This is a genomic window from Streptomyces sp. NBC_01334, from assembly GCF_035983595.1.
Lineage (GTDB): Bacteria > Actinomycetota > Actinomycetes > Streptomycetales > Streptomycetaceae > Streptomyces > Streptomyces coriariae.
The window spans coordinates 8127446-8240261 of record NZ_CP130718.1; the positions used below are offsets into that span (position 1 = coordinate 8127446).

106 protein-coding genes, 3 tRNA genes and 1 riboswitch (2 of these 110 cut by a window edge) are annotated in these 112816 nt (G+C 72.1%); of the genes, 70 read left to right on the forward strand and 39 right to left on the reverse strand.

All coding sequences use genetic code 11. The features are described 5' to 3' along the window. Positions 1 to 1109 carry the 3' portion of a leucine-rich repeat domain-containing protein gene (locus OG736_RS36195; protein ID WP_327186164.1) on the forward strand. 145 nt of this gene lie to the left of the window's left edge, so the window shows 1109 of its 1254 coding nt (coding positions 146-1254); the start codon falls outside the window, past its left edge; the stop codon is at positions 1107 to 1109. Between the two features lie 32 nt (positions 1110 to 1141). Here the strand turns inward: OG736_RS36195 and OG736_RS36200 are convergent, their stop codons facing one another. Together OG736_RS36200 and OG736_RS36205 are read right to left on the reverse strand one after the other, a co-directional pair. Next, entirely contained in the window at positions 1142 to 2965 is a 1824-nt protein-coding gene (locus OG736_RS36200; protein ID WP_327186165.1) for an AAA family ATPase, read from the reverse strand. Positions 2966 to 2973: 8 nt separating this feature from the next. Continuing rightward, the gene (locus OG736_RS36205; RefSeq protein WP_327186166.1) at positions 2974 to 4380 is read right to left on the reverse strand and encodes a DUF2201 family putative metallopeptidase; all 1407 of its coding nucleotides are present in this window, start codon (positions 4378 to 4380) and stop codon (positions 2974 to 2976) included. 99 nt (positions 4381 to 4479) lie between these two features. Between OG736_RS36205 and OG736_RS36210 the strand changes: the two genes are divergently transcribed. Then, positions 4480 to 4555, forward strand: a tRNA-Trp gene (locus OG736_RS36210). A gap of 18 nt (positions 4556 to 4573) precedes the next feature. Here OG736_RS36210 and OG736_RS36215 read toward each other — a convergent pair. From OG736_RS36215 to OG736_RS36235, 5 genes are all read right to left on the reverse strand, one after another. Continuing rightward, entirely contained in the window at positions 4574 to 5416 is an 843-nt protein-coding gene (locus tag OG736_RS36215; RefSeq protein ID WP_327186167.1) for a hypothetical protein, read from the reverse strand. Between the two features lie 87 nt (positions 5417 to 5503). Continuing rightward, on the reverse strand, positions 5504 to 6478 hold the full coding sequence (locus OG736_RS36220) for an acyl-ACP desaturase (protein ID WP_327186168.1): 975 nt from the start codon (positions 6476 to 6478) through the stop codon (positions 5504 to 5506). 217 nt (positions 6479 to 6695) lie between these two features. Then, the gene (gene ddaH / locus OG736_RS36225) at positions 6696 to 7472 is read right to left on the reverse strand and encodes a dimethylargininase (protein ID WP_327186169.1); all 777 of its coding nucleotides are present in this window, start codon (positions 7470 to 7472) and stop codon (positions 6696 to 6698) included. 139 nt (positions 7473 to 7611) lie between these two features. Continuing rightward, positions 7612 to 9234: an ABC-F family ATP-binding cassette domain-containing protein gene (locus OG736_RS36230; RefSeq protein ID WP_327186170.1), complete on the reverse strand. Its 1623-nt coding sequence runs from the start codon at positions 9232 to 9234 to the stop codon at positions 7612 to 7614. Positions 9235 to 9502: 268 nt separating this feature from the next. Then, a complete protein-coding gene (locus OG736_RS36235) occupies positions 9503 to 9919 on the reverse strand; it encodes a spore wall synthesis regulator SsgD (protein ID WP_327186171.1) in 417 nt (138 codons plus the stop codon). A 224-nt stretch (positions 9920 to 10143) separates the two neighbouring features. On the opposite strand from OG736_RS36235, the gene OG736_RS36240 reads away from it, so the two are divergent. The 3 genes from OG736_RS36240 to OG736_RS36250 all read left to right on the forward strand — a co-directional run bounded on the left by OG736_RS36240 (position 10144) and on the right by OG736_RS36250 (position 12390). Further along, positions 10144 to 11253, forward strand: a complete 1110-nt coding sequence (locus tag OG736_RS36240; RefSeq protein ID WP_327186172.1) for a WD40/YVTN/BNR-like repeat-containing protein — start codon at positions 10144 to 10146, stop codon at positions 11251 to 11253. Between the two features lie 50 nt (positions 11254 to 11303). Continuing rightward, positions 11304 to 11633, forward strand: coding sequence for a plasmid stabilization protein (locus OG736_RS36245; RefSeq protein WP_327186173.1), 330 nt, complete (start codon positions 11304 to 11306; stop codon positions 11631 to 11633). Between the two features lie 61 nt (positions 11634 to 11694). Then, positions 11695 to 12390 (forward strand): endonuclease V, encoded by a 696-nt coding sequence (locus OG736_RS36250; RefSeq protein WP_327186174.1) that lies wholly within the window; start codon positions 11695 to 11697, stop codon positions 12388 to 12390. On the opposite strand, the gene OG736_RS36255 is transcribed toward OG736_RS36250, so the two are convergent. Continuing rightward, positions 12366 to 12554, reverse strand: coding sequence for a hypothetical protein (locus OG736_RS36255; RefSeq protein WP_327186175.1), 189 nt, complete (start codon positions 12552 to 12554; stop codon positions 12366 to 12368). The two genes, OG736_RS36250 and OG736_RS36255, sit on opposite strands and share 25 nt — an antisense overlap. A gap of 262 nt (positions 12555 to 12816) precedes the next feature. Here OG736_RS36255 and mmpA point away from each other — a divergent pair, with 262 nt between their 5' ends. Continuing rightward, positions 12817 to 12963: a morphogenic membrane protein MmpA gene (gene mmpA / locus OG736_RS36260; RefSeq protein ID WP_020129438.1), complete on the forward strand. Its 147-nt coding sequence runs from the start codon at positions 12817 to 12819 to the stop codon at positions 12961 to 12963. Positions 12964 to 12988: 25 nt separating this feature from the next. Here mmpA and OG736_RS36265 read toward each other — a convergent pair whose 3' ends face one another. Then, entirely contained in the window at positions 12989 to 14161 is a 1173-nt protein-coding gene (locus OG736_RS36265; protein WP_327186176.1) for a saccharopine dehydrogenase family protein, read from the reverse strand. A gap of 186 nt (positions 14162 to 14347) precedes the next feature. Between OG736_RS36265 and OG736_RS36270 the strand changes: the two genes are divergently transcribed. The 3 genes from OG736_RS36270 to OG736_RS36280 are packed head-to-tail and all read left to right on the forward strand — an operon-like array spanning position 14348 to position 19095. Next, on the forward strand, positions 14348 to 15604 hold the full coding sequence (locus OG736_RS36270) for a CaiB/BaiF CoA transferase family protein (RefSeq protein WP_327186177.1): 1257 nt from the start codon (positions 14348 to 14350) through the stop codon (positions 15602 to 15604). 39 nt (positions 15605 to 15643) lie between these two features. Continuing rightward, complete coding sequence (locus tag OG736_RS36275; protein WP_314219683.1) at positions 15644 to 16858, forward strand: acetyl-CoA C-acetyltransferase; 1215 nt, start codon at positions 15644 to 15646, stop codon at positions 16856 to 16858. A 41-nt stretch (positions 16859 to 16899) separates the two neighbouring features. Continuing rightward, positions 16900 to 19095, forward strand: a complete 2196-nt coding sequence (locus OG736_RS36280; protein ID WP_327186178.1) for a 3-hydroxyacyl-CoA dehydrogenase NAD-binding domain-containing protein — start codon at positions 16900 to 16902, stop codon at positions 19093 to 19095. A gap of 12 nt (positions 19096 to 19107) precedes the next feature. On the opposite strand, the gene OG736_RS36285 is transcribed toward OG736_RS36280, so the two are convergent. Next, positions 19108 to 19839 (reverse strand): MerR family transcriptional regulator, encoded by a 732-nt coding sequence (locus OG736_RS36285; protein ID WP_327186179.1) that lies wholly within the window; start codon positions 19837 to 19839, stop codon positions 19108 to 19110. Positions 19840 to 20058: 219 nt separating this feature from the next. Here OG736_RS36285 and OG736_RS36290 point away from each other — a divergent pair, with 219 nt between their 5' ends. The 3 genes from OG736_RS36290 (at position 20059) to OG736_RS36300 (ending at position 23060) form a co-directional block, all read left to right on the forward strand. Then, positions 20059 to 21534, forward strand: coding sequence for an amino acid permease (locus OG736_RS36290; RefSeq protein ID WP_327186180.1), 1476 nt, complete (start codon positions 20059 to 20061; stop codon positions 21532 to 21534). Between the two features lie 78 nt (positions 21535 to 21612). Then, a complete protein-coding gene (locus OG736_RS36295; protein WP_171400690.1) occupies positions 21613 to 22095 on the forward strand; it encodes a macro domain-containing protein in 483 nt (160 codons plus the stop codon). Between the two features lie 5 nt (positions 22096 to 22100). Then, positions 22101 to 23060, forward strand: coding sequence for an adenosine kinase (locus OG736_RS36300; RefSeq protein ID WP_327186181.1), 960 nt, complete (start codon positions 22101 to 22103; stop codon positions 23058 to 23060). Between the two features lie 74 nt (positions 23061 to 23134). Here the strand turns inward: OG736_RS36300 and OG736_RS36305 are convergent, their stop codons facing one another. After that, positions 23135 to 24628 (reverse strand): M1 family metallopeptidase, encoded by a 1494-nt coding sequence (locus OG736_RS36305; RefSeq protein ID WP_327186182.1) that lies wholly within the window; start codon positions 24626 to 24628, stop codon positions 23135 to 23137. 201 nt (positions 24629 to 24829) lie between these two features. Here OG736_RS36305 and OG736_RS36310 point away from each other — a divergent pair, with 201 nt between their 5' ends. After that, the gene (locus OG736_RS36310) at positions 24830 to 26773 is read left to right on the forward strand and encodes a Xaa-Pro dipeptidyl-peptidase (RefSeq protein ID WP_327186183.1); all 1944 of its coding nucleotides are present in this window, start codon (positions 24830 to 24832) and stop codon (positions 26771 to 26773) included. 13 nt (positions 26774 to 26786) lie between these two features. Here OG736_RS36310 and OG736_RS36315 read toward each other — a convergent pair whose 3' ends face one another. Further along, positions 26787 to 27749 (reverse strand): NAD(P)/FAD-dependent oxidoreductase, encoded by a 963-nt coding sequence (locus OG736_RS36315; protein ID WP_327186184.1) that lies wholly within the window; start codon positions 27747 to 27749, stop codon positions 26787 to 26789. Positions 27750 to 27843: 94 nt separating this feature from the next. On the opposite strand from OG736_RS36315, the gene OG736_RS36320 reads away from it, so the two are divergent. After that, positions 27844 to 29484 carry an ABC-F family ATP-binding cassette domain-containing protein gene (locus OG736_RS36320; RefSeq protein ID WP_327186185.1) on the forward strand — a complete coding sequence of 547 codons (1641 nt, stop codon included), beginning with the start codon at positions 27844 to 27846 and terminating at the stop codon, positions 29482 to 29484. 86 nt (positions 29485 to 29570) lie between these two features. On the opposite strand, the gene OG736_RS36325 is transcribed toward OG736_RS36320, so the two are convergent. Together OG736_RS36325 and OG736_RS36330 are read right to left on the reverse strand one after the other, a co-directional pair. Continuing rightward, positions 29571 to 31985: a Tex family protein gene (locus tag OG736_RS36325; RefSeq protein WP_327186186.1), complete on the reverse strand. Its 2415-nt coding sequence runs from the start codon at positions 31983 to 31985 to the stop codon at positions 29571 to 29573. An 81-nt stretch (positions 31986 to 32066) separates the two neighbouring features. Next, positions 32067 to 32198 carry an LPFR motif small protein gene (locus tag OG736_RS36330; protein WP_020129452.1) on the reverse strand — a complete coding sequence of 44 codons (132 nt, stop codon included), beginning with the start codon at positions 32196 to 32198 and terminating at the stop codon, positions 32067 to 32069. A gap of 166 nt (positions 32199 to 32364) precedes the next feature. Here OG736_RS36330 and OG736_RS36335 point away from each other — a divergent pair, with 166 nt between their 5' ends. Beyond that, positions 32365 to 33336 (forward strand): GlxA family transcriptional regulator, encoded by a 972-nt coding sequence (locus OG736_RS36335; protein ID WP_327186187.1) that lies wholly within the window; start codon positions 32365 to 32367, stop codon positions 33334 to 33336. 28 nt (positions 33337 to 33364) lie between these two features. Further along, positions 33365 to 34000, forward strand: a complete 636-nt coding sequence (locus tag OG736_RS36340; protein WP_327186188.1) for a DJ-1/PfpI family protein — start codon at positions 33365 to 33367, stop codon at positions 33998 to 34000. Here OG736_RS36340 and OG736_RS36345 read toward each other — a convergent pair. Beyond that, positions 33987 to 34736: an enoyl-CoA hydratase/isomerase family protein gene (locus tag OG736_RS36345; RefSeq protein ID WP_327186189.1), complete on the reverse strand. Its 750-nt coding sequence runs from the start codon at positions 34734 to 34736 to the stop codon at positions 33987 to 33989. The two genes, OG736_RS36340 and OG736_RS36345, sit on opposite strands and share 14 nt — an antisense overlap. Before the next feature lie 329 nt (positions 34737 to 35065). On the opposite strand from OG736_RS36345, the gene OG736_RS36350 reads away from it, so the two are divergent. Continuing rightward, positions 35066 to 35584 (forward strand): ATP-binding protein, encoded by a 519-nt coding sequence (locus OG736_RS36350; protein ID WP_327187809.1) that lies wholly within the window; start codon positions 35066 to 35068, stop codon positions 35582 to 35584. A gap of 3 nt (positions 35585 to 35587) precedes the next feature. Here the strand turns inward: OG736_RS36350 and idi are convergent, their stop codons facing one another. Beyond that, complete coding sequence (gene idi / locus OG736_RS36355) at positions 35588 to 36181, reverse strand: isopentenyl-diphosphate Delta-isomerase (protein ID WP_327186190.1); 594 nt, start codon at positions 36179 to 36181, stop codon at positions 35588 to 35590. 188 nt (positions 36182 to 36369) lie between these two features. Next, positions 36370 to 37311 carry a cation diffusion facilitator family transporter gene (locus OG736_RS36360; RefSeq protein WP_327186191.1) on the reverse strand — a complete coding sequence of 314 codons (942 nt, stop codon included), beginning with the start codon at positions 37309 to 37311 and terminating at the stop codon, positions 36370 to 36372. Positions 37312 to 37978: 667 nt separating this feature from the next. On the opposite strand from OG736_RS36360, the gene OG736_RS36365 reads away from it, so the two are divergent. From OG736_RS36365 to OG736_RS36455, 20 genes are all read left to right on the forward strand, one after another. Continuing rightward, complete coding sequence (locus tag OG736_RS36365) at positions 37979 to 39826, forward strand: DUF5941 domain-containing protein (protein ID WP_327186192.1); 1848 nt, start codon at positions 37979 to 37981, stop codon at positions 39824 to 39826. Next, positions 39823 to 40575 (forward strand): phosphocholine cytidylyltransferase family protein, encoded by a 753-nt coding sequence (locus tag OG736_RS36370; protein ID WP_020129460.1) that lies wholly within the window; start codon positions 39823 to 39825, stop codon positions 40573 to 40575. Before OG736_RS36365 ends, OG736_RS36370 begins: the two co-directional genes overlap by 4 nt. After that, entirely contained in the window at positions 40563 to 41624 is a 1062-nt protein-coding gene (locus tag OG736_RS36375) for an iron-containing alcohol dehydrogenase family protein (protein ID WP_171400705.1), read from the forward strand. The genes OG736_RS36370 and OG736_RS36375 overlap by 13 nt, the downstream gene beginning before the upstream one ends. Further along, positions 41602 to 42381, forward strand: a complete 780-nt coding sequence (locus OG736_RS36380; protein WP_078615685.1) for a CDP-alcohol phosphatidyltransferase family protein — start codon at positions 41602 to 41604, stop codon at positions 42379 to 42381. Before OG736_RS36375 ends, OG736_RS36380 begins: the two co-directional genes overlap by 23 nt. A 35-nt stretch (positions 42382 to 42416) precedes the next feature. Beyond that, complete coding sequence (locus OG736_RS36385) at positions 42417 to 43262, forward strand: glycosyltransferase family 2 protein (protein ID WP_199920311.1); 846 nt, start codon at positions 42417 to 42419, stop codon at positions 43260 to 43262. Positions 43263 to 43362: 100 nt separating this feature from the next. Beyond that, a complete protein-coding gene (locus OG736_RS36390; protein WP_327186194.1) occupies positions 43363 to 44292 on the forward strand; it encodes an ABC transporter permease in 930 nt (309 codons plus the stop codon). Further along, complete coding sequence (locus OG736_RS36395) at positions 44285 to 45073, forward strand: ABC transporter ATP-binding protein (protein WP_327186195.1); 789 nt, start codon at positions 44285 to 44287, stop codon at positions 45071 to 45073. The genes OG736_RS36390 and OG736_RS36395 overlap by 8 nt, the downstream gene beginning before the upstream one ends. Positions 45074 to 45433: 360 nt before the next feature. Then, a complete protein-coding gene (gene hpnC, locus OG736_RS36400; protein ID WP_327186196.1) occupies positions 45434 to 46345 on the forward strand; it encodes a squalene synthase HpnC in 912 nt (303 codons plus the stop codon). Further along, a complete protein-coding gene (gene hpnD / locus OG736_RS36405; protein ID WP_327186197.1) occupies positions 46342 to 47292 on the forward strand; it encodes a presqualene diphosphate synthase HpnD in 951 nt (316 codons plus the stop codon). The genes hpnC and hpnD overlap by 4 nt, the downstream gene beginning before the upstream one ends. Continuing rightward, on the forward strand, positions 47292 to 47444 hold the full coding sequence (locus OG736_RS47350) for a DUF6380 family protein (protein ID WP_353962401.1): 153 nt from the start codon (positions 47292 to 47294) through the stop codon (positions 47442 to 47444). Before hpnD ends, OG736_RS47350 begins: the two co-directional genes overlap by 1 nt. After that, positions 47441 to 48862, forward strand: a complete 1422-nt coding sequence (hpnE, locus tag OG736_RS36410) for a hydroxysqualene dehydroxylase HpnE (protein WP_327186198.1) — start codon at positions 47441 to 47443, stop codon at positions 48860 to 48862. Before OG736_RS47350 ends, hpnE begins: the two co-directional genes overlap by 4 nt. A 110-nt stretch (positions 48863 to 48972) precedes the next feature. Further along, positions 48973 to 50001, forward strand: coding sequence for a polyprenyl synthetase family protein (locus OG736_RS36415; protein ID WP_327187810.1), 1029 nt, complete (start codon positions 48973 to 48975; stop codon positions 49999 to 50001). Between the two features lie 117 nt (positions 50002 to 50118). After that, complete coding sequence (gene shc / locus OG736_RS36420; RefSeq protein WP_327186199.1) at positions 50119 to 52140, forward strand: squalene--hopene cyclase; 2022 nt, start codon at positions 50119 to 50121, stop codon at positions 52138 to 52140. Beyond that, positions 52140 to 52781 (forward strand): phosphorylase family protein, encoded by a 642-nt coding sequence (locus OG736_RS36425; RefSeq protein WP_327186200.1) that lies wholly within the window; start codon positions 52140 to 52142, stop codon positions 52779 to 52781. The genes shc and OG736_RS36425 overlap by 1 nt, the downstream gene beginning before the upstream one ends. A 5-nt stretch (positions 52782 to 52786) precedes the next feature. Next, positions 52787 to 53809, forward strand: a complete 1023-nt coding sequence (gene hpnH, locus OG736_RS36430; RefSeq protein ID WP_310432799.1) for an adenosyl-hopene transferase HpnH — start codon at positions 52787 to 52789, stop codon at positions 53807 to 53809. 4 nt (positions 53810 to 53813) lie between these two features. Next, the gene (ispG, locus tag OG736_RS36435) at positions 53814 to 54971 is read left to right on the forward strand and encodes a flavodoxin-dependent (E)-4-hydroxy-3-methylbut-2-enyl-diphosphate synthase (RefSeq protein ID WP_327186201.1); all 1158 of its coding nucleotides are present in this window, start codon (positions 53814 to 53816) and stop codon (positions 54969 to 54971) included. A 26-nt stretch (positions 54972 to 54997) separates the two neighbouring features. Then, the gene (gene dxs / locus OG736_RS36440) at positions 54998 to 56920 is read left to right on the forward strand and encodes a 1-deoxy-D-xylulose-5-phosphate synthase (RefSeq protein ID WP_327186202.1); all 1923 of its coding nucleotides are present in this window, start codon (positions 54998 to 55000) and stop codon (positions 56918 to 56920) included. Beyond that, entirely contained in the window at positions 56917 to 58302 is a 1386-nt protein-coding gene (locus tag OG736_RS36445; RefSeq protein ID WP_327186203.1) for an aspartate aminotransferase family protein, read from the forward strand. Before dxs ends, OG736_RS36445 begins: the two co-directional genes overlap by 4 nt. Positions 58303 to 58409: 107 nt before the next feature. After that, positions 58410 to 59042 (forward strand): helix-turn-helix domain-containing protein, encoded by a 633-nt coding sequence (locus tag OG736_RS36450; RefSeq protein WP_327186204.1) that lies wholly within the window; start codon positions 58410 to 58412, stop codon positions 59040 to 59042. Beyond that, the gene (locus OG736_RS36455; protein ID WP_020129477.1) at positions 59039 to 59161 is read left to right on the forward strand and encodes a DUF6126 family protein; all 123 of its coding nucleotides are present in this window, start codon (positions 59039 to 59041) and stop codon (positions 59159 to 59161) included. Before OG736_RS36450 ends, OG736_RS36455 begins: the two co-directional genes overlap by 4 nt. Positions 59162 to 59233: 72 nt before the next feature. On the opposite strand, the gene OG736_RS36460 is transcribed toward OG736_RS36455, so the two are convergent. Continuing rightward, positions 59234 to 60031 (reverse strand): tyrosine-protein phosphatase, encoded by a 798-nt coding sequence (locus OG736_RS36460; RefSeq protein ID WP_327186205.1) that lies wholly within the window; start codon positions 60029 to 60031, stop codon positions 59234 to 59236. Positions 60032 to 60254: 223 nt separating this feature from the next. Here OG736_RS36460 and OG736_RS36465 point away from each other — a divergent pair, with 223 nt between their 5' ends. From OG736_RS36465 to OG736_RS36490, 6 genes are all read left to right on the forward strand, one after another. Then, a complete protein-coding gene (locus tag OG736_RS36465; protein ID WP_327186206.1) occupies positions 60255 to 62330 on the forward strand; it encodes an alpha-galactosidase in 2076 nt (691 codons plus the stop codon). 307 nt (positions 62331 to 62637) lie between these two features. Then, positions 62638 to 62793, forward strand: a riboswitch (cyclic di-AMP (ydaO/yuaA leader). Positions 62794 to 62797: 4 nt separating this feature from the next. Then, complete coding sequence (locus OG736_RS36470) at positions 62798 to 63760, forward strand: M23 family metallopeptidase (protein ID WP_327186207.1); 963 nt, start codon at positions 62798 to 62800, stop codon at positions 63758 to 63760. 235 nt (positions 63761 to 63995) lie between these two features. Beyond that, a complete protein-coding gene (locus OG736_RS36475; RefSeq protein ID WP_327186208.1) occupies positions 63996 to 65891 on the forward strand; it encodes a rhamnogalacturonan lyase family protein in 1896 nt (631 codons plus the stop codon). A gap of 14 nt (positions 65892 to 65905) precedes the next feature. Beyond that, positions 65906 to 66622, forward strand: coding sequence for a DUF6250 domain-containing protein (locus tag OG736_RS36480; RefSeq protein WP_327186209.1), 717 nt, complete (start codon positions 65906 to 65908; stop codon positions 66620 to 66622). Positions 66623 to 66748: 126 nt separating this feature from the next. Then, positions 66749 to 67534 (forward strand): SGNH/GDSL hydrolase family protein, encoded by a 786-nt coding sequence (locus tag OG736_RS36485; RefSeq protein WP_171402348.1) that lies wholly within the window; start codon positions 66749 to 66751, stop codon positions 67532 to 67534. A gap of 164 nt (positions 67535 to 67698) precedes the next feature. Beyond that, positions 67699 to 68499, forward strand: coding sequence for an SIMPL domain-containing protein (locus OG736_RS36490; RefSeq protein ID WP_327186210.1), 801 nt, complete (start codon positions 67699 to 67701; stop codon positions 68497 to 68499). A gap of 280 nt (positions 68500 to 68779) precedes the next feature. Here the strand turns inward: OG736_RS36490 and OG736_RS36495 are convergent, their stop codons facing one another. Further along, positions 68780 to 69400, reverse strand: a complete 621-nt coding sequence (locus tag OG736_RS36495; protein ID WP_327186211.1) for a TetR/AcrR family transcriptional regulator — start codon at positions 69398 to 69400, stop codon at positions 68780 to 68782. 58 nt (positions 69401 to 69458) lie between these two features. Next, positions 69459 to 70646, reverse strand: a complete 1188-nt coding sequence (locus OG736_RS36500) for a glutamate dehydrogenase (RefSeq protein WP_327186212.1) — start codon at positions 70644 to 70646, stop codon at positions 69459 to 69461. Positions 70647 to 70830: 184 nt separating this feature from the next. Here OG736_RS36500 and OG736_RS36505 point away from each other — a divergent pair, with 184 nt between their 5' ends. The 6 genes from OG736_RS36505 to OG736_RS36530 all read left to right on the forward strand — a co-directional run bounded on the left by OG736_RS36505 (position 70831) and on the right by OG736_RS36530 (position 76952). Beyond that, positions 70831 to 72060, forward strand: coding sequence for an MBL fold metallo-hydrolase (locus tag OG736_RS36505; protein WP_327186213.1), 1230 nt, complete (start codon positions 70831 to 70833; stop codon positions 72058 to 72060). A gap of 311 nt (positions 72061 to 72371) precedes the next feature. After that, positions 72372 to 74810: an ATP-binding protein gene (locus OG736_RS36510; protein WP_327186214.1), complete on the forward strand. Its 2439-nt coding sequence runs from the start codon at positions 72372 to 72374 to the stop codon at positions 74808 to 74810. A 62-nt stretch (positions 74811 to 74872) separates the two neighbouring features. After that, positions 74873 to 75307 carry a roadblock/LC7 domain-containing protein gene (locus OG736_RS36515; protein ID WP_054241339.1) on the forward strand — a complete coding sequence of 145 codons (435 nt, stop codon included), beginning with the start codon at positions 74873 to 74875 and terminating at the stop codon, positions 75305 to 75307. Between the two features lie 2 nt (positions 75308 to 75309). Continuing rightward, positions 75310 to 75681: a DUF742 domain-containing protein gene (locus OG736_RS36520; protein ID WP_020129490.1), complete on the forward strand. Its 372-nt coding sequence runs from the start codon at positions 75310 to 75312 to the stop codon at positions 75679 to 75681. Continuing rightward, positions 75659 to 76318: a GTP-binding protein gene (locus OG736_RS36525; protein ID WP_327186215.1), complete on the forward strand. Its 660-nt coding sequence runs from the start codon at positions 75659 to 75661 to the stop codon at positions 76316 to 76318. Before OG736_RS36520 ends, OG736_RS36525 begins: the two co-directional genes overlap by 23 nt. A gap of 61 nt (positions 76319 to 76379) precedes the next feature. Further along, on the forward strand, positions 76380 to 76952 hold the full coding sequence (locus OG736_RS36530) for a GAF domain-containing protein (protein ID WP_327186216.1): 573 nt from the start codon (positions 76380 to 76382) through the stop codon (positions 76950 to 76952). 10 nt (positions 76953 to 76962) lie between these two features. Here the strand turns inward: OG736_RS36530 and OG736_RS36535 are convergent, their stop codons facing one another. Next, positions 76963 to 77568, reverse strand: a complete 606-nt coding sequence (locus tag OG736_RS36535) for a GOLPH3/VPS74 family protein (RefSeq protein ID WP_327186217.1) — start codon at positions 77566 to 77568, stop codon at positions 76963 to 76965. Between the two features lie 253 nt (positions 77569 to 77821). On the opposite strand from OG736_RS36535, the gene tdh reads away from it, so the two are divergent. The 8 genes from tdh (at position 77822) to OG736_RS36575 (ending at position 84016) form a co-directional block, all read left to right on the forward strand. After that, entirely contained in the window at positions 77822 to 78850 is a 1029-nt protein-coding gene (gene tdh, locus OG736_RS36540) for an L-threonine 3-dehydrogenase (protein WP_327186218.1), read from the forward strand. A gap of 63 nt (positions 78851 to 78913) precedes the next feature. Beyond that, positions 78914 to 80125, forward strand: coding sequence for a glycine C-acetyltransferase (locus OG736_RS36545; RefSeq protein WP_327186219.1), 1212 nt, complete (start codon positions 78914 to 78916; stop codon positions 80123 to 80125). Between the two features lie 297 nt (positions 80126 to 80422). After that, positions 80423 to 81325 carry a LysR family transcriptional regulator gene (locus OG736_RS36550; RefSeq protein ID WP_057604307.1) on the forward strand — a complete coding sequence of 301 codons (903 nt, stop codon included), beginning with the start codon at positions 80423 to 80425 and terminating at the stop codon, positions 81323 to 81325. Between the two features lie 55 nt (positions 81326 to 81380). Continuing rightward, complete coding sequence (locus tag OG736_RS36555; RefSeq protein ID WP_327186220.1) at positions 81381 to 81977, forward strand: helix-turn-helix domain-containing protein; 597 nt, start codon at positions 81381 to 81383, stop codon at positions 81975 to 81977. Continuing rightward, the gene (locus OG736_RS36560; RefSeq protein WP_327186221.1) at positions 81974 to 82495 is read left to right on the forward strand and encodes a GNAT family N-acetyltransferase; all 522 of its coding nucleotides are present in this window, start codon (positions 81974 to 81976) and stop codon (positions 82493 to 82495) included. Before OG736_RS36555 ends, OG736_RS36560 begins: the two co-directional genes overlap by 4 nt. A gap of 30 nt (positions 82496 to 82525) precedes the next feature. Then, a complete protein-coding gene (locus OG736_RS36565; protein ID WP_327186222.1) occupies positions 82526 to 82885 on the forward strand; it encodes an MmcQ/YjbR family DNA-binding protein in 360 nt (119 codons plus the stop codon). 108 nt (positions 82886 to 82993) lie between these two features. Then, positions 82994 to 83070: transfer RNA gene (locus OG736_RS36570), tRNA-Pro, on the forward strand. Between the two features lie 199 nt (positions 83071 to 83269). Further along, the gene (locus OG736_RS36575) at positions 83270 to 84016 is read left to right on the forward strand and encodes a sigma-70 family RNA polymerase sigma factor (protein ID WP_327186223.1); all 747 of its coding nucleotides are present in this window, start codon (positions 83270 to 83272) and stop codon (positions 84014 to 84016) included. On the opposite strand, the gene murJ is transcribed toward OG736_RS36575, so the two are convergent. The 6 genes from murJ to OG736_RS36605 all read right to left on the reverse strand — a co-directional run bounded on the left by murJ (position 83931) and on the right by OG736_RS36605 (position 90023). Then, positions 83931 to 85580, reverse strand: a complete 1650-nt coding sequence (gene murJ / locus OG736_RS36580; protein WP_442817116.1) for a murein biosynthesis integral membrane protein MurJ — start codon at positions 85578 to 85580, stop codon at positions 83931 to 83933. The genes OG736_RS36575 and murJ overlap by 86 nt on opposite strands. A gap of 74 nt (positions 85581 to 85654) precedes the next feature. Continuing rightward, positions 85655 to 86080, reverse strand: a complete 426-nt coding sequence (locus tag OG736_RS36585) for a (2Fe-2S) ferredoxin domain-containing protein (protein WP_327186224.1) — start codon at positions 86078 to 86080, stop codon at positions 85655 to 85657. Positions 86081 to 86082: 2 nt separating this feature from the next. Next, entirely contained in the window at positions 86083 to 86622 is a 540-nt protein-coding gene (locus OG736_RS36590; protein WP_107095599.1) for an NUDIX hydrolase family protein, read from the reverse strand. A 15-nt stretch (positions 86623 to 86637) separates the two neighbouring features. Then, on the reverse strand, positions 86638 to 87783 hold the full coding sequence (locus OG736_RS36595) for an amidohydrolase family protein (RefSeq protein ID WP_327186225.1): 1146 nt from the start codon (positions 87781 to 87783) through the stop codon (positions 86638 to 86640). Position 87784: 1 nt separating this feature from the next. Next, positions 87785 to 89188 (reverse strand): type I glutamate--ammonia ligase, encoded by a 1404-nt coding sequence (locus tag OG736_RS36600; protein ID WP_327186226.1) that lies wholly within the window; start codon positions 89186 to 89188, stop codon positions 87785 to 87787. A gap of 43 nt (positions 89189 to 89231) precedes the next feature. Continuing rightward, entirely contained in the window at positions 89232 to 90023 is a 792-nt protein-coding gene (locus OG736_RS36605; protein ID WP_327186227.1) for an SAM-dependent methyltransferase, read from the reverse strand. A gap of 121 nt (positions 90024 to 90144) precedes the next feature. Between OG736_RS36605 and OG736_RS36610 the strand changes: the two genes are divergently transcribed. Further along, complete coding sequence (locus tag OG736_RS36610; RefSeq protein ID WP_327186228.1) at positions 90145 to 90999, forward strand: Cof-type HAD-IIB family hydrolase; 855 nt, start codon at positions 90145 to 90147, stop codon at positions 90997 to 90999. A 19-nt stretch (positions 91000 to 91018) separates the two neighbouring features. Here OG736_RS36610 and OG736_RS36615 read toward each other — a convergent pair whose 3' ends face one another. The 4 genes from OG736_RS36615 to OG736_RS36630 are packed head-to-tail and all read right to left on the reverse strand — an operon-like array spanning position 91019 to position 94859. After that, positions 91019 to 91729 carry a response regulator gene (locus tag OG736_RS36615; RefSeq protein ID WP_327186229.1) on the reverse strand — a complete coding sequence of 237 codons (711 nt, stop codon included), beginning with the start codon at positions 91727 to 91729 and terminating at the stop codon, positions 91019 to 91021. A gap of 14 nt (positions 91730 to 91743) precedes the next feature. Continuing rightward, a complete protein-coding gene (locus OG736_RS36620) occupies positions 91744 to 93759 on the reverse strand; it encodes an FtsX-like permease family protein (RefSeq protein WP_327186230.1) in 2016 nt (671 codons plus the stop codon). A 28-nt stretch (positions 93760 to 93787) separates the two neighbouring features. Beyond that, positions 93788 to 94471 carry an ABC transporter ATP-binding protein gene (locus OG736_RS36625; protein ID WP_327186231.1) on the reverse strand — a complete coding sequence of 228 codons (684 nt, stop codon included), beginning with the start codon at positions 94469 to 94471 and terminating at the stop codon, positions 93788 to 93790. Positions 94472 to 94490: 19 nt separating this feature from the next. Then, entirely contained in the window at positions 94491 to 94859 is a 369-nt protein-coding gene (locus OG736_RS36630; protein WP_327186232.1) for a DUF4333 domain-containing protein, read from the reverse strand. Positions 94860 to 95033: 174 nt separating this feature from the next. Between OG736_RS36630 and OG736_RS36635 the strand changes: the two genes are divergently transcribed. Beyond that, positions 95034 to 96278 (forward strand): amidohydrolase, encoded by a 1245-nt coding sequence (locus OG736_RS36635; RefSeq protein ID WP_327186233.1) that lies wholly within the window; start codon positions 95034 to 95036, stop codon positions 96276 to 96278. 24 nt (positions 96279 to 96302) lie between these two features. On the opposite strand, the gene OG736_RS36640 is transcribed toward OG736_RS36635, so the two are convergent. From OG736_RS36640 to OG736_RS36655, 4 genes are read right to left on the reverse strand one after another with little or no spacing between them, the layout of a single operon-like run. Continuing rightward, entirely contained in the window at positions 96303 to 96635 is a 333-nt protein-coding gene (locus OG736_RS36640; RefSeq protein WP_171400748.1) for a DUF3140 domain-containing protein, read from the reverse strand. A 41-nt stretch (positions 96636 to 96676) separates the two neighbouring features. Beyond that, positions 96677 to 97159, reverse strand: a complete 483-nt coding sequence (locus OG736_RS36645; protein ID WP_327186234.1) for a Dps family protein — start codon at positions 97157 to 97159, stop codon at positions 96677 to 96679. After that, positions 97156 to 97413 (reverse strand): WhiB family transcriptional regulator, encoded by a 258-nt coding sequence (locus OG736_RS36650; RefSeq protein WP_327186235.1) that lies wholly within the window; start codon positions 97411 to 97413, stop codon positions 97156 to 97158. The genes OG736_RS36645 and OG736_RS36650 overlap by 4 nt, the downstream gene beginning before the upstream one ends. Positions 97414 to 97468: 55 nt before the next feature. Continuing rightward, positions 97469 to 98269, reverse strand: coding sequence for an alpha/beta hydrolase (locus OG736_RS36655; RefSeq protein ID WP_327186236.1), 801 nt, complete (start codon positions 98267 to 98269; stop codon positions 97469 to 97471). A 103-nt stretch (positions 98270 to 98372) separates the two neighbouring features. Here OG736_RS36655 and OG736_RS36660 point away from each other — a divergent pair, with 103 nt between their 5' ends. Further along, on the forward strand, positions 98373 to 99560 hold the full coding sequence (locus tag OG736_RS36660) for a thiolase family protein (protein WP_327186237.1): 1188 nt from the start codon (positions 98373 to 98375) through the stop codon (positions 99558 to 99560). Positions 99561 to 99704: 144 nt separating this feature from the next. After that, positions 99705 to 100478: a sulfite exporter TauE/SafE family protein gene (locus tag OG736_RS36665; RefSeq protein WP_327186238.1), complete on the forward strand. Its 774-nt coding sequence runs from the start codon at positions 99705 to 99707 to the stop codon at positions 100476 to 100478. A 23-nt stretch (positions 100479 to 100501) separates the two neighbouring features. On the opposite strand, the gene OG736_RS36670 is transcribed toward OG736_RS36665, so the two are convergent. Genes OG736_RS36670 through OG736_RS36680 form a run of 3 tightly spaced genes read right to left on the reverse strand, consistent with a single transcriptional unit; the run spans position 100502 to position 103996 of the window. Then, a complete protein-coding gene (locus OG736_RS36670; RefSeq protein ID WP_327186239.1) occupies positions 100502 to 102589 on the reverse strand; it encodes an MDR family MFS transporter in 2088 nt (695 codons plus the stop codon). A gap of 60 nt (positions 102590 to 102649) precedes the next feature. Next, entirely contained in the window at positions 102650 to 103423 is a 774-nt protein-coding gene (gene cobF, locus OG736_RS36675) for a precorrin-6A synthase (deacetylating) (protein WP_327186240.1), read from the reverse strand. Between the two features lie 42 nt (positions 103424 to 103465). After that, complete coding sequence (locus OG736_RS36680; protein ID WP_327186241.1) at positions 103466 to 103996, reverse strand: DUF309 domain-containing protein; 531 nt, start codon at positions 103994 to 103996, stop codon at positions 103466 to 103468. Positions 103997 to 104096: 100 nt separating this feature from the next. Here OG736_RS36680 and OG736_RS36685 point away from each other — a divergent pair. From OG736_RS36685 to OG736_RS36705, 5 genes are all read left to right on the forward strand, one after another. Then, positions 104097 to 104173, forward strand: a tRNA-Pro gene (locus OG736_RS36685). A gap of 182 nt (positions 104174 to 104355) precedes the next feature. Further along, the gene (locus tag OG736_RS36690) at positions 104356 to 105342 is read left to right on the forward strand and encodes an aldo/keto reductase (protein WP_327186242.1); all 987 of its coding nucleotides are present in this window, start codon (positions 104356 to 104358) and stop codon (positions 105340 to 105342) included. 72 nt (positions 105343 to 105414) lie between these two features. Next, positions 105415 to 105987 carry a TetR/AcrR family transcriptional regulator gene (locus tag OG736_RS36695; RefSeq protein WP_327186243.1) on the forward strand — a complete coding sequence of 191 codons (573 nt, stop codon included), beginning with the start codon at positions 105415 to 105417 and terminating at the stop codon, positions 105985 to 105987. Positions 105988 to 106142: 155 nt separating this feature from the next. Further along, the gene (locus OG736_RS36700) at positions 106143 to 107321 is read left to right on the forward strand and encodes an acyl-CoA dehydrogenase family protein (RefSeq protein ID WP_327186244.1); all 1179 of its coding nucleotides are present in this window, start codon (positions 106143 to 106145) and stop codon (positions 107319 to 107321) included. A 2-nt stretch (positions 107322 to 107323) separates the two neighbouring features. Next, complete coding sequence (locus OG736_RS36705) at positions 107324 to 108082, forward strand: SDR family NAD(P)-dependent oxidoreductase (protein WP_327186245.1); 759 nt, start codon at positions 107324 to 107326, stop codon at positions 108080 to 108082. Positions 108083 to 108107: 25 nt separating this feature from the next. Here the strand turns inward: OG736_RS36705 and OG736_RS36710 are convergent, their stop codons facing one another. Continuing rightward, positions 108108 to 108893: a GntR family transcriptional regulator gene (locus tag OG736_RS36710; RefSeq protein WP_327186246.1), complete on the reverse strand. Its 786-nt coding sequence runs from the start codon at positions 108891 to 108893 to the stop codon at positions 108108 to 108110. Positions 108894 to 109543: 650 nt separating this feature from the next. Between OG736_RS36710 and OG736_RS36720 the strand changes: the two genes are divergently transcribed. The 4 genes in view from OG736_RS36720 to OG736_RS36735 are tightly spaced (at most 5 nt apart) and all read left to right on the forward strand, a layout consistent with a single transcriptional unit that may run on beyond the window. After that, positions 109544 to 110563: a sugar ABC transporter substrate-binding protein gene (locus OG736_RS36720; protein ID WP_327186247.1), complete on the forward strand. Its 1020-nt coding sequence runs from the start codon at positions 109544 to 109546 to the stop codon at positions 110561 to 110563. After that, positions 110563 to 111639 (forward strand): ABC transporter permease, encoded by a 1077-nt coding sequence (locus OG736_RS36725; RefSeq protein WP_327186248.1) that lies wholly within the window; start codon positions 110563 to 110565, stop codon positions 111637 to 111639. The genes OG736_RS36720 and OG736_RS36725 overlap by 1 nt, the downstream gene beginning before the upstream one ends. A 5-nt stretch (positions 111640 to 111644) precedes the next feature. After that, positions 111645 to 112559 (forward strand): ATP-binding cassette domain-containing protein, encoded by a 915-nt coding sequence (locus tag OG736_RS36730; protein WP_327186249.1) that lies wholly within the window; start codon positions 111645 to 111647, stop codon positions 112557 to 112559. A 1-nt stretch (position 112560) separates the two neighbouring features. Next, positions 112561 to 112816, forward strand: partial view of a sugar phosphate isomerase/epimerase family protein gene (locus OG736_RS36735; RefSeq protein WP_327186250.1) — the 5' portion only. Its footprint extends 647 nt past the window's final position; the window shows 256 of its 903 coding nt (coding positions 1-256); the start codon lies at positions 112561 to 112563; its stop codon lies off the right edge, out of view.

The following is a 112816-nucleotide window of genomic DNA, read 5'->3' on the forward strand; positions in this document are numbered from 1 at the left end:
ACTGGCTGCGGGCCGGGCGTCCGGCGGGCGAGCGGCTGGACTTCGCCGCGGGCACCGCGCTGCCCGACGGGCGGCTCGACCTGTGCAAGCAGGGATTGGGGGCCGAGGGCGCGGCCCTGGTCGCCGAGGCCCTGGCCGACGGCCCCTCGCCCGTACGGCATCTGCTCCTCGGCACCGACGCCCTCGGGGACGAGGGCGCAGCCACCGTGGCCGCTGCGAGTGCGCCGGTCGAGACGCTCTACCTCGGATGCAACGGCATCACCGCGGGCGGGGCCTGCCGTATCGCCGACCAACTGCGCGCCTCGCCCCAGGTGGTCACGGGGGTGTGGCTCAAACGCAACCCGCTGGGCCGAGGCGGTGGCCGGGCGGCGGCCGAACTCGTCGAATCCGCCCGGACGTTGCGCACGCTCGACCTCGTGCAGACCGGACTCGACGCGGCGGGCGTCACCGTGCTCGCCGACGCGCTGCTGGCCGCCGCGGGCAACGGACGGCGTGTCGAGCGGCTGTTCGTCGGCGGCAACCCGCTGGGGGAGGCGGGCGCGGAGGCGCTCGCGGCGGTGGTCGCCGCCGGGGCGATCGACGAACTGTACGTGTCCGCCGCCCGGTTGGGCGACCCGGGCGCGCTCCGGCTCGCCGCCGCCCTCGAGCGGGCGCCGTACGGACGGCTCACCCGGCTCTCGGTGGCCAGCAACGGCATCGGACCCTCTGCCGCCGCCCGCCTGGTCGGCGCCGCCACCGTCGCCGGTGTCACCCTGCTGGACCTCGGCCGGGTCCGGGCGGCGGCCGTGCTCGGCGCGGCGGACAACCGGCTGGACCTGGCGGCCGCCGAGAGCGTCGGGCGGACGCTGGCGGCCGGCGAGCACCGCCTCGCCCACCTCGTCCTGCGCCACACGGGCCTGCGCAGCCGCGAGGCCCACCGCATCCTCGACCACGCTCCCCGCGCGGCCAGCGCCACCCGCTTCGTCCTGGGCCAGGGCGTCGCCGCCACCGTCAAACGCCGCCTGGCGGCCCTCAGCGCCCATGTCCCGCCCCCGGCCGTCCCGTCCGACGTGGCGGCCGTACGCAGCGTGCATCGTACGGCGGCGCCGGAGGCGCCCGCGGCGGACTGAGGCCCGTCCACCGGGCCCCGTCCGCCGCCCGTTCAGCGCCGCATCCCCGTGAACACCCCCACCCAGAACTTCTGTTGCTGCTCCGACGCGCCGACCAGGTACGTCGCCCGCAGCTTGGCAGGCAGATGCGTGACCAGACGGGCCACCACGGTGTGATGCCTGCGCAGTTGGGACAACTCCGCGTTGGCGAGGATCTGGTGGACGACGTCGCTGTCGTCGCCGCCCTCGTCGGAGCGGGCGGCGGCACGGCGCAGCCGGACCTCCCACGCGTCCGCGTCCCGGGCCAACTCGCGCAGGCCGGTCACGGGGCGGCCCTTCAGACGGTCGATCAGTGCGGTCAGCGGCACCGGAGCGTACTCGCCGTCGCCGAGGTAGACCGTGGCCATCTCCAGCGGCAGCCCGCGCCGGTGCAGCTTGATCAGCCGCTCCAGGGTGCGCTTGGTGATCCAGGCGCGGCCCTCCTCGTCGATGTCGTGCTTCCACCACTCCAGCACCGTCTCGGCGTCCGCCCCGTACCGTGCCAGCAGCCACTCGTTGGCCGGGATGTCCTCCGGCGCCACTTCCAGGGAAGCCGTGAACCGGGTCGCCTGCGCGATGTTGTTGCGGGACACCAGCAGCTTGCGGCCCAGGTGGTACGGCGGATTCTGTACGGCTATCTGGGCCCGCAGGTTCTCGATCCGCTTCCCCGCCAGCGACCACTCCTGGGTGATCTCCATCAGCTTGGCGAACGCTGCCTTGTCCTTGGGCCGGTTGTACTCGTCCCACACGATCGCCTTGGGCTCGGGGCCGGTGAACTTCGCCGCGAGCAGGTTGTCCAGCGTGCCGTCCGGCGACGGCACGGGCGCGCAGAGGTCCTCGACGTTGGTCACCGGCAGCGAGAAGTACAGGGCGTCCCGCCCCAGCCCCGCGCGGACCGTCTCCCGCACCAGTTCCGTCTTGCCGCACCCGGGCGGCCCCTGGAGCAGCACCGTCCAGCGGTTGCGCAGGGCCGCGCGCACCACCTGTCGTACGGGGTCGGGAACCGTGGCCGGGTTGGCCACGCCGAGCGCCTGCGCGAGCCGGTCGAGGATCTCGGCCGTGCGGTTCTGGCCGGGCCGGCCGTCCGGACCCGGCTCGGCCAGCCGGAGCCGCTCGCCGTCGATCAGCGGCAGGCCCCAGCGCAGCGGGAACCCCTCGCGGGCGTTGGCCAGGACATGGTCGAGCGTGCGCGGGGACAGCAGCTCGCGCAGGGCGGGGGAGAGCGAGGCCCACACGGCGAACACCGGACGCAGGTCCCACGGGCGGTACTTGACCGCGAGGTGCCGACGCCACGACGTGTCGTTCGCCGAGATCCGCATCGTGACCATCCGGTCCAGCAGCGCCAGGTCGCTGCGCCGGGCCGAGGTCTCCGCCTGCGACTCGTTGTCCGTGAGGAAGACGCCGACGCAGCCGAGGGCACGCAGGTCGTGCTCGCCGAGCGTCCAGTCGCAGGCGATCTGCATCAGCTGCGACTGGATGGTGTCGCCCGCCTGCAACGAGTCGTCGATGAGCAGCACGAACGGCCGGCCCGGCTTCAGCTGGCTCATCACCAGCTGGCGCAGCACCAGTTCACCGGAGCGCGGATCACGTACCGGCGCGTTGACGAGCAGGTCGTCCGGCGTGAGGTTCGCCGCCGGCACGTACACCAGCTCGGTGTCCGGGTGGGCGCGGGCGACGTGCGAGAAGAACGTCGCCGTCTTGCCGATGCCGTGCTCGCCGAAGACCTGGCCGGTCTGCCCGAGGTCGATCATCGCGTCGATGAAGCCTTCGAGGCGGGAGACCTCCGTGGGGGCCGGCCGGTCGCCGGCGTCGTGAGTGTGTTCCGTCCGCGTGCTCATCCGCTCATTCACCGCGATCCTGTGGTGACGCGATGGCAGTCCATCGCCGGTGTGTGCGTCTCGGGCCACTCGTGGCCCCCCTCGGTGATCAGCCAGATCCAGCGGTCCGGCTCGGCCGGCGTGATCGGCGGCGCGTAGCCGTCGGTGAGGACGACGACCGCGTCCGGCCGCTCGTCGAAACGGCGCCCGTTCACCTCCGTGCGTCCCTCCACGTAGTCGGCGACCGCCTGGAAGCTCGTGCCGCCGCCCCCGTACACGCGCTCGCCGGGCCGGAAGGGCATGACCACGGCGTCGAACGAGAGCCAGTGCGCCTCGACGCCGTCGATCCGCCCGACCAGCTCGGTGAGCCACTGGACGACGTGGTGCGGCATCGACCCGGAGGTGTCGTAGGCGATCACCAAAACCTTGTCGCGGACCGGGCCGCGCCGCGCCAGCACGGGGTCCTGGCCGAGGGCGGCGAGCAGGGCGCCCCGCTTCTTGGGGTAGACCAGCCGCTCGCCGTCACGCAGCTTCGAGCCGAGCACGTCGACCAGCCAGCGCTGCCACCAGTCGACCGTGCGCGTGCGCGTGGTCCCGCCGCGCAGCGTGCCGGCGCCCAGCCTGCCCCACAGCCGGGCGGCCCGCGCCGAGTCGCCCTCCGTGCGGCCCATGAGGTCGAGCAGCTCCCGCTCGGCGCCCGCGTGCCCGCGCCGGGCCGCCAGCAGCGAGTTGAGCAGGGCGGAGGACGTCACCGCGTCGACGGTCTCCTGGTCGGCGGGGACCGCGCCGGCCGCCAGGTGCACGCACAGCCGCTCCTCGGGCACGGGCGGGTGACGCATGCGCTTCAGCTCGCCGTACACGCGCGTGTCGGTCCGCGTGAACGTCTCGTACGACACAGGCTCCAGCCCGTGTGCCGTCAGGTCCTCGACGTACAGGTCGTGGACCCGGCGCGGGTCGACGCCGGTCGGGCGGCCGTTCAGCAGGGGCAGTTCCTCGCGGCCCAGCCGCACCAGTGCGACATGGTTGATGGACACCTCGGCGGCCAGCTCGAACACCGGATCCTCGCGCAGCTCCGGCTCGGCGAGCAGATGCCGGTGCACGAGGTGCCGGGCCTCGTGGAACAGGACGAACTTGACGCCGTCCAGGCCCAGTCCGACGAAGAAGTCCGGGTTGTACAGCAGCAGACAGGTGCCGTCGCCGGAGGCGACCACGGCCGCCGTGTCCACCGCCGTCGTCGGGATCTGGTGATGGCACTTGGTGTACAGCCAGGACGCCACCGCCGACTCGGTCAGCCCGAAGTCCAACAGCGCGGCCTCCTTGAGCCGCCGGGCCCGGGCGACCACCTCGGGGTCCGCCGGGCGGTACGCCTCCAGTGCCCTGCGGTCGGCCAGGTCGACCACGAGCGGACGCCGCCGCCCTCGCTCCCCGTACCCCATGTCGAGCCCCCCGTGCCCTTTTTGCCGTGCTTCCCCCAGTGCCTCATTGGTACCAGGCCCCACCGACAACGGGCGAAGGCATTACGCTCTGGGGCAAGGGCGGGGCCGTAGCGCAGAGGCAGCCGCACCGGTCTCCAAAACTGGATCACGCTGGTTCGAATCCAGCCGCCCCGCCCCCTCGACGTCCGGTGCCTCAGGCGATGGCGCCCGCCGTCACGACGAGCTCCGGCGCCGTCCCGTGGAACGTGTCGATGAGCTGCGCCAGCACCGCCCAGGCCTCCTCGCGCCCGCCCAGGTGGTCCCGCACGAGCGGGCGCAGGGCGTCCTCGGCGTCGCGGACCCGGGCCGGGAACATGACATGGCCCAGGGACAGCACCTCCAGGACCCGGGAGGCCGGACCGTGGGCGGTCGCGTACTGGGCCGGGCCGTCGAGTACGCCCGCCTGCCGCAGCCGGTGCGTGAACTTGGGGTGCGACCCGAACCGGGCGCGCAGCGCGGGCGGGCAGTCCGGGCGCACCGACAACGCCCAGCGCGGATACCCGGGCAGCGCCAGCTCGTCGTGGGCCGTGCCGACCGTCTCCCAGTCGTCGCGGGTCAGCACCATGGACGCGGCCGCGCGGGCGGAGGGCATCGAGTTCGCCCTGCGCAGGGCGCCGACGAGGCCGTGCCGGACGTAGCTCTCGGGGATGTCGGGTTCCTGCCGCTCGTGGATCGAGCGCACCGGCAGGGGCTTCGTGCGACCGGGGCCGAACGGCACCCCGCGGGCGAGGGCCCGGCGCAGACCGAGGTCGTTGCCGACGAAGCGCCACACGACGGCGTTCAGCGCGGGGTCGTCCTGCTCCAGGACCCAGAGCACCACCGAGGCGGGCGCGGTGGGCCAGGTCCAGGCGCGGTTCAGCCTGCGCTGGATCGTGGCCGCGTTCTCGGTGGTGGCCGGGGGCAGACCGATCCGCGCGCGGATCCGGTCGGCGGTGTCCTCGTCGGTCAGCCCGAGCAGGAAGCCGACCGCCTGCTGGACCGTGTCACTGTCACCCATGGCGGCATGATGCCGCAGGTCGCGAACGGCCCGCACCGGGAAATCGGTTCCCTGTGCGAGCCGTCGAAGCGATCGGTGGGGGGCGGGTCAGCCTGCCGCGCGCGCTGCCATCCGGGCCTTGCGCGCCGCCAGCTTCTCGTCGAACTTGGACGCCTCCGAGTCGAGGCCGCCCATGTACAGGCCGATCTCCTCCTGCGCCTTCTGGCCCTCGGGGCCGAGGCCGTCGACCTCCATGACCTTCAGGAAGCGCAGCACGGGCTGGATGACGTCGTCGTGGTGGATGCGCAGGTTGTACACCTCGCCGATCGCCATCTGCGCGGCGAACCGCTCGAAGCCGGGCATGCCGTGACCGGGCATGCGGAAGTTGACGAGGACGTCGCGCACGGCCTGCATGGTCAGGTCGGGGGCCAGCTCGAAGGCGGCCTTCAGCAGGTTGCGGTAGAAGACCATGTGCAGGTTCTCGTCGGTCGCGATGCGCGCCAGCATGCGGTCGCAGACCGGGTCCCCGGACTGGTGGCCGGTGTTGCGGTGGGAGACGCGGGTCGCCAGCTCCTGGAAGGCGACGTAGGCGACCGAGTGCAGCATCGAGTGCCGGTTGTCGGACTCGAAGCCCTCGCTCATGTGGGACATGCGGAACTGCTCCAGCTTGTCCGGGTCCACCGCGCGCGAGGCGAGCAGGTAGTCGCGCATCACGATGCCGTGCCGGCCCTCCTCGGCCGTCCAGCGGTGCACCCAGGTGCCCCAGGCGCCGTCGCGGCCGAAGAGCGAGGCGATCTCGTGGTGGTAGCTGGGCAGGTTGTCCTCGGTGAGCAGGTTCACGACCAGCGCGATCCGGCCGATCTCGGTGACCTTGGACTGCCCCTTCTCCCAGGCCTCGCCGTCCTCGAAGAGGCCGGGGAAGTTGCGGCCGTCGCTCCACGGCACGTACTCGTGGGGCATCCAGTCCTTGGTGACCTTCAGGTGCCGGTTGAGTTCCGTCTCGACCACTTCCTCCAGCGCGTGCAGCAGCTTGGCGTCGGTCCAGACGGCGGGGCTACCGAGGTGAGGGGAGGTGATCGTCACGAGAACTCCAGGGGGACGTGAAGCGGAGTGGAACACTCCGGCGAGCGAGGCCGGAACTTACGGAATCGTAGGCTACGTATCCGTAGGTTACGAAACCGTAGGTTAAGAACAGCGTAAACATCGCTGATCAGCCGTGTTGCGTCAAGTAATTCTGGGCATGTCAAAAAGCCCCGAGAACCGCAGGTCCCAGGGCTGTATGGGTGACGGGATCACCCGCTCAGGCGTACAACTCACGCAGCCGCACCGAGAGGCATGTGACACATCCCTCGAGTTTCTCGAACTCGCCGATGTCGACGACGACGGGTTCGTGACCGAGATCGGCGAGCAGGTCCGCCGTCTTCGGCGCGGCGGCCGAGATGAGCACGTGCGGGCCGCCGAGCAGCACCACGTGCGAACCGGCCTCCTCGGGCACCGACAGGAAGCGCGGGAACAGCGACGGCCGGTCCACCTTGGGGATGTGGCCGATCACCGTGCCGTCGGGCAGCGCCGTGACCGCCGACTTCAGGTGCAGCACCTTGCTCACCGGTACGGCCACGACCCGCGCGCCCAGCGGTTCGAAGGCGGCGCGCACCTGCTGGACGCCGGCCGCGTTGGTGCGCCCGCCCCGGCCGACGTAGATCGTGTCGCCGACCTTGAGCACGTCACCGCCGTCCAGCGTGCCCGGCTCCCAGATCCAGTTCACCGAACAGCCCAGGCGGGCCACGGCCTCCTCGACCCCGAGGGTCTCGTCGCGCCGGGACTCGGCGCCGGAGCGCGCGATCAGGGCGACGTTCTTGTACATCACCACCGTGTCCTCGACGAACACGGAGTCCGGGCAGTCGTCGGCCGGGTCGACCTCGACGGTCTCCCAGCTGTGCGCCCGCAGGGCCTCGGCGTACGCCTCCCACTGCTCCAGGGCGAGCTCCACGTCGACCTTCTCCCGCTCGACGTGCGTCACCAGGCCTTCGGCGAGGCGCGGGCTGGGGCGACGGATGAGGGCCTTCTTGCTGGGCACGTCCAGGTCTCCGAATCGGGTGGCGCAAACCGGCGCCTCGGACGCGGCGCCGGTCAGCCATCATGCAGGGCGGGGCCACCAGGACAAAACCCCGCAGTAACAATGTGCCCCTCCTGAGACCATGCGAGGACTCGGCGGCCTAGGCCGGATCCGCCACCTCCGCCGCCGTCGTCTCCCGCAGCTCCCCGTCCAGCAGCAGCCAGCGGGTGATGCCGACGGACTCCAGGAACGGCAGGTCGTGGCTGGCCACGATCAGCGCGCCCTCGTAGGACTCCAGGGCCGTGGTGAGCTGGCGCACGCTCGCCATGTCGAGGTTGTTCGTCGGCTCGTCCAGCATGAGCAGCTGGGGTGCCGGCTCGGCCAGCATCAGCGCCGCCAGGCTCGCCCGGAAGCGTTCCCCGCCGGACAGTGTGGCCGCCTTCTGATCGGCGCGGGCGCCCCGGAAGAGGAAGCGGGCCAGCCGGGCCCGGACCCGGTTGTTGGTGGCGCCCGGCGCGAACCGGGCCACGTTCTCGGCGACCGTGAGCTCGCCGTCGAGGATGTCGAGGCGCTGGGGCAGGAAACGCAGCGGCACGTGCGCGTGCGCCTCGCCCGCCTCCGGCGCCAGCTCCCCGGCAATGGTGCGCAGCAGCGTCGTCTTGCCCGCGCCGTTGCGCCCGACCAGCGCGACCCGCTCGGGACCGCGCAGGTCGAAACCACCGTCCACGCGCGCGCCGTACGCGAGCCGGAGGTCCTGGAGCAGCAGGACCTCGCGCCCCGGCGGCACGGCCGTGTACGGCAGTTCGACGCGGATCTCGTCGTCGTCCCGTACGGCCTCCACCGCGTCGTCGAGCCGCTCCTTGGCCTTGGCGAGCTTCTCCTCGTGCATGATCCGGTACTTGCCCGCCGACTCCTGCGCCGCGCGCTTGCGCGCCCCCATCACGATCTTCGGTTCGCGTTTCTGGTCGGACATCTTCTGCCCGTACCGCTTGCGGCGGGCCAGCGTGACCTGGGCGTCGACCAGTTCGCGCTTCTGCTTCTTCAGGTCGGCCTCGGCGACGCGCACCATGCGCTCGGCGGCCTCCTGCTCGGTGGCCAGGGCCTCCTCGTACGCGGAGAAGTTGCCGCCGTACCAGGTGACCCCGCCGGCGCGCAGGTCGGCGATCTGGTCGACGAGGTCGAGCAGCTCGCGGTCGTGGCTGACCACGATCAGTACCCCCGGCCAGGAGGTGACCGCCGCGTACAGCCGCCGCCGGGCGTACAGGTCGAGGTTGTTGGTCGGCTCGTCCAGCAGCAGGACGTCCGGCCGGCGCAGCAGCAACGCGGCCAGCCGCAGCAGGACCGACTCGCCGCCCGACAGCTCGCCGATGGTGCGGTCGAGGTCGATGTGGCCGAGTCCGAGTTCGCCGAGGGTGGCCAGCGCGCGCTCCTCGACGTCCCAGTCGTCGCCGAGGGTCTCGAAGTGCCGCTCGGAGGCGTCACCGGCCTCGATGGCGTGCAGCGCGGCCCGCAGCGGGGCGATGCCGAGCGCGGCGTCGACCTTCAGCGTGGTGTCGAGGGTGACGTTCTGCGGGAGGTGTCCGACCTCGCCGGCGCGGCGCACCGTGCCGTCGGAGGGGGCGAGTTCCCCGGCGATCAGCTTCAGCAGGGTCGACTTGCCGGACCCGTTGACGCCGACGAGTCCGGTCCGGCCGGGACCGAAGGCGATGTCGAGTGCGTCGAAGACGGGGGTGCCGTCCGGCCAGGAGAAGGCGAGGGAGGTACAGGTGACGGAGTGAGTCAAAGCGGGCCTCGTGGTTGCGTGTGCGGTCAGGGGCGACACGTGTCGAGACACCGGAATGCGGCGACCACCCGCGGCAGCGGGGGAGCGCGGAGACATGAAGGAAGTCCTGCTCCGCAAGGACGGCTCGAAGGCCGAGGTCGCACGCGGCGCACACACTCCTCAGGTGTGGCGCGGTGTCTCATGACCTCAGACGAGCAACGTCCTTCTCCGATCGACGGCAACAGAACCGTTCTAAACGGTAGGAGGGCCCGGAAGGGCTGTCAACGGATTAACAGGCGTCGCGCATCAGCTCCGCCAGGTCGTGGTCGAGGTCGAGCTGCCGGTGCTCCGTGCCGGCGGGCACCAGCTCGCTCGTGGCCTGCAGAAAGTCACGGATCTCCGTCGTGTGGACGTGCACGACGGCGGTGCCCTCGGGCGCGTGGAACTCCAGCACGGTGCGGCCGTACCCGTAGGGCCGCACCCGGACGTCGCCGTGGCCCTCGGCGTCGTGCATGCCCGCGGCGAGCAGGTCACGGGCGAAGGTCCAGCAGACCTCGACGCCCTCCAGGGTGGCCGGAGCCGGGAAGGTCATGCGGACGGCGAAGGGGTCCTGCCGGTCGTAGGACAGGGTGGCGGGGATGGTCTGCATCCGGGGCGCGGCGGCGACCAGACGTGCCTCTACGGACTGCTCGATGACGGTGGACAACGCCTTGCTCCCTCGTGACGGCGGGACGATCTTCCGGGCGGTGCGTCCGGACACTGGAAGAGACGCCGGAACCGGCCGATCCGTGCACACCCTTTCCGAGTGACCTCGGTCACCGTCTTTCATGCACACGAGTGACTCACCTCTCCTCCCGTGCCTCGTGCGGCGGTTGAGGCGGTCGCGGGCATCTGGACGACACCGAAAGCCGTGGGCTAGCTTCGCCCGCCATGAGGCGCTTGGGGAAGACGCGACGCACGGTTCGTACGGCACGGGGGAGCGGCCGGGTGGCTGCGGCGGCCTGCGGGGCGGCACTGGCCCTCCTGACCGCCCTGCCCGCCCGGGCGCACACACCGGGGCCCGCGGAGCCGCACTGGGACCTCAAGGACACCGGTACGACCTCCGTACGGTTCCGGGGCCTCGCGGCGGTCGACCGGCACACCGCCTGGGTGTCCGGCACCGAGGGCACCGTCCTGCGCACCACCGACGGCGGCGAGAGCTGGCGAAACGTCTCGCCGCCCGGCGCCGCCGACCTCCAGTTCCGGGACATCGAGGCGTTCGACGCGCGCCGCGCGGTGGTGCTCGCCATCGGCGAGGGCGAGGCGTCGCGGGTGTACCGCACCGAGGACGGCGGGACGACCTGGACGGAGTCCTTCCGCAACACCGACGCCCACGCCTTCTACGACTGCCTGACCTTCTTCGACCGCCGTCACGGCCTCGCCATGAGCGACCCGGTGGACGGAAAGTTCCGCATCCTGTCGACCGGCGACGGCGGCCGCTCCTGGCAGGTGCTGCCGAACGACGGGATGCCGGCCGCCCTGGACGGCGAGGCGGGCTTCGCGGCCAGTGGCCAGTGCCTGGTCGCCTCCGGGGCGAAGGACGTCTGGCTGGCCACCGGCGGGGCCGCACGCGCGCGGGTGCTGCACTCCGCCGACCGCGGACTGACGTGGACGGCCGCCGACACCCCGATCCCCGCGGGGGACCCCGCGCGCGGGGTCTTCGCCGTCGCCTTCCGCGACCGCACCCACGGCCTCGCCGTCGGCGGCGACTACCGCGCCGACCAGCCCTCCCCGCGGGCGGCCGCCGCGACCGGCGACGCGGGCCGTACCTGGCGGCCGGCCGGCACACCCCCGCCCGCCTACCGCTCCGGCGTCGCCTGGCTCCCGCACAGCCGCTCCGCCGCCCTGGCCGTGGGACCCACCGGCACCGACCTGACCACCGACGCCGGCCGCACCTGGCGCACCCTCGACACGGGCTCGTACGACACCGTGGACTGCACCGCCGACCTCGGCTGCTGGGCCGCCGGCGAGAAGGGGCGCGTGGCACGCCTGGAGAACTGAGCCGCTTCCGGGGTACCCGGTGGGTGCGAACGCGAAAGGAGTGAGCACCCATGCCACGCGGTTCCAGCCCCAAGCGGGAGCGTCAGTACGAGCACATCAAGGAGAGCGCGCAGGACCGGGGCGAGAGCGCCGGACGCGCGAAGGAGATCGCCGCCCGGACGGTCAACAAGGAACGCGCCCGGTCCGGAGAGTCCAAGACCGCGAGCCGCACCTCCACCCAGGACATGTCGTCCGGCGAGCGGGGCGGTCAGCGCTCCGGCAAGGGCTCCCAGGGACCCACGTACGACCAGCTCTACGAGGAGGCCAGGCGGCGGGGCGTCAAGGGCCGTTCGGACATGAACAAGAGCCAACTGCAAGGCGCGCTCGGCGACAAGAGCTGACGCGTCCGCGGCGGAACACGATCGCGGGCCGGCCCCCGGGAGCCGTACGCTCGTCCCCACGATGACGACCGTAGACATTCCGGCGGGCTGGCCCGCGACCGAGGAAGCGGCCCGCGCCGTCCAGGACGAGCTGCGGGCCCGGGTGGTGCTCGACGAACCGGGGCCGCCGCCGGGCACGGGGTTCGTGACGGGCGTCGACGTCGCCTACGACGACGAGCGGGACGTCGTCGCGGCGGCGGCCGTCGTACTGGACGCGGCGAGCCTGGAAGTCGTCGCCGAGACCACCGCCGTCGGGCGGATCTCCTTCCCGTACGTGCCCGGGCTGCTCGCCTTCCGAGAGATCCCCACCGTGCTCGCCGCCCTGGAGGCCCTGCCCCGGCCGCCCGGCCTGGTCGTCTGCGACGGCTACGGCCTGGCCCATCCCCGCCGCTTCGGTCTCGCCAGCCACCTGGGCGTCCTCACCGGCCTGTCCACCATCGGCGTCGCCAAGAACCCCTTCACCTTCACCTACGACGATCCCGACGCACCGCGCGGATCGGCGTCCCCGCTGCTGGCGGGCGACGACGAGGTGGGGCGTGCGCTGCGCACCCGGGCGGGCGTGAAGCCGGTCTTCGTGTCCGTCGGCCACCGCGTCACCCTGGACGACGCCTGCGCCCACACCCTCGCCCTCACCCCTCGGTTCCGCCTCCCGGAGACGACCCGGAGGGCCGACGCACTGTGCCGGCGGGCCCTTCAGGAGGCGACGACCCGCCACTGACCGACCTCCTGGTGGGCGGAGTCGTAGACCGCCGACCCGTCCCCGGCCTCCAGGGCGTAGTGCTTCAGGTTGCCACCCCAGTACCGCAGGATGCGGCCCAGCTCACCCACCGTGTCCTGGGCCGACGCGCCCTCGTCCACGGTGACTTCGAGAACGAACTTCATGCTGCTCCCCTTTCGTGCCGATCAGGTACTTCAATCGTTTCATTGAAGTGCTTGTTGGCACTTTGCGGCCGATGCGCCCGTGCGGCACCGGGGGAGCGGCGCGGAAAGTCCCCAATCGGGGTACGGGTGCGGGGCGAGCGGTCGGGCGCACGCGCACGTCCGGGCAGGCCGCCCGAGTACGTCGTCCGCGTACGTGTCTGAGTACGTCGTCTGAGTACCCGTACGGATGTGCGGCCCGTGCTCCGCTCGGCAGGCTGGGCGCATGACCACGCACCGTGCCCCGAAGCCCCTCGCCGACCCGAACCGGCCCGTCGAGCGTGCCGTGAACGCCGCGCTGATCCTCGCCGTCCTGGCGGGTGTCGGCTGGATCGCGGGCATGATCTACACGCTGGTGCAGTGGCCGGTCTGAGGCCGGGGACGCGGCACGGGGACGGTCAGCGGCGGGCCGCGACGCGGAAGCGGACACCCGCCCGGGTCAACCGCCCGGTCAGCGCGTCGCCCATCGCGACAGCCGTCGTCACCTGCCCCGCGGTCGGCGGGAGGTCGTCGCAGGCCAGGGCCATCGCCGCCTCGGCGAACATCTTCGCCGTCTCGTCGTAGCCGGGGTCGCCGCCCGCCACCTCGGTGCACACCCGCCGCCCGCCGCCCTCGCCGACGAACCGCACCGAGAACCAACTCCGCGCCCGCTTCTGCGCGCTGGGCCCCTCCCCGGGCTTGAGCCGGTCCGACAACCAGCGCCGGGCGGGCGGCAGCTGGGCCGCCGCGGCGAGCGTGCCGACCGCCGCGACCCCGCCCACGGCGACGGGCAGCCGCCGTACGGCCGCGTAGTGCCGGTAGCGGAAGTCGGGCCCGTAACGCGGCAGCGCCCTCGCCGACCGCAGCACGATCTGCGGGTCGATGGTCGGCAGCGGCAGTGCCCAGGCGCCCACCTCCGGGGCGAACCGGGGCGGCCCCACCGGCGCGGCGGCCCGACGGCCGATCAGCCGCGGTTCGTGCCGGCCGCGCTCCCGGGCGGCGGCCAGCATCTGCCGGCCGCGCGCGAACTGGCCCAGCGCGGAGGCGAAGGTGCCGCCCGAAACGGTGGCGTCGGCGCTCACGAAGCCGTCCACGGTCAGGGGCACGCCCTCGGGAAGCTGCCGGACGGTGAAGTACACGCCCAGGTCGTGCGGGACGGAGTCGAAGCCGCACGCGTGGAGCAGTCGCGCACCCGTCTCCCGCGCGCGTGCGTCGTGCCGGACGTACATCAGGTCCACGAACTCCGGCTCGCCCGTGAGGTCGAGGTAGTCGGCGCCGGTGTCCGCGCAGGCCGCCACGAGTTCCTCGCCGTACGACACGTACGGACCCACCGTCGTGGCCACCACGCGTGCCTGCTCGGCGAGCGCGCGCAGGGACGCCTGGTCCGAGACGTCGGCCCGCAGCACCCCGACGTCCCCGCCGAGCCGCTCGCGCAGCCGCTCCAGCTTCTCCTCGCCCCGGCCGGCGATCGCCCAGCGCAGATCGGCGGGCGCGTGGGCGGCGAGGTACTCCGCGGTGAGCGTTCCCACGAAGCCGGTGGCCCCGAAGAGCACGATGTCGTACGGACGGTCCGACCTTTTCAGCCTGCTCATGACACCCCTTCGTCGTCGCGCACCCCGCGCCGCTGTCGGTGGCTGAGGCTAGCGTGAGCAGTGCGGAGGCCGACGGCAGGTGCCCCTAAAGTGTCTAAGCGCTTGCTCGCTCACCTCTTGTGCCCACTGGAACACGTTCTTAACATCGCTGGTGTTACATCGGTTGTGTCACAGCAAGGGGGCTGGATGACGACGGGACGGACGGCCGGGCACGGCCCGCTGGCGGGCGTGCGCGTGGTGGAACTCGCCGGGATCGGCCCCGGCCCCTTCGCGGGCATGCTGCTGGCCGACCTCGGCGCCGACGTCGTCCGCGTGGACCGCCCCGGCGGTTCCGCCCTGGCCATCGATCCCGCCCACGACATCACCAACCGCAACAAGCGCTCGGTGATCGTCGACCTCAAGGCGCCGGACGGTCCCGCGCGCGTGCTCGACCTCGCCGCCCGCGCCGACGTGCTCATCGAGGGCAACCGGCCGGGTGTCGCCGAGCGCCTCGGCGTCGGCCCCGGGGACTGCCACGCCCGCAACCCCCGTCTGGTCTACGGCCGGATGACCGGCTGGGGCCAGGACGGCCCGCTCGCCGACCGCGCCGGTCACGACGTCTCCTACATCGCCGTCACCGGTGCGCTCGGCCTGATCGGCGCCCCGGACCGGCCGCCGCCCGTCCCCGCCAACCTCCTGGGGGACTACGCGGGAGGCTCCCTCTACCTCGTCGTCGGTGTTCTCGCCGCCCTGCACCACGCGCGCGTGAGCGGCACCGGCCAGGTCGTCGACGCGGCCATCGTCGACGGCACCGCGCACCTCTCGGCGATGATCCACGGCATGCTCTCGGCCGGCGGCTGGCAGGACCGGCGCGCCGCCAACCTGCTCGACGGCGGCTGTCCGTACTACGGCACCTACGAGACCTCCGACGGCGGGTACATGGCCGTCGGCGCCCTGGAGCCGCAGTTCTACGACGCGTTCGTGGACCTTCTCGGCCTCGAGGACCTCCGCGAGGCCCGCACGGACTGGACGCGCTGGGGCGAACTGCGCGAGGCCGTCGCGGCCCGCTTCCGGTCCCGCACCCGGGACGAGTGGACGGCCCGTTTCGAGGGCTCCGACGCGTGTGTGGCGCCCGTGCTGTCGCTGCGCGAGGCCCCGCGCCACCCGCATCTCGCGGCCCGCGGCACCTTCACCGACCACGGCGGCATCACCCAGCCGGCCCCCGCGCCCCGGTTCTCCGCGACGCCCACGGCCGTGCGCACCGGACCCGCGCGGCCGGGCGCCGACACGCGCGAGGTGGCCCGGGACTGGGACATACCGGAGCTCGTGACGGACCTTGTGAAGACACCCGCCGGGACCGCGGCGGGGACCCCCGCGGAGGCGAACGCGACGACCACCGCGACGACCACCGAGACGACCCCTGTGACGACCCCTGTGAAGGACTTCCCGCACCAGGGCGACTGACCCCGCCCCGCACGGCCCACCCTCCCGAAAGGCTTACCAGTGAGCACCGAAGCGTACGTGTACGACGCGATCCGCACCCCGCGCGGGCGCGGCAAGGCGAACGGCGCCCTGCACGGCACGAAGCCCATCGATCTCGTCGTCGGCCTCATCCACGAGCTCCGCAGCCGCTTCCCCGGCCTCGACCCGGCCGCCATCGACGACATCGTGCTGGGCGTCGTCGGCCCCGTGGGCGACCAGGGCTCCGACATCGCGCGCATCGCCGCGATCGCGGCAGGACTGCCGGACACCGTGGCGGGCGTGCAGGAGAACCGCTTCTGTGCCTCGGGCCTGGAGGCCGTCAACCTGGCCGCCATGAAGGTCCGTTCGGGCTGGGAGGACCTCGTTCTGGCCGGCGGGGTGGAGTCGATGTCCCGGGTGCCGATGGCCTCGGACGGCGGCGCCTGGTTCAACGACCCGATGACCAACCTGGCCGTCAACTTCGTGCCGCAGGGCATCGGCGCCGACCTCATCGCCACCATCGAGGGCTTCACCCGCCGCGATGTCGACGAGTACGCGGCCCTGTCGCAGGAGCGGGCGGCGACGGCCTGGAAGGAGGGCCGCTTCGACCGCTCCGTCGTGCCGGTGAAGGACCGCAGCGGCCTCGTCGTCCTCGACCACGACGAACACCCGCGCCCCGGCACCACCGCCGACTCGCTCGGCAAGCTGAAGCCGTCCTTCGCCGACATCGGCGAGCTGGGCGGCTTCGACGCGGTGGCGCTCCAGAAGTACCACTGGGTGGAGAAGATCGATCACGTCCACCACGCGGGCAACTCCTCCGGCATCGTCGACGGCGCGTCCCTGGTCGCGATCGGCTCCAAGGAGGTCGGCGAGCGCCACGGGCTCACCCCCCGCGCGCGGATCGTCTCCGCGGCGGTCTCCGGCTCCGAGCCGACGATCATGCTCACCGGCCCCGCGCCCGCCACCCGCAAGGCCCTCGCCAAGGCCGGCCTGACCATCGACGACATCGACCTCGTCGAGATCAACGAAGCGTTCGCGGCGGTCGTCCTGCGCTTCGTCAAGGACATGGGCCTGTCCCTGGACAAGGTCAACGTCAACGGCGGCGCCATCGCCCTCGGTCACCCGCTCGGCGCCACCGGCGCGATGATCCTCGGCTCGCTCGTCGACGAACTGGAGCGCCAGGACAAGCGCTACGGCCTGGCCACCCTCTGCGTCGGCGGCGGCATGGGCATCGCCACCATCGTCGAGCGCGTCTGACCACCCCGGCGGAACTCAGAGACTTCTACGGAGACCCTGTCATGACACAGAGCACCACCATCCGCTGGGAACAGGACCGCACCGGCCTCGTCACCCTCGTCCTCGACGACCCCGACCAGTCCGCGAACACCATGAACGCGGCCTTCCGCGCCTCCCTCGCCGCGGTCACCGACCGTCTGGAGGCCGAGAAGGACTCCATCCGGGGCATCATCCTCACCTCCGCGAAGAAGACGTTCTTCGCCGGCGGCGACCTGCGCGACCTGATCCGCGTCACCCCCGAGACGGCCCAGGAGCTGCTGGACGGCGGACTGGAGATCAAGCGCAACCTCCGCCGCATCGAGACCCTCGGCAAGCCGGTCGTCGCCGCCCTGAACGGCGCGGCGCTCGGCGGCGGCTACGAGCTCGCCCTCGCCTGCCACCACCGCGTCGCGCTGGACGCGCCCGGCTCGAAGATCGGCTGCCCCGAGGTCACCCTCGGCCTGCTGCCCGGCGGCGGCGGTGTCGTGCGCACGGTCCGGCTGCTGGGCATCACCGACGCCCTCCTCAAGGTCCTCCTCAAGGGCACCCAGTACAGCCCGCGGCGAGCCCTGGAGAACGGTCTGGTCGACGAGGTCGCCGACTCGCCCGACGAACTGCTCGCCAAGGCCCGCGCCTTCATCGACGCGAACCCCGAGTCGCAGCAGCCCTGGGACAGGCCGGGCTACCGCATCCCGGGCGGCACCCCGTCGAACCCCCGGTTCGCCGCCAACCTGCCCGCGTTCCCGGCCAGCCTGCGCAAGGAGACCAACGGCGCCCCCTACCCGGCTCCGCGCAACATCCTCGCCGCGGCCGTCGAGGGCGCCCAGGTCGACTTCGAGACCGCGCAGGTCATCGAGGCCCGCTACTTCGTCGAACTGGCCGCCGGGCAGACGTCGAAGAACATGATCCAGGCGTTCTTCTTCGACCTCCAGGCCGTCAACTCCGGCGTCAGCCGCCCCCAGGGCGTCACACCCCGCCAGGTCCGCAGGGTGGCCGTCCTGGGCGCCGGGATGATGGGCGCCGGCATCGCCTACTCGTGCGCCCGCGCGGGCATCGACGTCGTCCTCAAGGACGTCTCCCTGGAGGCCGCCCTCAAGGGCAGGGCCTACTCCGAGAAGCTGTGCGCGAAGGCCGTCTCCCGGGGCCGTACGACCCAGGAGAAGGCGGACGCGCTGCTCGCCCGCATCACGCCCACCGCCGACCCGCAGGCCCTCGCCGGCTGCGACGCGGTGATCGAGGCCGTCTTCGAGGACACCTCCCTCAAGCACAAGGTGTTCCAGGAGATCGAGCAGGTCGTCGCGCCCGACGCCCTGCTGTGCTCCAACACCTCCACCCTGCCGATCACCGCCCTCGCCGAAGGCGTCGAGCGTCAGGACGACTTCATCGGGCTGCACTTCTTCTCGCCCGTGGACAAGATGCCGCTCGTCGAGATCATCAAGGGCGAGCGCACCGGCGACGAAGCGCTCGCGCGCGCCTTCGACCTGGTCCGGCAGATCAAGAAGACGCCGATCGTCGTCAACGACTCGCGCGGCTTCTTCACCTCACGGGTGATCGGCCACTTCATCAACGAGGGCGTCGCCATGGTCGGCGAGGGCATCGAGCCCGCGTCCGTGGAGCAGGCGGCGGCCCAGGCGGGCTACCCGGCCAAGGTCCTCTCCCTCATGGACGAGCTCACGCTCACCCTTCCGCGCAAGATCCGCAACGAGTCCAGGAGGGCCGTGGAGGAAGCGGGCGGTGTCTGGCCCGGCCACCCCGCCGAGGCCGTCATCGACCGCATGGTCGACGAGTTCGGCCGCACCGGCCGCAGTGGCGGAGCCGGCTTCTACGAGTACGGCGAGGACGGCAGGCGGGCCGGGCTGTGGCCGGGCCTGCGCGAGCACTTCACGCGCGCGGACGCCGAGATCCCCTTCCGGGACATGCAGGAACGCATGCTCTTCTCCGAGGCCCTCGACACCGTCAAGCTCCTCGAAGAGGGAGTCCTGACGTCCGTCGCGGACGCCAACATCGGCTCCCTCTTCGGCATCGGCTTCCCCGGCTGGACCGGCGGGGTCCTGCAGTACATCAACGGTTACGAGGGCGACGCCGAGGTGGGCACCGGGCTCCCCGGATTCGTGGCCCGCGCGCGTCAGCTCGCCGAGCGCTACGGCGACCGCTTCACCCCGCCCGCGCTGCTGGTGCAGAAGGCGGAGCGGGGGGAGACCTTCACGGACGGGCGCTGAGCGACCCGGCCGTCACGGGGAGCCGTCCGTCGGCGGCTCCCCGAGCCACTCCCGCAGCTCCTCCGTCAGCGACCGCTGGAAGGCCGTCAGCAGCGCCTGGACGACCAGGGGCTGCATGTGCGCCGACAGCGACCTGACCGCCCGCGCGTCGCGCTCCGGCACCTCCTCGCGCAGCAGCCTCGACAGCTCGTGGGCCGCGGCGCGCGCGTGGTCGAGGAGGACGGTCCGGGCCGCGAGGATCGCCTCCGGCGACAGCGGCACGTCGAGGAGCCGCACACCCAGCCTCAGCAGCCCCGCGTCGACGCGGTACGCGTCCTCGCCGGCCGGGTCACCGACACCGGCGCTCAGCACGCCCATCGCGGCGAGCCGGTCCACGTCCTCCTCGCTGAGCGCCCGCCCGGCCCGCCGCTGCAGCTCCGCGCGCGGCACCGTCTCCACGGCGTCCGGCGCCCACGAGGCCACCACGGCCCGGTGCACGGCGAGGTCGTGGGCGTCGAGACCGGGCGGCAGCCGGTCCAGATAGCGCTCGATCGCCGCCAGTGTCAGGCCCTGCCGGCGCAGCTCCTCGATCAGCGCCAGGCGCGCGAGATGCCCGGCACCGTAGTGCCCCACCCGGCGCGGACCGATGACCGGCGGCGGCAGCAGCCCCTTGGTGCCGTAGAACCGCACCGTCCGTACCGTGACCCCCGCCCGGGCGGCCAGCTCGTCGACCGTGAGGGCCGGATCCTCGGTCTCGATCGTCATGTGCAGCAGTATCGCTGTCACACCGGTGCTGTGAAACCGGTCGGCCCCTGGTGCGCACCGTGTGAGAAGCGACGCGCTGTGACGTGGACCACCGCATGACCGCGGATGCCTCTGGGAAGCTGCTGCCTTGGTCTGTGCCCCTACCCGGGAGCCGCGGGCCACGACCGTACGGACACCCGGGCACACCCCGCCCGGGCGCACCAGAGAGTGGTACCACCCGTGAGCAAGGACAGCGTGCGCACGGCCGACGTCGCCGCCCACCCCCAGGCGACCGCGACACCCGCGGACGCGGGCGACGCCGGCTACAGCAAGGACCTCAAGCACCGCCACGTCAACATGATCGCCATCGGCGGCGCCATCGGCACCGGCCTCTTCCTGGGCGCCGGAGGACGTCTCCACAACGCCGGCCCGGCCCTCGCGCTCGCCTATCTCGTCTGCGGCGTCTTCGCCTTCTTCGTGGTCCGCGCCCTCGGCGAGCTGGTCCTCTACCGGCCCTCCTCCGGCTCCTTCGTGTCCTACGCGCGCGAGTTCCTCGGTGAGAAGGGCGCCTATGTCGCCGGGTGGATGTACTTCGTGAACTGGTCGACGACCGGCATCGCCGACATCACCGCGATCGCGCTGTACACGCACTACTGGAGCATGTTCACGAGCATCCCCCAGTGGGTGCTCGCGCTCGTCGCCCTCGCGGTCGTGCTGGCCGTGAACCTGATCTCGGTGAAGATCTTCGGCGAGATGGAGTTCTGGTTCGCGATCGTCAAGGTCGCCACCCTGGTCGCCTTCATGTGCGTCGGCATCTTCCTGCTCGCCACCCAGCACCAGGTGGACGGCCGGACGCCCGGCCCTGGCGTGATCACGGACCACGGCGGCCTCCTCCCGCACGGCATGATGCCCGTCGTCCTCGTCATGCAGGGCGTGATCTTCGCCTATGCCGCGCTGGAGCTGGTCGGTGTCGCCGCGGGCGAGACCTCCGAGCCGGAGAAGGTCGTCCCGCGCGCGGTGAACTCGATCATGTGGCGCGTCGGCCTCTTCTACGTCGGCTCCGTCGTCCTGCTCGCGCTGCTGCTGCCCGGCTCGGCCTACTCGGCCGACGAGAGCCCCTTCGTGACCGTCCTGTCGAAGATCGGCGTCTCGGGCGCCGGTGACGTGATGAATCTGGTGGTCCTCACGGCCGCCATGTCCTCCCTGAACTCCGGCCTGTACTCCACCGGCCGCATCCTGCGTTCCATGGCCATGGCGGGCTCGGCCCCGAAGTTCACCGCCCGGATGAACCGCAGCCAGGTCCCCTACGGCGGCATCCTGCTGACCTGCGGTGTCTGTGTGCTGGGTGTCGGGCTGAACTTCCTCATGCCCAGCCAGGCCTTCGAGATCGTGCTGAACATCGCCTCCCTCGGCATCATCAGCACCTGGGTGATCATCATGGTCTGCCACCTGGTCTTCGTCCGGCGCGCCAAGGAGGGCCTCGTCACCCGTCCCGACTTCCGGCTCCCCGGCAGCCCGGTCACGGAGATCGTCACGATCGCCTTCCTGGTCGCCGTCCTCGGCCTGATGGGCAACGACCCCGAGGTCGGCCGCAAGACGCTCCTGCTGATCCCCGTGATCGCGGCCGCCCTGGTCGGCGGCTGGTACGCGGTCCGCAGCAGGGTGTCCAAGGCGACGGACGCCGAACTGACGGAGCTGTCCCGGCCCACGGAGTAACAGGCGAGGCAGCAGACGAAGCAGGAGCCGAAGCGGCAGGCCGGAGCCACTGTCAGTGGCATCGCCTACGGTGGCGTCATGTCGGAGATCACTTACGTCCGGGGTGACGCCACCGTTCCGTCGGTGAAGGGCGTCAAGGTGATCGCCCATGTCTGCAACGACCTCGGGGGATGGGGGAAGGGCTTCGTCCTGGCGCTGTCCCGCCGCTGGCCGGAGCCGGAGGCCGCCTACCGTGCCTGGCACCGCGAGCGCGCCTCGAACGACTTCGGCCTGGGCGCGCTCCAGCTCGTCCAGGTGAAGCCCGACGTCTGGGTCGCCAACATGATCGGCCAGCGCGGTACCCGGACGGGCAGCAAGGGGGTTCCCGTCCGCTACCCGGCCATCGACACCGCCCTGGCCCGCCTCGCCGACCACGCGATCGAACTCGGCGCGTCGGTGCACATGCCCCGGATAGGCTGCGGTCTGGCCGGCGGCAAGTGGTCCCGCGTCGAACCGCTCGTCACCGAGCGGCTGGTCGAGCGGGGCGTCGCGGTGACGGTGTACGACCACGGGGAGGGGTAGCGCCCATGCGCGCCGACGACGAGACCACCGAGAGCACGAGCACCGGGGACATCGAGCACGCCGAGAACATCGACGTGCTGGTCCTGGGCGGGGCGGGCGTGGACACGATCGTGTACGTACCGGAGCTGCCGCTCCCGTACGCCGACAGCTACATGATCGACAGCGGTGTCCGCGCCCGCGCCGGGCAGACCGGCGACTTCGTCGCCCTGGGCCTCGCCGCCCTCGGTCTGCGCACCCACCACCTCGACTTCCTGGGCGACGACCCCGAGGGAGACCTGGTGCGCGCCCTGCACCGGGACAAGGACATCGCCCTCACCACCGTCCCGCAGCCCGCCGGGACCAAGCGGGCGGTCAACCTGGTCGGCCCGGACGGGCGGCGGCTGTCGCTGTACGACAACAGCCGCGGGCGCCCGGACGACCGCTTCCCCGAGGACACCCTGCGGCGCCTCGCCGCCGCGAGCCGCCACGCGCACGTGTCCATCACCCACCCCTGCGCCGAGGCCCTGTCCGTACTGCGCGAGGCGGGCGTCGGCATCTCCACGGACCTGCACAACTGGGACGGGGAGAACCCCTACCACGAGGCCTTCGCCTACGAGGCGGACGTCGTCTTCGTCTCCGTGACCGCCCTGACCGACCCGGAGACGACCATGCGCCGCATCGCCGAGCGGGGCCGCGCCGAGGTGGTCGTCGCCACGGCAGGCGCCAAGGGCGCGTACCTGCTCACCGACGGCGAGCTGACCCACGTCCCGGCCGCCGTCCCGCCCGGCCCGGTGGTCGACTCCAACGGCGCGGGGGACGCCTTCGCGTCCGCCTTCCTCTTCGGCCGGCTGGGCGGCGAGCCGCCGCACCGGTGCGCCGAGTACGGGGCGCTGGCCGGCGCGCACGCCTGCACGGTGCCGGCCACGGAGAGCGCCGCCCTGTCGCGCGACGCACTCCTGGCCCGGGCGGTGGCCACCGGGCGGTAGCACCGACCCGGGCCGAGTGCCCCCGCGTCGGGCGGGGGTTCGCAGTTCCGGGCGGCACCGGGCGACGGCGAGGCTCAGTGCTCGTGCACGTCGTTCGTCGCCGCGATCTTCTTCCAGGACTTCGGCTGCGCGGGAGCGGCCGACACCTTCGCGATCGACGCCGTCCGTGCCGCGGGCGCGGCCGGCTTCGCCGGCTGGAACAGCCAGGTGTCGAACAGGGAGCCCAGTTCCTTCCCGGAGATCTGCTCGGCGTACCGCTGGAGGTCGGCGACGCTCGCGTTGCCGTACGCGTGCTTCTTCGGCCAGCCCTTCAGGACGGCGAAGAAGGCGTCGTCGCCGATCTCGTTTCGCAGCGCCTGGACCGCCAGTGCGCCCCGGTCGTAGACGGCGATGTCGAACTGGTTCGCCGCGCCCGGGTCGCCGGGCTTCACCGTCCAGAACGCGTCGTCGGCCGGGTGCGAGGCGTACACGTAGTCCGCGAGTTCCTGCGCCGTGCCCTCGCCCTCGTGCTCGGACCACAGCCACTGCGCGTACCGGGCGAAGCCCTCGTTCAACCAGATGTCCTTCCACCCCGCCACGGACACGTAGTCGCCGTACCACTGGTGCGCCAACTCGTGCACGACCACGGAGACGTTGGAGCCGCTCGCGAACTGCCGGGGGCTGTAGAAGGGCCGGGTCTGCGTCTCCAGCGCGTATCCGGTGTTCGTGTTCGGCACGTACCCGCCGAGCGCGTCGAAGGGATACGGCCCGAAGTACCCGCTGAGCCAGTCGGCGATCTCCCCGGTCCGCTCGATGCTCGCCCGCGCCGCGCCGGCGTTGTCGCCCAGGTCCTTGCTGTAGGCGTTCACGACCGGGATCCCGCTCTCGGTCGTCCCGGTCGAGAGGTCGAACCTCCCGACGGCGAGGGTGGCCAGATAGGTGGCCTGCGGCTTGTTGGAGCGCCAGTTGAAGCGGGTCCAGCCCAGACGTGAACTCGTCGACTGGAGCGTTCCGTTGGAGATGGCCTGCGAGCCGTCGGGCACCAGCACCGACACGTCGTAGGTGGCCTTGTCGAGCGGGTGGTCGTTGCTGGGGAACCACCACCAGGCCGCCTCGGGCTCGTTGGCGCCGACCCCGCCGTCCGCGGTGCGGTGCCAACTGGTGAAGCCGTACGCCTGCTTCGACGAGGGGATCCCGCTGTACCGCACCACGACCGTGACCGTCGCGCCCTTCGCCAGCGGCGTCTTCGGCGTGATCTCCAGCTCGTGCTCGCCCGAGGTCGTGAACGCCGCCACGGCGCCGTTGACCCGTACCTCGCTCACGTCGAGCAGGAAGTCCAGGTCGAACCGGGACAGGTCCTGCGTGGTCTTCGCCAGGATCGTCGCCGTCCCCTCCAGCTCGTCCGTGGCCGGCTGGTACTTCAGCCGGAGGTCGTAGTGGGAGACGTCGTACCCGCCGTTGCCGTACGCCGGGTAGTAGGGGTCGCCGATGCCCGGGGCGCCGGGGGAGGCGCTCGCGGCCGATGCCGGGATCGCCAGCAACACGGACGCGGCAGCGAGTGCGCCCGGCGCGATGATTCTGCGGTGCACGAAAGCTCCAAGTCGTTGAGTCACGCGGTCTGTTCGGAGCCTATTGACTCCCTGTGTCCCAGGGCCTGCCCACCGCCACCCCTGTCACACGATCGCCATTCGGCCGTCATGGGCAGCTCCTCCGCAGGGATGCTTTCCGGCCACAGCGGACCCACAGCTGCCCTCTTCTGCACGGGAGTTGACCCGAGTACCGTCCCGCGCATGTCGACACGCATGCGCTTCACGATCTGGAGACCGCTCGCGACCGCCGCCATCACCCTCCTGGTGGCCTCCTTCCTCACCCCGGCCGCGGCCCACAGCGCCCCGCGCGAGAGCCGGCCCGTGTATTCGTACGAGAACGCCATCCGCGAGGCCGTCTGGGTGGACACCGGACTCGACGGCGACAGCGACGGGAAGACGGACCGCGTCGCCGTCGACATCGTCCGTCCCCGCGAACTCGCCGCACAGGGCCGCAAGGTGCCCGTCATCATGGACGCCAGCCCCTACTACTCCTGCTGCGGACGCGGCAACGAGAGCCAGCGCAAGACGTACGACGCCGCCGGAAACGTCGTCCGGATGCCGCTCTTCTACGACAACTACTTCGTGCCGCGCGGCTACGCCTTCGTCGGAGTGGACCTGGCGGGCACCAACCGCTCCGACGGCTGTGGCGACGTCGGGGGACGCTCCGACATCCAGTCCGCCAAGGCCGTCGTCGACTGGCTGAACGGCCGTGCCAGGGCGTACACCACCCGCACCGGCACCACGACCGCCAGGGCGGGCTGGACCAACGGCAGGACCGGCATGATCGGCAAGAGCTGGGACGGCACCATAGCCAACGGCGTGGCCGCCACCGGCGTGAAGGGCCTGAAGACCATCGTCCCGATCGCCGCCATCTCCTCCTGGTACGACTACTACTTCGCCCAGGGCGCCCCCCTCTACGACTCCGGGCCCGACTGGCTCGCCGACTACGTCGACAGCCCCGAAGCCCGCGCCAAGTGCGCCGCCGTCCAGCGGAAACTCGTCGACGAGGCCCCGCGCACCGGTGACCTGACGTCGCTGTGGACCGAGCGCGACTACGTCGGGGACGCGCGCAAGGTGAAGGCGAGCGTCTTCCTCATCCACGGCCTGCAGGACCTGAACGTCCGCACCAAGCACCTCGGCCAGTGGTGGGACGCCCTCGCGAAGAACGGGGTCGAGCGCAAGATCTGGCTCTCCCAGACCGGCCACGTCGACCCCTTCGACTTCCGCCGTGCCGCCTGGGTGGACACCCTGCACCGCTGGTTCGACCACGAACTCCTCGGCTACGACAACGGCATCGACCGCGAACCCATGGCCGACATCGAACGCCACCCCGACCAGTGGGTCACCTCCGGCGTCTGGCCGCCGCACGGCACCCGGACCGTCACCCTGCGCCCCTCCACCGGTGTCCTGCCCGGCGTCGGCACCCTCGGCCTGCGCAAGGGCACGGGCACCGCCGCCTTCACCGACGACCCGCGCCTGAGCGAGACCGAGTGGGCCGCGCAGATCGACACCCCGACCCCCGACAAGGCCGGATTCGTCACCGGGCTCCTCACCCGTGACCTGCGCCTGTCCGGCTCCTCCCAGGTCACCGTCACCGCCACGCCCACCACCGCGACGGCCCACCTGACCGCCGTCCTCGTCGACCTCGGCCCCGACACCATCCGCGACTACGCGGCGAGCGGCGAGGGCATCAGCACGCTCACCGACCGCACCTGCTGGGGCGCGAGCACCACGGGCGACAGCGCCTGCTTCCGGGAGACCGCCGCCAGGACCGCCGACGTCGGTCAGACGGTCGTCAGCCGCGGCTGGGCCGACCTCGGCACCTACGCCGACCCCGGCAAGGGCGTTCCGCTCACCCCGGGCAGGGCGTACACCCTCACCCTCGACCTGGCGGCCACCGACCATGTCGTTCCGGCCGGTCACCGGCTCGCACTGATCGTCGCGGGCACCGACAGGGACCTCATCGACCCGCCCGCCGACACCCCCACCCTCACCCTGGACCTGTCCCGCACCTCGGCCCGGGTCCCGTTCGTCGGAGGCGCCGACGCCTTCGCCCGCGCCACGTCCGGATCGGCGGCCGCCGTCCCTGACGCCCGGTCCCTGGACGGCGTACGGACACCGCACCACACGTACCGGATCCCGTAACACCGCCCGCGGGTCAGGAGGCGGCCGGGAGCACCAGCCCGGCCGCCTCCTCAGCACAGCCCCACGCCACCGTCACGCCCGCCCCGCCGTGCCCGTAGTGGTGCACCATCGTGCGCCCGTCCGGCAGCTCCGCCCGCTCCAGCCGAACGGTGCCCCGGACCGGCCGCAGCCCGACCCGGTGCTCCAGGATCCGCGCCCCGGCGACCTCCGGCCGCAGGGCCGCGCAGCGCCGCACGATCGCCTCGGCCACCTTCGGATCCGGCTCCGTCGACCACACGTCGTCCTGTGCCGTACCGCCCAGCAGCAGCCGCCCCCGGTGCGGGAACAGGTAGGCGATCTCGCCGTCCGGACCGGTGGAGACGAGCCAGGTGTCGATGCCGGGGTTCTCCACGACGACGAGCTGCCCCCGTACGGGCCGCACCGACGGGTCCGCCGCCAGCCGCCCGGCGTCCAGCCCCGTGCAGTTCACCACCACCGGCGCCTCGGCCTCCGCCAGGTCGGCCACCGTGCGCTCCTCGACCGTGCCGCCCGCCCGCAGCAGCCGCTGCCGGAGCCAGGGCAGGTACGTCGACATGTCGATCAGCGGCAGCCGGGCCCGGACGCCGGTCCCCGCGCCGTACTCACGCGCCGTCGTCCGGCGCAGCCCGGCCAGCCGCCCCGCCGCCCAGCCCTCGACCTCGTCCAGGTCCGTCTCGCCGAGGATCCCGTCGACCAGGCGCACCCCGGTCTCCCCGGGCCGCTCGGCGAGCTCCTCGTAGATCTCCAGCGAGCGCAGCGCCCACGCGCGCGCCCGCGCCACCGGCTCGATGTGGTACGGCCACCACAGCGCGCCGGCCACGGCCGAGGTCGTCCGCTCGACCGGATCACGCGTCCAGACCCGGACCCGCAGGCCGCGCTCGGCGAGCACGACGGCCGTCGCCAGCCCGATGACCCCGCCGCCGACCACGATCACATCGCCGCTCAACCGAGTGTCCACGCCCGGACGTTAACCGACCGCACCGCCGAACAGCGAGATCGCGGGGAAACCGGCGCGACCGCACCCCCGGACGGCCACTAGGATCTACGACCTGATGACTGCCACTCTCGTCGCCAAGAACCTCGCCGCCGGCCACGGCGACCGCTCCCTCTTCTCCGGGCTCGACCTCGTCGTCGCCCCCGGGGACGTGATCGGGCTGGTCGGTGCCAACGGCGCGGGCAAGTCCACCCTGCTGAAGCTGCTCGCCGGGCTCACCACGCCCGAGCAGGGGGAGCTCAGGCTCTCCCCGCCGACCGCGAGCGTCGGCCATCTGCCCCAGGAACCGGAGCGCCGCCCCGGCGAGAGCGTGCGGGACTTCCTCGCCCGCCGCACCGGCGTCGCCGAGGCCCAGCGCACCATGGACGAGGCCACCCAGGCCCTGGTCGACGGAGCGCCCGGCGCCGACGACGCCTATGCGACGAGCCTCGAGCGCTGGCTCGACCTCGGGGGCGCCGACCTCGACGAGCGCGCCGAGGAGGTCACCGACTCGCTCGGCCTCGGAGTCGGCCTCGACCAGCCGATGACCTCCCTGTCCGGCGGTCAGGCCGCCCGCGCGGGCCTCGCCTCCCTCCTCCTGTCCCGCTACGACGTCTTCCTCCTCGACGAGCCGACCAACGACCTCGACCTCGACGGCCTGGAGCGCCTGGAACGCTTCGTGAAGGGGCTGCGCGCCGGGACCGTCGTCGTCAGCCACGACCGCGAGTTCCTCACCCGCACGGTCACCAAGGTCCTCGAGCTGGACCTCGCCCAGCAGCAGATCAACCTCTACGGCGGCGGCTACGACGCCTACCTGGAGGAGCGGGACGTGGCCCGCCGGCACGCCCGCGAGGACTTCGAGGAGTACGCCGACAAGAAGGCGGCCCTCCAGGACCGCGCGCAGACCCAGCGCTCCTGGATGGACAAGGGCGTGAAGAACGCGCGCCGCAAGGCGAGCAACGACAACGACAAGATCGGCCGCAAGTTCCGCAGCGAGGCCAGCGAGAAGCAGGCCGCGAAGGCCCGGCAGACCCAGCGCATGATCGAGCGACTGGAGACCGTCGAGGAGCCGCGCAAGGAGTGGGAACTGCGCATGGAGATCGCGTCCGCGCCACGCTCCGGCGCGGTGGTCGCCACCCTGCGCGAGGCCGAGGTGCGACGCGGCGACTTCACCTTCGGGCCGGTGTCCCTGCAGATCGACTGGGCGGACCGGGTCGCGGTCACCGGCGCGAACGGCGCGGGCAAGTCGACCCTCCTCGGCGCGCTCCTCGGCCGGGTCCCGCTGGACGCCGGACAGGCCACCCTGGGCTCGGGCGTCCTGGTGGGCGAGGTCGACCAGGCGCGGCAGTTGTTCCACGGCCCCGAGTCCCTGCTGGACGCGTTCCGCGCGGCCGTACCCGACACCGAACCGGCCGAGGTGCGCACCCTGCTGGCCAAGTTCGGCCTGAAGTCGGACCACGTCACGCGTGCGGCGGCCACCCTGTCACCCGGCGAACGCACCCGCGCGGCCCTCGCGCTGCTCCAGGGCCGGGGCGTCAACCTCCTCGTCCTCGACGAGCCGACGAACCACCTCGATCTGCCGGCCATCGAGCAGCTGGAGTCGGCCCTCGACGCCTACGAGGGCACGCTGCTCCTGGTCACCCACGACCGGCGCATGCTGGACGCGGTCCATGTCACGCGTCGCCTGGAGGTCGCGGACGGCAAGGTGACCGAGCGCTAGGGCACCCGAGGCGGGTCCTCGTGCCGCGAGGATCACCGCGGACTGCCGGGGCCCGGCAGTCCGGGCCCCGGTGCGGTGCGGCGCTGTCAGCGCCTGCCCTTCTTGGGGTCGACGAGGCCCGCTCGGCGCAGTGCGTCAGCCATCGCGCTGTTGCCCGGAGGGGGAGCCTGGCGCGAACCTCCGCCACCTCCGCCGCCGGCGCCTCCGCCGCGCTGGCCGCCCTGCTGCCGCTGCTGCGGCGGACGCCCGCCGCTCCGCTGCGGCCGGCCCCCGCCGGAGGACTGGCCCTGACCGCCCTGCGGGGCCGCCTCGTCGTCCAGCCGCAGCGTCAGCGAGATCCGCTTGCGCGGGATGTCGACGTCGAGGACCTTCACCTTGACGATGTCACCGGGCTTGACGACGTCCCTGGGGTCCTTGACGAACGTCTTCGACAGCGCGGACACGTGCGCCAGGCCGTCCTGGTGGACACCGACGTCGATGAACGCCCCGAAGGCCGCCACGTTCGTCACGACCCCCTCCAGGACCATCCCGGAGGACAGGTCGGAGATCTTCTCCACGCCGTCCTTGAAGGTGGCCGTCTTGAAGGCGGGCCGCGGGTCGCGCCCGGGCTTCTCCAGCTCCTTGAGGATGTCCGTGACGGTCGGCAGACCGAACGTCTCGTCCACGAAGTCCGTCGGCCGCAGTGAGCGCAGCACACCCGTGTTGCCGACGAGGGACGCCACCTCCTGGCCGGAGGTCTTCACCATGCGCCGCACCACCGGGTACGCCTCCGGGTGCACGCTGGAGGCGTCCAGCGGGTCGCTGCCGCCGCGGATGCGCAGGAAGCCCGCGCACTGCTCGTACGCCTTCGGGCCGAGCCGGGCCACCTTCTTCAGCTCGGAACGGGAAGTGAAGGGCCCGTTGGCGTCCCGGTGCGCCACGATGTTCTCGGCGAGTCCGGTGGAGATGCCGGACACCCGTGACAGGAGCCGCGCCGAGGCCGTGTTGACGTCCACGCCCACGCCGTTCACACAGTCCTCCACCACCGCGTCCAGCGAACGCGACAGCTTCACCTCCGACAGGTCGTGCTGGTACTGGCCGACACCGATCGACTTGGGATCGATCTTCACCAGCTCGGCGAGCGGATCCTGGAGCCGGCGCGCGATCGACACGGCGCCGCGCAGCGACACGTCCATGTCGGGCAGCTCCTGGGAGGCGAAGGCGGAGGCCGAGTACACGGAGGCCCCCGCCTCGGACACCATCACCTTGGTGAGATTCAGCTCCGGGTGCCGGGTGATGAGTTCACCGGCGAGCTTGTCGGTCTCGCGGGACGCCGTGCCGTTGCCGATGGCGACCAGGTCGACCGTGTGCTCCTTCGCCAGCCGCGCGAGCTTGGCGATCGCCTCGTCCCACTTGTTCGCCGGGACGTGCGGGTAGATCACGTCGGTGGCGACGACCTTGCCGGTCGCGTCCACGACGGCGACCTTCACGCCCGTACGGAAGCCGGGGTCCAGGCCCAGCGTCGCGCGCGTGCCGGCCGGGGCGGCGAGCAGCAGGTCGCGGAGGTTGGCGGCGAAGACCTCGACCGCCTCGTCCTCGGCGGCCGTCCGCAGCCGCAGCCGCAGGTCGATGCCCAGATGGACGAGGATGCGGGTGCGCCAGGCCCAGCGGACGGTGTCCGTCAGCCACTTGTCGCCCGGCCTGCCGCGGTCGGAGATGTCGAACCGGCGCGCCACGATCCCCTCGTACGACGAGGGACCGGGCTGCTCGGAGGGCTCCTCCGGCTCCAGGACGAGGTCGAGGACCTCCTCCTTCTCGCCGCGCAGCATCGCCAGGACGCGGTGCGAGGGCAGCGCGGTGAACGGCTCGGCGAAGTCGAAGTAGTCGGCGAACTTCGCGCCCGCCTCCTCCTTGCCGTCGCGTACCTTGGCGGCGAGCCGCCCGCGCCCCCACATGCGCTCGCGCAGTTCGCCGATCAGGTCGGCGTCCTCCGAGAACCGCTCGGTGAGGATCGCCCGCGCGCCGTCCAGCGCGGCCTGCGGATCGGCGACGCCCTTGTCGGCGTCGACGAACGCGGCGGCCGCCGCGAGCGGATCGACCGTCGGGTCGCCGAGCAGCCCCTCGGCGAGCGGTTCGAGGCCCGCCTCGCGCGCGATCTGCGCCTTGGTGCGCCGCTTGGGCTTGTACGGCAGGTAGATGTCCTCCAGCCGCGCCTTGGTCTCGGCGCCGAGGATCTGCGCCCGGAGCGCGTCGGTGAGCTTGCCCTGCTCGCCCACCGACTCCAGGATCGCCGTCCGCCGCTCCTCCAGCTCCCGCAGGTAGCGCAGCCGCTCCTCGATCGTGCGCAGCTGCGCGTCGTCGAGCATCTCGGTCGCTTCCTTGCGGTAGCGGGCGATGAAAGGCACCGTCGAGCCGCCGTCGAGCAGCTCCACGGCGGCCTTCACCTGCCGCTGCCGTACGCCGAGTTCCTCGGCGATCCTGCCTTCGATGGACCCTACTTCGATGGACCCGGGTGTCGTCACGATCCCGTACCGCCTTCTCCACTGAGGTTGCGCGGCAATTGTGGCAGGTGACACCGACACTCGGGGATCAGGGCGCGGTCATCAGGCCCTGCGGCTCCTGGTGGAGCCCGAGGCCCCGCCGAAGAGCCGGGCCAGCGCCCGGAAGGGCAGCGTCACCACGGTGGCGACGGCGCCACCGATCTGGCGCAGGACGTCTGCGATCGCACGGAACACGAGCTTCCCCTTTTCGTTCTTCGTCTTGCGTTCTTCGTCGCCCGGCCGCTCCGGCCGAGAAGGACCGGGTACCTCGAGATCGTCGGACCATGCCGACGAGTCGTGGCAGGAAAGGTGGGGAACCCGTCATTGCCGCCCTGAGCCCCGCCCGCGAAGAATCGTCCCCATGCCGCAGCGAACCGTTCCCACCGTTCTCATCGTGCTCTTCGACGGGGTCCAGAGTCTCGACGTGACCGGCCCCCTGGAGGTCTTCGCGGGCGCCGAGCGGCACACCCCGGGCACCTACCGGATCCGTACGGCGTCCCTGGACGGCACTCCCGTGCGCACCTCCAGCGGGCTGACCCTCGTACCGGACGAGGCCCTCACGCGCGCGGGCGACCCGCACACGCTGCTCGTCCCCGGCGGCCGGGGCACCCGGCGTCCGGACACCGCGCCGCTGACGGACTGGCTGCGCGTGCACGCCCCGCGCGCGGAGCGCCTCGTCTCGGTCTGCACGGGCGCGACCCTGCTCGCCGCCGCGGGGCTGTTGGACGGCCGACGGGCGACGACCCACTGGGCGTACTGCGACCGGCTCGCCCGCGACCACCCGGCCGTGCGGGTCGACCCGGACCCGATCTACGTCCGGGACGGGCACGTCCACACCTCGGCCGGCGTCACCTCCGGCATCGACCTGGCCCTCGCCCTGGTCGAGGAGGACCTCGGCCGTGACGCGGCGCTGACCATCGCCCGCCACCTGGTCGTCTTTCTGCGCCGACCCGGGAACCAGGCCCAGTTCAGCGCGCAGCTGGCCGCCCAGACGGCCGAGCGCGCGCCCCTGCGGGAGGTCCAGCACTGGATCACCGAGCATCCCGCCGCCGACCTGAGCGTCGAGTCGCTCGCCGCCCGCGCCCTGCTCTCCCCGCGCCACTTCGCCCGCGCCTTCCGCGACGAGACCGGCATGACGCCCGGCCGCTACGTCGACCGGGTCCGCCTGGAGCACGCCCGCCGTCTGCTGGAGGACACGGCCGACGGCGTCGAGGAGATCTCCCGCGCCAGCGGCTACGGCACCCCCGAGGCCATGCGGCGCGCCTTCGTCAAGGCGCTCGGGACGCCCCCGGCGGAGTACCGCCGCCGGTTCCGTCCCGCACCCGTCCACTGAAGCCCCTTCAGCCCGGTGAGAGGAACCCATGCAGATCGCCGTCGTCGTCTACGACCGCTTCACCGCCCTCGACGTCGTGGGCCCGTACGAGATGCTCTCCCGCGCCCCGGGCGCGGAGACCGTCTTCGTGGCCGAGGAGAGGGGACCCGTCCGCACGGAGACCGGCTTCCTGGCCGTCACCGCCGACCGGGCGCTGTCCGAGGTCCCCGCCCCCGACATCGTGATCGTCTCCGGGGGGCCCGGCCAGAGCGCGCTGATGGAGCACGAGCCCCTGCTCGACTGGCTCCGGACCGCCGACGCCACCAGCACCTGGACGACGTCCGTGTGCTCCGGCTCCCTGCTGCTCGCCGCCGCGGGTCTCCTCGAAGGCCGCCGGGCCACCTCCCACTGGCTGGCCCTGGACCGGCTCGAGGCCTTCGGTGTCGAGCCGACCGGCGAACGCGTCGTCTTCGACGGCAAGTACGTCACCGCGGCCGGCGTCTCGTCCGGCATCGACATGGGACTCGCCCTGCTCGGCCGGATCGCGGGCGACGACCATGCCCGGTCCGTCCAGCTGGGCACGGAGTACGACCCGCAGCCGCCCTACGACGCCGGCGCCCCGCACAAGGCGCCCGCCCACCTCGTGGAGAAGCTGCGGGCCCGCAGCCGCTTCATCCTGACGTAGTCCAGGTGAAGCGCGGCTCCCTGCGCTCCAGGAACGCGGCGACGCCCTCCGCGGTGTCGCCGCTGCCGCGTGCCTGCGCGCTCCAGTGGGCGTCCCGGTCCCCGCGGCCGTTCGCGAACTCCTTGGCGGCGGCCTGCGTCAGCTGCGAGCGGGACACCAGCACCCGGGTGAACTCGGCGACCCGCTCCTCGAGTCCGTCGACGGGCAGCACCTCGTCGACCAGACCCGTGCGCAGCGCCCGCTCGGTGTCGATCAACTCTCCGGAGAACAGCAGGTACTTGGCGGTGGCCGGGCCGACCAGGGACACCAGGCGCCGGGTGGCGGTGGACGGGTAGACGATCCCGAGCTTCGCCGGTGTCACCCCGAACTGCGCGCCCTCCTCGGCGAACCGCAGGTCGCAGGCCGCGGCGAGCTGGGCGCCACCGCCGACGCAGTGCCCCCGGACCGCCGCCAGGGTCGGCTTCGGGAAGGCCGCCAGGGCCTCCTCGGCACGCACCGCCAGCTCCTGCGCCTCCTCCGGCGACTCCCGGAGCGTGGAGATGTCGGCCCCCGCGCAGAAGGTGCCGCCCGCGCCGGTCAGGACCAGCGTCCGCACCGCCGGGTCGGCGGCCAGGGTGTCGAGCAACGGGGGCAGTGCCGCCCACATCGCGGCTGTCATGGCGTTGCGCTTCGCCGGGTGGTGCAGGACGACGGTGGCGACCGCGTCGGTGACGCCGTGCAGCAGATCGGGCTCCATGCCCCGGATGCTAACCACCGGCTAGTCCGCATGATCGGAACGGCCGATGTGAGAGGCGCGACACCGGCGGCAAAGGGAACCAGAGCCGACCAAAGGGAACCAATGACGGCCAAAGGGGAGGAGCGGCGCCGCCGAACCCGTACAACCCGAAGAGTGCGCGAAGTCGGCGCGGAGCGGACAGAAAACGGTCCCGCCGTCGACTCCGTCATCCGGGGCCGGTCGGAAACGTTCGATAACTGCTGACTTCTGTTCAGTCATCCGGAGGGGAGGGCCTCGGTACCAACACTGCACGTGTGGTGACAATCGAGCGCGAGGGTGGCGACCGGACGATGGACGATCAAGGGCGCGGGCCCGACCCCCGCCCGGAGGGCGCCCCGGGCGAACCCTCCGAATCCTCTGCGGAAGCCGAGCCCCGGCCGCTGCCCTACGAAGGCGTCTGGCGCTTCACCGCGCCCGCCGTGGACGCCTCGGTCCCGCAGGCGCGACACGCCGTGCGGGACCTGCTGTACCGCCAGGGGGTGCCGGTCTCCGACGACCTGGCCCAGGGACTCCTGCTGATCGTCTCCGAACTCGTGACCAACGCCGTCCGGCACGCGGCGGTGCTGTCGCCGGTGCTCGCCGTGGAAGTGGCGGTCGGGGCCGAGTGGGTGCGGGTGTCGGTGGAGGACAACCATCCCTACCGTCCGACCGCCCTGGAGGCCGACCACGGCCGCACGGGCGGCCGCGGACTGCTGCTGGTGCGGGAGATCACCCTGGAGGCGGGCGGTGTCTGCGACGTCGAGCACACGTCGGGCGGCGGCAAGGTGATCTGGGCCGCCCTGCCGCTCAAGCCCGTGCGGGTGCCCTGAGGCTCACCAGCCGGCCGACGGCCCCGTCAGCTCTCTGACCGCCGGGCGGGCCGCGTCCAGCACGGTCATGAACCAGGACGAGAACGTGTCCCCGGCGTGCCGCTCCGCCAGCTCGGCGGGCGTCACGAAGGCCGTGTCGCCGACCTCCTCCGCGTCCGGCCGCAGCGGGGACTGCACCAGCCCCACGAACAGGTGGTTGTACTCCTGCTCGACCAGCCCCGACTCCGGGTCCGGGTGGTTGTAGCGGACCGTGCCCGCCTCGGCGAGCAGCGACGGGGAGACTCCGAGCTCCTCGAAGGTGCGCCGCGCGGCCGCCGCGAACGGCGCCTCACCGGGGTAGGGGTGACCGCAGCAGGTGTTGGACCACACACCGGGGGAGTGGTACTTGCCGAGCGCCCGCTGCTGGAGCAGCAGCCGGCCGCGCTCGTCGAAGAGGAACACGGAGAAGGCGCGGTGCAGCTGCCCCGGCGGCTGATGGGCGGCCAGCTTCTCCGCGGTGCCGATCGTGACACCGTTCTCGTCGACCAGCTCCAGCAAGATCGCGTCCGCGGTGCCGTTCGACGACGTCTGTGTCGCGGTGGCAGGTGTGATCGGCATACCCATCCTTAGCATCGGTCCTCGCGTCCCCAGTCTGCCGTACGCGTCCGGCACTCCCGGCACTTCACGCGAAAGCGCGCATGTCCCGCGCGGCAAGGGACCCGGTAGGTGATCTTGCCCGGCGCCGGGAACGGGGAACCGTCCTGAACGTCTGTGCGGATCACGCGGCGCGGACGGCCGGTGCACGCTCAGTGACAGAGTCGCGCCTCGTGTTCCGCGTGGCCGCTCGGCTCCAGCTGGAAGGTGCAGTGCTCCACGTCGAAGTGGTGGCCCAGGCAGCCCTGGAGCTCGTGCAGCATCTTCTCGTGGCCGATCGCGTTCAGTACGTCCGAGCGCACCACCACGTGCGCCGACAGCACCGGCATCCCGGAGGTGATGGTCCACGCGTGCAGATCGTGGACGTCCTCCACCCCGTCCAGGGCGAGTATGTGGGACCGCACCTCCGCCATGTCGACGTCCTTGGGAGCCGACTCCAGCAGCACGTCGAGCGTCTCCCGCAGCAGCTTCACGGTGCGCGGCACGATCATCAGGCCGATGACGAGCGAGGCGACCGGGTCGGCGGCCTGCCATCCGGTGGTCAGGATCACCACCGCCGAGATCAGCACTGCCACCGACCCCAGCGCGTCCGCCGCCACCTCCAGGAACGCCCCGCGCACGTTCAGGCTCTCCGACTGGCCGCGCATCAGCAGCGACATCGAGATCATGTTCGCGACCAGGCCGATCCCGCCGAACCAGATCATCAGCCCGCCCTCGGTGGCGGCGGGAGTGAAGAACCGCTGGACCGCCTCGTAGAGGACGTAGCCGCCCACCCCGAGCAGCAGCAGGCAGTTGGCGAGGGCGGCCAGGATCTCGGCGCGCGCCAGCCCGAAGGTGCGGGTCTCGCTCGGCGGCCGGTTGGCGAACCGGATGGCGAGCAGCGCCATGCCCAGGCCCAGTGCGTCCGTCGCCATGTGCGCGGCGTCCGCGACCAGTGCGAGGGAGTCCGCGAGCATCCCGCCGACGATCTCGACGACCATGACGCCGAGCGTGATCGACAGGGCGACGCGCAGCCTGCCCCGGTACGCCGCTGCGGCCGTGGCGGTGGCCGGCACGTGGGTGTGCGTATGGCTGTGGTCGTGCCCAGCCCCCATGGAAGCAGCCCTTCTGTGGTCCGTCGTGGGCCGTCGCGTTCTGCCCCGCGATCACAGTGAACTACGGGTGGGGGGTATCCGGCAACGCGGCACTGAACACCGTTGTCATGTGCCCTGACCTGCGGAAACGATTCGCAGGTCAGGGATCCTCACCTGCTGATCAGCGGGAGTGCGGCGGTCGGCCCGGTGCGCGCCGGGAAAACGCCCGGGACGGCGACGTGCCCTCCGGCCCGGTCGTGACCCCGGTCATGGCGCCCGTGCCGGATGCGCCCTGTGCCCCCGATGCCCCGAAGTCCGCGGTGTATCCGTTCCGGCCGTGATGAGTCATGTCACGACGGAAGGTCCCGTCCCGACCGGTACGGACGCCCCGGCCCGGTGGACAATGTCCTGGATGTCGGCTCTTGGGGGCGCGGTTTGTCGCCCGGGCCGCCGATCACCGATGATGATCTCGGCAAAGGCCGGTTCAAGCCGAGTCCGAGCCGTGCTGCCGGACTGCGTCGATCGTGCCTGAACGGGCGGTGAACACGGCGTTCCCGGCATCCGATAGCCTCTGCCGACATGCCGCCCGCCTGGTGCGGCCACTGGTGAAGTCGCCGGTGCGGCCCAGGGGCGCCTCCATCGTGTACATGACCGGCGTGAACGCGCCGGACCCAGGGAGTGAGTTCGGTTGTCGACCGCCATCCTCACCGGCTCGCCGGTCCCCGGATCGTCGATCGAGGGCGATCTGCGGTCCCTCGGCTTCGACGTCCGGACCGCCTCCGACGCCGGTGACGCCGAGGCCCTCCTCGCCGCCGTCCCCGGTGACCAGCGTGTCGCCGTCGTGGACGCCCGCTTCGTGGGTCACGAGCACGCGCTGCGTCTCGGCCTCACCGACCCCCGCTTCCCGCTCGGCGCGATCCCGGGCGCGGTGACCGCCCAGCCGGCCGGTCGGCAGGCCCTGACCCGCGCGATGGCCAGGGAGAACTCGGCGAGCGCCGGAACCACCCACGGGGGTGCCCCCGCGCGGGCGAGGTCGAGCGTGGGAGACGTCGACAGCATCGACAGCGTCGCCGACCGGGTCGTCGCCGCCCTCGACGCCGACGGCGTCGACGTGCACCGCCCCGAACTGGGCAGTCTGGTCGCGGAGGTCCCGGCCGACCCGCAGGCCCGCAACGAGGCACGACAGGCCGTCGCCGCCGTCGACGACGAGGCCGTCCGCCTGAAGTCCGCCGTGAAGGCGCGCGACGGCTTCTTCACCACGTACTGCATCAGCCCGTACTCGCGCTACATCGCCCGCTGGTGCGCCCGCCGCGGCCTCACCCCCAACCAGGTCACCACCGCCTCGCTGATCACCGCACTGATCGCGGCGGCCTGCGCGGCCACCGGCACCCGGGGCGGGTTCGTCGCGGCCGGCGTGCTGCTGATCGCGTCCTTCGTGCTGGACTGCACCGACGGCCAGCTCGCCCGCTACTCCTTGCAGTACTCCACGCTCGGCGCCTGGCTCGACGCCACCTTCGACCGCGCCAAGGAGTACGCCTACTACGCGGGTCTCGCGCTCGGCGCGGCCCGGGGCGGCGACGACGTGTGGGCCCTGGCACTGGGCGCGATGGTCCTCCAGACCTGCCGGCACGTCGTGGACTTCTCCTTCAACGAGGCCAACCACGACGCCACCGCCAACACCAGCCCCACCGCCGCCCTCTCCGACAAGCTCGACAGCGTCGGCTGGACGGTCTGGGTGCGGCGGATGATAGTCCTGCCCATCGGCGAACGATGGGCCATGATCGCCGTTCTCACCGCTGCCACCACCCCCCGCATCACCTTCTACGCGCTGCTCGTCGGGTGCGCGTTCGCGGCGACCTACACCACGGCGGGCCGGGTCCTGCGCTCGCTGACCCGCAAGGCCAGGCGGACGGACCGGGCGGCGCAGGCACTGGCGGACCTCGCGGACAGCGGACCGCTCACCGAACTTCTGGCCCGCACGCTCCCCGCGGGCATCCGCGTTCCGGCCCCGCTCGCTGCGGTCGTCGGCGTTCTCCTGCTGGTGCTCGCGGCCTCGCTCGACGGCCCGGGCTTCTCGCTCCTGCTGGCCGCCGTCCTGTACGTCCTGCTCTCCGCCGACGCCGTCGCCCGCCCCCTCAAGGGCGCCCTCGACTGGCTGGTCCCGCCGCTCTTCCGGGCCGGGGAGTACTGCACCGTCCTCATCCTCGCGGCCAAGGCCGACGTGAACGGAGCGCTTCCCGCGGCTTTCGGGCTGGTTGCCGCCGTCGCCTACCATCACTACGACACGGTGTACCGCATCCGCGGCAACGCCGGAGCGCCGCCGGCCTGGCTGGTGCGCGCCATCGGGGGGCAGGACGGGCGCACACTGCTCGTCGTCGTGCTGGCCGTGCTGCTCACCGCCTCGCAGTTCACGGTCGCGCTCACGGTCCTCGCCGTGGTCGTCGCCGTCGTGGTGCTCCTCGAGAGCATCCGCTTCTGGGTCGCCGCCCACCGGGCAGGCGCCCCGTCCGTACACGATGAAGGAGAACCCGCATGATCGGCCTCGTGCTGGCGGCCGGCGCCGGACGGCGTCTGCGCCCCTACACCGACAGCCTGCCCAAGGCGCTGGTGCCGGTGGGGCCCGCGGGCATAGAGGGCGAGCCCACGGTCCTGGACCTGACGCTCGGCAACTTCGCCGAGATCGGTCTGACCGAGGTCGCGGTCATCGTCGGCTACCGCAAGGAGGCCGTGTACGAGCGCAAGGCGGCGCTGGAGGCGAAGTACGGCCTCAAGCTCACCCTCATCGACAACGACAAGGCCGAGGAGTGGAACAACGCCTACTCCCTGTGGTGCGGCCGTGACGCCCTCAAGGACGGGGTCATCCTCGCCAACGGCGACACCGTCCACCCGGTGTCCGTCGAGCACACGCTGCTCGCCGCCCGCGGCGAGGGCAGGCAGATCATCCTCGCGCTCGACACCGTGAAGTCCCTCGCCGACGAGGAGATGAAGGTCGTCGTCGACCCCGACCTGGGCGTCCGGCGGATCACCAAGCTGATGGACCCGGCCGACGCCACCGGCGAGTACATCGGCGTCACCCTCATCGAGGGCGACGCGGCCCCCGCACTGGCCGAGGCGCTCAAGACCGTGTGGGAGAGCGACCCCCAGCAGTTCTACGAGCACGGCTACCAGGAGCTCGTCGACGGCGGCTTCCGCATCGACGTGGCCCCGATCGGTGACGTCGCGTGGGTCGAGATCGACAACCACGACGATCTCGCCCGTGGACGGGAGATCGCGTGCCAGTACTGACCCGGCTGATCCCCTCACCGGTCGTCGTGGACATCCGCCCGGGTGCCCTCGACGACCTGGTCGGGGTCCTCGCCGACGAGCGCATCTCGCACTCGGGCAAGCTCGCGATCGCCGTCAGCGGCGGCTCGGGCGCCCGGCTGCGTGAGCGCCTCACCCCGGCCCTGCCCGGCGCCACCTGGTACGAGGTCGGAGGCGGAACGCTCGACGACGCCGTGCGGCTGGCGAGCGACATAAGAGCCGGCCACTACGACGCGGTCGTGGGCCTCGGCGGCGGCAAGATCATCGACTGTGCCAAGTTCGCCGCGGCACGGGTCGGCCTGTCCCTGGTCGCCGTCCCGACGAACCTCGCCCACGACGGCCTGTGCTCCCCGGTCGCCACCCTCGACAACGACGCCGGCCGCGGTTCCTACGGGGTCCCGACCCCGATCGCCGTCGTGATCGACCTGGACGTCATCCGCGAGGCGCCGGTCCGCTATGTGCGGGCCGGCATCGGGGACGCCGTCTCCAACATCTCCGCCATCGCGGACTGGGAGCTCGCCAACCGGATCAAGGGCGAGAAGATCGACGGCCTCGCCGCCGCGATCGCCCGGCAGGCCGGCGAGGCGGTGCTGCGCCACCCGGGCGGCATCGGGGACACCGACTTCCTCCAGGTGCTGGCCGAGGCGCTGGTGCTCAGCGGCATCGCGATGTCGGTGTCGGGCGACTCCCGCCCGTCCTCCGGCGCGTGCCACGAGATCAACCACGCCTTCGACCTGCTCTTCCCCAAGCGGGCGGCCGCCCACGGCGAGCAGTGCGGACTCGGCGCGACCTTCGCGATGTACCTGCGCGGAGCGCACGAGGAGTCGGCCTACATGGCCCAGGTGCTGCGCCGCCACGGCCTTCCGGTCCTGCCGCAGGAGATCGGCTTCACGGTGGACGAGTTCGTCCGTGCCGTGGAGTTCGCTCCCGAGACCCGGCCCGGCCGCTACACGATCCTCGAACACCTCGACCTCAAGACCGAACAGATCAAGGACATCTACGCCGACTATGTCAAGGCCATCGGTAGCTGAACTCAGACCGGTCGTCCACCCTCCGGGGGTGAAGGACCGGCGCAGCGGTGAGCACTGGATGGGACGCCTCTACATGCGTGAGGTGTCCCTGCGGGTCGACCGCTACCTGGTCAACACCAGGGTCACGCCCAACCAGCTCACGTACCTGATGACCGTCTTCGGCGTGCTCGCCGCCCCGGCCCTGCTGGTGCCGGGGATCACGGGCGCCGTGCTCGGCGTGGTGTGCGTCCAGATGTACCTGCTGCTGGACTGCGTGGACGGCGAGATCGCCCGCTGGAAGAAGCAGTACTCGCTGGGCGGGGTCTATCTGGACCGGGTCGGGGCGTATCTCACCGACGCCGCCGTGCTGGTCGGCTTCGGCCTGCGTGCCGCCGACCCGTGGGGCACCGGACGCATCGACTGGCTCTGGGCCTTCCTCGGCACACTGGCCGCGCTCGGCGCGATCCTGATCAAGGCGGAGACCGACCTCGTCGGCGTCGCCCGGCACCAGGGCGGTCTGCCGCCGGTCAAGGAGTCGGCGTCCGAGCCGCGCTCCTCCGGGATGGCACTGGCCCGCCGGGCCGCCTCGGCGCTCCAGTTCCACCGGCTGATCCTCGGCATCGAGGCGTCCCTGCTGATCCTGGTGCTGGCGGTCGTCGACCAGGTGCGCGACGACCTGTTCTTCTCCCGGCTCGGCGTGGCCGTGCTGGCCGGCATCGCGCTGCTCCAGACCCTGCTGCACCTGGTGTCCATCCTCGCGTCGAGCAGGCTGAAGTGAGAGCGCCCGGGAAGGTCGGCGCGGTCGTCATCACCATGGGCAACCGCCCCGACGAGCTGAGAGCACTGCTGGACTCGATCGCCAAGCAGGACGGCGACCGGGTCGAGGTGGTCGTGGTCGGCAACGGCTCGCCCGTCCCGGACGTCCCCGAGGGCGTCAGGACGATCGAGCTGCCCGAGAACCTTGGTATCCCCGGCGGCCGCAACGTCGGCATCGAGGCCTTCGGACCCAGCGGCCGGGACGTCGACGTCCTGCTGTTCCTGGACGACGACGGTCTCCTGGCCCACCACGACACGGCCGAGCTGTGCCGCCGGGCCTTCGACGCCGATCCGAAGCTGGGCATCGTGAGCTTCCGGATCGCCGACCCGGAGACCGGGGTCACCCAGCGCCGCCACGTGCCCCGGCTGCGCGCCTCGGACCCGATGCGCTCCTCCCGGGTCACCACGTTCCTCGGGGGCGCCAACGCCGTGCGCACGAAGGTCTTCGCGGAGGTGGGCGGACTCCCGGACGAGTTCTTCTACGCCCACGAGGAGACCGACCTGGCATGGCGGGCCCTCGACGCGGGCTGGATGATCGACTACCGGTCCGACATGGTGCTGTACCACCCGACGACCGCGCCCTCGCGGCACGCGGTGTACCACCGCATGGTCGCCCGCAACCGGGTCTGGCTGGCCCGGCGCAACCTTCCCGCTCCGCTGGTCCCCGTCTATCTCGGGGTCTGGCTGCTGCTCACCCTGGCGCGCCGCCCCTCGGGGTCCGCGCTGAAGGCGTGGTTCGGCGGTTTCCGGGAAGGCTGGAGCACTCCGTGCGGACCTCGTAGGCCCATGAAGTGGCGTACGGTGTGGCGGCTGACCCGACTGGGCCGGCCCCCGGTGATCTGACAAGCTCGTCCCTGAGGGCACCCCGGGCCGTACCGCGGGCCCCCCGGCTCATGCAGGCCTCGTCAAGGCTGCGCATCCCGAAGACGAAAGTTTCCTACCTGTGAGTGAGACAACGCATGACGTCGGAGTCGTGGTGACCGCGCCTCCGTCGCCCGACGAGGGCCTCACGGCGGCACAGCTGGCCGCCAAGTACGGGCTGGCCGTGAGCGGCGCCCGGCCTGCGCTGCGGGAGTACGTCCGGCAGCTCTGGGGGCGCCGGCACTTCATCATGGCGTTCTCCCGGGCGAAACTGGCCTCCCAGTACAGCCAGGCCAAACTCGGCCAGCTGTGGCAGGTGGCCACGCCGCTGCTGAACGCGGCCGTGTACTTCATGATCTTCGGCCTGCTCCTCAACGCCGGCCGGGGGATGTCGAAGGAGGTGTACATCCCCTTCCTCGTCACGGGCGTCTTCGTGTTCACCTTCACGCAGAGCTCGGTGATGACCGGCGTCCGGGCGATCTCGGGCAACCTCGGCCTGGTCCGCGCCCTGCACTTCCCGCGTGCCTCACTGCCGATCTCGTTCGCCCTGCAGCAGCTTCAGCAACTGCTGTACTCGATGCTGGTGCTGTTCCTGGTCGTGATCGGCTTCGGCAGCTACCCGGACGCCTCCTGGACGCTGATCGTCCCGGTGCTCGTCCTCCAGTTCTGCTTCAACTCCGGTCTGGCGCTGATCTTCGCCCGGGCCGGCGCGAAGACCCCGGACCTGGCGCAGCTGATGCCGTTCGTGATGCGGACGTGGATGTACGCGTCCGGCGTGATGTTCTCCATCCCCGTCTTCCTCGCGGACAAGCCGCAGTGGGTGGCCAACATCCTGCAGTGGAACCCGGCGGCCATCTACATGGACCTGATGCGCTTCGCGCTCATCGAGGAGTACGGCGCCGAGAACCTTCCCGCGCACGTCTGGGCGGTCGCGGGCGGTTGGGCCGTCCTCGTCGCCGTCGGCGGCTTCGTGTACTTCTGGCAGGCGGAGGAGAGGTACGGCCGTGGTTGAGCCGCTCGCGGGACAACGGATCCCGACCGTCATCGCCGACGAGGTCCACATCGTCTACCGCGTCAACGGCGCCAAGTCCGGCAAGGGCAGCGCCACCGCGGCGCTCAGCCGCATCGTCAAGCGCGGTTCCGACGACACGGCACGCGGCGTGCGCAAGGTGCACGCCGTGCGCGGCGTCTCCTTCGTCGCCCACCGCGGCGAGGCCATCGGCCTGATCGGCTCCAACGGCTCCGGCAAGTCCACGCTGCTGCGCGCCATCGCCGGTCTGCTGCCGCCGGAGAGCGGCAAGGTCTACACCGACGGCCAGCCCTCGCTGCTCGGCGTCAACGCCGCCCTGATGAACGACCTCACCGGCGAGCGCAACGTCACGCTCGGCGGGCTCGCCATGGGCATGTCCCGCGAGCAGATCAAGGAGCGCTACCAGGAGATCGTCGACTTCTCCGGCATCAACGAGAAGGGCGACTTCATCACCCTGCCGATGCGCACCTACTCCTCTGGCATGCAGGCCCGGCTGCGCTTCTCCATCGCCGCCGCCAAGGACCACGACGTCCTGATGATCGACGAGGCCCTGGCCACCGGCGACGCGAAGTTCCGGGGGCGCTCCGAGGAACGCATCCGGGAGCTGCGCGAGCACGCCGGCACGGTGTTCCTGGTGAGCCACAGCAACAAGTCGATCAGGGACACCTGTGACCGCGTGCTGTGGCTGGAGCGTGGCGAACTACGGCTGGACGGCCCGACCGAAGAGGTCATGAGGGAATACGAGAAGTTCTCGGGCAAGTAGCGTGATTCGGCCAGGGCCCCGCCGGAACTGTCCGGCGGGGCCCTGCGTCTGCAAAGGAAACGTCAACTCCGGGTCGGCCTAGGAATCTTGACGCCAATCGGTGTGTTGTTGTGATGTCCCGGACACCCCCGCGAACCGTGCTGCGTTGTACAACGTAAGCTGGACCGGCCCCCGAATCGCGCCAAGTGGGGCGAAAACGTGCAGTGCCCGCCGTCGGGGACGCTGCGCGGGCGGCTCGGCGGCGTGTCCGAAATAGTGTGTATTAGGTCGGCAGTGTAGAACGGGAGATGTGACGGCGATGGCTACGGAAACTCCCCAGATCGACGCGAGCCGTGCCGTCCCCGCCCCGGGCGGTCGACGATGACGGCACCCGCCGCGCCACGCATCGGCGACCCGGAGCGCGGCACGCTCGACAAGGCCGCGGACGAGAACTTCCCGGTGGCCCCCTTCTTCCTGCCCAGGGCCTGGCGCGACGACCTGATGGCCGTGTACGGCTTCGCCCGGCTCGTCGACGACATCGGTGACGGCGACCTCGCCCCCGGCGGCGCGGACGCCCGGCTGCTCGGCGTGTCGGCCACCGCCGCCGAGGACCGCCTCGCCCTGCTGGACGCCTTCGAGGCCGATCTGCGTCGTGTCTTCGACGGATCCGACGGCCCGCCCCGGCACCCCCTGCTGCGCCGTCTCCAGCCGACCGTCCGCCGTCGCTCGCTCGGCCCCGAGCCCTTTCTCGGCCTGATCGCCGCCAACCGGCAGGACCAGCTCGTCACGCGCTACGAGACCTACGACGACCTCCTCGCCTACTGCGAGCTGTCGGCCAATCCCGTGGGCCGGCTGGTCCTCGCCGTCACCGGCGCCGCCACCCCCGAGCGGATCCGCCGCTCCGACGCGATCTGCACCGCGCTGCAGATCGTCGAGCATCTCCAGGACGTGTCCGAGGACCTCGGCCGCGACCGTGTCTATCTGCCCGCCGCGGACATGAAGCGCTTTCACGTCAAGGAATCGGATCTGGCCACGAACACCGCGGGCGCGTCGGTGCGCGCGCTGGTCGCGTACGAAGCGCAACGCGCCCGCGATCTGCTGAATGAAGGCGCCCCCCTGGTGGGTAGCGTTCACGGCAGGCTGAGGCTGTTGCTCGCGGGTTTCGTGGCGGGGGGAAGCGCGGCGATCAAGGCGATCGCCGCCGCCGAGTACGACGTACTTCCCGGCCCGCCCAAGCCCGGCAGGCTCCGGCTGCTGCGCGAGGTGGGCGTGACCCTGCGAGGAGAGGGGTGATCCGGGCCGTGGAGCCGTCACCGCACGTGTCCGCGCCGGTACTCGCCGCCTACAGCTACTGCGAGACCGTCACCGGGCAGCAGGCCCGTAACTTCGCGTACGGCATCCGGCTGCTGCCCACGCCCAAGCGCCGCGCGATGTCGGCGCTGTACGCCTTCTCGCGCCGTGTCGACGACATCGGCGACGGCGCACTGGGCGGCGAGGTCAAGAGCGCCAGGCTCGAGGAGACCCGGGCGCTGCTCGCCCGGGTCCGCGCGGGCGAGGTCGAGGAGGACGACACCGACCCCGTCGCGGTCGCCCTCGCGCACACGGCCCGGGTCTTCCCCGTCCCGCTGCGCGGCCTGGACGAGCTGATCGACGGCGTCCTGATGGACGTGCGCGGCGAGACCTACGAGACCTGGGACGACCTGAAGGTGTACTGCCGCTGTGTGGCGGGCGCCATCGGACGCCTCTCGCTCGGCGTGTTCGGCACCGAACCGGGGGCGCGAGGCGCCGAGCGCGCGCCGGAGTATGCCGACACGCTCGGGCTCGCGCTCCAGCTCACGAACATCCTCAGAGACGTCCGCGAGGACGCCGAGGGCGGCCGCACCTATCTGCCCGCCGACGACCTCGCGAAGTTCGGCTGCTCGGCCGGGTTCGACGGGCCGAAGCCGCCGGAGGGATCCGACTTCGCGGGTCTCGTGCACTTCGAGGTGCGGCGGGCCCGCACCCTCTTCGCCGAGGGCTACCGGTTGCTTCCCCTGCTCGACCGCCGCAGCGGCGCCTGTGTCGCCGCCATGGCGGGCATCTACCGCCGTCTCCTCGACCGCATCGAGCGCGACCCCGAGGCCGTGCTGCGCGGCCGGGTCTCGCTGCCCGGACGGGAGAAGGCCTTCGTGGCCGTACGCGGGCTGTCGGGCCTGGACGCCCGGCATGTGTCGCGGCGGACCGTCAGGAGGCACCCCTGATGGACGCGACCGGTGACAAAGTGGGCCAAGGTGATTCCACCGGCGAAAAGCGGCACGCAACCCTCCGGTGCGGCGCGGCGTCCCTGACTGCGACGGCCAGCGGTGCAGAGTTCAAACACCATGGCCGGTCCGCACGGGAGGGTGCAGGATGAACGACGAGCAACTCGCGGACGCCGTGGAAGCGTCCGGCCCTTCGGGGCGCACCGCCGTCGTCGTCGGGGGAGGGCTCGCCGGGGTGACCGCCGCGCTCGCGCTCGCCGACGCGGGCGTACGCGTCACCCTGCTCGAAGGCCGCCCCCGGCTCGGCGGCCTGGCCTTCTCCTTCCGGCGCGGCGAACTGACCGTGGACAACGGACAGCACGTGTACCTGCGCTGCTGCACCGCCTACCGCTGGTTCCTCGAGCGCATCGAGGGCAGCGCGCTGGCGCCCTTGCAGGATCGTCTCGACGTGCCCGTCGTCGACGTGGCCAGACCCGAGGGACGGCGGCTCGGCAGGCTGCGACGCGACGCGCTGCCCGTACCCCTGCATCTGGGGCGCAGCCTCGCCACGTATCCGCACCTCTCGCTCGCCGAACGCGCCAGAGTGGGCCGTGCCGCGCTCGCGCTCAAGGGGCTCGACCTCGCCGATCCACGGCTGGACGCACAGGACTTCGGCAGTTGGCTCACCGCGCACGGTCAGTCGGCACGCGCCGTCGAGGCCCTCTGGGACCTGGTCGGGGTCGCCACCCTCAACGCGGTCGCGGGCGACTCCTCGCTGGCGCTCGCCGCGATGGTGTTCAAGACCGGTCTGCTGTCCGACCCGGGCGCCGCCGACATCGGCTGGGCGCATGTCCCGCTGGGTGAACTGCACGACCGGCTCGCCCGCAAGGCGCTCGACTCCGCGGGCGTGCGTACCGAGGTCCGTACACGCGTCACCTCCCTCTCTCCTGACGGGAACGGGACGTGGAGCGTTCAGGTTCCCGGCGAGACGCTCCGCGCGGACACGGTCGTCCTCGCCGTACCGCAGCGCGAGGCGTACGACCTGCTCCCCGACGGGGCGCTCGACGACGCCGAGCGGCTGCTGGAGATCGGCACCGCGCCCATCCTCAACGTGCACGTCGTCTACGACCGCAAGGTGCTCGACAAGCCCTTCTTCGCGGCGCTCGGCACGCCCGTGCAGTGGGTCTTCGACCGCACCGCCGCCTCCGGGCTGCGCGAGGGCCAGTACCTCGCCCTGTCCCAGTCCGCGGCGCAGGACGAGATCGACGAACCCGTGGCCGCGCTGCGCGAGCGCTATCTGCCCGAGCTGGAACGGCTGCTGCCGACCACGCGCGGCGCCGGGGTGCGGGACTTCTTCGTGACCCGGGAGCGCACGGCGACGTTCGCCCCCACCCCCGGCGTCGGGCGCCTTCGGCCCGGCGCCCGCACCAGAGTTCCCGGCCTGTACCTGGCCGGAGCGTGGACCGCCACAGGGTGGCCCGCGACCATGGAGAGTGCGGTCCGCAGCGGTGTGAGCGCGGCGGACGCCGCGCTGAGCACCCTCGGCCGGCCCCGCCCCCGCCGCCTCTTCGAGTTCGAGGAGGCGGCCTGATGCTCGATCAGCACGGCTCGGCACACCCCCGCACCCTCTCCAGCACCGCAACAAGAGGAGAAAACGTGCCCACTGTGCCCCCGGCCACGCCGGCCGCTCGGAGGACCGCGGTGGACGTGACCGCGCTCCTGGAGCGCGGCCGCACCCTGGCCACACCGGTGCTGCGGGCGGCCGTCGACCGTCTGGCACCGCCCATGGACACGGTCGCCGCCTACCACTTCGGCTGGATCGACGCCCACGGCAACCCGACCGACGGCGACGGCGGCAAGGCCGTGCGGCCGGCCCTCGCCGTGCTCTCCGCCGAGGTCACGGGGGCCGCTCCCGAGGTCGGTGTCCCCGGCGCGGTCGCCGTCGAGCTGGTCCACAACTTCTCGCTCCTGCACGACGACCTGATGGACGGCGACGAGCAGCGCAGGCACCGCGACACCGTCTGGAAGGTGCACGGCCCCGCCCAGGCCATCCTGGTCGGCGACGCCCTGTTCGCCCTCGCGGGCGAGATCCTCCTCGAACTCGGCACGGTCGAGGCGGCCCGGGCGACCCACCGCCTGACCGTCGCCACCCGTGCCCTCATCGACGGCCAGGCCCAGGACATCTCCTACGAGCACCGCGACCGGGTCAGCGTCGAGGAGTGCCTGGAGATGGAGGGCAACAAGACCGGTGCCCTGCTGGCCTGTGCCAGTTCCATCGGCGCCGTGCTCGGCGGGGCGGACCAGCACACCGCCGACGCCCTGGAGAAGTACGGCTACCACCTCGGCCTGGCCTTCCAGGCCGTGGACGACCTGCTCGGCATCTGGGGCGACCCGGAGGCCACCGGCAAGCAGACCTGGAGCGATCTGCGCCAGCGCAAGAAGTCCCTGCCGGTGGTCGCCGCGCTCGCGGCGGGCGGTTCCGCCTCCGAGCGGCTCGGCGAGATCCTCGCCGCCGACGCCAAGAGCAGCGACTTCGAGACCTTCTCCGAGGGGGAGTTCGCGGCCCGCGCCGCCCTGATCGAGGAGGCGGGCGGCCGTGACTGGACCGCTGGAGAGGCGCGCCGCCAGCACGCCGTCGCCCTGGACGCCCTGAACGCCGTGGACATGTCCGAGCAGGTGCGGGACCGGTTCACGGCGCTCGCCGACTTCGTCGTCGTACGAAAGAGATGATCCCTATCGGTCGAATAGCCCTCGCGTAGTCGCCGGCCGGTGTGCGAGGAGAGAGCACCGGCCGACGGCGGACCCACAGCAGACGCAAAGCCATGCACACTGCACGAAGGGGAAGCCATGACAGCGACGACCGACGGAAGCACCGGGGCTCTGCCGCCCCGCGCTGCCGCGGCCAGCGAAACCGACATCACCATCCCCGTGGCGGCCGGGGTACAAGAAGCCGCCACCCGCGCGATGCAACGCGCCACCGACTTCCTGCTCGCCGGGCAGGACGCCGAGGGCTGGTGGAAGGGCGACCTCGAGACGAACGTCACGATGGACGCCGAGGACCTGCTGCTCCGTCAGTTCCTGGGCATCCGCGACGAGGCAACGACCCGGGCCGCCGCGCTCTTCGTCCGGGGCGAGCAGCGCGAGGACGGTACGTGGGCCACCTTCTACGGCGGTCCGCCCGACCTCTCCGCCACCGTCGAGGCGTACGTCGCCCTGCGGCTGGCGGGCGACGCCCCCGAGGCGCCCCACATGCGCCGGGCCTCCGGGTGGATCCGCGAGCAGGGGGGCATCGCCTCCGCCCGGGTCTTCACCCGGATCTGGCTGGCCCTGTTCGGCTGGTGGAAGTGGGAGGACCTGCCCGAACTCCCGCCTGAGCTCTTGTTCTTCCCCAAATGGTTCCCGCTGAGCATCTACAACTTCGGCTGCTGGGCGCGGCAGACGATCGTGCCGCTCACCGTGGTGTCGGCGAAGCGCCCGGTGCGTCCGGCGCCTTTCCCGCTCGACGAGCTGCACGCCGATCCCGCGGATCCCAACCCGGCCAAGCCCCTCGCCCCGGTGAACAGCTGGGACGGACTCTTCCAGCGGCTCGACAAGGTGGTGCGCGGCTACCGGTCGGTCGCGGTGCGCAGGCTGCGCGGCGCGGCCCTGAACGCCGCCGCCCGCTGGATCATCGAACGGCAGGAGAACGACGGCGCCTGGGGCGGCATCCAGCCGCCGGCCGTGTACTCGGTGATCGCCCTGCACCTGCTCGGCTACGACCTCCAGCACCCGGTGATGCGGGCGGGCATCGAGTCGCTGGACCGGTACGCCGTGTGGCGCGAGGACGGCGCGCGGATGATCGAGGCCTGCCAGTCGCCGGTGTGGGACACCTGCCTGGCCACCATCGCGCTCGCCGACGCGGGACTTCCCGCCGACCATCCGCAACTGGTCAAGGCCGCCGACTGGATGCTCGGCGAACAGGTCGTCCGACCGGGTGACTGGTCGGTGAGCAGGCCCCAACTGCCGCCGGGCGGCTGGGCGTTCGAGTTCCACAACGACAACTACCCCGACATCGACGACACCGCCGAGGTCGTCCTCGCGCTGCGCCGGGTCAAGCACCACGACCCGGAGCGGATGGACCGGGCCATCGCCCGCGGGGTGCGCTGGAACCTCGGGATGCAGTCGAAGAACGGGGGCTGGGGTGCCTTCGACGTCGACAACACCAGCCCGTTCCCCAACCGGATGCCCTTCTGCGACTTCGGCGAGGTCATCGACCCGCCGTCCGCCGACGTCACCGCGCACGTCGTCGAGATGCTGGCGGTCGAGGGGCTCTCGCACGACCCGCGCACCCGGCGCGGCATCGAGTGGCTGCTGGCCGAACAGGAGCCGGAAGGCTCGTGGTTCGGGCGCTGGGGCGTCAACTACGTCTACGGCACGGGGTCGGTGGTGCCGGCCCTGACCGCGGCGGGCCTGCCCGCGCAGCACCCCGCGATCCGGCGGGCGGTCTCCTGGCTGGAGCGGGTGCAGAACGACGACGGCGGCTGGGGCGAGGACCTGCGCTCCTACCAGGACGCCGCCCGCTGGAGCGCCCGCGGCGCCTCGACGGCCTCCCAGACGGCCTGGGCGCTGATGGCGCTGCTGGCGGCCGGGGAGAGGGACTCCAAGGCCGTCGAGCGGGGCGTCGCCTGGCTGGCGCAGACCCAGTTGGAGGACGGCTCCTGGGACGAGCCCTACTTCACCGGCACCGGCTTCCCCTGGGACTTCTCGATCAACTACCACCTCTACCGGCAGGTCTTCCCGCTGACCGCGCTCGGCCGGTACGTCCACGGAGAGCCGTTCAGCAAGCAGCCCGCCACGCACGCGGCTACCACCGAGGCCAAGGGGGGCTGATGAGCACGCAGTCCGTCCCGTCGCCGCTGCTGATCGCCTGCGCCCTCGGCATCGAGCACCTCGCCCTGCGCATGGGCGACCGCGGCGGAGCCGACGGGCCGGTCACCGTCCTGCGGACGGGCATGGGGCCGAAGGCGGCGGAGCGTTCCGTCTCCCGCGTCCTGGCCGACCCGGTGTTCGCCGGGGCGGCCGTGCTGGCCACGGGCTTCTGCGCCGGCCTCGCCCCCGGTATGCACCCCGGTGATCTGGTCGTCGCCGAGGAGACCCGCGACCCGCGGGGCAGTGTCCCCTGCGTCGGCACCGAGCTGCTCGTCAAGGAACTCGCCCGCACCCTGCCCGGGCGCACCGTCCACACCGGCCCCCTCACCGGCTCCGACCACGTCGTTCGCGGGCACGAGCGGGCCGACCTGCTCGCGACCGGCGCGATCGCCCTCGACATGGAGTCGGCGGCCACGCTGCTGAGCGCCGTGCGCGCGGAGCCGCGCCCGGTTGCGGCCGTCCGGGTGGTCGTGGACGCTCCTGAACATGAACTCGTCCGGATCGGCACGGTACGCGGTGGAATATCAGCCTTCCGCGTCCTTCGCTCGGTCCTGCCTGCTTTTTTCGAATGGCACCGTAATGTTCTGCTCCCCCGGAGGTGAGCCACATGGCCATGCCACTGCGCCAGTCCATCAAGGTCGCTACATACCTGGCCGAACAGAAGCTCCGCAAGCGGGAGAAGTTTCCGCTCATCGTCGAGCTGGAACCGCTCTTCGCCTGCAACCTCAAGTGCGAGGGCTGCGGCAAGATCCAGCACCCGGCGGGAGTGCTCAAGCAGCGCATGCCGGTCGCCCAGGCCGTCGGCGCGGTGCTGGAGTCCGGTGCGCCGATGGTGTCCATCGCGGGTGGTGAGCCCCTGATGCACCCTCAGATCGACGAGATCGTGCGGCAGTTGGTGGCCAAGAGGAAGTACGTCTTCCTCTGCACCAACGCCATGCTGCTGCGCAAGAAGCTGGACAAGTTCACGCCCTCTCCCTACTTCGCCTTCGCCGTGCACATCGACGGGCTGCGGGAGCGGCACGACGAGTCGGTGGCCAAGGAAGGTGTGTTCGACGAGGCCGTGGCGGCCATGAAGGAGGCCAAGCGGCGCGGCTTCCGGGTGACCACCAACTCGACCTTCTTCAACACCGACACCCCGCAGACCATCATCGAGGTGCTCAACTACCTCAACGACGACCTCAAGGTCGACGAGATGATGATCTCGCCCGCCTACGCCTACGAGAAGGCTCCCGACCAGGAGCACTTCCTCGGCGTGGAGCAGACCCGCGAGCTGTTCAAGAAGGCCTTCTCGGGTGGCAACCGGCGCCGCTGGCGGCTCAACCACTCCCCCCTGTTCCTCGACTTCCTCGAGGGCAAGGCCGACTTCCCGTGCACGGCGTGGGCGATCCCCAACTACTCGCTGTTCGGCTGGCAGCGGCCCTGCTACCTGATGAGCGACGGGTACGTGCCGACGTACCGCGAGCTGATCGAGGAGACGGACTGGGACAAGTACGGCCGGGGCAAGGACCCGCGCTGCGCCAACTGCATGGCGCACTGCGGCTACGAGCCGACCGCCGTCCTGGCCACCATGGGCTCGCTGAAGGAGTCGCTGCGCGCCCTGCGCGAGACCGTCAACGGGAACCGGGAGTGACGGCATGACCGCCGTCTCCCTGGGCGTCCCCGGGATGCCGGTCCGGCCGGTGGCGTCGCGACGCGAGTCGCGGCGGATCCAGGTCGGACCGGTGGCGGTCGGGGGCGGGGCCCCGGTGTCGGTGCAGTCGATGACGACGACGCGTACGTCGGACATCGGCGCCACCTTGCAGCAGATCGCGGAACTCACCGCGTCCGGCTGCCAGATCGTCCGCGTCGCCTGCCCCACGCAGGACGACGCGGACGCCCTCGCGACCATCGCCCGCAAGTCGCAGATCCCGGTGATCGCGGACATCCACTTCCAGCCGAAGTACGTGTTCGCCGCGATCGAGGCGGGCTGCGCCGCGGTCCGGGTGAACCCCGGCAACATCAAGCAGTTCGACGACAAGGTCAAGGAGATCGCGCGCGCCGCGGCGGAGCACGGCACCCCGATCCGGATCGGTGTGAACGCCGGCTCGCTGGACCGGCGGCTGCTCCAGAAGTACGGCAAGGCGACTCCCGAGGCCCTCGTCGAGTCCGCCCTCTGGGAGGCGTCGCTCTTCGAGGAGCACGGCTTCAGGGACATCAAGATCTCCGTCAAGCACAACGACCCGGTGGTCATGATCGAGGCGTACCGGCAGCTCGCCGCGCAGAGCGACTACCCGCTGCACCTCGGGGTGACCGAGGCGGGTCCGGCGTTCCAGGGCACGATCAAGTCGGCGGTGGCGTTCGGCGCGCTGCTCTCGCAGGGCATCGGCGACACGATCCGGGTGTCGCTGAGCGCCCCGCCGGCCGAGGAGGTGAAGGTCGGCATCCAGATCCTGGAGTCCCTGAACCTCCGGCAGCGACGGCTGGAGATCGTCTCCTGTCCGTCCTGCGGGCGGGCCCAGGTCGATGTCTACAAGCTGGCCGACGAGGTCACGGCGGGCCTCACGGGCATGGAGGTCCCGTTGCGGGTCGCCGTCATGGGGTGCGTCGTCAACGGCCCCGGCGAGGCGCGGGAGGCGGATCTGGGGGTCGCCTCCGGCAACGGAAAGGGGCAGATCTTCGTGAAGGGCGAGGTCGTCAAGACCGTCCCCGAGTCGAAGATCGTGGAGACCCTCATCGAGGAGGCGATGAAGATCGCCGAGCAGATGGAACAGGACGGCGTCGCGGCGGGGGAGCCGGCCGTCACCGTGAGTTGAACAGCACGGACCGAAGGGGGCCCGACGTGACGATCCTGGAGAACATCCGGCAACCACGCGACCTGAAGGCGCTGTCCGAGGCGGAACTCGGTGAACTGTCCGAAGAGATCAGGGAGTTCCTGGTGCACGCGGTCGCCAGGACCGGCGGACACCTGGGGCCCAACCTCGGTGTGGTCGAACTGACGGTCGCGCTCCACCGGGTCTTCGAGTCGCCGGTCGACCGCATCCTGTGGGACACCGGACACCAGAGCTATGTGCACAAGCTTCTGACCGGGCGTCAGGACTTCTCCAAGCTGCGCGGCAAGGGCGGCCTGTCCGGCTACCCCTCCCGTGAGGAGTCCGAGCACGACGTCATCGAGAACAGTCACGCCTCCACCGCCCTCGGCTGGGCCGACGGCCTCGCCAAGGCCCGCCAGGTGCAGGGCGAGAAGGGCCATGTGGTCGCGGTCATCGGTGACGGCGCGCTCACCGGCGGCATGGCCTGGGAGGCGCTGAACAACATCGCGGCCGCCAAGGACCGGCCGCTGATCATCGTCGTCAACGACAACGAGCGCTCGTACGCGCCGACCATCGGCGGACTCGCCAACCACCTGGCGGCCCTGCGCACGACCGACGGCTACGAGAAGGTGCTGGCCTGGGGGAAGGACGTGCTGCTGCGCACGCCGGTCGTCGGCCACACGGTCTACGAGTCGCTGCACGGCGCGAAGAAGGGCTTCAAGGACGCCTTCGCGCCGCAGGGCATGTTCGAGGACCTCGGCCTGAAGTACGTCGGCCCCATCGACGGGCACGACATCAAGGCCGTCGAGTCCGCGCTGCGGCGGGCCAAGCGCTTCCACGGGCCGGTGCTGGTGCACTGCCTGACCGAGAAGGGCCGCGGGTACGAGCCCGCCCTCGCGCACGAGGAGGACCACTTCCACACCGTGGGTGCGATGGACCCTCACACCTGCGTGCCGCTCGCGCCCGCCGGCGGCCCGTCCTGGACGTCCGTCTTCGGCGAGGAGATCGTGCGGATCGGCGAGGAACGCGACGACGTGGTGGCGATCACCGCGGCGATGCTGCATCCGGTGGGGCTCGCCGGGTTCGCCGAGCGCTTCCCGGACCGCGTGTGGGACGTCGGCATAGCCGAACAGCACGCGACCGTGAGCGCGGCCGGGCTGGCGACCGGCGGCCTGCACCCCGTCGTCGCCGTCTACGCCACCTTCCTCAACCGGGCCTTCGACCAGCTGCTGATGGACGTGGCCCTGCACCGCTGCGGGGTCACCTTCGTGCTGGACAGGGCCGGTGTCACGGGCGTGGACGGGGCCTCCCACAACGGCATGTGGGACATGTCGGTGCTCCAGGTCGTCCCGGGACTGCGCATCGCGGCGCCCCGCGACGCCGAGCAGTTGCGCGCGCAGCTGCGGGAGGCGGTCGCGGTGGACGACGCGCCGACCCTGGTCCGCTTCCCGAAGGAGTCGGTCGGACCGGAGGTGCCGGCCGTCGACCGGGTGGGCGGCATGGACGTGCTGCACCGCGGCGACCGCGCCGAGGTGCTGCTGGTGGCCGTCGGCGTGATGGCGCCGGTGTGCCTCCAGGCCGCCGAGCTGCTGGAGGCCAGAGGCGTCGGCTGCACGGTCGTCGACCCCCGGTGGGTGAAGCCCGTCGACCCGGCCCTGCCCGGCCTCGCCGCCGAGCACCGGCTGGTGGCCGTCGTCGAGGACAACAGCCGTGCCGCCGGCGTCGGATCGGCGGTGGCGCTGGCCCTGGGCGACGCCGACGTCGACGTGCCCGTACGGCGGTTCGGCATCCCGGAGCAGTTCCTCGCGCACGCCAAGCGCGGCGAGGTGCTCGCCGACATCGGCCTCACCCCCGTCGAGGTGGCCGGCCGGATCAGCGCGAGCCTGGCCGCCAGGGACGTCCGGTCCCTCGACGCCCCGGTGACCGGCCCAGTCAAGGAGAAAGCTGAATGACCACGGAGTTCGACCTCGGCGCCCTCCTGGCCGAGCGCGGAGCCGAGCGCTACGAGCTGCACGGCAGATACCTCAACCACCAACTGCCGCGCATGCTGCACACCATCGGCTTCGACAAGGTCTACGAGCGCGGTGAGGGCGCGTACTTCTGGGACGCGGACGGCAACGACTACCTGGACATGCTCGCCGGGTTCGGGGTGATGGGGCTCGGCCGGCACCACCCCGTCGTCCGCAAGGCGCTGCACGACGTCCTCGACGCCCAGCTCGCCGACCTGACCCGCTTCGACTGCCAGCCGCTGCCCGGGCTGCTGGCCGAGAAGCTGCTCGCCCACAGCCCGCATCTGGACCGGGTGTTCTTCGGCAACAGCGGCACCGAGGCGGTGGAGACGGCGCTGAAGTTCGCCCGGTACGCCACCGGTCGGCCGAGGGTCCTGTACTGCGACCACGCCTTCCACGGGCTCACCACGGGCTCGCTGTCGGTGAACGGCGAGTCCGGGTTCCGGGACGGGTTCGCGCCCCTGCTGGCCGACACGGCGGTCCCGCTCGGCGATCTCGACGCTCTGGCCGGTGAGCTGAGCAAGGGAGACGTCGCCGCCCTCATCGTCGAGCCGATCCAGGGCAAGGGGGTGCACGAGGCGCCGCCCGGCTATCTGCGTGCCGCGCAGGAGCTGCTGCACCGGCACAAGGCACTGCTGATCGCGGACGAGGTGCAGACGGGTCTCGGCCGGACCGGCGACTTCTACGCCTACCAGCACGAGGACGGCGTGGAGCCGGACCTGGTGTGCGTGGCCAAGGCGCTGTCCGGGGGCTATGTGCCGGTCGGTGCCACGCTCGGCAAGGACTGGATCTTCAAGAAGGTCTACTCGTCGATGGACCGGGTGCTCGTGCACTCGGCGAGCTTCGGGTCCAACGCGCAGGCCATGGCGGCCGGGCTCGCGGTGCTGTCCGTGCTGGAGAACGAGCAGATCGTGGCCAACGCGCGGGCCACCGGCGACCTGCTCAGGTCCCGGCTGGCGGCCCTCGTCGACAAGTACGAGCTGCTGGCCGACGTCCGCGGCCGGGGCCTGATGATCGGCATCGAGTTCGGAAAGCCCAGGTCGCTGAAGCTGCGCAGCCGGTGGGCCATGCTCCAGGCGGCCCGCAAGGGACTCTTCGCGCAGATGGTGGTGGTGCCGCTGCTGCAACGGCACCGGATCCTCACCCAGGTCTCCGGTGACCATCTGGAGGTCATCAAGCTGATCCCGCCGTTGATCGTCGGCGAGCGGGAGGTGGACCGGTTCGTCGACGCCTTCACCGCCGTGATGGACGACGCGCACGGCGGCGGCGGGCTGATGTGGGACTTCGGCAGGACACTGGTGAAGCAGGCGGTGGCCAACCGCTGAGCCGCCCGGGAGCGCGGGCGACCGAAAGAACGGTCCGGGCCTGCGCGCGCTTTTGCCTCTGAGGCAACAAATTTGCCGCAGAGGCAATTCAGGCGTGCAATGGAGCCATGAGCTCGCCCGAGTCCGAGGACCCGGCGGAACCAGCCGGGGCTCTTCCCGCCGTCGCCCCCCAGCTGCGCGCCCTGCGCCGCCGGGCCGCCCTCACCCTGGAGGCCGCGGCCCGCGCCGCCGGGCTGTCGCCCGCCCATCTCTCCCGCCTGGAGACCGGGCAGCGCCAGCCCTCGCTGCCGATGCTGCTCGCGCTCGCCCGTATCTACGGTACGACGGTCTCGGAACTGCTCGGCGAGACGTCCGCCGACCGGGACGCCGTCGTCCGCGCCGCCGCCATGGAGCCGACCCGCGCGGGCGGCTGGACCTACTGGCAGGCGGGCGCCTCCGGGCGCGGGATGCAGGCCCTGCGTGTCCACGTGCCGTACGGCTCCCAGGGAGACGTCGTCCGCGTGCACCCCGGGGAGGAGTGGCTGCACGTCCTGCGCGGGCGGCTGCGGCTGCGTCTCGGGGACACCACCGAACTGCTCGGGCCCGGTGACAGCGCGCACTTCGACTCGCTGACCCCGCACCGCATCGCGGCCCAGGACGCCGACGGGGTCGAACTGCTCTTCGTCCACACCCTGTTGCAGAGCCCCACGGCCACGCTGTGCCTGGGCCCGACCCCTTCGGACATCGGAGAGACGCCATGAAGGACATCGAGGAGAAGTTCCCCCGCACCCTCTGGATCCGGCTGATCATCTACATCGCGGTGGGGCACGTCTTCGCGGCGTTCCTCTGGCTGCTGTTCGAGGTGGGGGCCAACCAGTAGGGCCCCGGACGCCGCTGCGGCCTCCGGGGCAGGGAGCCGGACGCGACATCGGACGCGATGCCGGACGAGGTGTCAGTCGAGCAGGCGGTTCCGCAGCCGCTCACGGGTCTCGGGGGAGAGCCCGAGGCCTTCCTCCAGATAGGCGTCGACGCCGCCCCAGGTCTCCTCGATGGTCTCCAGGGCCGCCGCGAGGTACTCCGCGCGCGCGTCGAAGAGCGGGCTGAGCAGCTCCATGACCTCGGGGGAGTAGGCCGCGGCGGAGGTGGCGCTGCGGCGCACCCGGTAGCGGCGGTGCTTGGCGTTGGACTCCAGGTAGTCGGCGAGGATCGCCTCGCGCTCCACGCCCAGGGCGAGCAGCGTCACCGCGATGGACAGGCCCGCGCGGTCCTTGCCCGCCGCGCAGTGCATCAGGGCCGGGACGCTGTCCTCGGCGAGCGAGTGCAGCACCCGCGCGTGCTCGGCCGTCCGCTCCTTGATGATCGAGCGGTAGGAGGCGATCATCCGGCCGGCGGCCTTGCCGTCGCCGAGGATCCCGCGCAGCTGGTCGATCTCGCCGTCGCGGACCATCTTCCAGAACTCGGAGCCGTCCGCCGGGTCCGACAGGGGCAGGTTCACATTGCGCACGCCCGGGAGCTCGACGTCCGGGCCCTCCAGCTTCTGGTCCGCGGCGTTGCGGAAGTCGAAGATCGTGTGCAGGCCCAGGCCGGAGAGGAACGCGGCGTCCTCGTCGGTCGCGTGCGCGAGATGGCCGCTGCGGAACAGCACGCCGTGCCGCACCCGCCGGCCGTCGACGGTCGGCAGACCGCCCACATCCCGGAAGTTGCGCACACCGGCCAGCTCGGGCTCGGTCGACGGGATCTGCTGCGTCACGGGGGCTTCCTCCCTGTCGGTCTCCGTCGGCGCGGCTCGTGGTGGCCGACGGGACGCTTCCCCGACGATACGACATGGGTTCCCCGGGCAACGGGTTGTCCACAGGGCGGTACTCCGGACGTCTGACCAGGTGAAGAGTTGTCCACGGAAAGTTGCCCGGCAGGCCGACCGCATTCGATGATGTTGGTGCTTGATCGCACCTGTTCGAATTAGTGGGGGTTTGATGCCCGAGATCGCCGACAACGGCCGTACCTGGCTCCTTTCGGGGCCGACGAGCAGCTACGCCCTCCACCTCACCGAGGCCGACGAGCTGGTCCACCTGCACTGGGGCCCGGGCATCGCGCTCGCGGACGCCGAGGCGCTCGCCGCCCTCCCGGCGTCGGAGCGGGGGGCGTCCTTCGAGTCCCCGCTCGACGGCCGGGAGGAGTACCCGGTCGAGGGCGGCCCCCGCTTCGTCCGGCCCGCCCTGTCCGTGCGCACCGACGAGCGGCGCGGCACCGAATGGTCCTACGAGGACTTCGAGGCCGACGACGACGGGCTGCGGCTGCGGTTCCGGGACGCCGGACTGGCCCTCACCCTGCACTACCGGATGCGCGGCGATGTCGTCGAGCGCTGGACGACCCTGCGCAACGACGGTGAGCGGCCGCTGGAGCTGCTGCGCGCCGACTCCGCCACCTGGACCCTGCCCGAGCGCGACGACTGGCGGCTGTCGCAGCTGCACGGCCGCTGGGCCGCCGAGTCCCGGCTCACCCGGTCTCCGCTCACCTACGGCGAGCAGGTCATCGGCAGCCGCCGCGGCCACACCGGGCACCAGCACCTGCCCTGGATCGCCCTGGACACCGACGCGACCGAGGAGCGCGGCGAGGTCTACGGCTGCGCCCTCGGCTGGTCGGGCACCTGGCGGATCGCCGTCGCTCAACTCCCGGACGCGCGCGTGCAGATCACCGGGGGCGTCGGGTACGACGACTCGGGGCTGCTGCGGCTGGCCGCGGGGGAGTCCTTCACCACGCCCGTCTTCGCCGGCCTGTGGAGCGACGCCGGCTTCGGCGGGGCGAGCCGCACCTGGCACGCCTACCAGCGCGCGTACGTCGTCCCGGACGCCGAACAGGACCGGCCGGTGCTGTTCAACTCCTGGGAGGCCACCTACTTCGACATCTCCGAGGAGCAGCAGGCCACGCTCGCCCGGCGGGCCGCCGCGATCGGCGTGGAGCTCTTCGTCGTCGACGACGGCTGGTTCGGGGCGCGCACCGGCGACCACGCCGGACTCGGCGACTGGCGGCCCAACCCCGACCGCTTCCCGAACGGGCTGAAGCCCCTCGCCGACCAGGTGCACGACCTCGGCATGCAGTTCGGCGTCTGGGTCGAGCCCGAGATGGTCAACCCGGACAGCGAGCTGTATCGGGCGCACCCCGACTGGGTGCAGTTCCAATCCGGACGAAAGCGGACGGAGTTCCGCAATCAGCTCGTGCTGAACCTCGCCCGCGAGGACGTTCAGGAGTACCTCTGGGAGCAGCTCCACGGGCTTCTCTCCAGCGCGCCCGTCGACTATGTGAAGTGGGACTTCAACCGCTGCTTCACCGACGCCGGCTGGCCGGACGACCCCTACCCGCAGCGCCTCTGGGTCGACCACGTACGGGCTCTGTACGCGCTCCTGGACCGGCTTCGGGAGGCCCACCCCGGGGTCGCCTTCGAGTCCTGCTCCGGCGGCGGCGGACGCATCGACCTCGGGATCATGAGCCGCACCGACCAGGTGTGGACCTCCGACAACACCGATCCGCTCGACCGGCTCGACATCCAGCACGGCTTCAGCCAGATCCACCCCGCCCGGGTCATGGCGGCCTGGGTCACCGACAGTCCCAACGCCCAGCTCAACGGCCGGGTCAGCTCGCTGCGCTTCCGGTTCGTCAGCGCCATGGCCGGCGTGCTCGGCGTCGGCGGGGACCTCTCCGAGTGGAGCGAGGAGGAGCTCGCCGAGGCGCGCCGGTGGGTGGACCTCTACAAGGAGATCCGGCCGCTCGTGCAGCAGGGCGACCTCTACCGGCTGCGGCCCCCGGCGGGCGGCCTGAGCGCCGTCCAGTACGTGCGCGGTGACGAGAGTGTCGTCCTCGCCTGGCTCCAGGCGCAGCGGTTCGGTGAGCCCGTCCCGGCGTTGCGGCTGCGCGGACTGGACCCGACGGCGTCGTACGAATGCCGCGAAACGGGCGAAGTCCACCGAGGGGCGGTACTGCTCCATCACGGGCTGCGCACCGGACTGCGGGGTGACCTTGATGCGACGGTTATCCGACTGCGTCGCATCTGAGGTTTCTGTCCGAATTGAATCCTTAATTCCAACTCGCTCTGGAATAAAGGAACCTGGAGAGCCGTCACGTGAGCAGCGTCATATCCGTGACCGTATGTCGCCCGTCATGTTCACGTAATTCGCATGCTTTTCCAGGGTGCTTGGCGGTGAACGGGTCCCTTGTCTCACGGAGTGTGACCGGGGATTCTCACAGGGGATCAAGAGAAAGGCGTCAGCGGCACAACCTCTGCTTGTCCCTGTGCGTTCCGGTCGCTTACGTTCCACACCAATCCGGACGGACGCCGAATCCTGCCACCGCCCGGAGCCCGCACACTCACCCGTATCTGGCAGGAGCGGGGGACCCACAGGCACAACCGCCTGTTCCGGTCTCCGGAACAGGCTTGGGGTAAAGCCGCGCCTCGGCGCGGCCGGGCATCTCCAGTCCGCACCCGACAGCTCACCTCGCAGGCGCCGGAGAGGAATTCGCCATGCCCGCGAAGGGTAAGCACCGCCGTCCGAAGGCCCAGCGCTTCACTCGTTCCATAGCCGTCGCCGGAACGGGTGGCGCCGCGCTCGCCCTTCCGCTCATGGGTGCCGCCGGCGCTCACGCGGCCCCCGCGCAGTCCGTCGCACAGTCGGCTTCCCAGGCCGTTCCGGAAAAGGCCGTGCAGTCCGTGCCGGTGGCGCAGAAGACGGCCACCGCCACGACGGCCAAGTCCTACACCGTGCGGTCCGGCGACTATCTGTCGAAGATCGCCGACGAGCAGAACGTCAGTGGCGGCTGGCAGAAGCTGTACCAGGACAACCGTCAGGCCGTCGGCGGCGACCCGTCGCTGATCCACCCCGGGCTGAAGCTCTCGATCGGCAAGAAGGCCGCGAGCACCGGTTCGTCGTCCGGCTCGTCGTCCGGTTCCTCCTCGTCCTCCCCGTCGAAGTCGAAGGCGTCCGGAACCAAGTCGTCGTCCTCTTCGTCCTCGTCGTCCGGTTCGTCCTCCTCGAAGGCGGTCACCCAGGCCGCCGAGAGCGGCACCGGTACCTCCAGCGGTTACACGCTGCCGGTGGCGGGCGCCACCGTCGGCACCGCCTACCACACGGCCGGCAGCATGTGGTCCAGCGGCTACCACACCGGCACCGACTTCGTCGTCCCGACCGGCACCTCCCTCAAGGCCGTGGGTGCGGGCACCGTCGTCTCCGCGGGCTGGGGCGGCGCGTACGGCAACCAGGTCGTCATCAGGCTCGCCGACGGCTACTACGCCCAGTACGCCCACCTGTCCCAGCTCTCCGTCTCGGCCGGCCAGACCGTGACCGCGGGCCAGCAGCTCGGCCTCTCCGGTGCCACCGGCAACGTGACCGGCCCGCACCTGCACTTCGAGATCCGCACCACGCCGGACTACGGCTCCGACGTGGACCCGATCGCCTACCTCCGCTCGCACGGCGTCTCCGTCGGCTGACCCCCTCCGACTGCGACGACCTCCCGCCTGACACGCGGCCGAAGGCCGGACCCCGATCCCCGGGTCCGGCCTTCGGTATGTCCGGGGGATGGCCGGCGTTGGAGTTTGCGCGTTCATGATCGTTCTGTTGCGTTCTTGTGGCAGCCCCTGGTGCCCCATCGACAGGCGGGACAGGGTGGGGACACAGTGATCTCCGTCAGTGAGCAAGCGCTTTCTATCGCTCTTCGGAGGTTCTGTGTCCCGCGTCGACCGACGCATCGTCATCAAGGGCGCCGCGGCCGCGGCCGCCGTCACCGCCGTCACCCTGCTGGCCGGACTCGTCGCCGCGCCCACCGGGCACGCCGCCGAGGTCCCGCGCCGGATCGTCGAGAACCTCGACCGCGGCCTGGTCGCCACCCCGTCCGGCGAAGGAACCTTCCTCAGCTGGCGGCTGCTCGGCACCGAATACGCGCGGCACGGAAACGCCGTCGCCTTCAACGTGTACAAGAACGGACGCCGGCTCAACCGGGAGCCGGTGCGGAAATCGACGACCTACCGGGACGACACCCGGGGCGCGGGGACCTATACCGTCCGCGCCGTCGTCAACGGGCATGAGCAGAAGCCGAGTCCGGCGGCCCTGCGCTTCACCGACGGCTACGCCGAGATCCCGCTGGCCGGCGCCGACGGCTACACCGTGCAGCACGCCTGGCCGGGTGACCTCGACGGTGACGGACGCTACGAGCTCGTCGTCAGCCGGCTGTCCGGGACCCGCGACAGACCCGACCTGCTGGAGGCCTACACGCTCACCGGTGAGCGCCTGTGGCGGGTCGACCTCGGCCCCGGCTCGTACACCCAGGTCGGCGGGAACGGCGCCAACGACCCGGCGCCCGCCGCGATCAGCGGTTCCACCGCGATCGGCGGCTATCGCAACGACGACAACGTCACCGTCTACGACCTCGACGCCGACGGCCGCGCCGAGGTGCTGGCGCACACCGCCGCCGGGACCACCTTCGCCGACGGCTCGCAGGTCACCGCCGCCTCGCCCGCGAACCAGTTCGTGTCGGTGATCGACGGAGCGACCGGCACCGAGCGGACCCGGCAGCCCGTTCCCGACGACTTCGTGGCCGACGGCCCCTCCGGTGGCCACTTCGGCATCGCCTACCTCGACGGCGAACACCCCAGCCTGGTCACCAAGTCGGTCACCCGGGTCGGAGCCAAGCGCGGCGCGTTCCGGGTGCTGTTCCAGACCTGGGACTTCAACGGCACGGATCTCACCCGCCGTTGGAAGTACGTGGTGGATCCGACGACCGGCGCGACCAGCTTCCACCAGATCCGCACCGTCGACGTCGACGGGGACGGCAGGGACGAGATCGCCGACGGCAACTACGTCGTGAACAGCGACGGCACGCTGCGCTACGTCGTCGACGGCGCCATCCACGGCGACCGCTTCGACATCGCCGACCTCGACCCCGACCGGCCCGGCCTGGAGGGCTTCGCCATCCAGCAGTCCGAGCTGGGCGTCGTCTCCGCCTTCCCCTGGTACTACTACGACGCCGCCACCGGTGAGCGGCTGGTCACGGGCTCGCACCCGACGAGCCCGGTGAGCGACGCGGACCTCGACACCGGCCGCGGGAACGCCGCGGACATCGACCCCGACCACCGCGGCTACGAGTACTGGACGTCCACCGCCGACGTGACGCGGCCCGGCGCGGGCGTCTTCAACGTCCAGGACGGCAAGGTCTCCACCACCACCCCCAGCGTCAACTTCCGTATCTGGTGGGACGGTGACAAGGCGTCAGAACTTCTCGACTTCACCCGCGTCGAGAAGTGGGACCCGGCGACCGAGAGCAGCGCGACGGTCTTCGACCCGGCCGGCGTCGTCTCCGGCGCCCGCAACGCCACCCCGTTCTACGGCGACCTCGTCGGCGACTGGCGCGAGGAGATCCTCGCCGAGACCGCCGACCACACCGCCCTGCGTCTCTACACCAGCACCGTGCCGACCGACACCCGCGTCTACACGCTCGCCCAGAACCCCGCGTACCGCCTCGGCTGGACCGTCCGCGGCTACCTCCAGTCCACCTACACCGACTACTACCTCGGCACCGAGACCCGCCGTGTCCCCGAGCCGCACCTCACCACCCCCGCCCACTGAAGGAGCCGACCATCATGACGACCACCCGCAGGGCGTTCGGAGCCCTCGCCGCCGGCGCCGCGCTGGCCGCCCTCGCCCCGGCGACCGCCGCGACCGCAGCGAGCGCCCGGCCCCGCCACCGCCGCCTGATCGCCCACGACGACTTCCGGCACGGCCTGCGCCAGTGGGCCGTCGAACTGGAGAAGGGCGGGACGGTCACCGCCTCCCGCGGGACCCTGGAGGTCGACGTGCCCGCCGGGGCGACGATCTGGTTCAAGCGGCCGCTCGAAGGGCCGTACGTCCTCGAGTACGTCGCCACGCCCGTCTCCGCGGGCGGGGTCAACGACCGCGTCTCCGACCTCAACAACTTCTGGAACGCCGTCGACGTCCGCTCCCCGGAGAATCTCTTCGCCACCCCGCGCGGCGGCGCCCTCGCCGAGTACGACTACCTGAAGACGTACTACGTCGGCTACGGCGCCAACACCAACACCACGACCCGGCTGCGCCGCTATGTCGGCGAGGCGGGGGTGCGTCCGCTGATCTACGACTACACCGAGCCGCTGCTCGTCGCGAACGAGCCGAACCACGTCCGTGTCGTCTCCGACGGTTCGGTCGTCCGCTGGTGGAACAACGGCCGGCTCGTCTTCGACCACACCGACCCGGAGCCCTACACGGGCGGGCACTTCGCCTTCCGCACCACCTGGAGCCATTTCCGGATCAACGACTTCCGGGCGTGGTCCCTTATTCCCTGATTGGCAAAGTCTTTAAGGGTGTCTTATCTCACCGCCCGTCAACCCCTTCCTACGATCGCGTAGGTCACATTCGAAGGTGAATGATGAACTGCTGTGGCAGACGATTCGAAGAGTGACGACAGATCAGTGATCGGGTCGTACGTGGCGGTGGGGGACAGCTTCACCGAGGGCGTCGGCGACCCAGGGCCCGACGGGGCGTTCGTCGGCTGGGCGGACCGCTTCGCGGTCCTCCTCGCGGACCGGCGGCCCGAGGGCGACTTCAACTACACCAACCTCGCGGTCCGCGGAAAGCTGCTCGACCAGATCATGGAGGACCAACTCCCCAGGGCGGTGGAACTCGCCCCGGACCTGGTCTCCTTCTGCGCGGGCGGCAACGACATCCTCCGTCCCGGTACCGACCCGGACGAGGTCGCCGAGCGTTTCGAACGCGCGATCTCGGCCCTGACCGCCGCAGCCGGCACGGTCATGGTGACCACCGGCTTCGACACCCGTGGCATCCCCGTGCTCAAGCATCTGCGCGGCAAGATCGCCACCTACAACGGGCACGTCCGCGCCGTGGCCGACCGCTACGGCTGTCCGGTCCTCGACCTGTGGTCCCTGAAGTCCATTCAGGACCGCAGGGCCTGGGACGGCGACCGGCTCCACCTCTCCCCGGAGGGGCACACGCGCGTGGCACTGCGCGGCGGGCAGGCCCTCGGCCTCGAGGTGCCGGCCGACCCGGAGCAGCCCTGGCCGCTGCTCCCGCCGCGCGGCACCCTGGACGTGCGGCGCGACGACGTCCACTGGGCGCGCGAGTACCTGGTGCCGTGGATCGGACGACGGCTGCGCGGCGAGTCCTCCGGCGACCATGTGACCGCCAAGGGCACGCTGTCGCCGGACGACATCAGGATGCGGATCGCGGCCGTGGCCTGAACCGCCGACCGGGTGGGCGCGGCCGGCCGCGGACGACGCACGGCCGGCCGCTCCACCAGTGAGGTGATCGCACGGGAGTGGTGCGCGGGCGGGGCCGGGCACGGGTGCTGGGATGACCGCACCCGCACCTGGCACCGCCCGACACCTCCAAGGACCGGTCCCGTATGCCCTTTTCCCGTACGCCCGTCGCCGCGGCCCTCGTCTCCCTGCTCGCCCTGGGCGTCCCCGCACTCACCGCGCCCACGGCGGCCGCGCTGCCCGCCCACCCCGCGGCGGCGGCCCGTCCGTTCGCACCGGACAGCACCGCCACCGTCACGGTGACCGGCGAGGGCAGCGCGAGCGCGCCGCCCGACCTCGCGGTCGTCGGCGCCGGCGTCGAGGCGTCCGCCAAGACCTCGCAGTCCGCGCTGGACGCACAGAACAAGGCGGCCGCCGCGCTGCTGGCCGCCGTCCGCGCCCAGGGCGTCGCCGACCGGGACATCCGTACGGAGAGCATCTCCCTCGACGCCGTCTACGACCACACGGGTGGCACCGCCCGCCTGACGGGCTACCAGGCCACGCAGTCCTTCTCCGTGAAGGTGCGCGAGGTGACGAAGGTCGGCGCGGTCGTGCAGGCGGTCACCGACGCCACGGGTGACGCCGGGCGGATCGGCTTCGTGGCCTTCGACGTCTCCGACCCCGCCCCGCTGCGGGCCGTCGCACGCGAGGCCGCGCACGCCGACGCCCACGCCAAGGCCGAGCAGTACGCCCGCCTCAGCGGCCGCCGCCTGGGCCGCCTCGTCTCGCTCAGCGAGGACGCGTCCAGCTCCCCGCGCCCGGCGCCGTCGGCCGCGGACACCCCCGGTGCCGGCCTCGGCGGTGTGCCCGTCGCGCCCGGTGAGATCCGTGCGACGGCGACGGTCACGGCGGTGTACGAGCTGGACCGAGCCGCGGGCCTCAGCGGGTCACGGGTCGGGTCGAGGTGATCGGCGCCGTCGGCCGCGGACCCCGGGTGCGGCTCGGGAGGTGTGCCCGTCGCGCCCGGTGAGATCCGTGCGACGGCGACGGTCACGGCGGTGTACGAGCTGGACCGAGCCGCCCGACGGATCCGGTCACGGGCCGGGTCGAGCGCCGGACCGCCGTTCCGGCCGTGCTCGCGTCGTCACTCCCGTCCTCGCGTCCCTGCCGCGCCCGCGCCGTTCCTGGGCCGCGGTCGGGCGGTCGGCCGTCCTGGTGGGTTCCGGGAGCGCGGCGGGAGCCGGTCTCTCAGGGCTTCTGGGTGCTCAACGTCTCGGGGCCCAGACCGAGTTCGCGGGCCAGCGCCTCGTCGACCCACTCCTGGGCGCGGGCCCGGGACACCGTGCCCGCGTAGGACGTCAGCTGTACGGCGAGTCCGTCGAGCAGGGCCGTCAGGCGCAGGGCCGTGCCGGCCGGGTCCGGGCACCGGAACTCGCCCGCGGCCACGCCCTCCGCGATCACCTCGGCGAGCGCCGCCTTCCACTCCCTGTCGAGCTCCCGCGCGACCTCCCGCAGTGCGGGCTCGCGCAGCGACACCGCCCAGCCCTCGATCCACAGCCGCCAGCCCTTGGCCTGACCCGTGGGCGCGTACCAGCGCACCGCCGACCGCAGCCGACGCAGTGCGGTGGTACGGCGGCCGACCAGCTTGCGCAGCCGCGCCAGGTCGCCCTCGGCCGCGTAGGCGAACGCGTCGGCGACCAGCTTCTCCTTCGTCGAGAAGTGGTAGAGCACCAGGGCGTTGCTCACACCGAGGGCCGCGGCCACGTCGGCGATCCTGACCGCCGCCACGCCCCGCGCCTCGATCTGCTCGATGGCCGCCCGCAGCAGCTCCTCGCGCCGCTCGGCCACACTCAACCGGACCCTCACCACGCCGTCACCCTATTCCGTCCCCGTGCGCGACGACGGGCCGGTCCGTGGCGGCGGACGCCTACGGAGCGGGCCGGTACCGCCCGAAGCGCTCGGCGATCACCGGCAGCCGCTGCTCGGCGATCGTGTGCGCGGCGGCCCGGGGTGTCGTGCCGTCCGTCTCGGCGCGGGTCAGCACCAGTTCCACCAGGGCGCGCATCGAGCGGCGCGTGTACGCGAAGGCCTCCGCCGCGTCCGCGCCGATGTCGCCGAACAGCGTCCACCACCACCAGGCGTTCGTCCCGGAGTTGACGACGACGTCCGGCAGTACGCTCACCCCGCGCGCGTGCAGCAGCTTCTCCGCCTCCGGCAGGACCGGCATGTTGGCGGCCTCGGCGATCCACCGGGCGCCGATCCGCTCCTGCTCCTCGACCCCGATGGCGTACGACACGGCGGCCGGTACCAGCACCTCCGCCTCCACCGACAGCCAGGCGTCGCCCGGCAGTTCGAGGTCTGCGGGGCGCAGTACGGCGCGGTCCACCGTGCCGTGGGCGTCCCGCGCGGCCAGCAGCGCCTCCACGTCGAGACCGGCCGGGCAGGCGATCGTGCCCTTGACGTCGGCGACGGCCACCACCGTCAGCCCCGCGCGCGTGAGGAACCGCGCCGTGGCCCCGCCCATGGTGCCGAACCCCTGGAGGGCGACCCGCGTCCCGGCGTACGCGACCCCGGCCCGGTCCAGCGCGGTGAGCACGGACTCGGCGACCCCGCAGCCTCCGACCAGCTCGTCCAGGCCGATGCCGTCCACCTCGACGGCGAAGGCGTCGGCGAGCCGCTCGCGCGCGGCGGACTCGTCGTCCAGCAGCGGGTAGACCGCCTGCACGGACGACACCAGCCCCGCTTCGGCGGCCGCCCGGTCCACCATGTCCTGGGTCAGCCCCAGGTCCTCGCCGGTGGTCCAGCAGCTCTCCACGTACGGCCGCACCGCCCGCAGGTACCGCACCAGCAGTCCGTACGCCTCCGGGTCCCGGGGGTCACAGTCGATGCCGCCCTTGGCTCCGCCCAGCGGGACGTAGCGGGCCTCGGGGTCGTAGTGCAGCGCCTCCTTGAGGCTCATGCCGCGGGCGAGCCCGGTCACCTCCTCCAGGGTGCAGCCCGCCCGCATCCGCAGCCCGCCGCTGCACACGCCGCGCACGAGCCGGTCGACGACCAGGTGGCCCTGGCGCCCGGTGACGTGGTCGGTCCAGGTGAGCGAGAGGAAGGGGGCGGTCATACGAACTCCTCGACCGGCGGACCCGGGGGCGGCCGGAAACGGCTGGTACTGAACAGTGGGTCAGTATCGGAACGCAGGTACGCCGTGTCAAAGCAGGCTGGCGGCGGAATGACCGGGGTGACCCCGGCGTTGTCGGAGCGGGCAACCATAATGGAATGCCTCAGCGACTCCACCTGGAGGTACCGTGTCCGGTTTCCGTTCCCTGAGCTCCGGGCTCCGCGCTCTACAGCCCGAGGCCTTCGGCGCGGATCCGAGCGGCGAGCGCCTGGCGCGCATCCGCAGATCGCCCCACTTCAAGGACGGGGTCTTCCAGAACCCCGGCGGACCGGCGCGGACCCGTCCCTCGGGCTCCACGCTCGACTTCGCCAAGGTCTTCTTCGACAAGGAGCAGCGACCCCGGCGCGCCCCCGCGGGCACCGTACCGGTGCACCCCACCACCCTCGCCGACCTCGCCAAGCCGCCGGCCACGGGTCTGCGGCTGACCTGGATGGGGCACTCCAGCGTGCTCGCCGAGATCGACGGGCAGCGTGTCCTGTTCGACCCCGTCTGGGGCGAGCGCTGCTCCCCCTTCCCCTTCGCGGGGCCCAAGCGGCTGCACCCGGTCCCGCTGCCGCTGGCCGCGCTGGGCCCGGTCGACGTCGTCGTCATCTCCCACGACCACTACGACCATCTGGACCTGCCCACGATCAAGGCACTCGCGGACACGGACACCCTGTTCGCCGTGCCGCTCGGTGTCGGCGCCCACCTCGAGCACTGGGGCGTGTCCGCCGACCGGCTGCGCGAGCTGGACTGGCACGAGGCGACGAAGGTCGGCGGACTCACCCTGACCGCCACCCCGGCCCGGCACTTCTGCGGCCGCGGTCTGCGCAACACCCAGCACACCCTGTGGGCCTCCTGGGTGGTAGCGGGCGAGGAGCACCGGATCTACCACAGCGGTGACACCGGCTACTTCGAGGGCTTCAAGGAGATCGGCGCCGATCACGGCCCGTTCGACGCGACCATGATCCAGATCGGCGCCTACTCGGACTTCTGGCCCGACATCCACATGACCCCCGAGGAGGGCATGCGTGCCCACCTGGACCTCCAGGGCGGTCCCGGCGGAGTGATGCTGCCGATCCACTGGGGCACGTTCAACCTCGCGACCCACGCGTGGACCGACCCGGGGGAGGGCACCCTGGCCGCCGCGCGGGCCGCCGGGGCGAGGGCCGCCCTGCCCCGGCCCGGCGAGCCCTTCGAGCCCGCCGCCGAGACCGTTCCGGTCGAGCCGTGGTGGCGGGAGGTGGCACTCGCGCCGGCGGCCGGATGGCAGCCCCTGATCGCGACGGTAACCAAGGCCAAAGCCGATACTGAGAGTGACGAAAGTCGGGGTGCCGTCGGAGGCGACGACGCGCCGGAGGCGGTCCCGGCGGGCTGACGGGGGCCGGAGGCGTTCGACCGTGCGGGCCGGGGGGCGAAAAGCTCCCCGGCCCGCACGGTCATTTCCGGACCGTCTCTGACCAGGTCTGATCGCGCTCTTTCCGTATTGTCCTCCGGATGGCGCGGCCTTATCGGTCTGTCGTGCGAAGCCTCATACCAGAGCGGGACGCTCGCTGGGTGACTTTGTCAACTGCCCACCGCACCTGACACGTTGCCGACTACTGTGAGTGGCCGTCGGGCGACGCCGGGCCGAATTCTTCGGCTCTCCCGACCGACAGCCAGGCTCGACGGACCAGTACGAGGACACCGATGTCTCACCTCCGCGCACCCGCCACACGCGCCGACCGCCGTGAGGGCGGACGGCACGGGCGGCCGGTCGCCCGCCCCGCACCGGCGTCGGCCGAGACACACATACGGCCTCAGCTGCTGCGGCTCGCCGTGCTCCCGCCGACCGCGGTCGCCCTCAGCGCCTGCGCGGTCGTCCTGTTCACCGTGCGCTCCACCCACGTCCGGCCCGGCGTGACCCTGTGGGCGGTCCTCGCCGGTGCCGTCGCGGTGACCGGCGTCGGCATCGTGATCGCCGCCGTGGCCGCGGACCGCGCCGCCCGCTCGGTCAGCGACCGTGTCGCGGCCCTGCGCCGCGGCAGCGCGCGCGGCGAGGCCGAGCTGCGTGCCGTCATCGAGGCGCTGCGCCGCGGCGAGGTCCCGCCCCGGCGCACGTCGCGCGGCGGACCGCCCGACGACGCCGACGACTTCGAGCTGCTCGCCGCCGACCTGGCCCGGGCCCACGAAGGGGCCGTCACCGCCGTCGTAAAGGCCGCGCAGCTGTCCAGCCAGGCCGGCAGCGAACAGAAGCTGGAGGTCTTCGTCAATCTCGCGCGGCGCCTTCAGTCCCTGGTGCACCGCGAGATCTCGATCCTCGACGAGCTGGAGAACGCGATCGAGGATCCCGATCTTCTCAAGGGCCTCTTCCACGTCGACCACCTCGCCACCCGCATCCGCCGGCACGCCGAGAACCTCGCCGTCCTCGGCGGGGCCGTCTCCCGGAGGCAGTGGAGCAACCCGGTCTCCATGACCGAGGTGCTGCGCTCCGCCATCGCCGAGGTCGAGCAGTACGCACGGGTCAAACTCGTGCCGCCCATCGACGGCGAACTGCGCGGCCACGCCGTCGCCGACGTCATCCATCTGCTCGCCGAACTCGTCGAGAACGCCACGGTGTTCTCCGCCCCGCACACGCAGGTGCTGCTGCGCGCGAACCTGGTCACCTCCGGACTCGCGGTCGAGGTCGAGGACCGCGGGCTCGGTATGCCCGTCGAGGAGCAGAGCAGGATGAACGCCCTGCTCGCCGACCCCGACCAGGTCAACGTCGGCCGTCTGCTCGCCGACGGCCGCATCGGCCTGTTCGTCGTCTCCCAGCTCGCCCGGCGGCACGGCATCCGGGTCCGTCTGCAGAGCAACATCTACGGCGGCGTCCAGGCCGTCCTCGTCGTGCCGCAGGCGCTGCTGGGCTCCGCGCCGGGCGTCCCCGGGGCGGTATCGCGCGGACCGGACACCGACGGCGGCGGACTGCCCCTAGTGCCGGCCGCAGCCCCCGCCCCGGCCGATCCGGTACGGCCGCCCCTGCCGCCCGGCCCGCAGTCCCGCGCCGCCCGGACCCCCGACCCCGCACGGCCGCACGGCCCGCGGCACACCGCGGACGTGGGCCGGCCCACGGGCTTCGCGCATCCGCAGGACGCGCCGGGCACGGGCGGGTCCTCGGTGCCGTCCCCGGGACGGGACACCGACGGCGCCGGGCGGTCGTTCCGTCCGGCGCGGGCGCCGGGCGGCGCCACGGGCCCCGGCCCGTCGGCCGGCTCGCCGGAAGCATGGAACGTCCCGGGCACGGTGCAGAGCCCGGCCCCTGCCCCGACTCCGGCTCCGGCTCCGGCTCCGACCTCGATCCCGTCCCCGACGCGGGACACGCCCGGGTCCGGGGTGCCCGTGGTCGCCCCGCCCCCGCAGGGTCACCCGAGCGGCCCCGGCCCGGGGCATGCCGCCGCGCCGCCCCCGCACCACGGCACCGCGCCCGCCGAACCGATGCCGCAGCGGCCGGGCGCACCCGCGCCGCTGCCCGTCCGGGGAGCCCGCGCGGCACGGCCCAACCCGGCCGAGGCCGTGCCCGGCATCCGGCGCGGCGACCGGCCCGTCGTCGAGGAGCACGCGGGCATCGTGCCCACCCCGCGCGTCGGCGCGGTGCGCGGCACCATGGGCAAGCCCCAACTGCCCCGCCGCCGTGCCCAGGAGCACATCGTGCCCCAGCTGCGCGGTGGCCCGGCCCCACGTCAGGACTCCGAGCAGCCGGCCGGCCACGACCCCGGCCTGATGGCGGCCTTCCAGCGCGGCATCGGCCTGGCCGAGGCCCAGCAGAGCCTGGAGGCGGACGTCCCGGACACGGCACCGTTCCGCCCGCCGGCCCCTCTCGAAGTCCTGCTCGAACCGGCCGCCCACCCGGCGTCGGACCACGGCCGGCGGCCCGGAAGCCACGGTGCCGTGGGCGACGGCGCCTCGGGCGGGGGCGCGGGACAGGGCCGGCCGGTACCGCTCCCCGCAGACGCCGACGTACGACCGCCGCACCCGTCCCGCATACCGCAGGCGCGCCCCGCACCCGCCGCCGCGCCGCCCGAGGCGTACGGCGCGGGTGACGGGCCGGACCTGCCCGGTCCCGACCGATCCACCGCCCGGCACGACGGGAGCGCACCAGCCGGATGAGCACGGTCACCCCCACCCCCAGCGCTCCCGCAGACCTTCGTACCCCAAGGAGTCGATCCACCATGGCGAGCGATGCGCCGACCGGCCAGGTATCCGATCTCGACTGGCTGATGAGCGGCCTCGTGCAGCGCGTGCCGCACACCACGAGCGCGGTGCTGCTCTCCTGCGACGGACTGGTGAAGTCGGTCCACGGCCTCGACCCGGACAGCGCCGACCACATGGCCGCCCTGGCCTCCGGCCTGTACTCCCTCGGCCGCAGCGCCGGGGTCCGGTTCGGCGACGGCGGGGACGTGCGGCAGGTCGTCGTCGAACTCGACTCGACGCTGCTGTTCGTCGCCACCGCCGGCTCGGGCGCGTGTCTCGCGGTGCTCGCCGGCCGGGAGGCCGACGCGGCGGTGCTCGGTTACGAGATGTCGATGCTCGTCAAGAGCGTCCGGCCGTATCTCATGACCGCGCCCCGGCAGCACGCCGTCGAACCGTCGGTGATGGGGCCTTGAGCGTGGCGGCGGCCGGTGACGGGCCCTGGCTCGACGACGCGGCCGGGCGGCTGGTGCGCCCGTTCACGGTCAGCGGGGGCCGGACCAAGCCCAGCGTCGCCCTCGACCTCATGTCGCAGGTGATGGCCACCGGGGCGACCCCCCTCGGCTACCTCGGTCCCGAACACGCGACCGCGCTCCACCTGACCCGCGCGCCCGTGTCGGTGGCCGAGATCGCGGCCCATCTGAAGCTGCCGGCAGCGGTCACCAAGGTGCTGCTCTCCGACCTCCTCGACTGCGGGGCGCTGACCACCAAGCCCCCCGAGTACCACCACATCCCCACCGACCGGGCCCTTCTGGAGGCAGTGCTCGATGGACTACGACGACAGCTCTGAGTACGACGAGTACGACGAGCACCGCGAGTACGGCGCCTCCGAAGGCGGCGGCTCCGACCCCTTTCCCACGGCGCTGAAGATCCTGGTCGCGGGCGGTTTCGGGGTCGGCAAGACGACCTTCGTCGGCGCCGTGAGCGAGATCGCGCCGCTCAGCACCGAGGAACTGCTCACCACGGTCAGTGCCGCCACCGACAACCTCGACGGCATCGAGAACAAGGTCGAGACGACCGTCGCCATGGACTTCGGCCGCATCACCCTCGACCCGAGCCACGTCCTCTACCTGTTCGGCACACCCGGCCAGGAGAGGTTCTGGTTCATGTGGGACGAACTGTCCGAGGGCGCCCTCGGCGCGGTCATCCTCGCCGACACCCGACGCCTCGAGGAGTGCTTCGCGGCCGTCGACTTCTTCGAGGAACGCGGACTCGCCTTCATCATCGCCGTCAACGAGTTCGACGGCTCCCACCGCTACAACCCCGAGGAGGTGCGCGCCGCCATCGACCTCGCCCCGGACGTCCCCGTCGTGCGCTGCGACGCCCGTATCTCCGCGTCCGGGGTCCAGACCCTGCTCACCCTCGTCAAACACCTCATCGCCCACGCACCGGCCGCACCCCAGCCGAGCCGCGGCGCCCACATGTGATCCCCGCACCCGACGCCCCGGAGCCGCATATGACGTACGTCCACAGCGACGGAACCCGGCCATGAGCTACGACCCGCCGCGCCCGGCCGGACGTCTGCTGCTCACCCCGGAGGACAGGGAAGCTCCCGCCCGTGCCCGCAGGCTGCGCAGACTCGGCCTCGGGGCACAGCCGGAGCCCGCCCTGGACGCCTTCGCGGGCCGCCTGGCCGAGGTGGCCGGAGCGCCGTACGCCATGGTCAACTTCCTCGACGAGGAACGGCAGTTCTTCGCCGGGCTGCACACCCCGCAAGGCGGCCGGGCCGCGCGTGGCGGCAAACCCGAGGTGGGCCGCCGACTGCCCCGCGACTACGGCTACTGCCCGCATGTCGTCGTGCGGCGCAAGGCGCTGGTGCTCGAGGACGTGGGCGACTACCCGCGCTTCGCGGGCAACCCGGTCGTCGACGAGTACGGCATCCGCTCCTACCTGGGCGCCCCGCTCATCGACACGAGCGGCATGGTGCTGGGCACGGTGTGCGTTGCCGATCTCACGCCCCGGCCCTGGGGAAAGGCCGGCCTGGAGACGATCAAGTCCACGGCCGCCGAACTCGCCGGACACCTTCAGCGCCGGGAGAGCGGCGGGTTCCCGGAGCCGTGAGGTGCGCCCGTCAGGGGGCCCGCCAGATGTTGTCGAAGGCCGCGTCCTCGATGGACCGACGCTGTCGTACGGCCTCGAGTTCCGCCACCGCGTCGCCGACCGCTGCCAGGACCGTCACGACCGTGTCGCCGGGGAGGTCCGGGAAGCCGTCGGCGGGCTCCTCGCGCAGACCCACGGCGGCGCCCAGCGCGGCGAGGACCGGCTCGTCCGCCGCCCAGCGCCCGGTGGCGTGGCGACGGGCCGGTGAGTCGAGCGGCTCCGTCCCCGCCGACCGGAAGGGGAGCCGCCCGTGGCGCGCCCGGCCGGTCAGCCCGTCCGCCTCGAACCGGGCGGAATAGGCCGCGGCCAGGCCGCTGCCGCGCCGCCACAACCAGTCCTCGACCGATTCGTACGGCGCCGCCCGTACGAGTGACGCCGCGGCCTCCGCCAGGAGGCGGTCGTCCGGTGCCGGCGCCGGGCCGGGCACGAGGAGGTCGCCGTCGAGGGCCACCGCTCCGGTCCCGACGAGATCGATCACCTCGGCGCCCGCGAGGGCCAGGGACAGTTCGCCCTGCCCGGCGGGGCGTACGGGCGCCACGTCCATCGCGATGAGCAACAGGTCCCGTGCTGTGGTCATCGAGGGCTCCATGTCAGTCGGCCGGCCTGGTGAGGGTTGCGGTCCAGGGTGGCACGCCCCACCGTGGTGTGCGGGAAGCCGGTCCGGGCGAGCGGGGCCACCCGTGTGAAGCGGAGCTGTGGCGGCGCTTAAGAAAAGCTCGATGGACCGGGCCGGTGAAGTGCGGCAGATTGCTGGGCGAATCCACATGTCTTCCCGGACGCGGGACCCTTCGGGCTGCTCGCGTCCGGGCCCTCACCACAGGAGCCGTAGCGTGAAGGCGCTGGTCAAGGAGAAAGCGGAGCCCGGACTGTGGCTCGCGGACGTCCCCGAGCCGGCCGTCGGGCCCGGCGACGTGCTGATCAGGGTGCTGCGCACCGGCATCTGCGGCACGGATCTGCACATCCGGTCCTGGGACGGCTGGGCGCGGCAGACGATCCGCACCCCGCTCGTGCTCGGGCACGAGTTCGTCGGCGAGGTGGTGGGCACCGGCCGCGATGTCGCCGACATCCAGGTGGGGGACCGGGTCAGCGGCGAGGGGCACCTCGTCTGCGGCAAGTGCCGCAACTGTCTCGCCGGGCGCCGCCATCTGTGCCGGGCGACCGTCGGGCTCGGCGTCGGCCGTGACGGCGCCTTCGCGGAGTACGTCGCCCTGCCCGCGGCCAACGTGTGGGTGCACCGGGTGCCGGCGGACCTCGACGTGGCGGCGATCTTCGACCCGTTCGGCAACGCCGTGCACACCGCGCTGTCCTTCCCGCTCGTCGGCGAGGACGTCCTGATCACCGGCGCCGGACCGATCGGCCTGATGGCCGCCGCGGTCGCCCGGCACGCGGGTGCCCGCAACGTCGTCGTCACCGACGTCAGCGAGGAGCGGCTGGAGCTGGCCCGCAAGATCGGTGCGAGCCTCGCGCTGAACGTGTCGCAGGCGTCCATCGCCGACGGGCAGCGTGAGCTGGGGCTGCGCGAGGGCTTCGACATCGGTCTGGAGATGTCCGGCCGGCCCGCGGCGCTGCGCGACATGATCGCCAACATGACGCACGGCGGCCGGATCGCCATGCTGGGGCTGCCCGCCGAGGAGTTCCCCGTCGACTGGGCCCGGATCGTCACCTCGATGATCACGATCAAGGGCATCTACGGCCGCGAGATGTTCGAGACCTGGTACGCGATGTCGGTGCTGCTGGAGGGCGGCCTCGACCTCGCCCCCGTGATCACCGGCCGGTACGGCTACCGCGACTTCGAGGCGGCCTTCGCCGACGCGGCGAGCGGCCGCGGCGGCAAGGTCATCCTCGACTGGACCGCGTAGGTCACCTGCGCTTCTCGCGTTCCTGCGTTTCCTGCGTTTCCTGCGTTTCTTAGGAGCTTCCCGATGTTCGACTCCGTGCGCGACGACGTGCGCGCCACCCTCGACGAGATCCGCGCCGCCGGTCTGCACAAGCCCGAGCGGGTCATCGGCAGCCCGCAGTCGGCGACGGTCGCCGTCACCGCGGGCGGCCGGCCCGGCGAGGTCCTCAACTTCTGCGCCAACAACTACCTCGGCCTCGCCGACCACCCCGAGGTCGTCGCCGCCGCCCACGCGGCCCTCGACCGCTGGGGCTACGGCATGGCGTCGGTGCGCTTCATCTGCGGGACGCAGGAGGTGCACAAGGAGCTGGAGGCCCGTCTCTCGGCCTTCCTCGGCCAGGAGGACACGATCCTGTACTCCTCCTGCTTCGACGCCAACGGAGGGGTCTTCGAGACGCTCCTCGGCCCCGAGGACGCGGTGATCTCCGACGCGCTCAACCATGCCTCGATCATCGACGGCATCCGGCTGTCCAAGGCCCGCCGGTTCCGCTACGCCAACCGTGATCTGGCCGATCTGGAGCGGCAGTTGAAGGACGCCTCCGACGCGCGGCGCCGGCTGGTCGTCACCGACGGCGTCTTCTCCATGGACGGCTATGTGGCGCCCCTCGCCGAGATCTGCGACCTCGCCGAGCGCTACGACGCCATGGTCATGGTCGACGACTCGCACGCGGTCGGCTTCGTCGGTCCCGGCGGCCGTGGCACGCCCGAGCTGCACGGCGTGATGGACCGCGTCGACATCATCACCGGCACCCTGGGCAAGGCGCTGGGCGGCGCGTCCGGCGGCTATGTGGCCGCCCGGGCGGAGATCGTCGCCCTGCTCCGCCAGCGCTCCCGCCCGTACCTCTTCTCCAACACCCTCGCCCCGGTCATCGCCGCCGCCTCGCTGAAGGTCCTCGACCTGCTGGAGTCGGCCGACGACCTGCGGGTGCGGCTCGCCGAGAACACCGCGCTGTTCCGCCGTCGGATGACCGACGAGGGCTTCGACATCCTGCCCGGCGACCACGCCATCGCGCCCGTGATGATCGGCGACGCGGCGAAGGCGGGCCGGATGGCCGAACTGCTGCTGGAGCGCGGGGTGTACGTGATCGGCTTCTCCTACCCGGTGGTCCCGCAGGACCGGGCCCGCATCCGCGTCCAGCTGTCCGCAGCGCACTCCACGGACGACGTCAACCGCGCCGTCGACGCCTTCGTCGCGGCGCGGGCGGAACTGGAAGCGTCCGAGCCGCAGGCGGTCTGAACGCAGCGGGGCCGGGGCCGGCGGCAGTTTCGGACGGTGGCCGTCAGCGCCGGTGGTGACCCGGGCCGGTGACCGTCCGGACGCCGGAGGCTGTCCGGAGCTGTGACGGTCTCGGCCGGTGGCCGCCCGGGACGGTGGTGACCCGGGACGGTGGCCGTCCGGAGCTGTGACGGTCGCGGACGGTGGTCGCCCGAGCCGGTGGCAGCCCCGGGCGGCCTGGCCGGTGGCTGTGTCGGCCGGTGGCCGTCCGGGCCGGAGGCGGTCCGAGGGGCTCGGACATATTGCGATAATCGATCCATGATCGAAGCGCGGCGGCTCCACATCCTCCGTGCGGTGGCCGACCACCGTACGGTGACCGCGGCTGCCGCCGCGTTGTATCTCACCCCGTCCGCCGTCTCCCAGCAGCTGACGGCCCTGGAGCAGGAGACCGGCCACCGGCTGGTCGAGCGGAGCGCCAAGGGCGTACGGCTCACCCCGGCCGGCGAGATCCTGCTCACCCACACCAACGCCGTCCTCGCCCAGTTGGAGCGGGCCGAGGCGGAGCTGGCCGCCTACAGCTCCGGAGCCGCCGGCACGGTCACGGTCGCCGCCTTCGCGACGGGGATCGCCCTGGTCGTGGCGCCCGCGGTGGCCCGGCTGGCCGGTACCGCCCCGGGGATCCGGATCCGCGTCCAGGACGCCGAGGGCGACGCCAGTCTGCCGATGGTGCTCGACCGGCAGGTCGATGTCGCGGTCGCCGTCGAGTACCGCGGGGCCCCGGCCGCCGACGATCCGAGGCTCGCGCACGTCCCGCTCTACGCCGAGCCCTTCGACGCGGTCGTCCCGGTCAGCCACCGTCTCGCCGACGCCCCCGAGGTTCCGCTCGCCGAACTGGCCAAGGATCCGTGGATCGGCCCCTACCCGGGCAACCCCTGCCATGACGTGGTCGTCCTGGCCTGCGAGAACGCCGGTTTCCAGCCTCGTCTGGAGCACTCCTCGGACGACTTCCGCGCCGTCGTCGCACTGGCCTCGGCCGACGCGGGCGTGGCACTCGTCCCGCGTTCGGCGCTCCGTGGCATGGACCTCACAGGGGTGGTCGTACGGCCGGTCGACGGCGTGGCGCCGACCCGGAGGGTCTTCGCGGCCGTCCGCCGGGGAGCGGAGGGGCATCCGCTGATCCGGCCGGTGCTGGAGGCGCTGGGCGAGGCCGCCCGGGTGTGAGCCCTGTGAGCCTTCCGTAACAGCGTTGTCTCATATCAGGGATAGCGTCCCGGATATGAGACACGAGGCAGGCGGAGCGGAGACGGTCGGGGTGCCGGACCCCGTCGATGTGCGGATCGCCGGGCGGCTGGCCGAGTTGCGGGCCGAACGCGGTTGGTCGCTGGGGGAGTTGGCGGAACGCAGCGGGGTGAGCCGGTCCACCCTGTCGCGGGCCGAGCGGGCGGAGACCAGTCCGACCGCCGCCCTGCTCAACCGGCTGTGCCATGTCTACGGGCGGACCATGTCCCGGCTGCTCAGCGAGGTGGAGGCGGAGCCCGCGCCGCTGGTGCGCGCCGACGAGCAGTCCGTCTGGGAGGACCGGGCCTCCGGGTTCGTCCGGCGCTCCGTGTCGCCGCCGCACCCCGCGCTGCGCGGCGAACTGGTCGAGGGCCGGCTCGCCGTGGGCGCCGACATCGCCTACGACCGGCCGCCCGTGGCGGGCCTGGAACAGCACATCTGGGTGCTGGAGGGCGCCCTCGAGGTGACGGCCGAGGACACCGGGCATCACCTCGGCGCCGGGGACTGTCTGCGCCTGCGGGTGTGGGGCCCGACCCGGTTCCGGTGCGCGGGCGACGAGGACGTGCGGTACGTCCTGGCGGTGGTGCTGCCATGACCGTGACCCGGCTCGACGCCCCCCGACTGTGCGCCCGCGCGGCGGAGTTGGCCGAGCTGCTGATCGACGCGGTGGACGACGGCGCCTCGCTCGGCTTCCTCGCCCCGCTCGACCGGGCGGCGGCCGAAGACTGGTGGAAGGGCCGCGCGCAGGGCGTCGCCGCAGGGCAGCTCGCGGTCTGGGCGGCCCAGGACGGGGACCGTGTCGTCGGCACCGTCGGCCTGGCCTTCCCCGACAAGCCCAACAGCCGCCACCGCGCCGAGCTCGTCAAGCTGATGGTGCACCGGGACGCCCGCGGGAAGGGCCTCGGCCGCACCCTCCTGACCGCCGCCGAGGAGAGCGCCGTCGCGGCCGGTGTCACCCTCCTGCATCTGGACACCGAGACCGACAGTCCCGCCGAGCACCTGTACCGCGCCGCCGGGTGGACCAGGGCCGGGGTGATCCCGGACTACGCGGCGAGCCCGGCCGGGGTCCTGCGCCCGACGACCCTGTACTACAAGCACGTCGGCGTCGGGTGACTGTCAGTGGCAGCGGCTACGGTGCGGAGCATGCCGGACGCCGAAGACGTACGCCGTATCGCCCTGTCCCTGCCGGACACCACGGAGAAGATCTCCTGGAGCATGCCCACCTTCCGGGTCGCGGGGAAGATGTTCGCCACGCTGCCCGAGGAGGAGACCTCCCTCGCCGTGCGCTGCCCCAAGGAGGAGCGCGACGAACTGGTGCTCGCCGAGCCGGGGAAGTTCTGGATCGCCGACCACGAGGCCCAGTTCGCCTGGGTGCGGGCCCGCCTCGCCGCCCTGGAGGACGAGGACGAGCTGCGGGACATCCTCGCCGACTCGTGGCGCCAGGCGGCCCCGCCGCGACTGCTCGACGCGTACCCGGAGCTGGGGGCGGCCCCGGGGGACTGACGGTGCCCGGCGGCCGGGGCGCGGGAAACGGGTGCGCGACCATCGACCCGAGTGCGGTATGGTTTCCATGCGTGTTCGGCCAGGGGAAACCCCAGGTCAGGCGGGCAACGGGACGTGGCGCAGCTTGGTAGCGCACTTGACTGGGGGTCAAGGGGTCGCAGGTTCAAATCCTGTCGTCCCGACCAGCTTCATCGCAGGTCGGAAGGTCGTTTCCACGAGAGTGTGGAAGCGGCCTTCGTTGTTTTCCACACGGTCGGCGAGGAGAGACGCGGCGGGACGCGGTGACGTGTCCGCGTCGTCCCGTGCTGTGAGTCGGCCGGACCGGCTGTGGATTCGCCCAACCCCGAGTGACGCCCCACGGTGCCGCTGCCAGGATGAGGCGCCATGACCGCAGGGCACGGCAAGGCCGACAAGCACGGCAGACTCCACGACACCGCCAGGGCCGAGAAGCACCGCACACCGCACGGAGCGGGACGCGCGAAGCGGGCCGGCAAGGCCGTACCGGCCGACGATGCGACGACCGCGCTGGCGCTGGCCGCGCGGGGCGGGGACGCGGCGGCCGTCGAGGGGTTCGTGCGCGCCCTGCACCACGACGTCCTGCGGTACGTGGCCCATCTGAGCGCCGACCCACAGGCGGCGGACGATCTGGCGCAGGACACGTTCCTGCGGGCCCTGAGCGGCCTGCACCGGTTCGAGGGGCGTTCCTCGGCGCGGGTGTGGCTGCTGTCCATCGCACGCCGGGCGGTGATGGACAGCTTCCGGTCCGCCGCCGCCCGGCCGCGCCTGTCGGACCGGGCCGACTGGCAGTCGGCCGTCGAACTGGCCCAGCCGCGCGGACTGCCCGGCTTCGACGACGGTGTCGTCCTGCTGGATCTGCTGGCCGCGCTGCCGGAGGACCGGCGGGAGGCGTTCGTGCTGACCCAGCTGCTGGGGCTGCCCTACGCGGAGGCGGCCGAGGTGAGCGACTGCCCGGTCGGCACCGTCCGCTCGCGGGTGGCCCGCGCCCGCGCCACCCTGGCCGGCCTGCTCACCGAGGCGGGCGACCCTACGGTCGCCGCAGCCCCCGCAGCGCCCGCAGCTCGTCGACCTTCGTCAGCCGGGCCACACCGAGATAGACCAGGACGAGGGTGAGGGAGCCGGCCGCGAGGGCGGTCGCGGTCGACAGGGTGCCGCCGCCCAGCGCGGCCGCGCACGCGGCGTCGGCCGCCCGGCCCGCGGCGGCGGCGAGGCCCGCGGCCACCAGCAGCTTGGTGTACGTGCGCCGCAGCGCGCCGTCGTCCAGGCGGCCGCCCGTCCGGCCGCGCAGTCGGCGCGCGGTGAGGGCCAGCCCCGCCAGATAGGACAGGGTGCAGCCCCCGGCCATGCCGGTCACCGCCCAGCGGTCGGGCAGCAGCAGGTGGCAGCCGGTGGCCAGGACGATGTTCACCGCCGCGATCCAGAGCGCCATGAGGAACGGCGTGCGGGTGTCCTCGAAGGCGTAGAAGCCGCGCAGGAGGAGGTACTGCGCGGAGAACGGGATCAGGCCGAGTCCGAACGCCTGGAGCATGTGGCCGAGCGGCTGCGCGGAGGCCGCGTCGGCCGCGCCGTGCGCGAACAGCAGGGTGGCAATCCGCGGACCGAGGGCCAGGAACAGGAACGCGGCCGGGACGATGACGACCCCGCTCACCCGCAGCCCGCGCGACAGATCGGCGCGCACGTCCGCGAGCCGCCCCTGGGCCACGGCGCGGCTCATGCGCGGCAGCAGCGCGGTCACCAGGGAGACGGTGACCACCGACTGCGGCAGCATCCAGATGGTCTGCGCGTACGTGTACGCCGTGTAGCCCGCGCCGGCGTCCGGCAGCCTCTGGTCGACCGTGGTGGCGTAGTTGGTCACCACGGTCAGCGAGACGAGGTTCGTCAGGACGAGCAGCACGGTCCACTTGGCGGCGTGCACACCGGAACCCAGGCCGGAGCCGCGCCAGTCGAACCGGGGGCGGAAGCGGAACCCGGCGGCCCGCGCGAACGGGACCAGCGCGAGTGCCTGCACCGCGATGCCGACGGTCGTCCCGACGCCCAGCAGCCGGACCTGGGCGTCGGTGATGTCCGCGACCTCCCTCGGCACGGTCATCAGGCCGAGGTAGGCGCCGAACATGCCCAGCAGCACGACGTTGTTGAGGACCGGCGTCCACATCATCGCGCCGAACCGCTCGCGGGCGTTGAGCACCTGTCCGTAGATGTTGAACAGGCCGTAGAAGAAGATCTGCGGGAGCAGGAACCGGGCGAAGACCACGGTGAGCCGGTACGCCTCGTGGCTGTCCGGGGTGTCGCGCATGTACAGCGAGACGATCTGCGGGGCCGCCCACACCGCCAGCGCGGTGCCCACGGCGAGGACGGACACGACCAGGGTGACGAGCCGCTGCTCGTAGGCCCGCCCGCCGTCCGGACGGGTCGCCCGCGCCCGCACCAGCTGCGGCACCAGCACGGCGTTCAGCGCGCCGCCGATCAGCAGGGTGTAGAGGCTGGTCGGCACGGTGTTCGCGGTGTTGTACGTACTGGCCAGCAGGCCGGTGCCCAGGGCGGCGGCCTGCAGGACCTGGCGGATCAGCCCGGTCGCCCGGGACACGATCGTGCCCAGGGCCATCAGCACCGACGAGCGGGCCGCCCCGCCCCCTCGGACCTCGTGTTCCTCGGACTGCCGCTGTGCTGTCGCCCCCATCGGGCCAACCTACGTCAGAAGGCTCCGAGAGCCCCAACCGCCTTGCCCGCAGCGGCGGTTGGAGCGCACGGGAGTCATCTGCGGCTGCGCACCCGCTCCGCACGCGGCGGGCTGATGAACTGGAGCTCCAGCGCGAGGGGCGGCGCCGCGATCCCCGGGCCGCCCGCCGCCGCCCAGGTCAGGATCTCGTCCGTGCAGTCGTCGTCCATGGCGAAGCCGACCCAGGTGGCCCGGCCGCCGGCCCGGCGTCCGCCGGCCGAGGGCTGGACGACGATCACGTTGGCCTGGTCGCAGGGGCCCAGGCACTCGGTCGTCCGGACCTCGAAGGCGCCCGCGGAGTCGGCGGCGGCCGCCCGCAGCCGCTCCAGCTGCCAGGCGTGGTCGTAGCCGGGGTGTTTGCCGGCGTCGCCGCAGCAGCAGCCCCTGCACACCACGAGGGTGCAGGGACGACTGCGGGCGGCGCCCACCAGGGCGCGACGGCCGGCCGGCGCGGGGATCACGCTCAGGAGGCCGAGAGGCCGACGTGGGCCAGGGCCTGCCGCAGCAGGAACCCGTGCCCGCCCGGCATCTCGCTCTGCACGGCGAGCGAGGCGGCCTCCTGCGGGCTGAACCACACCAGGTCCAGCGCGTCCTGGCGGGGACGGCAGTCGCCGGTCACCGGCACGATGTAGGCCAGCGACACCGCGTGCTGACGGGGGTCGTGGTACGGGGTGACGCCCTGGGTGGGGAAGTACTCGGCCACCGTGAACGGCTGGAGCGAGGTCGGAACCCGGGGCAGCGCCACCGGACCGAGGTCCTTCTCCAGGTGGCGCAACAGGGCGTCGCGGACGCGCTCGTGGTGCAGGACCCGGCCGGAGACCAGGGTGCGGCTGACCGTGCCCTCCGGTCCCATCCGCAGCAGCAGGCCGACGCTGGTGACTTCGCCGCTGTCGTCGACGCGCACGGGCACGGCCTCGACGTACAGGATCGGCATACGGGCGCGTGCCATCTCGAGCTCGTCGGAGCTCAGCCAACCCGGCGTGGTTTCGGTCAAGTCAGACATTGCTTGATCATACTTTCAGTGTCCGTCGGGAAGCCGGTAGACCCGGCGGGCGTTGTCGGCTCCGGCCCAGCGTGCCAGGCGCAGCGCGTCGGGCAGGCCCAGTTCGTCGGCGTCCACCCGGTCCTGGAGCAGATCCCCCAGTCCCCTGCGGAACGCCAGCGCGCCGAGCCCGTAGAACTCCGCCACACCATAGGCGTCCGAGCTGTACAGCAGTTTGCGGAACGGTGTGATCTCCAGCGCCTCCTCAAGGACCGCCCGCGCTCGTGGGGGACCCACATGATGCAGGGTGAGCCCCACATCCAGGTAGACCTGCTCGAACACCGCGGCCAGATAGGCGGCCTGGCGCTGGTAGGGCCAGCAGTGCAGCAGCAGGACCGGGATGGTGCCCGCCGTCAGGTGCAGCCAGTCCGTGAGACGGCTCGGGTCCACCCGGTGCAGCCGGATGTCGTTGTCGCCGAAGCCGGTGTGCAGTTGGAGGGGGAGACCCAGGTCGACGGCCGTCCACAGCAGGTGCCGGACCAGCACCGGGTCCGCCAGCCGTCCGCCGCCCGCCAGCCAGCGCCGGGCGGCCCGGGTGACCTCGGCGTCCGGGGGCCGGGCCGGGTCGAGGTCGAAGCCGGTCCGGTAGGCGGCCACCGACTTGACCGCCACCACCCCCGGCCGCCGCACCGCGTCCAGGGCGGCCGCCCGGAACGCGTCGGCGTACCCGTCGGCCTCGACACCCCGCGCGGCCGCGGCCTCCGCGACGGACTCCAGCCGGACGACCTCGTGGGCGACCGCCGGACCGTCGGCTCCGGCCGCCGCGGCCAGCTCGGCCGGCGTGGTGATGCGGTGCGGGGCGAACCCGGTGTCGACGCAGAACACGCCGGTCCGGGCGGCGGCGAGGAACCGCCGGTTCACCTCCCGCGGACCCAGTTCGGCGCGCCGGGCCAGGTAGTCGTCGGCCGGCGCGTGCCGCTCCAGGTCGAGCAGCGGCGCGCAGTGACGGCGTACGGCCACCCCGGCGGGCGTGTCGAAGGCCGAGACGCCGGGCCACCGGTCGCCCTCGGTGAGCAACGCCTCGAAGCCCGGCCGGTCCAGGGGGTCGACGACGACGCCGTGACAGTGGTGGTCCACCAGCTCCAGCTCGGCGAGGGCCTCGTGGACCGGTCCGCCGGTCATGTCAGTACTTCCAGCGGTAGGCCGCGGCCACCCGCTCGTCGTCGAGCCCGTCGACGGCGTCGATCTCGCCCTGCCGTACGGCGCTCACCGCGTCGGCGAGGACCGGGCCGAGCGCGGTCCGCAGCACCTCGTCCCCGCGGAACTCGGCGAGTGCCTCGGCGAGCGAGGTCGGCAGCCGGCGCACGCCCCGGGCCGCGGCCTGCCCGGCGTCGAGCCGGGCCGGGTCCCCGTCCGTCTCCTCGGGCAGGACGGCGCCCGAAGCGAGCCCCGCCAGCCCGGCGGAGATCAGGCAGCCGAGGGCGAGGTACGGGTTGGCGGCCAGGTCGACCGGTTTGACCTCCAGATTCGCCTGTTCCGCGCGGCGGCCCGCCGTACCGCGCACCAGGCGCAGCGCGCACTCGCGGGTCTCCAGGCCCCAGGCGGTGAACACCCCGGCCCACTGGGACGGTTTGAGGCGCAGACGGCTCGCCGGGCTGGGGGCGGTCACCGCTGTGAGGGCCGGGAGCCGGGCCAGCACCCCGGCCGCGAACGCCTCCGCGTCGGCCGTCATGCCGTGCCGCCGTTCTCCGCCCGCGTGCAGGTTCGTGCCGTCCCGCCAGGCGGAGAGATGGACGTGCCCGCCGTTGCCGACGCCTTCCGCCACGACAGCGGGGGAGAAGGACACCCGCAGGCCGTGGCGCCGGGCCAGCGCGCGGATCGTCTGGCGGACGAGAACGCTGCGGTCGGCCGCCGCCACCGGGTCGAGCGCGCCCACCGAGATCTCGAACTGACCCGGCGCGTACTCCGGATGGATCTGGTCCACGTCCACGCCCTGCGCCGCGCACGCGGTCAGCAGCTCGACGGTGTACTCGCTCAGCTCGATCTGCCGGGCCGCGCCGTACGCCGGTCCCGTGGCCGCCGGGACGAACTCCCCCGCGGGCGCCGAGTCCAGGCCGACCGCCCACTCGATCTCGATGCCCGCCTTGAAGACGAGCCCGTGCTCGCGGGCCGCCTCCGCGACGACGCGGCGCAGAAAGGTGCGGGAGCAGCCGGGGTGCCGCTCCCCGTCCTGGGTGACGCGGTCGACCGGCGCCCAGGCCCAGCCGGGCTGCCCGGCCAGGGCCACGAGCCGGTCGAGGTCCGGGTACAGACGCAGGTCGCCGTCCGGGGAGCCCAGCACATCGGTCGCGACGATGTGGTCGTTCGCCAGGAAGGTGTCGAACACCGGCGACATCCCGACGCCCCAGGCCGCCGCCGAGGCCAGCCCGGCGGTGGGGATCGTCTTCACCCGGCCGATGCCCGCCGTGTCGACATAGGCCAGGACGATCCCGTGCACGCCTCTCGCCGACAGCTCGCCGGCGAGCGCGCCGGCCCGCTCGACCTCTCCGGGACGCCCGCCGGGGACGGGATCGGCAAGGGTGGTCATGGGTCCTCCACGGTCGGTACGTCCGTTGCGTGCCGTACGTCCGTCAGGGTTTCACGGCCACCGCGCCGTACTGCGGCACCACCGCGAGGGAGTCGGCCTCGCCGCGCCAGCGCGAGCAGGACACCAGGCCCGGCTCCAGCAGGTCCAGGCCCTCGAAGAACGCGGCGATCTCCTTGCCGCCGCGTGCGGTGATCGGCGGGGTGGCGTTCTCGTTCCAGAACTTCATCGCCGGGATCTGGCCCTCGCCGCCCACCTCGCTGTCGTGGGTGGGGTGCGTCAGCACCAGGAAGCTGCCGGACGGGACGTCGGCCATGACCTCGCGGACGATGTCCCGGGCCGCCTCGAAGTCCAGGACGAAGTTCAGGATGCCCAGCATCATCACCGCGACCGGGCGGCCGAAGTCCAGGGTGCCCGACGCGCGTTCGAGGATCCCGGCCGGGTCGTGCACATCGGCGTCGATGTAGTCGATGACGCCCTCGGCGGTGCCGGTCAGCAGCGTACGGGCGTGCGCCAGCACGATCGGGTCGTTGTCGACGTACACGATCCGCGACTCGGGCGCGACGCGCTGCGCGATCTCGTGGGTGTTGTCGGCCGTCGGCAGTCCGGTGCCGATGTCGAGGAACTGCCGCACCCCCCGCTCCTCGGCGAGGAACCGCACCGCCTGCCCCAGGAACCAGCGGTCCGCGCGCGCGATCTCCCGGATGAGCGGGAACATCCCGGCGACATGCTCGCCGACCCGCTGGTCGACCTCGTAGTTGTCCTTGCCGCCGATCCAGTAGTTCCACACCCGCGCGTTGTGCGCGACGCTGGTGTCCAGCCGTGCCGACCCGCTCACCCGACCGCCCCTTCTCACGTCCTGCCCGTGTCACGGGCCTGCGTCCGCCATTGTGCCGCCGGATGATCACCGTTGTCCCCGGTAGGGTGAAAATCCGGTGATCCCGTACAGGAAGCAGGCCATGCCCTACTCGCACGCCCCCCGCCCGACCGCGTCCGCGTCCCCGGCGGGTCCCGTCGACATCCGGCTGGTCGTCACCGACATGGACGGCACGCTGCTCGACGACGACAAGAAGGTGCCCGAGGGCCTGTGGGAGACGCTGGCGCGGCTGCGCGAGCGCGGGGTGCTGTTCACCCCCGCGAGCGGGCGCCAGTACGCCACCCTGGCCGCGGAGTTCGCCGAGGTCGCCGACGGCATGGTGTTCATAGCGGAGAACGGCACCTATGTGGTGCGCGACGGGGAGGAGCTGAGCTCCGATCCACTGGCGCCGGGAGTGGTCGCGCGGGTGATGGAGGCCGTGCGCGGGCTCACGTCCGACGGCGTCGACGTGGGCGCCGTCGTCTGCGGGAAGCGGTCCGCCTACGTCGAGCGTGCCGACGAGGCGTTCCTGGCCGAGGTGGGCCGGTACTACGTGCGGCACCGGGTCGTCGAGGACGTCACCGCCGTCGACGACGACATCATCAAGGTCGCCCTCTTCGACTTCGGGTCCGCCGAGAGGACCACCGCTCCGGCTCTCGCGCCCTTCGCGCAAACCCACCAGGTCGTCGTCTCCGGCGAGCACTGGGTCGACGTCATGAACCGCACCGCCAACAAGGGCGCCGCGCTGCGCGCCCTCCAGCGCGAGCTGGGCATCACACCCGCGCAGACCATGGTGTTCGGCGACTACCTCAACGACCTGGAGATGCTGGACGCCGCCGACTGGTCGTTCGCCATGGCCAACGCCCACCCGGAGGTCGTCCGCCGGGCCCGCCACCTCGCGCCCTCCAACAACGACAACGGGGTACTGCGCACCGTCACCCGCCTGCTGGACCTCTGACGCTCCGGACGGCCCCGGGTCACGGGCGGGGCCGCGCGTGCCCGTGCTGCCAGGCCCAGGCCGCGATCTCGACGCGGTTGCGCGCACCCAGCTTGAGCTGAACGCTCGACAGATGGGTCTTCACCGTCGAGAGGGAGACATACAGCTCGGCGGCGATCTCCGCGTTCGTCCGGCCCAGGGCGACCAGGCGTACGACGTCCAGCTCGCGGTCGGTGAGCGGCTCGGTGAGAGCGGCCGCAAGAGCCGCCGCGCGGGGGGCCGCCGGGGTCCGCGGGGCGGTCAGGTGCTGGAGCAGACGGACGGTGACCGAGGGGGAGACCAGGGAGTCGCCGGCGGCGGCCGCCCGTACCGCCTCCGCGAGGAGGGTGGGCCCGGAGTCCTTCAGCAGGAAGCCGCAGGCACCGCCGCGCAGCGCCCCGTACACGTACTCGTCCAGGTCGAAGGTGGTGACCACGACCACCCGCAGCGGGTCCCGGACGTCCGGTCCGGCCAACAGCCGGGTGGCCTCCAGACCGTCCAGCCTCGGCATCCGGATGTCCAGCAGACACACGTCCGGCCGCACCCGGCGGGCCAGCGCCACCGCCTCCTCGCCGTCGGCGGCCTCGGCGACCACCGTGATGTCCGGCTGCGCGTCCAGGAAGAACCGGAAGCCGGTGCGGACCATGTCCTGGTCGTCGGCGAGCAGGACCCGGATGGGGGTGGCGGGGCCCGACGGGCTCGGGGTGGTCATGGCTCGATCATGCCTCAGTCGGCGGTCTGCGTCGGATCCGCCGTCACCCTGCGCAGCAGCGGACGGCTGCCGGCGATCGCGGCGAACATGGCGAGCGCGCCGAGCGTGACACAGGGGGCCAGCTCGAGGGCGCCGGAGGTGTCGATCGTGGCGTCGGCCAGCTTGTTCAGCCGGTAGGAGCCGTACACACCCATGGCGGTGGTGCCGCCGGCCAGCACCACCAGCGGGACGACGGTCTCCCGGATCCGGGCCCGGTCCAGCACCTTCAGCGGGGTGCCGGCCAGTCGCAGCAGGCCGTACACCCGGCGCCGGTCCAGGACGTTCGCCGCGGCGGTCAGGCCCGCGGAGGCGGTCGCCACCAGGAAGCTCAGGGCGAGCGTGGCGGTGCTGACGTCGGCGAGGCGGTCGGTGACGACCCGGTCCCCGGCGTAGGGGTAGTCCTGGCCGTAGGGCAGTCCGCCCGAACCGACCGGGGCGAGGGCCGTGACGGCGGTGTCGATCACCGCCGGACCACCGCCGGACACCCGGGCGATCAGGCCCGGGCCGCCGCCCAGCAGGTTGTCGTAGTCGTCCTCGCGTCCGACGGTGACGGTCGCGGTGACGCCCGCGCGTCCGAGCAGCGTGCGCGCCTCGGCGGCGGCGTGCCGGGCGTCGGTGGTGGTCGTGGTCGGGACGGCGACCTGGTCGCGGTACTGCCCGGAGTCGCCGCCCAGCATGCTCACGGAGAAGAACCCGGCCGCGAACCCGGCCAGCACCAGACCGCTGACGGTGCGCCAGGCGCCGCGCGGGTCGTCGCTGAGCCGGCGGGCCGCCAGCAGCGTCGCCGGACGTCGGGCGAAGCGGCCCACGAGCCGGCCCAGCCGGTCCACGACCCACGGCCCGAACAGCCAGAACGCACCGTAGAACACGAGGAGCAGCACGAGCAGCTGCCGGCCCCTGAGCTGGCCGCCGCTGCCCGTGGACTGCCAGATCCAGCCCAGCGCCGCCACGAACACGACCAGCCGGATCAGCCGGGTCCGGCGCGGGTCCGCCTGCCGGGCGACCCCCAGGGGCGAGCGGGCCACCTGCCGCAGCATCGACACCGCGCTGACGGTGATGAGCACGGTCACGGCGAGCACGACTCCCGCGAACCAGGCCGGTCCCACCCACAGCTGGCGGGTGTACCAGGAGCCGATGCCGTACGGGATCCCGGCGAGGGCGGGCAGCAGGGCCGCGTAGGCGAGCGCTCCGGTCAGGGCGCCGGCCGCGCCGACGGCCGCCGTCTCGACGGCGGTCATCGCGAGGATCTGCCGCGGGGTCGCCCCGGCCAGCCGCAGCGCGGCGAGCTGCTGCTCGCGCCGGGCCGCGCCGAGCCGTCCGGCCGCCGAGGACAGCACGACCACGGGCATCGCCAGCAGCACCACGCCGAGCAGCGCGGTCGCCCTGTCGGTGGCCGTGAACACGCCGGCCGTGGTGCCGTGGAAGCCGGAGACCACGGCCCGTGCGGCCTGGCCCTCGCCGAGCCAGGTGGCAGCGTCCCCGGCGGCGGGGGACACCTCGGGGTCGGTCGCCGCCCGACCCACGACCGCGACCAGTTCGTCCGGGGAGGCGAGACCGGCCGCACCGATCGTGCCGTAGGACGCCGGCTCCGGGAAGCGGTCGGCCAGTTCGGAAGCAGGGAGCTCGCGCAGCAGCCCGGCCAGTGCGGGGGAGACATGGACCTCGCCCGGCCGCGGGAAGCCGCTCAGGCCGGGCGGCGCGGGTGTCCGGGCGCGGCCCGGCAGCTGCGCCAGGTCGACGACGGTGACGGGCTCGTGGCGGACGTAGGTCGTCGCGAGCGCCTGGACGGCGGTGCCGTGCCGGTCGGGTAGGGGGGTGCGCCAGGCGGTGCGGTCGGCGCGGTCGCCGGAGCCGAGGCAGGCGGCGACGATCACCAGCATCACGAACGCGCCGACAGCGGCCGCACCGGCCGCGAGCAACCGGCTCTGCAGGCCGCGGCGGCCCGAGGAACGGGCGAGATGCCAGGTCAGGGGAAGTACGGGTGAGCGCATGGGGTCCTCGGTTCTCCTGGCGGGCCGGTCAGCCGACCGTGTACTGGCTGTGCGAGCTGATCCGGCCGTCCCGGACCTGGAGGATCCGGCCGCAGTGGGCGGCGACGTCGGCGTCGTGGGTGACCACGACGAGGGCGGCGCCCTGCGCACGGGTGACGGAGGTGAGGAGGCGGACGACCTCCTCGCCGGTGCGCTGGTCCAGGGCGCCGGTCGGTTCGTCGGCGAAGACCACGTCCGGCTCGGTCGCCAGCGCGCGGGCGATGGCCACCCGCTGTGCCTGGCCGCCCGACAGCTGCCCCGGGCGGCGTTTCTCCAGCCCGTCGAGACCCAGCGGGGCGAACCAGCGGCGGGCCCGCTCGACGGCCCGCCCCCGCGGGACGCCCTCCAGCATCAGGGGCAGGGCGACGTTCTCCTCGGCCGGCAGCTCGGGCAGCAGCTGGCCGAACTGGAACACGAACCCGAACCGCCTGCGGCGCAGCGCGCTGAGCCGGTTCTCGCCGAGGTCGTCGATGCGGTCGCCGTGCAGCAGCACCCGGCCGTCGTCCGGCCGGACGATCCCGGCGAGGGTGTGCAGCAGGGTGGACTTGCCGGAGCCCGACGGGCCCATGATCGCGAGCGAGTCGTGCTCGCCGATCTCGAGGTCCACACCGGCCAGGGCGGTGGTGGAGCCGTACTTCTTGACGAGGCCGTAGGCGGCCAGAACGGTGCTCATGATGTCCCGTCGCCCCTTCTCAGCGCTCGAACGTCCAGGTGACCGAGTCGGCGGTCGCGTCGACCACGTGGACCGGGATGGCGACGCTCGTGCCGCCGTCCTCCTCGCCGACACAGGTGACGGAGGCGCCGGCCACGGCCTTCAGACCCGTAGGGCAGGACACGGAGACCTTCTTCCCGACCCACGGCAGCGGGTGGTATTTGCTCTCGATGCGGCCCCTGACGATGTTCGGGGCCAGCGCCCTGTGACCGTCGACCAGGACGGTGCTGGTGGCGTCGAGGCCGGTGGTCGACTCGGTGCCGGAGAGCAGATGGGTGCCGAGGCCGCCGAGGGCCACCACGGCGGCGGCGCCTCCGATCGCGCCGACGACGAACTTCTTGGACTGCATCGCGAACTCCTGGTGGTGGGCCGGGCCTGCGGGGGAAGTGGCTCCACCCTCGCCCGCCGGGGCCCGCGCGCACCTCGGCCGAACGGCCAGGCTTCACACGCCGGTTCCTCGACCGTTCGGCCGATCGCGCCCGTCGGCTGCGGCCGGGGGGACCGCTCTCCTAGGCTGCGCTGTATGACCGAACCGGCCGTCGTCGCCCGCCTGACCCGCGAGATCACCTCGGGACTCGAACCCGGTCCGCTGGCGGACTTCTACCAGGATCTGCACCGCCACCCCGAGCTGTCCTTCCGGGAACACCGCACCGCAGGGAAACTGGCCCTGCGGCTGCGCGAGGCGGGGTACGAGGTGACCGAGGGGGTGGCCCGCACCGGTGTCGTCGGGGTGCTCGCGAACGGTGACGGGCCGGTGGTGTGGCTGCGCGGCGACATGGACGCGCTGCCCGTGCGGGAGGCGACCGGGCTGCCGTACGCCTCGACCGTCGACGGGCTGATGCACGCCTGCGGCCACGACCTGCACGTCACCTGGCTGGCGGCCGCCGCCGAGGCGCTCGCCGCCGCCCGCGAGACCTGGTCCGGGACGCTCGTCGTGGTCGGGCAGCCCGCGGAGGAGGCCGGGGGCGGCGCCCGGGCGATGGTCGCCGACGGGATCCACGCCCGCTTCCCGCGCCCGGACGTGCTGTTCGGCCAGCACGTGGCGCCGGGACTCGCCGGCTTCTACCCGCACACCCCCGGCCTGACGCTGTCGGCCTCGGACGACGTCGACGTCGTCGTGCACGGTGTCGGCGGGCACGGTTCGCGGCCCGAGTCGACGGTCGACCCGGTCGTCACGGCCGCGTACATCGTCACCAGGCTCCAGACCGTGGTCGCACGCGAGGTGGCGGCGAGCGAGTCGGTGGTGCTGACGGTGGGGAGTTTCCACGCCGGTACGAATGCCAACATCATTCCCGCCGAGGCCCGGCTCGCGCTGAACGTGCGCACCCAGGACACCCGGGCGCGCGAGCGGGTCCTCGCCGCGGTCCGGCGGGTCGTCGAGGGGGAGTGCGCCGCCGCGGGGTGCCCGGTCCCGCCCGAGGTCACGGTCCACGCCGGCTGCCCGAACACCGTCAACGACGCGGCCCTGGACGGGGAGATCGCCGCCGTGCACCGTGAACTCTTCGGCGAGCACACGGTGTTCGACTTCGGGCAGGCGCTGGGCAGTGAGGACTTCTCCCTGCTCGCCCCGGCGGGCGTGCCGTACGACTACTGGTACGTGAGCTCGACCCCGGCGCCCGTGTGGGAGGCGGCGCCGGGGGAGGAGCTGCGGGAGAAGTTCGCGGGCGTGCCGGGAAACCACAGCCCGTTGTTCGCGCCGGACCTGTCCGTGCTGGTGCCGGGAGTGCGCACGCTGGTGTCGGCGGCGCTCGCCCGGCTCACCGGCTGAGGCGCGGGCGGCCCGCGCGGGGCCTCAGGGCTTGAGCGGATCGTGGCCGATCGTCATCAGACGGTGGCGTCCGCGGGTGTCCTCGGCCCTGGGCTCGTTCTCCAGGTCCGCCTGCGCGGTGACCGTGTCCACGACCCGGTACATCACACGGACGTCGTCGTCGGTCAGGTCGGTGCGCCGTTTCTGGAGGATCGCCAGCACATGCTGCCCGGTGGGGGTCCCCGCCTCCTCGGGCAGGGGCTCGGCGTTCTCGTCGGCGTCCCGCACCCGCAGCCAGGCGGCCAGCTCCTGCGAGGTCATGTTCACCACGCGGTGGAAGTCCTCCCACAGCGCGTCGAGTTCGAGTGCGTCGGTCATGACGGGTGTTCCGCTCCCTCCTGTTCCGCTCCTTCCGTGGATCAGTGCTCGCGCGGCCAGTTCTCCGCCTCGAACATCCACCGCTGCTTCTCCAGCTCGGCGGTGATGCCGATGAGCAGGTCCTGGGTGACCGGATCGGCTTCCTCGGTCGTGGCGATCCGCTCCCGCAGCCGCGTGATGGCCGCCCCCAGCGTCTCCGCGATCACCTGGACGACGTCCTCGTCGCGCAGCCAGCCGTCCTTGGGGGAGGGCAGGGTGAACGCCGAGGCGATCGTCTCCGGGCGGCCGTCGGGCGGCAGGCCCAGCGCCGCCGCGCGCTCCGCGACCGTGTCGGCGTACGAACGGGCCGTCGAGACCACCTCGTCGAGCTGGAGGTGGATCGAGCGGAACCGGGGCCCCACGATGTTCCAGTGCGCCTGCTTCCCGATCAGGGAGAGGCCGAGAAGATCCACGAGGGTGGTCTGCAACGCGTCGAAGGTGACCTGGCGGGCCGGTTCGGGCAGGGGGCTCTTCACGACAGTCATGCGGTGCTCCTCGTCGTCGCGTCGTGTCTGGCGGTACGGAGCAGTTCCGCGCGTTCCTCCTCGCCGGTCCCGCCCCACACACCCGACGTCCGTCCGATCGCGAACGCGTACGACAGGCACTCGGTACACACCGTGCAGCGGGCGCAGACGCGTTTGGCCGCCGCGGTGTCGCGCAGGGCGGGTCCGCTCGTGCCCACGGGGAAGAACAGCTCAGGGTCCTCGCCCACACAGGCGGCACTGCGCAACCACTCCATGCTGGCGCGGGTGCCCCGGTCACACCACCGCAAACAGCCGCATCCCCGTTCCTTCTCAGGAAGCGGGCACACCGTCCAGGAAGCGCGTCACGTCCGCGAACACCTCGGCGCGGTTCGTCTCGTTGAAGACCTCGTGCCGGGCGCCCGGGTAGATCCGCTCGGTCGGCGCGCCGCCGCTCAGCCGCTCCACGCCGGTCCGGCTGCCGGGCAGCGGGACCAGCCGGTCGTCGTCCCCGTGCAGCCACAGCAGGGGCAGCGGGCCGATGTCGCCGCCCTCGGCGACGGTCTCCAGGGTCCGGACGAACGCCTCCAGCGTCGGCCGCTTCATCGGCCCGTGCCAGACCAGTTCGTCCGCCGCGTAGGCCGCGCCCACCGCGGGGTCGCGGGAGAGGGCGGCGGGCGAGACGGGGAGGTCGGGGATCCGCTCGTGCGCCAGCAGCCGGCCGGGCAGCTCCCAGCCGCCGATCACCGGGCCGGACAGCACGAGCGCGGCGAGTGTGTCGCCGTACCGCTGGGCGTACCGGGCCGCGATCAGGCCGCCCATGGAGTGCCCGATCACGATCAGGGGGAGGTCCGGGTGCGCGGCCCGGGCGAGCTGTGCCACGGTGTGCACATCGGTGACCACGTCCTCGAAGTCCTCGATCACCACGCGCTCGCCCGCCGACCTCCCGTGCCCCATGTGGTCGGGGGCGAAGACGGCCGAGCCGTGCCCGGTCAGGACGTCGGCGAGTTCCCTGTAGCGGCCGGCGTGCTCGCCGTAGCCGTGCACCACGAGGGCGAGCCGGCGGGGCCGCGGAGGGGACCACTCGTGTACGACGATCGTGCCGCGGGTCCCGGTGAGGACGTGTTCGGTCATCGCTCCTCCAGCTGCGTCGGCGAAGGCTTCCGGGGATCTTCCCAGGGGGTCGGACCGGGGTCTACAGTCGAAAAACTAGCAGTGTTAACCAAGGAGTCCTGACGTGCGTCCCGTCCACTTCGCGGCCGCCCGCCGCACCCCCGTCGGCAGGCTGCGCGGAGCCCTGTCCTCCGTCCGGCCCGACGACCTCGCCGCGACTGTCATCCGCGGCCTGGTCGCCGAGGTGCCCGCGCTCGACCCGGCCCGTATCGACGACGTCTACTGGGGCGCCGCCAACCAGGCGGGCGAGGACAACCGCAACGTCGCCCGGATGGCCGCCCTGCTCGCGGGCCTCCCCGAGACCGTGCCCGGCGCCACGGTGAACCGGCTGTGCGCCTCCGGGCTCGAGGCCGTCACGACCGCGGCCCGCACGATCGCCGCGGGCGAGGCCGACATCGTGCTGGCCGGCGGCTCCGAGTCGATGAGCCGCGCCCCGTTCGTCCTGGCCCGCCCCGACGAGGCCCTCCCGCACCGCGTCGAGACCGTCGACACCCGGCTCGGCTGGCGCCTGGTCAACCCCGCCATGAAGGACCTGCACGGCTTGCTCGCCATGGGAGAGACGGCCGAGGAGGTCGCCGCGCGGTACGGCATCACGCGCGAGCGCCAGGACGCGTTCGCCCTGCGCAGCCACCGACTGGCGGCGCTGGCCCGCAAGGACGGCCACTTCGACGACGAACTCCTGCCCGTACGGCGCCCGGACGGCGTGGTCGTCGACGCCGACGAGGGCATCCGCGAGGACACCTCACCGGAGAAGCTCGCGAAGCTGAAGCCCGTGTTCCGGGAGGGCGGCACGGTCACCGCGGGCAACGCCTCCCCCATGAACGACGGCGCCGCCGGACTCCTCCTCGTCAGCGAGGAGGCCCTCAACGAACTGGGGCTGGAGTCCCTGGGCCGGTATGTCGCCGGCGCCTCCGCCGGTGTCCACCCCGACGTGATGGGCATCGGCCCGGTCCCCGCCACCCGCAAGGCGCTGGCCCGGGCCGACTGGAGCGTCGACGACGTCCAGGAGGCCGAGTTCAACGAGGCGTTCGCCGCCCAGGTGCTCGCCTGCGTCGACCAGCTCGGCATCGACCCCGGCCGGGTCAACCCCAGCGGCGGTGCGATCGCCCTCGGCCACCCGCTCGGCTGCTCGGGCGCCCGCATCCTCACCACCCTCCTGCACCGCATGCGCCGCACGGGAGCGGAGCGCGGGCTGGCCACGATGTGCGTGGGCGTCGGACAGGGCAGCGCGGTACTCGTGGAGCGGCACTGAGCGGCACTGAGCGGCACCGGGAGGCGCTGAGCGGCGCTGACGCCGTCGGCCGGGAGGCCGGGTGACAGGTCGGCGGGGCGGGAACGGCCACCAGGCGAGACGCCTTCGGGCCGTCCGGTAGGTGTGCGTACCATCGGTCTCCGCATGAACACGATGAACTTGTGGCACATCACCGGCTGGGAGTTCGCGGCGCTGGCCCTCGCGGCCCTGCTCGTCGGCTTCTCCAAGACGGCCGTCAGCGGGGCCAACACGGTCAGCCTCGCGATCTTCGCGGCGATCCTGCCCGCCCGCGCCTCCACGGGCGTCCTGCTGCCGATCCTGATCGCCGGCGACGTCCTCGCCGTCCTCACCTACCGGAGGCACGCCCACTGGCCCACCCTGTGGCGGCTGTTCCCGGCGGTCGCGGCCGGCGTGGTCTTCGGGACGGTGTTCCTGGTGTGGGCCGACGACGGCATGGTGCGCACCTCGATCGGCGCGATCCTGCTGCTGATGGCGGGCGTCACGGTGTGGCGCCGCCGCACGGCCGACGCCGAGGGCGAACCCGATGCCGTGGCCACCCGGTCCGGCCGCGTCAAGGCCCGCTCCTACGGCGTCCTCGGCGGCTTCACCACCATGGTCGCCAACGCCGGCGGCCCGGTGATGTCGATGTACCTGCTCTCGGCCGGCTTCCGCAAGCTCGGCTTCCTCGGCACCTCCGCCTTCTTCTTCCTGATCGTCAATGTCTCGAAGGTGCCGTTCAGCGCGAGCCTCGGACTCATCGACGGCGACTCGCTCCTCCTGGACGCGGCACTCGTGGCGTTCGTCGTTCCCGGCGCGCTGCTCGGCAAGTGGGCCGTGCCCCGTATCGACCAGCGGCTCTTCGAGCGACTGGTGATCGCGGCGACCGTGGTGGGCGGGCTCCAACTCCTGCTGCGCTAGCCGTACGGCAGGACAGCCGGCCGTCAGGGCGCCGCGACGGCCGCCGGCTCCGGCTCCGGACGGCGTCGGGGCAGGCCCTCGTTGAGATCCTCGACCAGGAGCCGCTTGGCGATGGTGTCCACCGCCGCCCGCAGGTCGCCGCCCGCCGGACGGCCGATGTCCTGCGCCACCCGCTCCTCCAGCCACTCACCCCAGGCATGGGTGATCACCCCGGCCTCGCGCGTGCCCGCCTCCGTATGGGACAGCAGGGAACCGTGGCGGGTCAGATAGCCCTCGTCGACCATGCGGTCGAACACCGGAAGCAGCACCTCGGGCGGCAGATGCCGGCGGGCGGCGACGAGCCCCAGGCTCGTGTGGCCGACCATCCGGGTGAACAGCTCGACCTGCATCACCGCCCAGGCCCCGGCCACATCGAGGCGGGTGTCGGAGCTCTCGACGATCCGGCGCGCGGTGTCCGCGTCCGTACCGCCGATGATCTTCGCGACGGAAGCCTCCAGCACCCGCCGGGAGTCCGCGCCGGACGGCTGGCCGAACCCCTCTCCCATGTCGGTGGAGCTCATCCGCGCGCTGTCGCGCAGCTCGACCTGCTTCAGGAACAGGGCGACGACGAAACCGACGGCCGCGACCGGCACCGTCCACAGGAACACCGTCTGGATGGTGTCCGCGTAGGCGTGGACGATCGGGTCGGCGATGTCGGAGGGCAGTCGGTGCAGGCCCTCCGGGCTGGTCGCCGCCCTGGTGATGGTCGCCGTGTCGACGCTGCCCCCGGCCGCCGACGTGGCGGCCCCGATGCCGTCCTTCAGGTTCGGGGTGAGGGAGTTGGTGTAGAGGGTGCCGAAGACGGCCGTGCCGAAAGAGCTGCCGAGGGTGCGGAAGAAGGTGACACCGGAGGTGGCGGTGCCCAGGTCGGCGTACTCGACGGTGTTCTGCACGGCGATCGTGAGCACCTGCATGCACAGGCCGATGCCGGTGCCGAGCACGAACATGTACAGCGATTCCAGCCACGCGCCCGTGCCGGGACCCATGCGGGACATCAGATACAGGCCGACGCCCATCACCAGCGAGCCGACGATCGGGAAGAGACGGTACTGCCCGGTCTTGCTGACCACGTTGCCGCTGAAGACCGACGCGATGAGCAGACCGAGCACCATGGGCAGCGTGCGCACCCCGGAGACGGTGGCCGAGTCGCCGTCGACGTACTGGAGGTAGGTCGGCAGATAGGTCAGCGCGCCTAGCATCGCGAAGCCGACGATGAAGCTGAGGATCGAGCACACGGAGAAGACCGGGTTGCCGAACAGCCGCATGGGCAGCATGGGTTGCTGCGCCCGTGTCTCGACCAGACAGAAGAGGGCGAGGGCGACGGCACCGCCGGCGAACAGGCCGATGATCACGCCCGAACCCCACGCGTACTCGTTGCCGCCCCAGCTCGTCGCCAGGATCAGCGCGCTCGCGCCGACCGCGACCAGCGCGATGCCCAGGTAGTCGATGACCGGCCGGACCGCCGACTTCACCACCGGGATGGTGCGGGCGGCCGCGAAGACGACGAGGATGGCGATGGGCACGTTGACGTAGAACGCCCACCGCCAGGACAGATGGTCGGTGAACAGCCCGCCCAGCAGCGGTCCGATGACGGTGGCCACACCGAACACGGCCCCGATGGCGCCCTGGTACTTGCCCCGCTCCCGCAACGGGATGACGTCGGCGATCAGCGCCATCGCCGTCACCATCAGACCGCCCGCGCCGATTCCCTGCATGGCCCGCCAGGCGATCAGCAGCGACATGTTGGTCGCCAGGCCGCACAGGAACGAGCCCGTGATGAACACGATCGCCGAGACCTGGAAGACCACCTTGCGGCCGAACAGGTCGCCGAACTTGCCGACCAGCACGGTCGCGACGGTCTCCGCGAGGAGGTACGAGGTGACCACCCACGACATGTGCGCGGCCCCGCCGAGGTCCGACACGATCGTCGGCAGCGCCGTGCCCACGATCGTCTGGTCCAGCGCCGCCAGCAGCATCCCCAGCACGATCGTCCCGAAGACGATGTTCCGCCGACGCGGGTCCAGGACGGGTGGCTGGGCTGCGGCCGGAGCGATTTCCTCGGTGACGGTCACGAGGTCACGATCACATCGGCACCCCCGCCCCGCACGCGGGGACGGGCCGCCCGGGGGAGGCTACTCCTGCCCCGGGTTGCGGCGCAGCAGATAGGTGTCCATGATCCAGCCCTTGCGTTCGCGCGCCTCGGCGCGCAGCCGCTCGATGCGGGGGCCGGCCTCGGCGATCGGACCGGAGACGAGGATCTCGTCCGGGGTCCCTATGTAGGCGCCCCAGTAGATGTCGACGTCCTCCTCGGCGTACTGCCGGAAGGCCTGGTGGGCGTCCAGCATCACCACCACGTCGTCCACCCCCTCGGGGAAGCCCTCGGCGAGCCGCCGGCCCGTCGTGATCTGCACCGGACGCGCCACCCGGTTCAGGCCCGTGCGGTGCCGGGCGACGAGCGCCGAGACACTGCTGATGCCGGGGACGACGTCGTACTCGAAGGTCACCGCGCCCCGGGCCAGCACCTCCTGGAGGATCGCCAGCGTGCTGTCGTAGAGCGCCGGGTCGCCCCAGACCAGGAACGCGCCGCTCTGGTCCTCGCCGAGTTCCTCGGTGATCAGCCGCTCGTAGATCCCGGCGCGGGCGCTGCGCCAGTCGCCGACGGCGGGGGAGTAGGCGGCGCCGCCGGCCCGGCGGTCCCGCTCCGGGTCCCGGGCCTCGACCACCCGGTAGGCGCCGTCCGGCAGGTGCGCGTCGAGCATGTCGTGGCGCAACCGCGTCAGGTCGCTCTTCACCTCGCCCTTGTCCAGGACGAAGAACACGTCCGTGCTCCGCAGCGCCCGGACCGCCTGGAGGGTCAGCTGGTCGGGGTCGCCCGCGCCGATACCGATGACATGAATCTTTCGCACGCCACGAGTCTGCCGTACGCCACTGACAGTGACCGGGCCGGGTCAGCGCAGCCGGGGCGCCCGGGTCCTCGCGTCCACGGCGGCGCCGGTCCGCTCGACGGTGTCCGCCAGCTCCCGCGCCCAGCCGGCCAGACCGGCGAGATCCATCCCGTACGGCCGGTCCTGCCCCGCGCCGGCCGCCCACTCCTGCAGCGCCCCTGCCCCGCGCCGCAGCAGCCGCGCCCCGCCCGTGAGGTTCCCCCGGGCGGCGTGCGTCAGACCCACCGCGAGCTGCGCGAGTCCGCGCCACAGGGTGCGCTCCGACTCCGGGCCCGCTTTCCAGGCGTCCTCGAAGACCTCGTGCGCGTGGAACGGCTTCCCGGCGTCCAGCAGGGTCTGCGCCTCGGTGACGGTCGCCTCCGGGGTGCGGACGACGCCCTCGGGCTGCCGCTCCACACCGGGCGTGCCGTACGGCAGGGGCCGGCCGAGCCCGTCCCGCGGCCGGGCGTTGCGCGCCCGCCCCTCGCCGTCCCGGTCCCGGGGCCCGGCGGGCGGGCCGCCGCTCGTACCTCCTGTGCTGTCCAAACCGTCCATACGGCGATTGTCCCGCGCCCGGGCCCTCTACGGCGCACCGCCCGGTGTGGGGTAAAGTGCTGTTCGCGCGATCACACGGCGAACACCGTGCGAAGCGCACCGGGACGTGGCGCAGCTTGGTAGCGCACTTGACTGGGGGTCAAGGGGTCGCAGGTTCAAATCCTGTCGTCCCGACCAGCTTCACGGCAGGTCGGAAGCCGCTTTCTCGTCATCGAGAAGGCGGCTTCGGTGCGTTCGGGGCACGTCGCCGTACCGTCGGGCGCCTTCGCCGCCCGGGGAAAGCCCTTGTCCTGAAGCGCACTTCAAGCGCAAGACTCCCGTTCGAGCCGGAGGACACCGGCCGAACGGGAGGATCCAGCATGAGGTACCGCACCATAGGCACCGACCCGGCCACCCGGCGCGAGGTCAGTGTGCTCGCGCTCGGGGCGATGCTGTTCGGGTCGGTGACGGACGAGGAGACGTCCTTCGCGATTCTCGACCGGTACGTCGAGGCCGGCGGGAACTTCGTCGACACGTCCGACAACTACGCCTTCTGGGTCGACGGCGGCCAGGGCGGCCAGAGCGAGGAACTGATCGGCCGGTGGCGGCGCAGCCGGGGCGTCGGCCACGAGATCGTCGTCGCGACCAAGCTCGGAGCCCGGCCGCTGGCGCCGGGCACCAGCTACACGGACAACCCGGAGGGTCTTTCGGCGAAGGTGATCCGCGAGTCCGCCGAACGCAGCCGGGAAAGGCTCGGCGTCGAGAAGCTGGACCTGCTCTACGCCCACATCGACGACCACGCCGTCCCGCAGCGCGAGACCGTCGAGGGGTTCGCGGAGCTCGTCGCGGAGGGCACGGTGGGCCTGCTCGGGGTGAGCAACCAGGCCGTGTGGCGGGTGGAGCGGGCCCGCGCCCTCGCCGCCGCGGCCGGACTGCCCGGCTACGAGGTGCTCCAGTACCAGCACAGTCATCTGCGCCCGCGGTCCGACGTCCCCGGCGAGCTCTTCCCGGACGGCAGCCTCGGTCACGCCGGCGCCGAACTCCTCGGCTATCTGCGGGCCGAGCCCGACCTCACCCTGGTCGCCTACTCGCCGCTGCTCGCCGGCGCCTACGTACGGCAGGACAAGCCCCTGCCGCCTGACTACGACCACCCGGGCACCCCGGCCCGGCTCACCGTGCTGCGCGAGGTCGCCCGCGAGACCGGCGCGAGTGTCAACCAGGTCGTGCTGGCCTGGCAGTTGGGCGGGGAACTGCCGATCGTCCCGCTGGCCGGGGCGTCGTCGGTGGCGCAACTGGAGGAGAACCTGGCCGCCGTGGACCTGGAGCTGACCGTGGACCAGCGCTCCCGGCTGGACGCCGCGCACTGACGACCGGGACGCCGACCGGGGCGCCCTGCGGCGGGCACCCCGGGAGCAAAGGGGGGAGGCTACGCTGAGATCATGCCGCCCAACCGCCGTACCGCCAGACAGGCCGACCTGCTGGAACGCCTCGTCGCGCTGCTGACGGCGGAGGGGTTCTCGGACCTCACCCTGGACGACCTCGCCGAGCGGCTGCGCTGCTCCAAGACGACCCTGTACCAGCTCGCCCGCAGCAAGCAGGGGCTGGTCGTGGAGGCGGTCAAGCACTACTTCCGCGGAGCCACCGAGGCGGTCGAGAAGCGGGTGGCGCAGACCGTCGACCCCTCGGACCGCGTCCGCGTGTACCTGACCGCCGTGGCCGAACAGCTGCGCCCGCTCTCACGCCGGTTCCTCGACGACGTCGCGGACTTCCCGCCGGCCCGCGAGGTGTACGAGGCCAACACGCGGATGGCCGCGGAGCGGGTGCGCCGGCTGATCGCCGAGGGTGTCTCGGACGGCGCCTTCCGCGAGGTGCACACGGCGTTCGTCGGCGAGGTCGCCGCCGCGACCATGCGCCAGATCCAGCAGGGCGAGCTCAAGACCCGCACCGGGCTGACCGACGCGGAGGCCTACGAACAGCTCGCGTCGCTCATCGTGCACGCCGTCTCCTCCTGAAGCGGACCGGACCAGACCGGAGCGGACCGGAGCGGACACTCTCCGGCCACGGTCGGGTGCGGCTCACCACCCCGTTGCCGTACTGTGAATGATACGTTCGTACGCACTCCAGTATCATTCTCAGTACTCACCGGTACTCCTACGTGGAGGTCACCATGCCTGCCACTCGTGCCCTGCCGACCGAGGAAGCCGTCGAGCTCATCCAGCTCACGCGCACCCTCGCCGCCAAGGAACTCGCGCCCCGGGTCGCCGACGCGGAGGCGGACGGGGCGTTCCCCCGGGACGTCTTCCGCACCCTCGGGCGCAGCGGCCTGCTCGGGCTGCCCTTCGCCGAGGAGGACGGCGGGGCGGACCAGCCGTACGGGGTCTACCTCCAGGTGCTGGAGGAGGTCGCCGCGGTCTGGTCGAGCGTCGCCGTGGGCATCTCCGTGCACGCCCTGTCCTGCTTCCCGCTGGCCCGCTTCGGCACCGAGGAGCAGCGGCGCAGGTGGCTGCCGGACATGCTGGGCGGTGAGCTGCTCGGCGCGTACTGCCTGTCCGAGCCGCACGCCGGCTCCGACCCGGCGGCCATGCTCACCCGCGCGGTCCGCGACGGAGACGAGTACGTGCTCAACGGCACCAAGGCCTGGACCACGCACGGCGGTTACGCCGACTTCTACACGGTCATGGCCCGCACCTCCGACGACCGGGCGCACGGCATCTCCTGCTTCCTGATCCCGGCCGGCACCCCGGGACTCAGCGCCGACCCGCCGGAGCGGAAGATGGGCCTGACGGGCTCGGCGACCGCGACCATGCGCCTGGAGGACGTCCGGGTGCCCGTCGAGCGCCGGATCGGGCAGGAGGGGCAGGGCCTGAAGATCGCGCTCGCCTCCCTCGACTGCGGCCGGCTGGGCATCTCCGCCGTCGCCACCGGCCTCGCCCAGGGGGCCCTCGACCACGCGGTGCGCTACGCGCGGGAGCGGGAGACCTTCGGCAAGCCGATCATCGAGCACCAGGGACTGGCGTTCGTGCTCGCCGACATGGGCGCCGCGATCGAGTCGGCGCGGGCCACCGCGCTGTCCGCCGCCCGGTTGAAGGATCTCGGCCTCCCCTTCACACGGGAGGCGTCGATCGCCAAACTCGTGGCCACGGACAACGCCATGAAGGTGACCACGGACGCCGTGCAGGTCCTCGGGGGGTACGGATACACCCGTGACTTCCCGGTGGAGCGCTATATGCGCGAGGCCAAGGTCATGCAGATCTTCGAAGGAACCAACCAGATCCAGCGCATGATCATCTCCCGTGCGCTGGACCGTGACGAGGGCGGTGTGCTCACCGTCCTCGGCAAGGAGTGATGATGCAGCTCGAGAACACCGCCGCCCTTGTCACCGGTGGTGCGTCCGGCCTCGGCGCGGCCACCGCGAAGGCCCTCGCCGAGGGCGGCGCCCAGGTCTTCGCCCTCGACCTCAAGGACGGCATCGACAAGGCACCCGAGGTGCCCGGCGTGACCTATGTGCCCGCCGACGTCACCGACCCCGAGCAGGTCGGCGCCGCCGTCGCCACCGCGGCGGGCTCCGGTGTCCCGCTGCGCACGGTCGTCAACTGCGCCGGTATCGGCCCGTCCGCGCGGATCCTCGGCCGGAAGGGCGTCCACGACCTCGGCCTGTACGCCAAGGTGATCCAGATCAACCTGATCGGCACCTTCAACGTGCTCGCGCTCGCCTCGGAGGCCATCGCCGCTACCGAGGCAGACGAGAACGGCCAGCGGGGCGTCATCGTCAACACCGCCTCCATCGCCGCGTACGACGGACAGATCGGCCAGGCCGCCTACGCGTCCTCCAAGGGCGGGGTCGTCGGCCTGACCCTGCCCGCCGCACGCGACCTCGCGCAGTACGGGATCCGGGTGTGCACCATCGCCCCGGGCATCGTGGAGACACCGATGCTGGCGACGGTGTCGGAGGAGTTCCGCGCCTCGCTCGCCGAGGGCGTGCCCTTCCCGCGCCGCCTGGCCCGGCCCGAGGAGTACGCCCGGCTGGCCCTGGCGATCGTCGACCACGACTACCTCAACGGCGAGACCATCCGCATGGACGGCGCGCTGCGGATGGCCCCGAGGTAGGTCCCGGGGCGTCCTCGGCGGGCCCTCAGGGTCTGACCAGCAACTGGAAGTCGAACGCGTACCGGGACGCGCGGTAGATGTGCGTCCCGTACTCGACCGGCCGGCCGGTGTCGTCGTACGCCGTGCGCTGCATGGTCAGCAGGGCCGCCCCCTCCTTCTCGGCCAGCAGGTGGGCCTCCTCGGCGGTGGCGGAGCGGGCGCCGATGGTCTGGCGGGCGCTGTGCAGGGTGATGCCCGCCGCACGCAGCAGCCGGTACAGGCCGGTCGACTCCAGGCGTTCCGTGTCGAGGTCCAGGAGCGCCGGGGGCAGGTAGTTGCACAGGAACGCCACCGGCTGTCCGTGCGTGGCGCGCAGCCGCTCCAGAAGGGTGACCTCGCTGCCCTCCGGGACGCCGAGCGCGGCGGCCACGTCGGCGGTCGCCGGCACGTGCTCGTTGCGGACGACATGGGTGGTGGGTCCCTGTCCGGCCGCCTCCAGGTCGTCGTAGAGGCTGCTCAGTTCCAGCGGCCGTTTCACCTGGCTGTGCACGACCTGGGTGCCGACGCCCCGCCGGCGCACCAGGAGTCCCTTGTCGACCAGGGACTGGATGGCCTGGCGGACCGTCGGGCGGGACAGGCCGAGGCGGGTCGACAGGTCGATCTCGTTGCCGAGGAGGTTGCCCGGGGCGAGCGCTCCCTGTTCGATCGCCGCCTCCAGCTGCTGGGCGAGCTGGTAGTAGAGCGGCACGGGGCTGGTGCGGTCCAGGGCGAAATGCAGCAGGTCGAGCGCGGAGCCGGGCACGGCACGGGATCGGTCGCCGGTCTTCGCCATCGGGGCACCTCCTCGGGTCGGTGGGGTCGGGTGGGAGAGCGGCTGGGGGGGGCGGGCGGACCGGATCGGCCGGATCGGCCGGATCAGCCGGGTCGGCCCGGTGGGCCGGTTGCGAGGAGTCCCTCGGTTCGCCTTCCGGGCCCGGTCCCTGTTCGGCTCCCGGTCCCCGTTCGGGTCCCGGTCCCGGTCTCGGCCGTCAGGGTCAACTCCCGCCGGGCGAGGGCGACACGGTCCCTTTCGAACGTCTCCGTGCGCGTGAGGGGTACGTCCGGTCGCAAGGGGTAGAGATCGATCCCGGTACGACCCATCGTGATCACGTCCCGTGGCTGGGCCGACTCGGCCATGTGCGACGCTCCTCACGGTGATCGTGGGCCTGGCGTCTCCCAGGTGTAGGTCCAGGGGACCCGCACTGTCAAGAGTTTGTACTTACATTCGGACCTGCTTGTGAAATGATGTCTTAACAAAGTATTGACAGTGAGCTCGGCAAGGGATTGGATCCGGCATCAGCAGCGCACGCCGGGTCCGAGACACCTGAACAGTCGCGGACCCGGCCCCATGGCCCCAATCTGAGTAGAAACGGGCCCCGGATCTTCGTGATCGCCTCCCCTTTTCCCGTCGTTTTCTCCGTCGCACAGTGAGGTGCAGGAAAGATGGACAGCTCTTCTCCCTCCCGCTCGAGCAGAATCGCCCCGGTCGTGGCCATGGCCGCGGCGGTGGCCCTGACCCTCGCAGGCTGCTCCAGCAGTTCCGGCGGCAAGAAGTCCGAGGAGAGCGCGGACGGCGCTTCCGCGGGCAAGGCGAGCACTCCGCAGATGACGGTCGCCCTGGTGACCCACCAGTCGCCCGGCGACACCTTCTGGGACATCGTCCGCAAGGGCGCGGAGGCGGCCGCCGCCAAGGACAACGTCAAGCTGGTCTACTCCGCCGACCCGAACGCCGGGAACCAGGCCACCCTGATCCAGAACGCGATCGACCAGAAGGTCGACGGCATCGCGGTCACCCTCGCCAAGCCGGACGCGCTCAAGGACGTCATAGCCAAGGCGAAGGCCGCGAAGATACCCGTGGTCGGTCTCAACTCCGGTGTCAGCGAGTGGAAGAACCTCGGCCTGATGGAGTTCTTCGGCCAGGACGAGACCGTGGCCGGCGAGGCGCTCGGCAACAGGCTCAACTCCGAGGGCGCCAAGAAGGCCGTCTGTGTCATCCAGGAACAGGGCAACATCGGCCTCACCCAGCGCTGTGCCGGTGTGAAGAAGACGTTCTCGGGCACGACGGAGACCCTGTACGTCAACGGCACGGACATGCCGTCCGTGAAGTCGACGATCACCGCCAAGCTGAGCCAGGACAAGGCCATCGACTACGTCGTCACCCTCGGCGCCCCGTTCGCTCTGACGGCGGTGCAGTCGAAGGCCGACGCGGGCAGCAAGGCCAAGATCGCCACCTTCGACCTCAACAAGGACCTGACGAGCGCCATCGACAAGGGCACGATCGAGTTCGCCGTCGACCAGCAGCCCTACCTCCAGGGCTACTTGGCGATCGACTCGCTGTGGCTCTACAAGAACAACGGCAACTACATGGGCGGCGGCGAGCAGCCGGTGCTGACCGGTCCGGCCTTCGTGGACAAGACCAACGTCGACGCGGTCGCCTCGTTCGCCGCGAAGGGCACCCGGTGATGAGCATGACCCACCATGCCGAGCCGGCGGTGACCACACCGCCGGCCCCCGGCCGCAAGGAGAGCGACGGCCGGACCAAGCAACGCCCGCCGGCCCTGCGGCTGTTGGCCCGTCCCGAGGTGGGGGTGTTCCTCGGCGCGGTCGCGGTGTACGTGTTCTTCCTGATCGCGGCGCCGCCGGTGCGTGACGGCAGTTCGATGGCCAACATCCTGTACCAGTCGTCGACGATCGGGATCATGGCGCTGCCGGTGGCGCTGCTGATGATCGGCGGCGAGTTCGACCTGTCGGCCGGTGTCGCCGTCATCACCTCGGCGCTCACCGCGTCCATGCTCAGCTACCAACTCACCATGAATGTGTGGGTCGGTGTGGTCGTCGCCCTGCTGGTGTCGCTGGGGATCGGCTTCCTCAACGGCTGGATGGTGGTGAAGACCGGGCTGCCCAGCTTCCTGATCACCCTGGGCACGTTCCTGATCCTCCAGGGTGTCAACCTCGCGGTGACCAAGCTGGTCACCACCAACGTGGCCACCGACGACATCAGCGACATGGACGGCTTCGGCCAGGCGAAGAAGATCTTCGCTTCGTCCTTCGACGTCGGCGGCGTCCAGGTCAAGATCACCATCGTGTACTGGCTGGTCTTCGCGGCCATCGCCACCTGGGTCCTGCTGCGCACCAAGTACGGCAACTGGATCTTCGCGGTCGGCGGCAACAAGGAGAGCGCCCGGGCGGTCGGCGTGCCCGTGACGTTCACCAAGATCTCGCTGTTCATGCTGGTCGGTTTCGGGGCCTGGTTCGTCGGGATGCACCAGCTGTTCACGTTCAACACCGTGCAGTCCGGCGAGGGTGTGGGCCAGGAGCTGATCTACATCTCCGCGGCCGTCATCGGCGGCTGTCTGCTGACCGGCGGCGCCGGCTCGGCGATCGGCCCGGTCTTCGGGGCGTTCATGTTCGGGATGGTGCAGCAGGGCATCGTCTACGCGGGCTGGAACCCCGACTGGTTCAAGGCCTTCCTCGGCGTCATGCTCCTCGGCGCCGTTCTCATCAATCTGTGGGTCCAGCGCACGGCCACCCGGAGGTGACCCGAATGACCACCGACGGAACCGGCACGCACGGCGCCATCCTCGCGGACACCGCCCCCGAGGGCGGTGACAGTCCACTCGTAGAACTGCGCAACGCGGGCAAGTCCTACGGCAACATCCGTGCCCTGCACGGAGTCGATCTCGCCGTCCGGCCCGGCCAGGTGACCTGTGTCCTCGGTGACAACGGCGCCGGCAAGTCGACGCTCATCAAGATCGTCTCGGGGCTGCACCAGCACACCGAGGGCGAGTTCCTCGTCGACGGCCACCCCGTGCGCTTCTCCACCCCGCGCGAGGCCCTCGACAAGGGCATCGCCACCGTCTACCAGGACCTGGCGACGGTCCCGCTGATGCCGGTGTGGCGCAACTTCTTCCTCGGCTCCGAACTCACCAAGGGCCCCTGGCCCGTGCGCCGGCTCGACATCGAGAAGATGAAGCGGACCGCCGACGAGGAACTGCGCAACATGGGCATCGTCCTCGACGACCTCGAACAGCCCATCGGCACCCTCTCCGGCGGCCAGCGCCAGTGCGTCGCCATCGCCCGCGCCGTCCACTTCGGCGCCCGCGTCCTCATCCTGGACGAGCCCACCGCCGCCCTCGGCGTCAAGCAGTCCGGCGTGGTGCTGAAGTACATCGCCGCCGCCCGCGACCGCGGCCTCGGCGTCATCTTCATCACCCACAACCCCCACCACGCCTACATGGTCGGCGACCACTTCAGCGTCCTGCGCCTGGGCACCATGGAACTCTCCGCCTCCCGTGACCAGGTCAGCCTCGAAGAGCTCACCAACCACATGGCCGGCGGCACCGAACTCGCCGCACTCAAGCACGAGTTGGCGCAGGTCCGGGGCGTCGACGTAGAGGAGCTCCCGGAGGAGAAGGACCTCACCGCACCTGTGGCGAGTCCCGGGGAGAGGACGCCCTGACATGGCGAACGCTCTCGACCGCATCCGGGTCGGCTCGGCTCCCGACTCCTGGGGCGTGTGGTTCGCGGACGACCCCCGGCAGGTGCCCTGGGAACGGTTCCTGGACGAGGTCGCCGAGGCCGGCTACTCCTGGATCGAACTCGGCCCCTACGGCTATCTGCCGACCGATCCGGTCCGTCTCACCGACGAGGTGGCCCGGCGGGGGCTGCGCGTCTCGGCCGGGACGGTCTTCACCGGCATGCACCGGGGCCCGTCCG

What these genes read in the sequence shown, in the direction of transcription:
- OG736_RS36200 (WP_327186165.1), bottom strand. Translation starts at nt 2,965, where the DNA reads ATGAGCACGCGGACGGAACACACTCACGACGCCGGCGACCGGCCGGCC.
- OG736_RS36205 (WP_327186166.1), bottom strand. Translation starts at nt 4,380, where the DNA reads ATGGGGTACGGGGAGCGAGGGCGGCGGCGTCCGCTCGTGGTCGACCTG.
- OG736_RS36215 (WP_327186167.1), bottom strand. Translation starts at nt 5,416, where the DNA reads ATGGGTGACAGTGACACGGTCCAGCAGGCGGTCGGCTTCCTGCTCGGG.
- OG736_RS36240 (WP_327186172.1), top strand. Translation starts at nt 10,144, where the DNA reads ATGAGGCGCTTGGGGAAGACGCGACGCACGGTTCGTACGGCACGGGGG.
- OG736_RS36245 (WP_327186173.1), top strand. Translation starts at nt 11,304, where the DNA reads ATGCCACGCGGTTCCAGCCCCAAGCGGGAGCGTCAGTACGAGCACATC.
- OG736_RS36250 (WP_327186174.1), top strand. Translation starts at nt 11,695, where the DNA reads ATGACGACCGTAGACATTCCGGCGGGCTGGCCCGCGACCGAGGAAGCG.
- OG736_RS36255 (WP_327186175.1), bottom strand. Translation starts at nt 12,554, where the DNA reads ATGAAGTTCGTTCTCGAAGTCACCGTGGACGAGGGCGCGTCGGCCCAG.
- mmpA (WP_020129438.1), top strand. Translation starts at nt 12,817, where the DNA reads ATGACCACGCACCGTGCCCCGAAGCCCCTCGCCGACCCGAACCGGCCC.
- OG736_RS36265 (WP_327186176.1), bottom strand. Translation starts at nt 14,161, where the DNA reads ATGAGCAGGCTGAAAAGGTCGGACCGTCCGTACGACATCGTGCTCTTC.
- OG736_RS36270 (WP_327186177.1), top strand. Translation starts at nt 14,348, where the DNA reads ATGACGACGGGACGGACGGCCGGGCACGGCCCGCTGGCGGGCGTGCGC.
- OG736_RS36280 (WP_327186178.1), top strand. Translation starts at nt 16,900, where the DNA reads ATGACACAGAGCACCACCATCCGCTGGGAACAGGACCGCACCGGCCTC.
- OG736_RS36285 (WP_327186179.1), bottom strand. Translation starts at nt 19,839, where the DNA reads ATGACGATCGAGACCGAGGATCCGGCCCTCACGGTCGACGAGCTGGCC.
- OG736_RS36295 (WP_171400690.1), top strand. Translation starts at nt 21,613, where the DNA reads ATGTCGGAGATCACTTACGTCCGGGGTGACGCCACCGTTCCGTCGGTG.
- OG736_RS36300 (WP_327186181.1), top strand. Translation starts at nt 22,101, where the DNA reads ATGCGCGCCGACGACGAGACCACCGAGAGCACGAGCACCGGGGACATC.
- OG736_RS36310 (WP_327186183.1), top strand. Translation starts at nt 24,830, where the DNA reads ATGTCGACACGCATGCGCTTCACGATCTGGAGACCGCTCGCGACCGCC.
- OG736_RS36320 (WP_327186185.1), top strand. Translation starts at nt 27,844, where the DNA reads ATGACTGCCACTCTCGTCGCCAAGAACCTCGCCGCCGGCCACGGCGAC.
- OG736_RS36335 (WP_327186187.1), top strand. Translation starts at nt 32,365, where the DNA reads ATGCCGCAGCGAACCGTTCCCACCGTTCTCATCGTGCTCTTCGACGGG.
- OG736_RS36340 (WP_327186188.1), top strand. Translation starts at nt 33,365, where the DNA reads ATGCAGATCGCCGTCGTCGTCTACGACCGCTTCACCGCCCTCGACGTC.
- OG736_RS36345 (WP_327186189.1), bottom strand. Translation starts at nt 34,736, where the DNA reads ATGGAGCCCGATCTGCTGCACGGCGTCACCGACGCGGTCGCCACCGTC.
- OG736_RS36350 (WP_327187809.1), top strand. Translation starts at nt 35,066, where the DNA reads ATGGACGATCAAGGGCGCGGGCCCGACCCCCGCCCGGAGGGCGCCCCG.
- idi (WP_327186190.1), bottom strand. Translation starts at nt 36,181, where the DNA reads ATGCCGATCACACCTGCCACCGCGACACAGACGTCGTCGAACGGCACC.
- OG736_RS36360 (WP_327186191.1), bottom strand. Translation starts at nt 37,311, where the DNA reads ATGGGGGCTGGGCACGACCACAGCCATACGCACACCCACGTGCCGGCC.
- OG736_RS36370 (WP_020129460.1), top strand. Translation starts at nt 39,823, where the DNA reads ATGATCGGCCTCGTGCTGGCGGCCGGCGCCGGACGGCGTCTGCGCCCC.
- OG736_RS36380 (WP_078615685.1), top strand. Translation starts at nt 41,602, where the DNA reads ATGTCAAGGCCATCGGTAGCTGAACTCAGACCGGTCGTCCACCCTCCG.
- OG736_RS36385 (WP_199920311.1), top strand. Translation starts at nt 42,417, where the DNA reads ATGGGCAACCGCCCCGACGAGCTGAGAGCACTGCTGGACTCGATCGCC.
- hpnC (WP_327186196.1), top strand. Translation starts at nt 45,434, where the DNA reads ATGACGGCACCCGCCGCGCCACGCATCGGCGACCCGGAGCGCGGCACG.
- OG736_RS47350 (WP_353962401.1), top strand. Translation starts at nt 47,292, where the DNA reads ATGGACGCGACCGGTGACAAAGTGGGCCAAGGTGATTCCACCGGCGAA.
- hpnE (WP_327186198.1), top strand. Translation starts at nt 47,441, where the DNA reads ATGAACGACGAGCAACTCGCGGACGCCGTGGAAGCGTCCGGCCCTTCG.
- shc (WP_327186199.1), top strand. Translation starts at nt 50,119, where the DNA reads ATGACAGCGACGACCGACGGAAGCACCGGGGCTCTGCCGCCCCGCGCT.
- OG736_RS36425 (WP_327186200.1), top strand. Translation starts at nt 52,140, where the DNA reads ATGAGCACGCAGTCCGTCCCGTCGCCGCTGCTGATCGCCTGCGCCCTC.
- hpnH (WP_310432799.1), top strand. Translation starts at nt 52,787, where the DNA reads ATGGCCATGCCACTGCGCCAGTCCATCAAGGTCGCTACATACCTGGCC.
- ispG (WP_327186201.1), top strand. Translation starts at nt 53,814, where the DNA reads ATGACCGCCGTCTCCCTGGGCGTCCCCGGGATGCCGGTCCGGCCGGTG.
- OG736_RS36445 (WP_327186203.1), top strand. Translation starts at nt 56,917, where the DNA reads ATGACCACGGAGTTCGACCTCGGCGCCCTCCTGGCCGAGCGCGGAGCC.
- OG736_RS36450 (WP_327186204.1), top strand. Translation starts at nt 58,410, where the DNA reads ATGAGCTCGCCCGAGTCCGAGGACCCGGCGGAACCAGCCGGGGCTCTT.
- OG736_RS36455 (WP_020129477.1), top strand. Translation starts at nt 59,039, where the DNA reads ATGAAGGACATCGAGGAGAAGTTCCCCCGCACCCTCTGGATCCGGCTG.
- OG736_RS36465 (WP_327186206.1), top strand. Translation starts at nt 60,255, where the DNA reads ATGCCCGAGATCGCCGACAACGGCCGTACCTGGCTCCTTTCGGGGCCG.
- OG736_RS36470 (WP_327186207.1), top strand. Translation starts at nt 62,798, where the DNA reads ATGCCCGCGAAGGGTAAGCACCGCCGTCCGAAGGCCCAGCGCTTCACT.
- OG736_RS36480 (WP_327186209.1), top strand. Translation starts at nt 65,906, where the DNA reads ATGACGACCACCCGCAGGGCGTTCGGAGCCCTCGCCGCCGGCGCCGCG.
- OG736_RS36490 (WP_327186210.1), top strand. Translation starts at nt 67,699, where the DNA reads ATGCCCTTTTCCCGTACGCCCGTCGCCGCGGCCCTCGTCTCCCTGCTC.
- OG736_RS36500 (WP_327186212.1), bottom strand. Translation starts at nt 70,646, where the DNA reads ATGACCGCCCCCTTCCTCTCGCTCACCTGGACCGACCACGTCACCGGG.
- OG736_RS36510 (WP_327186214.1), top strand. Translation starts at nt 72,372, where the DNA reads ATGTCTCACCTCCGCGCACCCGCCACACGCGCCGACCGCCGTGAGGGC.
- OG736_RS36515 (WP_054241339.1), top strand. Translation starts at nt 74,873, where the DNA reads ATGGCGAGCGATGCGCCGACCGGCCAGGTATCCGATCTCGACTGGCTG.
- OG736_RS36525 (WP_327186215.1), top strand. Translation starts at nt 75,659, where the DNA reads ATGGACTACGACGACAGCTCTGAGTACGACGAGTACGACGAGCACCGC.
- OG736_RS36530 (WP_327186216.1), top strand. Translation starts at nt 76,380, where the DNA reads ATGAGCTACGACCCGCCGCGCCCGGCCGGACGTCTGCTGCTCACCCCG.
- OG736_RS36535 (WP_327186217.1), bottom strand. Translation starts at nt 77,568, where the DNA reads ATGACCACAGCACGGGACCTGTTGCTCATCGCGATGGACGTGGCGCCC.
- OG736_RS36545 (WP_327186219.1), top strand. Translation starts at nt 78,914, where the DNA reads ATGTTCGACTCCGTGCGCGACGACGTGCGCGCCACCCTCGACGAGATC.
- OG736_RS36550 (WP_057604307.1), top strand. Translation starts at nt 80,423, where the DNA reads ATGATCGAAGCGCGGCGGCTCCACATCCTCCGTGCGGTGGCCGACCAC.
- OG736_RS36555 (WP_327186220.1), top strand. Translation starts at nt 81,381, where the DNA reads ATGAGACACGAGGCAGGCGGAGCGGAGACGGTCGGGGTGCCGGACCCC.
- OG736_RS36560 (WP_327186221.1), top strand. Translation starts at nt 81,974, where the DNA reads ATGACCGTGACCCGGCTCGACGCCCCCCGACTGTGCGCCCGCGCGGCG.
- OG736_RS36565 (WP_327186222.1), top strand. Translation starts at nt 82,526, where the DNA reads ATGCCGGACGCCGAAGACGTACGCCGTATCGCCCTGTCCCTGCCGGAC.
- OG736_RS36575 (WP_327186223.1), top strand. Translation starts at nt 83,270, where the DNA reads ATGACCGCAGGGCACGGCAAGGCCGACAAGCACGGCAGACTCCACGAC.
- murJ (WP_442817116.1), bottom strand. Translation starts at nt 85,580, where the DNA reads ATGGGGGCGACAGCACAGCGGCAGTCCGAGGAACACGAGGTCCGAGGG.
- OG736_RS36590 (WP_107095599.1), bottom strand. Translation starts at nt 86,622, where the DNA reads ATGTCTGACTTGACCGAAACCACGCCGGGTTGGCTGAGCTCCGACGAG.
- OG736_RS36595 (WP_327186225.1), bottom strand. Translation starts at nt 87,783, where the DNA reads ATGACCGGCGGACCGGTCCACGAGGCCCTCGCCGAGCTGGAGCTGGTG.
- OG736_RS36600 (WP_327186226.1), bottom strand. Translation starts at nt 89,188, where the DNA reads ATGACCACCCTTGCCGATCCCGTCCCCGGCGGGCGTCCCGGAGAGGTC.
- OG736_RS36610 (WP_327186228.1), top strand. Translation starts at nt 90,145, where the DNA reads ATGCCCTACTCGCACGCCCCCCGCCCGACCGCGTCCGCGTCCCCGGCG.
- OG736_RS36615 (WP_327186229.1), bottom strand. Translation starts at nt 91,729, where the DNA reads ATGACCACCCCGAGCCCGTCGGGCCCCGCCACCCCCATCCGGGTCCTG.
- OG736_RS36620 (WP_327186230.1), bottom strand. Translation starts at nt 93,759, where the DNA reads ATGCGCTCACCCGTACTTCCCCTGACCTGGCATCTCGCCCGTTCCTCG.
- OG736_RS36625 (WP_327186231.1), bottom strand. Translation starts at nt 94,471, where the DNA reads ATGAGCACCGTTCTGGCCGCCTACGGCCTCGTCAAGAAGTACGGCTCC.
- OG736_RS36630 (WP_327186232.1), bottom strand. Translation starts at nt 94,859, where the DNA reads ATGCAGTCCAAGAAGTTCGTCGTCGGCGCGATCGGAGGCGCCGCCGCC.
- OG736_RS36635 (WP_327186233.1), top strand. Translation starts at nt 95,034, where the DNA reads ATGACCGAACCGGCCGTCGTCGCCCGCCTGACCCGCGAGATCACCTCG.
- OG736_RS36640 (WP_171400748.1), bottom strand. Translation starts at nt 96,635, where the DNA reads ATGACCGACGCACTCGAACTCGACGCGCTGTGGGAGGACTTCCACCGC.
- OG736_RS36645 (WP_327186234.1), bottom strand. Translation starts at nt 97,159, where the DNA reads ATGACTGTCGTGAAGAGCCCCCTGCCCGAACCGGCCCGCCAGGTCACC.
- OG736_RS36650 (WP_327186235.1), bottom strand. Translation starts at nt 97,413, where the DNA reads ATGGAGTGGTTGCGCAGTGCCGCCTGTGTGGGCGAGGACCCTGAGCTG.
- OG736_RS36655 (WP_327186236.1), bottom strand. Translation starts at nt 98,269, where the DNA reads ATGACCGAACACGTCCTCACCGGGACCCGCGGCACGATCGTCGTACAC.
- OG736_RS36665 (WP_327186238.1), top strand. Translation starts at nt 99,705, where the DNA reads ATGAACACGATGAACTTGTGGCACATCACCGGCTGGGAGTTCGCGGCG.
- OG736_RS36680 (WP_327186241.1), bottom strand. Translation starts at nt 103,996, where the DNA reads ATGGACGGTTTGGACAGCACAGGAGGTACGAGCGGCGGCCCGCCCGCC.
- OG736_RS36690 (WP_327186242.1), top strand. Translation starts at nt 104,356, where the DNA reads ATGAGGTACCGCACCATAGGCACCGACCCGGCCACCCGGCGCGAGGTC.
- OG736_RS36695 (WP_327186243.1), top strand. Translation starts at nt 105,415, where the DNA reads ATGCCGCCCAACCGCCGTACCGCCAGACAGGCCGACCTGCTGGAACGC.
- OG736_RS36700 (WP_327186244.1), top strand. Translation starts at nt 106,143, where the DNA reads ATGCCTGCCACTCGTGCCCTGCCGACCGAGGAAGCCGTCGAGCTCATC.
- OG736_RS36705 (WP_327186245.1), top strand. Translation starts at nt 107,324, where the DNA reads ATGCAGCTCGAGAACACCGCCGCCCTTGTCACCGGTGGTGCGTCCGGC.
- OG736_RS36710 (WP_327186246.1), bottom strand. Translation starts at nt 108,893, where the DNA reads ATGGCGAAGACCGGCGACCGATCCCGTGCCGTGCCCGGCTCCGCGCTC.
- OG736_RS36720 (WP_327186247.1), top strand. Translation starts at nt 109,544, where the DNA reads ATGGACAGCTCTTCTCCCTCCCGCTCGAGCAGAATCGCCCCGGTCGTG.
- OG736_RS36725 (WP_327186248.1), top strand. Translation starts at nt 110,563, where the DNA reads ATGAGCATGACCCACCATGCCGAGCCGGCGGTGACCACACCGCCGGCC.
- OG736_RS36730 (WP_327186249.1), top strand. Translation starts at nt 111,645, where the DNA reads ATGACCACCGACGGAACCGGCACGCACGGCGCCATCCTCGCGGACACC.